The sequence below is a fragment of the Azospirillum sp. FG154 genome, from assembly GCF_057809575.1.
On sequence record NZ_JBMDKF010000007.1, the window covers coordinates 164,939 to 268,819 of the forward strand.

General features: G+C 65.4%; 98 protein-coding genes and 1 tRNA gene (1 of these 99 running past the window's edge). 59 read left to right on the forward strand and 40 right to left on the reverse strand.

Annotated features, from left to right (window positions below):
• On the forward strand, positions 1-247 hold the 3' portion of the coding sequence (locus ACODS4_RS10805; RefSeq protein ID WP_488863434.1) for a pentapeptide repeat-containing protein. The gene continues 260 nt to the left of window position 1, outside the view; only the last 247 of its 507 coding nucleotides appear in the window; the start codon falls outside the window, past its left edge; it ends in the stop codon at positions 245-247.
• 98 nt (positions 248-345) lie between these two features.
• Positions 346-1,371: a GGDEF domain-containing protein gene (locus ACODS4_RS10810; RefSeq protein WP_488863436.1), complete on the forward strand. Its 1,026-nt coding sequence runs from the start codon at positions 346-348 to the stop codon at positions 1,369-1,371.
• 23 nt (positions 1,372-1,394) lie between these two features.
• On the opposite strand, the gene ACODS4_RS10815 is transcribed toward ACODS4_RS10810, so the two are convergent.
• The 3 genes from ACODS4_RS10815 to ACODS4_RS10825 form a co-directional block, all read right to left on the reverse strand.
• Positions 1,395-2,480, reverse strand: coding sequence for an NAD(P)H-dependent flavin oxidoreductase (locus ACODS4_RS10815; protein ID WP_488863438.1), 1,086 nt, complete (start codon positions 2,478-2,480; stop codon positions 1,395-1,397).
• A 104-nt stretch (positions 2,481-2,584) separates the two neighbouring features.
• Positions 2,585-4,636, reverse strand: coding sequence for a molybdopterin oxidoreductase family protein (locus ACODS4_RS10820; protein ID WP_488863440.1), 2,052 nt, complete (start codon positions 4,634-4,636; stop codon positions 2,585-2,587).
• A gap of 66 nt (positions 4,637-4,702) precedes the next feature.
• Positions 4,703-6,220: an FkbM family methyltransferase gene (locus ACODS4_RS10825; protein ID WP_488863442.1), complete on the reverse strand. Its 1,518-nt coding sequence runs from the start codon at positions 6,218-6,220 to the stop codon at positions 4,703-4,705.
• Positions 6,221-6,448: 228 nt separating this feature from the next.
• On the opposite strand from ACODS4_RS10825, the gene ACODS4_RS10830 reads away from it, so the two are divergent.
• The 3 genes from ACODS4_RS10830 (at position 6,449) to ACODS4_RS10840 (ending at position 9,160) form a co-directional block, all read left to right on the forward strand.
• Positions 6,449-7,627: a hypothetical protein gene (locus tag ACODS4_RS10830; protein ID WP_488863444.1), complete on the forward strand. Its 1,179-nt coding sequence runs from the start codon at positions 6,449-6,451 to the stop codon at positions 7,625-7,627.
• 109 nt (positions 7,628-7,736) lie between these two features.
• On the forward strand, positions 7,737-8,075 hold the full coding sequence (locus ACODS4_RS10835; protein WP_488863445.1) for a hypothetical protein: 339 nt from the start codon (positions 7,737-7,739) through the stop codon (positions 8,073-8,075).
• Positions 8,072-9,160 carry a hypothetical protein gene (locus ACODS4_RS10840; protein WP_488863447.1) on the forward strand — a complete coding sequence of 363 codons (1,089 nt, stop codon included), beginning with the start codon at positions 8,072-8,074 and terminating at the stop codon, positions 9,158-9,160. Before ACODS4_RS10835 ends, ACODS4_RS10840 begins: the two co-directional genes overlap by 4 nt.
• A gap of 54 nt (positions 9,161-9,214) precedes the next feature.
• Here the strand turns inward: ACODS4_RS10840 and ACODS4_RS10845 are convergent, their stop codons facing one another.
• The 3 genes from ACODS4_RS10845 to ACODS4_RS10855 all read right to left on the reverse strand — a co-directional run bounded on the left by ACODS4_RS10845 (position 9,215) and on the right by ACODS4_RS10855 (position 12,278).
• On the reverse strand, positions 9,215-10,513 hold the full coding sequence (locus ACODS4_RS10845) for a TRAP transporter large permease (RefSeq protein ID WP_488863449.1): 1,299 nt from the start codon (positions 10,511-10,513) through the stop codon (positions 9,215-9,217).
• On the reverse strand, positions 10,510-11,079 hold the full coding sequence (locus ACODS4_RS10850; RefSeq protein ID WP_488863451.1) for a TRAP transporter small permease: 570 nt from the start codon (positions 11,077-11,079) through the stop codon (positions 10,510-10,512). Before ACODS4_RS10850 ends, ACODS4_RS10845 begins: the two co-directional genes overlap by 4 nt.
• A 191-nt stretch (positions 11,080-11,270) precedes the next feature.
• On the reverse strand, positions 11,271-12,278 hold the full coding sequence (locus tag ACODS4_RS10855) for a TRAP transporter substrate-binding protein (protein WP_488863453.1): 1,008 nt from the start codon (positions 12,276-12,278) through the stop codon (positions 11,271-11,273).
• Positions 12,279-12,534: 256 nt separating this feature from the next.
• Here ACODS4_RS10855 and ACODS4_RS10860 point away from each other — a divergent pair, with 256 nt between their 5' ends.
• From ACODS4_RS10860 to ACODS4_RS10870, 3 genes are all read left to right on the forward strand, one after another.
• Positions 12,535-14,532 (forward strand): sensor histidine kinase, encoded by a 1,998-nt coding sequence (locus ACODS4_RS10860; RefSeq protein WP_488863455.1) that lies wholly within the window; start codon positions 12,535-12,537, stop codon positions 14,530-14,532.
• Positions 14,529-15,125, forward strand: a complete 597-nt coding sequence (locus ACODS4_RS10865; protein WP_488863457.1) for a response regulator transcription factor — start codon at positions 14,529-14,531, stop codon at positions 15,123-15,125. Before ACODS4_RS10860 ends, ACODS4_RS10865 begins: the two co-directional genes overlap by 4 nt.
• Positions 15,126-15,195: 70 nt before the next feature.
• Positions 15,196-16,890 (forward strand): sensor histidine kinase, encoded by a 1,695-nt coding sequence (locus ACODS4_RS10870; protein WP_488863459.1) that lies wholly within the window; start codon positions 15,196-15,198, stop codon positions 16,888-16,890.
• Positions 16,891-16,912: 22 nt separating this feature from the next.
• Here ACODS4_RS10870 and ACODS4_RS10875 read toward each other — a convergent pair whose 3' ends face one another.
• The gene (locus tag ACODS4_RS10875; RefSeq protein WP_488863614.1) at positions 16,913-18,157 is read right to left on the reverse strand and encodes a pentapeptide repeat-containing protein; all 1,245 of its coding nucleotides are present in this window, start codon (positions 18,155-18,157) and stop codon (positions 16,913-16,915) included.
• Positions 18,158-18,677: 520 nt separating this feature from the next.
• On the opposite strand from ACODS4_RS10875, the gene mepK reads away from it, so the two are divergent.
• From mepK to ACODS4_RS10895, 4 genes are all read left to right on the forward strand, one after another.
• Positions 18,678-19,286 carry a peptidoglycan L,D-endopeptidase MepK gene (gene mepK, locus ACODS4_RS10880; RefSeq protein WP_488863461.1) on the forward strand — a complete coding sequence of 203 codons (609 nt, stop codon included), beginning with the start codon at positions 18,678-18,680 and terminating at the stop codon, positions 19,284-19,286.
• A 347-nt stretch (positions 19,287-19,633) separates the two neighbouring features.
• Positions 19,634-24,040: a LamG-like jellyroll fold domain-containing protein gene (locus tag ACODS4_RS10885; protein WP_488863463.1), complete on the forward strand. Its 4,407-nt coding sequence runs from the start codon at positions 19,634-19,636 to the stop codon at positions 24,038-24,040.
• Between the two features lie 356 nt (positions 24,041-24,396).
• Positions 24,397-25,497 carry a hypothetical protein gene (locus tag ACODS4_RS10890; RefSeq protein WP_488863465.1) on the forward strand — a complete coding sequence of 367 codons (1,101 nt, stop codon included), beginning with the start codon at positions 24,397-24,399 and terminating at the stop codon, positions 25,495-25,497.
• Positions 25,494-26,129, forward strand: a complete 636-nt coding sequence (locus ACODS4_RS10895; protein ID WP_488863467.1) for an SPRY domain-containing protein — start codon at positions 25,494-25,496, stop codon at positions 26,127-26,129. The genes ACODS4_RS10890 and ACODS4_RS10895 overlap by 4 nt, the downstream gene beginning before the upstream one ends.
• A gap of 171 nt (positions 26,130-26,300) precedes the next feature.
• Here ACODS4_RS10895 and ACODS4_RS10900 read toward each other — a convergent pair whose 3' ends face one another.
• Positions 26,301-26,759, reverse strand: coding sequence for a MaoC family dehydratase (locus tag ACODS4_RS10900; RefSeq protein ID WP_488863469.1), 459 nt, complete (start codon positions 26,757-26,759; stop codon positions 26,301-26,303).
• 134 nt (positions 26,760-26,893) lie between these two features.
• On the opposite strand from ACODS4_RS10900, the gene ACODS4_RS10905 reads away from it, so the two are divergent.
• A complete protein-coding gene (locus ACODS4_RS10905) occupies positions 26,894-27,496 on the forward strand; it encodes a TetR/AcrR family transcriptional regulator (RefSeq protein WP_488863471.1) in 603 nt (200 codons plus the stop codon).
• Positions 27,497-27,514: 18 nt separating this feature from the next.
• Here ACODS4_RS10905 and sciP read toward each other — a convergent pair whose 3' ends face one another.
• The 8 genes from sciP to ACODS4_RS10945 form a co-directional block, all read right to left on the reverse strand.
• On the reverse strand, positions 27,515-27,868 hold the full coding sequence (gene sciP / locus ACODS4_RS10910) for a CtrA inhibitor SciP (protein ID WP_488863473.1): 354 nt from the start codon (positions 27,866-27,868) through the stop codon (positions 27,515-27,517).
• 199 nt (positions 27,869-28,067) lie between these two features.
• Complete coding sequence (locus ACODS4_RS10915; protein WP_488863475.1) at positions 28,068-29,378, reverse strand: ABC transporter ATP-binding protein; 1,311 nt, start codon at positions 29,376-29,378, stop codon at positions 28,068-28,070.
• Between the two features lie 16 nt (positions 29,379-29,394).
• Positions 29,395-31,152: an ABC transporter permease gene (locus ACODS4_RS10920; protein ID WP_488863477.1), complete on the reverse strand. Its 1,758-nt coding sequence runs from the start codon at positions 31,150-31,152 to the stop codon at positions 29,395-29,397.
• A 590-nt stretch (positions 31,153-31,742) separates the two neighbouring features.
• Positions 31,743-32,474, reverse strand: coding sequence for a flagellar hook assembly protein FlgD (locus tag ACODS4_RS10925; RefSeq protein ID WP_488863479.1), 732 nt, complete (start codon positions 32,472-32,474; stop codon positions 31,743-31,745).
• Positions 32,475-32,536: 62 nt separating this feature from the next.
• Complete coding sequence (locus tag ACODS4_RS10930; RefSeq protein ID WP_488863481.1) at positions 32,537-34,360, reverse strand: flagellar hook-length control protein FliK; 1,824 nt, start codon at positions 34,358-34,360, stop codon at positions 32,537-32,539.
• 305 nt (positions 34,361-34,665) lie between these two features.
• On the reverse strand, positions 34,666-35,178 hold the full coding sequence (locus tag ACODS4_RS10935; RefSeq protein WP_488863483.1) for a flagellar basal-body protein: 513 nt from the start codon (positions 35,176-35,178) through the stop codon (positions 34,666-34,668).
• A complete protein-coding gene (locus ACODS4_RS10940) occupies positions 35,171-35,551 on the reverse strand; it encodes a rod-binding protein (RefSeq protein ID WP_488863485.1) in 381 nt (126 codons plus the stop codon). Before ACODS4_RS10940 ends, ACODS4_RS10935 begins: the two co-directional genes overlap by 8 nt.
• Positions 35,548-36,690, reverse strand: a complete 1,143-nt coding sequence (locus ACODS4_RS10945; protein WP_488863487.1) for a flagellar basal body P-ring protein FlgI — start codon at positions 36,688-36,690, stop codon at positions 35,548-35,550. The genes ACODS4_RS10940 and ACODS4_RS10945 overlap by 4 nt, the downstream gene beginning before the upstream one ends.
• A gap of 232 nt (positions 36,691-36,922) precedes the next feature.
• Between ACODS4_RS10945 and ACODS4_RS10950 the strand changes: the two genes are divergently transcribed.
• Together ACODS4_RS10950 and dksA are read left to right on the forward strand one after the other, a co-directional pair.
• On the forward strand, positions 36,923-37,348 hold the full coding sequence (locus ACODS4_RS10950) for a flagellar assembly protein FliX (protein ID WP_488863488.1): 426 nt from the start codon (positions 36,923-36,925) through the stop codon (positions 37,346-37,348).
• 260 nt (positions 37,349-37,608) lie between these two features.
• The gene (dksA, locus tag ACODS4_RS10955; RefSeq protein WP_488863490.1) at positions 37,609-38,028 is read left to right on the forward strand and encodes an RNA polymerase-binding protein DksA; all 420 of its coding nucleotides are present in this window, start codon (positions 37,609-37,611) and stop codon (positions 38,026-38,028) included.
• 88 nt (positions 38,029-38,116) lie between these two features.
• Here the strand turns inward: dksA and ACODS4_RS10960 are convergent, their stop codons facing one another.
• The 5 genes from ACODS4_RS10960 to flgF all read right to left on the reverse strand — a co-directional run bounded on the left by ACODS4_RS10960 (position 38,117) and on the right by flgF (position 42,281).
• On the reverse strand, positions 38,117-38,914 hold the full coding sequence (locus ACODS4_RS10960; RefSeq protein ID WP_488863491.1) for a C1 family peptidase: 798 nt from the start codon (positions 38,912-38,914) through the stop codon (positions 38,117-38,119).
• Between the two features lie 261 nt (positions 38,915-39,175).
• Positions 39,176-39,949 carry a flagellar basal body L-ring protein FlgH gene (gene flgH / locus ACODS4_RS10965; protein ID WP_488863493.1) on the reverse strand — a complete coding sequence of 258 codons (774 nt, stop codon included), beginning with the start codon at positions 39,947-39,949 and terminating at the stop codon, positions 39,176-39,178.
• Between the two features lie 13 nt (positions 39,950-39,962).
• Positions 39,963-40,703 carry a flagellar basal body P-ring formation chaperone FlgA gene (flgA, locus tag ACODS4_RS10970; RefSeq protein WP_488863495.1) on the reverse strand — a complete coding sequence of 247 codons (741 nt, stop codon included), beginning with the start codon at positions 40,701-40,703 and terminating at the stop codon, positions 39,963-39,965.
• A 39-nt stretch (positions 40,704-40,742) separates the two neighbouring features.
• Positions 40,743-41,528 carry a flagellar basal-body rod protein FlgG gene (gene flgG / locus ACODS4_RS10975; protein WP_488863497.1) on the reverse strand — a complete coding sequence of 262 codons (786 nt, stop codon included), beginning with the start codon at positions 41,526-41,528 and terminating at the stop codon, positions 40,743-40,745.
• A 30-nt stretch (positions 41,529-41,558) separates the two neighbouring features.
• Positions 41,559-42,281, reverse strand: a complete 723-nt coding sequence (gene flgF / locus ACODS4_RS10980; protein WP_488863499.1) for a flagellar basal-body rod protein FlgF — start codon at positions 42,279-42,281, stop codon at positions 41,559-41,561.
• A 509-nt stretch (positions 42,282-42,790) separates the two neighbouring features.
• Between flgF and ACODS4_RS10985 the strand changes: the two genes are divergently transcribed.
• From ACODS4_RS10985 to ACODS4_RS11000, 4 genes are read left to right on the forward strand one after another with little or no spacing between them, the layout of a single operon-like run.
• Positions 42,791-43,315: a flagellar basal body-associated FliL family protein gene (locus ACODS4_RS10985; protein WP_488863501.1), complete on the forward strand. Its 525-nt coding sequence runs from the start codon at positions 42,791-42,793 to the stop codon at positions 43,313-43,315.
• A gap of 30 nt (positions 43,316-43,345) precedes the next feature.
• Positions 43,346-44,422, forward strand: a complete 1,077-nt coding sequence (fliM, locus tag ACODS4_RS10990; protein ID WP_488863503.1) for a flagellar motor switch protein FliM — start codon at positions 43,346-43,348, stop codon at positions 44,420-44,422.
• Positions 44,419-45,033 (forward strand): DUF6468 domain-containing protein, encoded by a 615-nt coding sequence (locus ACODS4_RS10995; protein ID WP_488863505.1) that lies wholly within the window; start codon positions 44,419-44,421, stop codon positions 45,031-45,033. Before fliM ends, ACODS4_RS10995 begins: the two co-directional genes overlap by 4 nt.
• Before the next feature lie 11 nt (positions 45,034-45,044).
• Entirely contained in the window at positions 45,045-46,088 is a 1,044-nt protein-coding gene (locus tag ACODS4_RS11000) for a MotE family protein (RefSeq protein WP_488863507.1), read from the forward strand.
• A 55-nt stretch (positions 46,089-46,143) separates the two neighbouring features.
• On the opposite strand, the gene ACODS4_RS11005 is transcribed toward ACODS4_RS11000, so the two are convergent.
• Complete coding sequence (locus ACODS4_RS11005; RefSeq protein WP_488863509.1) at positions 46,144-46,449, reverse strand: hypothetical protein; 306 nt, start codon at positions 46,447-46,449, stop codon at positions 46,144-46,146.
• A 447-nt stretch (positions 46,450-46,896) separates the two neighbouring features.
• On the reverse strand, positions 46,897-47,130 hold the full coding sequence (locus ACODS4_RS11010; RefSeq protein ID WP_488863511.1) for a (2Fe-2S)-binding protein: 234 nt from the start codon (positions 47,128-47,130) through the stop codon (positions 46,897-46,899).
• 216 nt (positions 47,131-47,346) lie between these two features.
• Between ACODS4_RS11010 and ACODS4_RS11015 the strand changes: the two genes are divergently transcribed.
• On the forward strand, positions 47,347-48,312 hold the full coding sequence (locus ACODS4_RS11015; RefSeq protein WP_488863513.1) for an SAM-dependent methyltransferase: 966 nt from the start codon (positions 47,347-47,349) through the stop codon (positions 48,310-48,312).
• A gap of 14 nt (positions 48,313-48,326) precedes the next feature.
• On the opposite strand, the gene rssA is transcribed toward ACODS4_RS11015, so the two are convergent.
• Positions 48,327-49,280 (reverse strand): patatin-like phospholipase RssA, encoded by a 954-nt coding sequence (gene rssA / locus ACODS4_RS11020; RefSeq protein ID WP_488863515.1) that lies wholly within the window; start codon positions 49,278-49,280, stop codon positions 48,327-48,329.
• Between the two features lie 223 nt (positions 49,281-49,503).
• On the opposite strand from rssA, the gene ACODS4_RS11025 reads away from it, so the two are divergent.
• From ACODS4_RS11025 to ACODS4_RS11045, 5 genes are all read left to right on the forward strand, one after another.
• Positions 49,504-49,647: a hypothetical protein gene (locus ACODS4_RS11025; protein WP_488863517.1), complete on the forward strand. Its 144-nt coding sequence runs from the start codon at positions 49,504-49,506 to the stop codon at positions 49,645-49,647.
• A gap of 205 nt (positions 49,648-49,852) precedes the next feature.
• On the forward strand, positions 49,853-50,563 hold the full coding sequence (locus ACODS4_RS11030) for a protein phosphatase CheZ (RefSeq protein ID WP_488863518.1): 711 nt from the start codon (positions 49,853-49,855) through the stop codon (positions 50,561-50,563).
• 4 nt (positions 50,564-50,567) lie between these two features.
• Positions 50,568-51,302 (forward strand): hypothetical protein, encoded by a 735-nt coding sequence (locus ACODS4_RS11035; protein WP_488863520.1) that lies wholly within the window; start codon positions 50,568-50,570, stop codon positions 51,300-51,302.
• A complete protein-coding gene (locus ACODS4_RS11040; protein ID WP_488863522.1) occupies positions 51,299-52,078 on the forward strand; it encodes a flagellar motor protein MotB in 780 nt (259 codons plus the stop codon). Before ACODS4_RS11035 ends, ACODS4_RS11040 begins: the two co-directional genes overlap by 4 nt.
• A 1-nt stretch (position 52,079) precedes the next feature.
• Complete coding sequence (locus ACODS4_RS11045) at positions 52,080-55,481, forward strand: tetratricopeptide repeat protein (RefSeq protein WP_488863524.1); 3,402 nt, start codon at positions 52,080-52,082, stop codon at positions 55,479-55,481.
• 45 nt (positions 55,482-55,526) lie between these two features.
• Here ACODS4_RS11045 and ACODS4_RS11050 read toward each other — a convergent pair whose 3' ends face one another.
• From ACODS4_RS11050 to ACODS4_RS11070, 5 genes are all read right to left on the reverse strand, one after another.
• Positions 55,527-57,425, reverse strand: a complete 1,899-nt coding sequence (locus ACODS4_RS11050) for a potassium transporter Kup (protein ID WP_488863526.1) — start codon at positions 57,423-57,425, stop codon at positions 55,527-55,529.
• Positions 57,426-57,605: 180 nt separating this feature from the next.
• Complete coding sequence (gene fliP / locus ACODS4_RS11055) at positions 57,606-58,382, reverse strand: flagellar type III secretion system pore protein FliP (RefSeq protein WP_488863528.1); 777 nt, start codon at positions 58,380-58,382, stop codon at positions 57,606-57,608.
• Positions 58,379-58,786: a FliO/MopB family protein gene (locus ACODS4_RS11060; protein WP_488863530.1), complete on the reverse strand. Its 408-nt coding sequence runs from the start codon at positions 58,784-58,786 to the stop codon at positions 58,379-58,381. The genes fliP and ACODS4_RS11060 overlap by 4 nt, the downstream gene beginning before the upstream one ends.
• 3 nt (positions 58,787-58,789) lie before the next feature.
• The gene (locus tag ACODS4_RS11065; protein ID WP_488863532.1) at positions 58,790-59,236 is read right to left on the reverse strand and encodes a hypothetical protein; all 447 of its coding nucleotides are present in this window, start codon (positions 59,234-59,236) and stop codon (positions 58,790-58,792) included.
• On the reverse strand, positions 59,230-59,613 hold the full coding sequence (locus tag ACODS4_RS11070; protein WP_488863534.1) for an EscU/YscU/HrcU family type III secretion system export apparatus switch protein: 384 nt from the start codon (positions 59,611-59,613) through the stop codon (positions 59,230-59,232). The genes ACODS4_RS11065 and ACODS4_RS11070 overlap by 7 nt, the downstream gene beginning before the upstream one ends.
• A gap of 341 nt (positions 59,614-59,954) precedes the next feature.
• Between ACODS4_RS11070 and flgB the strand changes: the two genes are divergently transcribed.
• The 8 genes from flgB to recA all read left to right on the forward strand — a co-directional run bounded on the left by flgB (position 59,955) and on the right by recA (position 67,188).
• The gene (gene flgB, locus ACODS4_RS11075; RefSeq protein ID WP_488863536.1) at positions 59,955-60,359 is read left to right on the forward strand and encodes a flagellar basal body rod protein FlgB; all 405 of its coding nucleotides are present in this window, start codon (positions 59,955-59,957) and stop codon (positions 60,357-60,359) included.
• Positions 60,360-60,409: 50 nt separating this feature from the next.
• Positions 60,410-60,820 (forward strand): flagellar basal body rod protein FlgC, encoded by a 411-nt coding sequence (gene flgC / locus ACODS4_RS11080; RefSeq protein WP_488863538.1) that lies wholly within the window; start codon positions 60,410-60,412, stop codon positions 60,818-60,820.
• Between the two features lie 58 nt (positions 60,821-60,878).
• Positions 60,879-61,178: a flagellar hook-basal body complex protein FliE gene (fliE, locus tag ACODS4_RS11085; protein ID WP_488863540.1), complete on the forward strand. Its 300-nt coding sequence runs from the start codon at positions 60,879-60,881 to the stop codon at positions 61,176-61,178.
• A 45-nt stretch (positions 61,179-61,223) separates the two neighbouring features.
• Positions 61,224-61,574 carry a flagellar biosynthetic protein FliQ gene (locus tag ACODS4_RS11090; protein WP_488863541.1) on the forward strand — a complete coding sequence of 117 codons (351 nt, stop codon included), beginning with the start codon at positions 61,224-61,226 and terminating at the stop codon, positions 61,572-61,574.
• Complete coding sequence (gene fliR / locus ACODS4_RS11095) at positions 61,571-62,341, forward strand: flagellar biosynthetic protein FliR (RefSeq protein WP_488863543.1); 771 nt, start codon at positions 61,571-61,573, stop codon at positions 62,339-62,341. Before ACODS4_RS11090 ends, fliR begins: the two co-directional genes overlap by 4 nt.
• 30 nt (positions 62,342-62,371) lie before the next feature.
• Positions 62,372-63,451: a flagellar biosynthesis protein FlhB gene (flhB, locus tag ACODS4_RS11100; protein ID WP_488863545.1), complete on the forward strand. Its 1,080-nt coding sequence runs from the start codon at positions 62,372-62,374 to the stop codon at positions 63,449-63,451.
• Between the two features lie 26 nt (positions 63,452-63,477).
• A complete protein-coding gene (locus ACODS4_RS11105; protein ID WP_488863547.1) occupies positions 63,478-65,970 on the forward strand; it encodes a hybrid sensor histidine kinase/response regulator in 2,493 nt (830 codons plus the stop codon).
• A gap of 138 nt (positions 65,971-66,108) precedes the next feature.
• The gene (recA, locus tag ACODS4_RS11110; protein ID WP_488863549.1) at positions 66,109-67,188 is read left to right on the forward strand and encodes a recombinase RecA; all 1,080 of its coding nucleotides are present in this window, start codon (positions 66,109-66,111) and stop codon (positions 67,186-67,188) included.
• Positions 67,189-67,379: 191 nt separating this feature from the next.
• On the opposite strand, the gene rpmG is transcribed toward recA, so the two are convergent.
• From rpmG to dprA, 5 genes are all read right to left on the reverse strand, one after another.
• A complete protein-coding gene (gene rpmG / locus ACODS4_RS11115; protein ID WP_085556071.1) occupies positions 67,380-67,547 on the reverse strand; it encodes a 50S ribosomal protein L33 in 168 nt (55 codons plus the stop codon).
• A gap of 147 nt (positions 67,548-67,694) precedes the next feature.
• On the reverse strand, positions 67,695-69,302 hold the full coding sequence (locus tag ACODS4_RS11120) for a S41 family peptidase (protein WP_488863551.1): 1,608 nt from the start codon (positions 69,300-69,302) through the stop codon (positions 67,695-67,697).
• Between the two features lie 224 nt (positions 69,303-69,526).
• Positions 69,527-71,677, reverse strand: coding sequence for a ribonuclease R (gene rnr, locus ACODS4_RS11125; protein ID WP_488863553.1), 2,151 nt, complete (start codon positions 71,675-71,677; stop codon positions 69,527-69,529).
• A gap of 155 nt (positions 71,678-71,832) precedes the next feature.
• Complete coding sequence (gene topA, locus ACODS4_RS11130; protein WP_488863555.1) at positions 71,833-74,673, reverse strand: type I DNA topoisomerase; 2,841 nt, start codon at positions 74,671-74,673, stop codon at positions 71,833-71,835.
• Positions 74,674-74,718: 45 nt separating this feature from the next.
• Positions 74,719-75,840, reverse strand: coding sequence for a DNA-processing protein DprA (dprA, locus tag ACODS4_RS11135; RefSeq protein WP_488863556.1), 1,122 nt, complete (start codon positions 75,838-75,840; stop codon positions 74,719-74,721).
• A 156-nt stretch (positions 75,841-75,996) separates the two neighbouring features.
• On the opposite strand from dprA, the gene ACODS4_RS11140 reads away from it, so the two are divergent.
• A complete protein-coding gene (locus ACODS4_RS11140) occupies positions 75,997-76,887 on the forward strand; it encodes a dienelactone hydrolase family protein (protein ID WP_488863557.1) in 891 nt (296 codons plus the stop codon).
• Between the two features lie 301 nt (positions 76,888-77,188).
• Complete coding sequence (locus tag ACODS4_RS11145) at positions 77,189-78,667, forward strand: methyl-accepting chemotaxis protein (protein WP_488863558.1); 1,479 nt, start codon at positions 77,189-77,191, stop codon at positions 78,665-78,667.
• Positions 78,668-78,741: 74 nt separating this feature from the next.
• On the opposite strand, the gene ACODS4_RS11150 is transcribed toward ACODS4_RS11145, so the two are convergent.
• A complete protein-coding gene (locus ACODS4_RS11150; protein WP_488863560.1) occupies positions 78,742-79,539 on the reverse strand; it encodes an oxepin-CoA hydrolase, alternative type in 798 nt (265 codons plus the stop codon).
• A gap of 158 nt (positions 79,540-79,697) precedes the next feature.
• Here ACODS4_RS11150 and ACODS4_RS11155 point away from each other — a divergent pair, with 158 nt between their 5' ends.
• Positions 79,698-80,330 (forward strand): rhomboid family intramembrane serine protease, encoded by a 633-nt coding sequence (locus ACODS4_RS11155; protein ID WP_488863562.1) that lies wholly within the window; start codon positions 79,698-79,700, stop codon positions 80,328-80,330.
• 81 nt (positions 80,331-80,411) lie between these two features.
• Entirely contained in the window at positions 80,412-81,302 is an 891-nt protein-coding gene (locus ACODS4_RS11160; protein WP_488863563.1) for an S-methyl-5'-thioadenosine phosphorylase, read from the forward strand.
• A 9-nt stretch (positions 81,303-81,311) separates the two neighbouring features.
• Here the strand turns inward: ACODS4_RS11160 and ACODS4_RS11165 are convergent, their stop codons facing one another.
• The 3 genes from ACODS4_RS11165 to ACODS4_RS11175 are packed head-to-tail and all read right to left on the reverse strand — an operon-like array spanning position 81,312 to position 82,669.
• Positions 81,312-81,776, reverse strand: coding sequence for a GNAT family N-acetyltransferase (locus tag ACODS4_RS11165; RefSeq protein WP_488863565.1), 465 nt, complete (start codon positions 81,774-81,776; stop codon positions 81,312-81,314).
• An 18-nt stretch (positions 81,777-81,794) separates the two neighbouring features.
• The gene (locus ACODS4_RS11170) at positions 81,795-82,205 is read right to left on the reverse strand and encodes a hypothetical protein (RefSeq protein WP_488863567.1); all 411 of its coding nucleotides are present in this window, start codon (positions 82,203-82,205) and stop codon (positions 81,795-81,797) included.
• 53 nt (positions 82,206-82,258) lie between these two features.
• On the reverse strand, positions 82,259-82,669 hold the full coding sequence (locus ACODS4_RS11175) for a hypothetical protein (protein ID WP_488863569.1): 411 nt from the start codon (positions 82,667-82,669) through the stop codon (positions 82,259-82,261).
• Positions 82,670-82,826: 157 nt separating this feature from the next.
• On the opposite strand from ACODS4_RS11175, the gene ACODS4_RS11180 reads away from it, so the two are divergent.
• Together ACODS4_RS11180 and ACODS4_RS11185 are read left to right on the forward strand one after the other, a co-directional pair.
• Entirely contained in the window at positions 82,827-83,030 is a 204-nt protein-coding gene (locus tag ACODS4_RS11180; RefSeq protein ID WP_488863571.1) for a DUF6898 family protein, read from the forward strand.
• An 83-nt stretch (positions 83,031-83,113) separates the two neighbouring features.
• On the forward strand, positions 83,114-83,533 hold the full coding sequence (locus ACODS4_RS11185) for a hypothetical protein (RefSeq protein ID WP_488863573.1): 420 nt from the start codon (positions 83,114-83,116) through the stop codon (positions 83,531-83,533).
• 133 nt (positions 83,534-83,666) lie between these two features.
• Here the strand turns inward: ACODS4_RS11185 and ACODS4_RS11190 are convergent, their stop codons facing one another.
• Positions 83,667-84,110 (reverse strand): Ros/MucR family transcriptional regulator, encoded by a 444-nt coding sequence (locus ACODS4_RS11190; protein ID WP_488863575.1) that lies wholly within the window; start codon positions 84,108-84,110, stop codon positions 83,667-83,669.
• A 541-nt stretch (positions 84,111-84,651) separates the two neighbouring features.
• Between ACODS4_RS11190 and rpiB the strand changes: the two genes are divergently transcribed.
• From rpiB to ACODS4_RS11245, 11 genes are all read left to right on the forward strand, one after another.
• On the forward strand, positions 84,652-85,089 hold the full coding sequence (rpiB, locus tag ACODS4_RS11195) for a ribose 5-phosphate isomerase B (protein WP_488863577.1): 438 nt from the start codon (positions 84,652-84,654) through the stop codon (positions 85,087-85,089).
• A gap of 107 nt (positions 85,090-85,196) precedes the next feature.
• Positions 85,197-86,498, forward strand: coding sequence for a serine hydroxymethyltransferase (glyA, locus tag ACODS4_RS11200; protein ID WP_488863579.1), 1,302 nt, complete (start codon positions 85,197-85,199; stop codon positions 86,496-86,498).
• 30 nt (positions 86,499-86,528) lie between these two features.
• Complete coding sequence (gene nrdR / locus ACODS4_RS11205) at positions 86,529-86,984, forward strand: transcriptional regulator NrdR (protein WP_488863581.1); 456 nt, start codon at positions 86,529-86,531, stop codon at positions 86,982-86,984.
• Between the two features lie 162 nt (positions 86,985-87,146).
• On the forward strand, positions 87,147-88,256 hold the full coding sequence (gene ribD / locus ACODS4_RS11210) for a bifunctional diaminohydroxyphosphoribosylaminopyrimidine deaminase/5-amino-6-(5-phosphoribosylamino)uracil reductase RibD (RefSeq protein ID WP_488863582.1): 1,110 nt from the start codon (positions 87,147-87,149) through the stop codon (positions 88,254-88,256).
• 78 nt (positions 88,257-88,334) lie between these two features.
• Positions 88,335-88,922: a riboflavin synthase gene (locus ACODS4_RS11215; RefSeq protein WP_488863584.1), complete on the forward strand. Its 588-nt coding sequence runs from the start codon at positions 88,335-88,337 to the stop codon at positions 88,920-88,922.
• Positions 88,919-90,058 (forward strand): 3,4-dihydroxy-2-butanone-4-phosphate synthase, encoded by a 1,140-nt coding sequence (gene ribB / locus ACODS4_RS11220; protein WP_488863586.1) that lies wholly within the window; start codon positions 88,919-88,921, stop codon positions 90,056-90,058. Before ACODS4_RS11215 ends, ribB begins: the two co-directional genes overlap by 4 nt.
• 36 nt (positions 90,059-90,094) lie before the next feature.
• Positions 90,095-90,559, forward strand: coding sequence for a 6,7-dimethyl-8-ribityllumazine synthase (locus ACODS4_RS11225; protein WP_119832327.1), 465 nt, complete (start codon positions 90,095-90,097; stop codon positions 90,557-90,559).
• Positions 90,560-90,588: 29 nt separating this feature from the next.
• On the forward strand, positions 90,589-91,152 hold the full coding sequence (gene nusB, locus ACODS4_RS11230; RefSeq protein ID WP_488863588.1) for a transcription antitermination factor NusB: 564 nt from the start codon (positions 90,589-90,591) through the stop codon (positions 91,150-91,152).
• A gap of 214 nt (positions 91,153-91,366) precedes the next feature.
• On the forward strand, positions 91,367-92,374 hold the full coding sequence (gene thiL / locus ACODS4_RS11235; RefSeq protein ID WP_488863590.1) for a thiamine-phosphate kinase: 1,008 nt from the start codon (positions 91,367-91,369) through the stop codon (positions 92,372-92,374).
• 88 nt (positions 92,375-92,462) lie between these two features.
• Positions 92,463-92,957, forward strand: a complete 495-nt coding sequence (locus ACODS4_RS11240; RefSeq protein ID WP_488863592.1) for a hypothetical protein — start codon at positions 92,463-92,465, stop codon at positions 92,955-92,957.
• 207 nt (positions 92,958-93,164) lie between these two features.
• Positions 93,165-95,267: a sodium-translocating pyrophosphatase gene (locus tag ACODS4_RS11245; RefSeq protein ID WP_488863594.1), complete on the forward strand. Its 2,103-nt coding sequence runs from the start codon at positions 93,165-93,167 to the stop codon at positions 95,265-95,267.
• An 82-nt stretch (positions 95,268-95,349) separates the two neighbouring features.
• Here ACODS4_RS11245 and ACODS4_RS11250 read toward each other — a convergent pair whose 3' ends face one another.
• Positions 95,350-95,835, reverse strand: coding sequence for an outer membrane protein assembly factor BamE (locus ACODS4_RS11250; protein ID WP_488863596.1), 486 nt, complete (start codon positions 95,833-95,835; stop codon positions 95,350-95,352).
• Positions 95,836-95,976: 141 nt separating this feature from the next.
• Between ACODS4_RS11250 and ACODS4_RS11255 the strand changes: the two genes are divergently transcribed.
• From ACODS4_RS11255 to ACODS4_RS11295, 9 genes are all read left to right on the forward strand, one after another.
• Positions 95,977-96,549 carry a ubiquinol-cytochrome C chaperone family protein gene (locus ACODS4_RS11255; RefSeq protein WP_488863598.1) on the forward strand — a complete coding sequence of 191 codons (573 nt, stop codon included), beginning with the start codon at positions 95,977-95,979 and terminating at the stop codon, positions 96,547-96,549.
• A 590-nt stretch (positions 96,550-97,139) separates the two neighbouring features.
• Positions 97,140-97,721 (forward strand): YceD family protein, encoded by a 582-nt coding sequence (locus ACODS4_RS11260; RefSeq protein WP_488863600.1) that lies wholly within the window; start codon positions 97,140-97,142, stop codon positions 97,719-97,721.
• A 142-nt stretch (positions 97,722-97,863) separates the two neighbouring features.
• Positions 97,864-98,052: a 50S ribosomal protein L32 gene (rpmF, locus tag ACODS4_RS11265; protein WP_119832334.1), complete on the forward strand. Its 189-nt coding sequence runs from the start codon at positions 97,864-97,866 to the stop codon at positions 98,050-98,052.
• Positions 98,053-98,122: 70 nt separating this feature from the next.
• Entirely contained in the window at positions 98,123-99,175 is a 1,053-nt protein-coding gene (gene plsX, locus ACODS4_RS11270; protein WP_488863602.1) for a phosphate acyltransferase PlsX, read from the forward strand.
• A 3-nt stretch (positions 99,176-99,178) separates the two neighbouring features.
• A complete protein-coding gene (locus tag ACODS4_RS11275) occupies positions 99,179-100,150 on the forward strand; it encodes a beta-ketoacyl-ACP synthase III (RefSeq protein ID WP_488863604.1) in 972 nt (323 codons plus the stop codon).
• Between the two features lie 151 nt (positions 100,151-100,301).
• Positions 100,302-100,634 (forward strand): integration host factor subunit alpha, encoded by a 333-nt coding sequence (locus tag ACODS4_RS11280; RefSeq protein ID WP_488863606.1) that lies wholly within the window; start codon positions 100,302-100,304, stop codon positions 100,632-100,634.
• Positions 100,635-100,658: 24 nt separating this feature from the next.
• A complete protein-coding gene (locus ACODS4_RS11285; protein ID WP_488863607.1) occupies positions 100,659-101,129 on the forward strand; it encodes a MerR family transcriptional regulator in 471 nt (156 codons plus the stop codon).
• Between the two features lie 93 nt (positions 101,130-101,222).
• Positions 101,223-101,299 (forward strand) — tRNA-Pro (locus ACODS4_RS11290).
• A gap of 202 nt (positions 101,300-101,501) precedes the next feature.
• On the forward strand, positions 101,502-103,881 hold a 2,380-nt coding region (locus ACODS4_RS11295), incomplete at its 3' end, for a metallophosphoesterase family protein (RefSeq protein WP_488863608.1).

The window sequence follows — 103,881 nt, forward strand, 5'->3', positions numbered from 1 at the left end:
GATGGGCGCGCGCTTTGACCGGGCGCGCTTGATCGAGGTGGATTTCACCCGCGCCGATCTGGCCGACGCGTCGTTCCGCGCCGCCGACCTGCGCAACGCCAAGCTGGTGGGGGCCTCGCTGGTCAACGCCGATTTCACCGGGGCCAAGCTGGGCGGCGCCGACCTGAGCAACGCCAATCTGGCGGGCGCGCGCTGGGTTGACGGCGCGCGCGTGTGCGGCGCCCATTCGGTGGGCGAGTGCAACTGAGCGACAGATTTCGACAACAAGCGACGAAAAGACTCGCTTGCCGACATCGTCAACCCCGCGTACCGTTCGGGATCGAATGAATACACAGGGTAGCAATCGTGGGCAGCGCAGAGGAGTTCGACAAGGCCAGCGCCTTGGCCGCCAAGGCCATGGACCGTATGTTGTCGGATCGCTTGCTGCCGAACCCTGAAAATTTCACGTTGTGGTTCGTTTATTTCAGCGGCCAGCATCCTGATCTGACCCGCGCGGTGGACATCGCCAGCCGGGACGGAATCGCCCTGTCGCAATCGCTGTGCGACGAGCTGTTCAAGCGCTTTTTCTCGCTGGACGCCGAAGTCCAGGCGATTCGCGAAACCTCCGACAAGGCCCGATTCGCCTTGGGGCGGGTTCTGGAGCAGTTGGGCAACGTCGGGTCGGAGACGGAGCGCTACGGCAGCGCGTTGTCGGGATTCAGCGAAGAGCTGTCGCAACCGCTTGGCTTGACCGATCTGCGCGCCATGGTCGCGGCCATCGCCGCCGAGACGGCGGGCATCGTCGAACGGCAAACGGCGTTGCAACTGCAACTTCAGGAATCGAGCCACCAACTCGCCGAAATGCGGGTCAGCCTGGACAGCGCCCGGCGCGAGGCGATGACCGACGGCCTGACCGGCATCGCCAACCGCAAAGCCTTCGACCTGATGCTGTTGGAGGCGATGGACGAGACCGCGCGCGATGGGCAACCGCTGTCGCTGCTGATGGTGGACATCGACCATTTCAAAAGCTTCAACGACACCCACGGCCATCTGGTCGGCGATCATGTGCTGAAGCTGGTCGCCCGGATGCTGACCGAATGCATCAAGGGCCGCGACACCGCCGCCCGCTATGGCGGGGAGGAGTTCGCGATCATTCTGCCGCGCACCAGCCTGGACAACGCGGTCAAGCTGGCCGAGCAGGTCCGCGCCTTCGTCGGCGGGCGGCAGATCGTCAACAAGGCGCGCAACGCCAATTACGGCACGGTCGCTTTGTCGATCGGCGTCGCCCAATTCCGTCCGGGCGAGAATTCCCAATCCCTGGTCCGCCGCGCCGACCAGGCGCTGTACAGCGCCAAGCGCGGCGGGCGCAACCGGGTCGGGGTGGAGGAGTAGGGCGGAGGGGGAGGGCGAGCCGCCTACGCCCCCGCCAATCGTTCAACCGTCTTCGCGCAACCGCTGAGCAGCGCGGCCACCACCGCGCCCGCCGGGCGGCGGCGGGCCATCGGCGCCCCTTGTCCGGCCCACAGCGACAGGAATTCGGCGCGGCCCTGCTGCCCGGCGGCGGCGCGCAGGGGACGGGTCAGGGCGTTTTGCAGGGGGAAGGGCAGGACGGCGTCGGGCCGCTCCCGATCCTCGACCGTCTCCATGAAACGGTTGACGAGGCCGCGCGCCGGGCGACCGGAAAAGGCGCGGGTCAGGCGGGTCTGGTCGGCGGCGGCGTCGAGAATCGCCTGCTTGTGAACGTCTGGGACGCCCGCCTCGTCGCAGGTCAGGAAGACGGTGCCGAGTTGCACGGCGGTCGCGCCCAGCGCCAGCGCGGCGGCGACTCCGCGCCCGTCCATGACGCCGCCCGACGCGATCACCGGCACGCCGACCGCGTCCACGATCTGGGGAATCAGCGCCATCGCGCCGATCAGGTTGGCGGCGGGATCGCCGATGAAACCGCCGCGATGGCCGCCCGCTTCGGCGCCCTGCGCGATCACCGCGTCAACCCCGGCCTGCTCCAGCGCCAACGCCTCGGCCACCGTGGTGGCGGTGCCCATCACCCGCATGCCGCGCGCCTTGGCGGCGCTGACGACATCCGCCGGGGGCAGGCCGAAGGTGACGCTGAAGGCCGCCGCGCCGCTGTCGAGCATGGCGGGAACCAGCGCCGCGAAGCTGTCGCCGGGATAGGCCGGGGCGCTGGGGGCGGGCAGGCCGAGTTCGGCGTAAAAGCCAGCGACCCGCGCCACCGCCGCTTCGGTCAGCGCCGCCGAAGCCGTCGGCTCGGGCTGCGGCGCGAACAGATTGACGCCGAAGGGCAGGGCGGTGCGGGATCGGATGTCGCGGGCGCGTTCGGTCAATTGCGCCGGGGTGAGGTAGGCTGCGCCGACAAAGCCGAAGCCGCCCGCCTCGTTCACCGCCGCGACCAGCGCGGCGCTGTCCCCGCCGCCCGCCATCGGCGCCTGAATGATGGGGGAGCGCAGCCCCAGCCGGGCCAAGAGTTCGCCGTGCGCGGGCATCGCCGCCTCCGTCGCTGTCGTGATTGGGTGGGGCGATGCTACGCCCCGGCGACCATCACGACCAACGACTTGTTCAGAAGACGGCGTTCACTTTTGGTGAAGGATCACGCCGCCCGCAGCCAGACGGCGGTGTCGTGGAAGGCGGCCCCGCCAGCGGGCGGGATCGGCTCTGGCGAGGTCAGGCTGTTGATGCCCATGCCCTCGACAAAGGCGGTGTTGGGCCAGATGCCTTCGACGATCACCACGCCGCGCGGAACCCCGGCGAAGGGCTGGGCGTGGACGACGACGCTGCCTTGATCGTTGCCCAGCCGCACCGGCGCGCCGTCGGTTAGCACCAGGGCGGTCAGATCGTCGGGGTGAATCAGGGCGGTCGGGCGGCCCTCCTTGCGCTGCGAACTGATGGTCTCGCCAAAGGAGGTGTTGAGGAATTGGCGTGCCGGGGCCGTCACCAGCCGGAACGGGTGTTCGGCGTCGGCGTCGCGGGCGGGCGGCATGTGGTCGGGCAATTCCGGCATCCCGCCATAGGGGCCGAGCGCCGCCCAATCCGGGGCGAAGCGGAATTTTCCATCCGGCCAGGCGAAGCCGTTGAGGAAATGCGAGGTCTCGAAATCCGGCTGGGCGTCGATCCAACGCTCGTCGGTCAGCGTCGCCGCGTCGCCCAGGTTGGACGTCTTCAGCATGGCGTCGATGATCTCCAGCGCGGTCATGCCGAAACCGGGATGCTCGGCCCCGACGCGGCGGGCGATTTCGGAAATCACCCAATGATTTTCCCGCGCCTCATGCTGCGGCTCGATCACCTTGCGACCGATCAAAATGTGCATTTGGCCGCCGCCGCGATAGAGGTCGTCATGCTCCAGAAAGGTGGTCGCCGGAATCACCAGATCGGCCAGTCGCGCGGTGTCGGTCATGAACTGTTCATGCACCGCGACGAACAGATCGTCCCGCAGGAAGCCTTGACGGACGCGGTTGGAATCCGGGCAGATCGCCGCCGGGTTGGTGTTCTGAATCAGCATGGCCTTGACCGGCGGGCCGCTGGTCAGGTCGCGCGGGTCGCCGGTCAGCACCGCGCCGATGCGCGACTGGTCAAAGCTGCGGACGCTCTTGTCCAGCCGGTCCAGCCCTTCCGACAGGGTGCGATCGATGTTGTAGATGCCCGACGAACAGTAAAGCCCGCCACCGCCCTTGTGCCGCCAGGATCCGGTGACGATGGGCAGGCAGGACGCCGCGTGCATCTGGGCCGCGCCGTTGTGGCTGCGGCTGAGGCCGTACCCCAGACGCAGAAAGCTGCGCGGGGTCGCGCCGTAGAGCCGGGCGAAACCCTCGATCTCCGCGACCGTCAGGCCGGTGATGGCGGCGGCCCATTCCGGCGTGCGGCTGGCGAGGTGGGCCTCGAAGCGTTCCGGCTCGGCGGTCAGGCGGGCGAGGTAATCGCGGTCGGCGAATCCGTCACGGAACAGCACATGCATCACCGCGCAGGCCAGCGCCCCATCGGTGCCGGGCCGCAGCATCAGATGCAGATCGGACACTTCGGCGGTGCCGGTGCGGTAGGGGTCGATGGTGACGAGCTTGGCCCCCCGGCCCTTGCGGGCGCGGCTGATGTGGGTCATCACGTTGACCTGGGTGGCGACCGGGTTGCCGCCCCAATTGACGATCAGGTCGCTGTCGGCCATCTCGCGCGGGTCGGCGCCCCGGATGTCGCCGTAGCCCGCCAGCCAACCCATGTTGGCGGGGGTGTCGCAGACGGTGCTGGTCTGGCGGGAATAGCCCTTGGCGTGGCGCAGGCGCTGGATGCCGCCGCGCTGCACCAGCCCCATGGTTCCGGCGTAATAGAGCGGCCAGACCGCCTCGGCGCCGAAGGTCTTTTCGGCGCTCAGGAATTCGTCGGCGATGCGGTCGAGCGCCTCGTCCCAGCCGATTTCCTTCCATTGACCCGCCCCCTTGGGGCCGGTGCGCAGAAGCGGGGTTTTCAGCCGATCCGGCGAATGGACCCGTTCGGCGTAACGGCTGACCTTGGCGCAGATGACGCCCGCCGTGTAGCTGTTCGCCGCCGCGCCGCGCACCTTGCCGATGCGGTCGGGGGCGAGCCGCTCCACCTCCAGGGCGCAGGTGCTTGGGCAATCATGCGGGCAGGCGGTGGGGAGGAACGGAGACGTCACGGCGGGAACCTCGGCGTTCGTGCACAAAGAAGCGGCGGGGAGTGTAAGACGGTCCAGCGCGCGGCATCAACCCGCGTCGGACGCATGGCGGGGCAGGCCGCGCCGCGCGTAGATCTCGTCTCCGCCAAAGAAACGGCACAGGCGGTCATAGCCGCGCTCGGCCATCAAAGCGCGCAGGGCCGGGTCGTCCTGGGCGTTTTCCAGCGAAAACACGTCGATGGTCACGCGGGAAAAATCAATGGATTCGATGATGCTCCGTTCGGCCCCCTCGGTGTCGATGGAGCAGTAATGGACGTGGGTGACGCCATGCTCGGCCAGCAGGCCGTCCAGGCGGCGCACCGGCACCTGGATCAGGCGCTTGTCGTGGATCAGCGTTTCGACAAAGGCGCGCTGGCTGGGGTCGAAGGTTTCGCTGAGGCCGCCCATCATCGCCGGGCCGTCGATGATGTCGAGGAACTCGGCCATCCCCTCGCGGTTGGCCAGCGCGACGTTCAGATTGGGGCCGGGGCGGTTGCGCGCCAGTTCGGCGAAGCGGGTGGGGGAGGCTTCGACGCACAGGCCGGTCCAGCCGCGCTCGCGCTCAAAAAACAGGGTGTTGGACCAGGTGAGGCCATCATAAGCGCCGATGTCGAGAAACACCCCGTGGACCAGATCGGGAAAGAAGGTCTGATGAACATAGGCGTCCTGCCCCTCATGCCCATGATAAGGGGCGTGCAGCCCAAGCGACCGTTCGACCTCCCACAGGGCGCTGCGGACGGCGCTGTGGTCGGGATCGTCGCGCAGCGCCGCGCGGTAGTGCGCGGCGGCGTCCTCCAGCCGTCCGATGGTGCGCAGCAAAAGGCCCAACCGGGGGCGGACGGGCGACAGGTTCGGGGCTAGAACCACCGCGCGTTCCAGGGCGCTGGCGGCGGCGTGGTGATCCTCCGTCTCGTGCCTCCAACAGCCCAAATCGCGCCAAAGATCGCTGCGGTCCGGCGCCAGGGCCAGCGCGGCGTGCAGATCGGCCAAGGCTGCGGAGATGCGTGTTTGACTATGCCGGAGAACGGCGCGGGCCGACAGGGCGTTGGCGTCGGGGCGCAGGCGGATGACGCGGGACAGGACGATCAACAGGTCGCTGTCTCCGACCAAGGCGGTCAGGTTGAGCAGGACGTCGGCAAAGTCCGGGCGAATCGTCAGGGCCAGCCGATACCACAGGATGGCCTTGTCGGGATCGTCGCTGTTGCTGCCCAAGCGGGCGGCGGTCAGGGCCAGCGAGGCGAGCGCGTCTTCGCGCTGCGGCGTCAGGGTCAGCGCGTCGGCGTAATGGCCGACAGCTTGCGGCAAGCGTCCGGCGCGGCGCAGCAGATCGGCCAGATTGATGCGGTAATCGGGCGCGCCGGGGTTGGCGGCGATGGCCGATTCGATCAGGGCGACGGCCTTGTCGGTTTCGCCCAACTGGCCGGTCAGAACGCCCAGAAGATGCAGGGCGTCGGGCTGGCCGGGGGCGACGTCGAGAACGCGGTGGTAAAGCGTCTCCGCCTCGCTCAGACGCCCCGCGCTGTGGTGATCGAGCGCCAGGGCGAGGGCTTCGGCGAGTGTGGCCATGGGTGGGCGGCGATCCTGGGCAGGAGGGCAAAAATCGACCGATGCAGGGCAGCGTAACAGAAAGCCGGAACGATGCGTTCAGAGGAAACGCATGCCGGGGACCGCTCAGGCGTTTCAGAAAATGAACGCAACAACCTCAGAACATTACGATTCTAAAATTTCAACCAATTGTGATGGCCCCTTGCCTTGAGTGTGATTGCTGATAGAGATTTAAACGTATTACGACTAATGAGCAAAAAATTTTCCCGCACAAAATTAGAGAATCTCCGTAACAAATTTTCAGCGGGTAATTTTCGTCATCCTGCTTTCTTTAAGTTTTTATTTCGTCGTCAACCGCAAGCGATCAAGGAGATCCGCATGGGCGCCGCTACGCAGGCTGGGGTGGACAACAGTGAGTCGTTCCTGAAGTCCGTCAACGACATGGGCGACCAATCAGACGCCGATACAGTCTCGGCCTTGTTGAAGGCCAACAACTGGCAAGGGGTTGTCGATTACGCCAAAACTTTCCAATATTATAATTTTTCCAAGAAGCCATTCACGGCGGATGACGTGAACGCCGGTTTGAATCCGTGGATGTTCATCGCGATCCCGGATGATTACGATGATGACAACATCAAAGGGTCGATGGTGGCCATCCGACCTTACAGCAGCGTGGGCTTTGGCGTTTTGGCGAAGGGCGGCATCGCCGTCATCCCCTCGGGCGACGTGCTGGAGACGAGCAAGGCTTCCGCGAACGCGGGCACGGCGGTTGGCAGCCCCTACACGGTTCCATCCATGGATGGGAAAAAATCAAGCTGGACCTTGTCGGAGACCAGCACCGGAAAGCTGGGTTTCTTCAAGGCGACGACCTGCTATTGCGTTCTCGATGGCGGGGGAGCCGTCTGGACCAAACAGTACGCCGACATGAAGGATCCCCCCTTGGAGCGTTCCGACGGCAATCTGGTTCCCGGCGGGAGCAGCAATCTTGCGGTCGGAAACGACATCGTGACGACCTTCGCCAACTACGCAGCGCAAAATTGGTCGGTTGCTGAAACCGATTTGTGCAATCTCGCCTTTCGCTCGCAGTCGAGCGGCGACGGAAAGGTCATCATGGTCGCGAATGGGGCGACCGGGGCGCTCTGCAATGGGACCGGGGCGATTTTCAAGGCGGATGATTTTAAGATCTCTTGGCAGGGCTACATCGATTACTTCTGGATGGAGTTCACCAACTACACGAACGAAGGGTTTGAGTGGGTCTCGGATCTGGCCACGACGTCCGCCTCCTGGATGGAAAATGCGGCGATGGACACGTGGGATTGGATCAGCGACACCAGTTCCGACGCGTGGAACGACATCAACGACGCGTGGAAGGACGTCCAAAGCGGCCTTGACGACGTTGGAGACGCGCTGAACCCGACGAAGTGGTGATCCTCCCTTTTCCGTGAACAAACATCAGGAGACAGGCCGCGTGACGACGCCCGGACATGACAACGCGAAGCGGTTTCTTGGTGTGGTCCTGAAAAGAGGGGACAAGCGGATGTTGCGCCAGATTGTTCATCTGGTCAGTCAAGGCCGGTGGGACGCCATCCTGGATTTGGCGCGGCGTCTCAAATTTCCGGCCCCGCTTGCCCTTGACGACCTGAAGGCCGTCATTGATCCGCACAACACGGTTACGGACGCCGTGGTCTTCGCCAACCGCCTCGCCGCCAACGAGACGCTCCGCCGCAGCGTGGCGACTCTCGCGGCGAATGATTGGCCCGGCGTCCGCGCTCTTGCCAGGGCGGAGGGGCTTGAGGTCGCGGAAGACGATGTGAAGGCGCTGATTCCCGAATCCTGGTTTCGCGATCCGGGGGCGTTTTCGGAGGAGGCTTGTTGAGGCGAGGGCGGGGCGGGGATGACTGCTCCGCCGGGTCGGTGTGGCGGTTGGCAGCCCCGGCGATCCCGGATGTGTTGGCGTCGGCGGCGGATCGGCGGGCCATCGCCCGCGCCGCCGATCCGCTTCCCGCCGGTTCCGCCATGATTTTGGAGCGCCCTCTTGGTGGGGGAACGCCATGCGTCGATTTTTCCTTGTGCCTGACGCGCGGCGACGGCGGCGGCGAGATTTTGGCTGGGCGCCATCCCACACGGGATGTGCCGCCCGCTTGGCTGGAACAGCCGGAATGGCGGAGCGTGCGCGCGCATTGCCGCGATTGGACCGAACCGGGCTCCATTCTGAGCGAGCGGGCGCGGAGCGTGTGGCTTGAGTTTGACGGCGATCAAATGGCGCGCCGCCGTATCCTTCCCAGCCTGTTTGTCGATGTCCGCGATGTTTCCCCGACGGATCGGCGAGCGCTTCGCGCGTTGACCATCGCGACCTTGGTCGCGCCCGACGCGCAGGCGGGGGTCGCGGACACGCTGGGGCGGGTGGCGGCGGCGGCGCCCGCGCAGGCGGTCTGGCAGTTTTTGGGCGTGATGCTTCCCAGGGACCGGACGCAGGCGCGGCTGTGCGTCGCCGTGCCGGTGGGGGAGGTGGAAGCGTTCGTTGCGGGCGTCGGCCTGTCGGTTGACGATCAAACCAAGCGCCTGATCGCGGTTTCGGCCCGGCATGCGGCGTCGGTGGTGTTGCATCTTGATGTGGGCGAGCGGCTTGGCGCGACGCTGGGGGCTGAACTCAAACCCGCAGGGGAGGACGGCTGGGCGGCGCTGCTGACCGATCTGGAGCGCGAGGGCCTGTGCGTCGCGGCGGAACGCGAGGCGCTGCTCGCCTTTCCAGGGCAATCCGGGATGGTTCGGGACGGGCGCCGGTCCAACGGCTTCGCCGACGCCGTCATCGGCGCCCCGGACGTTTGGCGGCAGGTTGCGGGCTGCCTTGTCGTCCGCAGTCTCAATCACGTCAAGCTGGTCTGTCGTCCAGGGCGGGCGCTTGCGGCGAAGGCCTATCTGCATCTGGGGTGTTTGTGGCGGTGGCGGGTGGACGGATAAGGCGGCGGCGCGTTGAACGCGCGCCGCCGCCTCTCAATCCACGCGCGGGGGACGTTACATAAAGCCCAGCAAACGCGGGAACCACAGGGTGATCGCCGGGATGTAGGTGACGGCGCCCAGGAAGAGCAGCATGGTCAGCAGCCACGGCCAGACGGCCACGGTCAACTCGGTGATGCCCATCTTGGTGATGCCGCTGGCGACGTAGAGATTCAGGCCGACCGGCGGGTGGCACATGCCGACCTCCATGTTGACCACCATGATGATGCCGAAATGCACCGGATCAATGCCCAGAGCCATGGCGACCGGGAACAGGATCGGGGCCAGGATCAAGACGATGGACGACGGCTCCATAAAGTTGCCAGCCGCCAACAGCAGGATGTTCACGACCAGCAGGAACGCCCAAGGCCCCATGTTCTGGTGCATGATCCAAGCCGCCATCGCCTGCGGGATCTGCTCCGACGTCATCAGGAACGAGAACAGCACGGCGTTGGTGATGATGTAGAGCAGCATCGCCGACATGCTGGCGCTGTCCAGCAGCACCTTCGGCACGCGGCTGAGCGGCATGTCCTTGTAAACGAAGACCGCCACGATGAAGGCGTAGACCGCCGCCATCGCCGCCGCTTCGGTCGGCGTGAAGACGCCGCTGTAAATGCCGCCCATCACCACGACGATCAGCAGCAGGCCCCAGAAGCTTTCGCGCAGGGCGCTGACGCGCTGGGCCATGCTGGCCTTGGGCAGACGTGGATAGTTGTTTTTGCGCGCGCGATGCCAGGTGGTCAGCCCCAGAAGAAAGGCCAGCATCAGGCCGGGCACCACGCCCGCGATGAACATCTGGCCGATGGACGCCGCTTGCGGGTGGCCGGTGGTGGCGACGCAATACATCACCATGACGATGGACGGCGGGATCAGGATGCCCAACGCGCCCGAGGTGGTGACGATGCCCGCCCCGAACTGTTTGGGGAAACCCTGCGCCACCATGGCGGGTAGGATGATCGAGCCGATGGCCACCACGGTGGCCGGGCTGGACCCCGACACCGCCGCGAACAGCGCGCAGGCCATGACGCCCGCCAACCCCAAGCCGCCGTGCCAATGGCCGACCATCGAGGTGGCGAAATTAATCATCCGACGGGCGACGCCGCCATGGGTCAGGAAGTTGCCCGCCAGGATGAAGAACGGGATCGCCATGATCTCGAACTTCTCAATGCCGGTGAACAGCTTCAGCGCGACGGCGTTGATCGGCACGTCGGTCATGGTGAAGAGGAAGGTCAGAACGGTCAGGCCGAGCGAAATCGAAATCGGCATGCCGGTGAGCATCAGGACCAGCAGCAACCCAAAGATGATGGCGGCGCTCATGCCGGTCCTCCTTCATTGGCGGCTTCGACCGGGTCGATGCCGTCGACATGGGCGTGATCGTGGTGGGGCAATTCGCCGGTGCGCAGGAAAGCGACGGCGACCTGAAGGAAGCGGAAGCACATCAAATAGGATCCCAGCGGAATCGCCAGATAGACGATCCACATCGGCATTTCCAAATCCGCCGACACCTGTTCGGTTTGCGCCATGTGGAAGACGAAGCTGGCCCCCAGCGAGCCGACGGTGCCGGTGAACAAGGCGCCGGCGCCCAAGCCGATCAGAACGAATTTCTTGTGCAGCGGGGGCGGCATCCGGTTGATGACGACGTCGACGCCGACATGGATGCCGGTGCGCACGCCGTACGCCGCGCCGAATTTGGCCATCCAGACGAACATGTAGATGCAGAGTTCCTGCGCCCAGGAGAAATCCCAGCTCAGGACGAAATCCTGGATGACTGGGATGCCGGAGATGTAGCGGTGGACAACGGCAACGAAAATCACGAGCGTCGCCGCCGCCATGAGGGAGGCGATCAACGTCTCCTCCAGGCGGTCAAGCAAGCGGAAGGTCATGGCGGGAAACTCCCGGATGTGCGGAGGGCCAAGCGGAAAGGGCACAGGGCACGGCCCCCTCTCCCTTCCGGGGAACAGGAAGGGAAGAGGGGAAAACGGCGCGAGGGATTTCCGGCAGGCGGATCCCCCTCACCCTAACCCTCTCCCCGGAAGAGAGAGGGGACGACGTCCGATCTTCGGTCGGACCGCTCTTACTTCACGCCAGCGGCGGCGGCTTCTTTGTAGATCGCGTCGATCAGATCCTTGCCGACGCGGGCTTCGACGTCTTTGTGGACCGACATGAGGGCCTTCCGCCACTCAGCGCGTTCTTCCGGGGTCTGCGTGTGGAACTGGGTCTTGCCCGACGCCTTCATCTGGGCCATCGCCACGTCGTTCTCGTTCTGGGCGATGTCGTTGGCGTAGGCGGTCGCTTCCTTCATCGCGCCTTCCAACTCGGTGCGGATGTCGGCGGGCAGCCCGTCCCAGAATTTTTTGTTCACGATGACCGCGTAACCGAGATAGCCGTGGTCGGTGATCGTGGCGTTCTTCTGCACTTCGTGCATTTTCTGGGTGTACATGTTGGACGGCGGGTTTTCCGTGCCGTCAACGACGCCGGTCTGGAGCGCCTGATAGACTTCCGAGAACGCCATGACCTGCGGCAAAGCGCCCAGCGCGCGCATCTGGGCGTCCAGAACCTTGGACGACTGAATGCGCATCTTCTGGCCCTTCATGTCCTCGGGCTTGATGAGCGGCTTGTTGGCGCTCATGATTTTGAAGCCGTTGTCCCAATAGGCCAGACCGGTGATGCCCTTCGATTCCAGCTTTTGGAAAAGCTTCTTGCCGATTGGCCCCTCGGTGACGCGGCGCAGAACGGTCTTGTTCGGGAAGATGTAGGGAAGGTCGAAGACCTCGAATTCCTTGGCGCCCAGCGGGCCGAACTTGGCGAGCGACGGGGCCAGCATCTGAACCGCGCCCAACTGCAACGCCTCAAGCTCTTCCTTGTCTTTGTAGAGCTGGCTGTTGGGATAGACCTCGATCTTCACCTTGCCGGCGGTGGCCTTTTCGGCCAGTTCCTTGAATTTCTCGGCACCCTTGCCCTTGGGCGTGTCCGGGGCGACGACGTGGCTGAACTTGATGAGGATCGGGTCCTGGGCCAAGGCCACAGGGGCCGACATCAGGCAGCCGACCGCAGCGGCGCACAGGAGTGTCACAAGCTTCATGGGTGCGTCCCTTCTCTGAAATTGTCCGTATAGCCGAATGTCCGGCTCCGAACTTATGGTGCATTCTTCAACACTCCAGCGTTCACGGCTATTGTGGAAATCCGCAGACCGCGCCCTCCATTTCCGGTTTCTTGACGACGTGCCCGATCCGATCCGTTATCCCCCGTCCCCGGTTGGCTCTTTTTCCGCATCCGATCCGTCCGCGACGGATGGAAGGGGGGCCACGCCGCGCCCCTTGCGGGCGATCCGGCACGCCATGCCGATCATCGCCATGGTGCTGGTCGTCGTGCTGCTGGGGGCCTTTTTGTGGCTGCTTCAGCGCAACGAGCGGGACGAGCGGGCGCTGGAACTGGTCAAGGACGCGCTGTGGATCGAACAGAACATGCGTTTCCAGTTGATCTCCGACGAGGACAAGCTGGAGCGTTTGACCGAGGCGCTGGGGCGTGAAACGGTGGATTTGCGCCATGCCGCCGACATGGCTCATCTGGTCGTCAACACCAACCCGGCCATCGAACGGGTGTTGTGGCTCGACGCCCAAGGGCGGATCCGGTTGGTTGAACCTCCCGCCGAGGCTGGGCCGGAAACGGAACGGTCGGAGTTGGACGATTCGTTGGAGCCGTCATCGCGCGCCGACGCCTTCCGCATCGCCCGCTCCTCAGGCTTGCGCACCTATGGAACGCCCTACCGGATCGACTCCAGCGACACTGGATTCGACGCGGTGTTCCCGATCTACCGAAACGGAACCTTCGTTGGGGCGCTGGTCGGGGTGTTCTCGTTCGAGGCGATGTTGACCCATCATGTTCCCTGGTGGTTCGCCCAGCGCTACCAGTTGGAAATCACGGATGTGCGTGGGGCGGTGTTGGGGGCTAAGTCGCGCTTGTCGGTGATTGGCTCGACGGGGTTGGACAGCGCGCCCGATCCGGGACGCAGCCACGTCATTCCCTTCGACCCGCCGGGCCATGGCGTGTCGCTGGTCGTCACCGCCTATCCCAGCGACAGCAACGCAACCCGGACCATTCTGGTGGTGGCGATCTTCGGGTTGACCGGATCGGCCCTGTGGAGCTTGTGGTCGCTGCGCCGTCACATCGCCGGGCGGTTGCGGGCGGAGGAGGCGCTGAGGACCGAACACGCGTTCCGCAAGGCGATGGAAGACAGCCTGACCGTGGGGATGCGCGCCCGCGATCTCGACGGGCGCATCACCTATGTGAATCCAGCTTTCTGCCGCATGGTCGGCTGGCCCGCCGACGCGATGGTCGGGCGCGGCCCGCCGATGCCCTATTGGCTGCCCGAGGATCTCGACCGGGCCGAGGCGGCGTTCCGTGAGGTTCTGGCGGGGCGCGCGCCGGAAAGCGGCTTGGAAATGCGGTTCCGTCGGGCCAACGGCGAGCGATTCGACGCTCTGATTTATGAGGCGCCGCTGATTGACGCCAATGGGCGTCACACCGGCTGGATGGGGTCGGTGCTGGACATCACCGAACGCAAAAAGGCTGAAGATCTGGCGCGCCAGCAGCAAGAGCGGCTGCAACAGACCTCGCGGCTCATCACCATGGGCGAAATGGCCTCCACCCTGGCGCATGAGCTGAATCAACCGCTGTCGGCCATCGCCAGCTACTGCACCGGCTGTTTGAACCGTTTGCGCTCGGATCGTTTCGACACGCAGGAGGTGGCCGCCGCGCTCGACAAGCTGGCGGCCCAAGCGCGCCGGGCCGGGTTGATCGTTCGTCGGGTCCATGACTTTGTGCGCAAGAGCGAACCGAACGTCGCGCCCTGTTCGTTGGCGGAGGTGCTGGAGGATTGCGTCGGCCTGATGGGGGCCGACGCCGCCCGGCTGGGGGTTCGGGTGGAGTTGTCCGCGTCCGCCGATTTGCCGTTGGTGGCGGGCGACCGCATCCTGTTGCAGCAGGTGGTGCTGAATTTGATGCGCAATGGGATCGAAGCGATGGCGAAAACGCCACGGGCCGAGCGTCGCTTGTCGGTCACTGTCACCGTCGCCGACGACGGCGCGCTGTTGACCGACATTCGCGATCAGGGCTGCGGCATTGCGCCGGATATCGCCGAAGGGCTGTTTTCGCCCTTTTTCACGACGAAAAGCGAAGGTATGGGAATGGGGCTGAACATCTGCCGGTCCATCGTTGAACACCATCATGGTCGCCTGTGGTTCGAGGCGGCGCCTGGCGGCGGCTCGCGCTTCCTGTTCATTCTGCCCGTTCTGTCCACCCCCGTGCCGCCCCCGCCTGTGGAGACCGCCCAATGACCACCCTTCACATCGTCGATGATGACGAGGCGATCCGTGACGCGCTCGGCTGGCTGTTCCAGTCGCGCAACGTGCCGGTGATCGGATGGGAGACGGCGCAGGCCTTTCTTGACGCCTGGACGCCGGAGACGGCGGGGTGCCTGCTGCTGGACATCCGCATGGATGGGATGAGCGGGCTGGAGCTGTTCGATCGCCTGCTCGCCCAGGGCAGCCGGATGCCGATTATTTTTCTGACCGGCCATGGCGATGTTCCGATCGCCGTCGGCGCGTTGAAGAAAGGCGCCCGCGATTTCGTTGAAAAGCCGTTCAACGACAATGAACTGGTGGATCGGGTGATCGACGCCCTGGCCTTTGACCGCGACCAGCGGGCACGCGAGGCCGGGCAGGCCGGTTTGACCGCGCGGATCGCCACCCTGACCCAACGGGAACGGCAGGTGATGGAGTTGGTGGTCGCGGGTCGTCTGAACAAGGTGATTGCCGAAGAGTTGGGAATCAGCATGCGCACGGTTGAGGTGCATCGCTCTCACGTTTTTGAAAAGATGCGGGTCAAGACGGCTGTGGAGCTGACGCGCTTGTTGACGGGAGCGGACTGAGCGATAGTTCAAGCAGACTGCTGTTGTGTTGCATGACGCGGGCCGAACCCTGACCGCAGGAGCATCAGACTTGCGTCTGCCCACCTCATTTCTGGCGCTGGGGCTGGCGGTCATCGCGCCGTTGCTGCTGTTCGCGGCGGTGATGGTCTGGCTGTTGGACAACCGCCAGCAGGCGGAACTTGAGGCGGATTTGCGGTCGATGGCGCAATCGCTGTCGGCCAGCGTGGACCGGGAACTGGCCAGCCAAATCCGACCGCTGGAGTTGCTCACCGCGCTGTGCCAAGCGGAGGTTGACAATCTGCCCGGCCTCTACGCCCACGCCACCGCCGCCGCCCACAGCCAGACGGGCTGGTTGGCCATGGGGTTGATCGGAGCGGAGAGCAACCGCTTTGTCTTCCACACCCATTACCCCTTGGGCGTGCAGCCGCTGCCGCCGCCCCGTCTGGACCATGTCACCCGCAAGGTGGTGACGACCGGGCGGGCGGTGGTGGGCGGCGTTCTGCCGCCGGGTGGGCCGCCAGGGCGGTCGTCGCTGGTCCTGCGCAGTCCGATTTTCGCCGACGATCAGGTCCGTTACGTCATGTCCTTGGCGGTCGGGCTGGAGGGGTTGGCGGACGTGCTGAAGACGCGGAGCGTTCCCTCCGACTGGACCGTCACCGTCATTGACCCGGCCATGCTGATTGCGGCGCGTTCACGCGACGCCTCTCTTTATCTTGGGCAGCGCATTGCGCCATCCTTTGAAACGCACCTGACGTCCAGCGATCAGGGCCTGTTTGTGTCCAGGACCAAGGATGGCACGGAGGTTTACGCGGTGATCCATCGCTCCGCCGACACGCAATGGTCGGTGGCGTTGGGGGTGCCGACCGATCAGATTTTGAAACGGTTGGCGGTGACGCGAATCGCGGTCGCCGGTGGCGGGGTGGTGGCCTGTCTGGCGACTTTGTCGCTGGCGTTGCTGGTCTCGCGTTCCTTTCGCCGCCGCCGCAAGGCGGAGCAGGAAATGCGCCGCGCCCGCGACGCCCTGCTGATGGAGCAGCGGCGGCGGCTGGTGGCTGAGAAAGAGCACGCTGAAGCGTCCAGCCGGGCGAAAAGTGAGTTTCTGGCCAACATGAGCCATGAGCTGCGGACGCCGCTGAACGCCATCCTTGGCTTTGCCGAGGCCATCCTGTCGGGCATTTTTGGCGCGCCGTCGGCCAAGCATGGCGAATACATCCAGGCGATCCATCAATCCGGTCGGCATCTGCTCGATCTTGTGAACGAGTTGCTGGACATGGCGAAGATTGAAGCTGGGCAGTTGGAGCTGTTCCGTTCCCGCGTCGTCCTGGGCGAGGTGCTGACCGATTGTCTGGGGCTGGTCGAAGCGTTGTCGGCGCGCAAAGGCGTGACGGTGACGGCGGGGGACTTCGACCCTGCCTTGCAGGTTCTGGTCGATGGGGTGCGGTTGCGTCAGGCGGTGTTGAACATCCTGTCCAACGCGATCAAATTCACCCCTCCCGGCGGCTCCGTTCGGATGGAGGCGGTGGCGGGCGCGGGAGGGAGCGGCGCCGTCATCACCATCGCGGACACCGGCATCGGCATGTCGGAGCATGACGTTCTGATCGCGATGGAGCCGTTCCGGCAGATCACCAATTACATGACGAAATCAGAAGCGGGAACCGGTCTTGGCCTGCCGTTGGCGCGCCGTTTCATCGAGGCGCATGGCGGGACGTTGACGGTGGACAGCGCGCCCGGCGTTGGAACGACGGTGACGATCACGTTGCCGTAAAGAGTGCGGCAGGTGGACGATCTCACCGACGCCGGGGCGGCGCGCCGGGCAGAGTGGCGCGTTGCAGCTTGGCCCCGTCGAGGTCGGCGCCGTCCATCTCGGCGCTTTCCAGATTGGCTTCCGACAAATTGGCCTGGATCAGACAGGTGTTGACCAGCAGCGCGCGGCGCAAATCAGCGCCCATCAGATTGGCCGCCCAAGATCGCCCGGTCGGTCGACCCGAGGGATCCTTGATCGCCGCCGGCCCCAACCGGACCCGCGTCAGATCGGCGCCGGTCAGGATGGCGTAGCTGAGGTTGGCGCCGGACAGGTCGGCGCCCATCAGATTGGCCCCTTCCAGATTGGCGCCGGACAGGTCGGCCATCATCAGGCGAGCGCCGGTCAGAGCCGCCGCCGACAGATTCGCCCCGCGCATCGAGGCGGCGCTGAGATTGACGTCGCGCAGATCGGCGCGGCACAGGTCGGCCCCGTCGAGGTCGGCGCGCTCGCCGCGCTGGCCGAAGCTGTCGATCCAGCGTTCATGATCGAAGATGACGCGCTGGATCTCCGACCGCATGCTGTCCATGGGGCGGGTCGCCTGCGCCGTGTTCACGCGGGCTTGCGACAGGTCGCAGTCGGTCATCCGGGTGCCGACGAGGTCGGCGTTGTCAAAGCGGGCGCCGTCCAACGACGCGCCCGACAAATTGGCCCCGTTCAACCGCGCCCCGGTCAGGTTGGCGCCGGTCAGGTTGGCGCCGCTCAGGTCGGCGTTCTGCAACAGCGATCCGGCCAGATCGGCTTCGGTCAGATTGGCGCCGCACAGAACGGCCCCGGTGAGATCGGTGGGAACGCCCTGGTTGGGGATCACCGTCTCGCCATGGATGTGGGCGAGCGCGACCTTGTGCACCAGTCGGGACGCCTCGGCGTCCTGATCGTCGGCGCTGACGCCGCGACGGGCGGCGCCCCCTGGCTCCAGCGTGCCGGACCGCAGGTCGGCGCCCTTCAAATTGGCGTTGGAGAAGTCCGCCGCCCGCAGCCGCGCGCCGCGCAGATCCGTCTGCATCAGGTTGGCGCGGCTGATGTCGGCGTCGCGCAGATCGACCCCGAACAGATCGGCTCCGGCCAGATTGGCTCCGTTCAGCCGACCACGCGCCAGCTTGGCCCCAACCAGCCGCGCGCCGCGCAAATCGCGCTGGGACAGGTCCGCCCCTTCCAGATCGGCCATGGCGAGGTTGGCGCGCGCGCCGCCCGGCTGGCCTTTGACCCAGCGGGCGTGACGATCCAACACCTCGGCCAACTGATCGAGCCGAAAGAAAGAAACAGAGGAAGAGCTTGGGGCGATGGCCGAGGGCACGGGACGATGACGCCACGTAAGAGTTTCGATGATGCGATCATGCGTCCAATTCCTTACTGAAGGCTGAATGCATGAGGAAACCTGACCAATCTTTTCGTTGGGGCCGTTAGGACAGAGCGTCTATGGCTTTCGGTTGGGTTTTGTGGCGCGCCCGTCGGCCCTTGCGTAGGACGGATTGGAAGCTGGGGGCGACTCGGCGGGGTGGCGCTGTGGCGACGTCGGGCGAGCGCGGCGCCGTGTTTCAGCTTTGTGATGATTGGGGGCGAGGGAAATGACGACGGGATGTCTTGGGAAACCGCCAATCCGGCCTTTTCTTTCCATCGGCCCTTCATTGCTGTCTTGACATCAGGGGCGGTGATCCCCGTAAAAGAGCTTTGCCCGGTGGGGCCGTATTGCGATGGCGCGATTCCTGGTGTGGGCTGGGGATTGGCTGAATCAGGGGATACGAGACAGCATGACGACCAACACGGATGCCCCGTCAATGACGGCGGCCGGTTCGGATGAAGGCGCGGCGCGCCCGTTTGACCGTCGCCACCTGTTGCGGGCGGCTTTGGGATTGACCGCCGCCGCCGCCACGATGATGGCGCCAGAGGAATCCGAAGCCGCCTTGCGGGCGCCGCCCCGTCATCTGTCTCTGGTCAATCTGCACACGGGCGAGCGCATCAGCGCCGAATATTGGTCAAAGGGCCGCTACCTGCGCGACAGCATGCGTCAGATCAACCGGGTGTTGCGTGACCACCGCACCGGGGCTGTTCACGCCATTGATCCCAGACTGCTGGATCTGGTCCACGCGTTGGGGCGCAAGCTGGGCAACCGTGGCCCGATCCAGATCGTGTCGGCCTACCGCTCGCCGGAAAGCAACGCGCTGCTGCGCGAGGCCGATGGCTCCGGCGTGGCGCAAAACAGCTATCACATGCAGGGCAAGGCCATCGACCTGCGGGTGCCGGGTCTGGCGATCCGCCATCTTCACCGCGCGGCCCTGAGCCTGCGCGGCGGCGGGGTCGGTTACTACCCGGAGAGCAATTTCATCCATGTCGATGTTGGGCCGCTGCGCCATTGGTAGGGCGGCGCGGCGTGATCCGACGCTTGTGAGGACTGAACATATCGGGCGGCGAATCCATCACGGGTTCGCCGCTTTTTTCATGCCCGCAGGGTGGGATTGGTCGGCTCCCCGTTGGCGGCGCGCATTTTCAAAAACATGTTGCCTGTGGGATAAAATCCGCCATAAATTCCTAGCTAGGCGATGGTTGAAGGACCAAATGCCGAACAAGATCTCGCGACCGACCGGCCCAACCGGATAACCAGCCCGGCGCGCGGAGTCTCACGCCCCCTTTCCCAATGGAATGCCCGTCCGAGTCGGCGCCGCTGTCGCGCGCCGTCGCAGGCTTCCCATGTCCCAAGGAGATTTCTGTGAGCAACAACGGCATTACTTTGGTTGGCCTGCCTGTGGCGGCCAACGGCCTGCTCAGCGCCCGGTCCTCGGTCAGCTCCGTCGCCATTGGCGCGGGCGTCAAGCTGATGATGGTCGACACCGGCAAGGGCTTTGAACCCTCCATGTGGGTGGTCGCCAGCGACGCCGCCAACCCGGCCAATTCGATGGCTGGTTCGGTGGTCGATTACAACCCGTCGAGCGGCGCCCTGACCATCCAGGTGGTCGATGTGCGCGGCGGCGGCACGCCCGCCTCCTGGATGATCGCCGTCAGCGGCCAGACCGGCCAGACCGGTCTGACCGGCCCGCAGGGGAGCCAGGGCGAGGTTGGTCCGCAAGGCCCGCAGGGCGTCGTCGGCCCGGTTGGCCCTCAGGGCGACACCGGGGCGCAGGGTCCGGTTGGCGCGACGGGTCCGCAAGGTCCGCAAGGCGTCCAGGGTCCACAGGGCGACAAGGGCGACACCGGGGCGCAGGGGCCGGTTGGTCTGACGGGTCCGCAAGGTCCGCAGGGCGTCCAGGGTCCACAGGGCGACAAGGGCGACGCCGGGGCGCAGGGTCCGACTGGACTGACGGGTCCGCAGGGTCCTCAGGGCGTCCAGGGTCCTCAGGGCGACAAGGGCGACACCGGGGCGCAGGGTCCGACGGGTTTGACGGGTTCGCAAGGTCCGCAGGGTGTTCAAGGCCCGGTCGGCGCCACGGGTCCGCAGGGTCCTGGAGTGGTCTGGGCTGGGAATTCCGGCGGGTCCGCCAACGCGCCGACTCTGACGCCGACCCCGGCCTTGGGGGACCTGACCGGCAATCCTTCCTATGAATTCATCGCCACGGCCACGAACAGCGGCCCCGTCACCCTGAACGTGTCGGGGACCGGCGCGGTCGCTTTGCGCAAGGCTGACGGCGCGGCGCTGAGCGGCGGCGAACTCCAGGCCGGAACAAAATACGCCGTCACCTATGACGGCGCCGTCTGGCGGTTGGCCGGTGGCGACGCGTCGGTTCTGCAAACCGCGCCGACCTATGCGGCGTCGGGCGCGACCACCACGGTGACGGGCGAACTGGTGTTGGCGGCCTACGAGCAGATCGCCGGTCAGACCTTCAACCTCGACTACAACACGCGGGCCAATTACGCCGAGCAGGACGCCGTGAACGGCACCGACGCGACCGGCGGCGCCTTTGCACTGCACAATGTCGTGGGCGGCGTGGTTGACGCAAACACCAAACTGCTGATCCATGCCAACGGTCCGAACGGATCGACCGAGATCATCGACGAGCGTGAGATTACCCCGTTCGGGACGCACTGCGCCTATTTCGATGGGACGGCGTATTTCGACGTGCCGTCCAGCTACAAGATGGCGTTTGGCTCCTCGCAGAACTTTACGATTGAATTCTGGGCGCGCCGTTCCGGCGCCACCGGCGCCGCCTCCTTCCTGCTCGACACTCGGACGGACAGTTCGGACAACGCGGCCAACAAGATCGTGCTGTATGTGAACAGCGCGGGCTATGTTGCGTTCGAGACCAACTCCATCGCGCGCATCACGTCCGGCGTGTTGTTTCCGGTGGACGCCTGGACGCATTTCGCTTTGGTCCGCAACGCGGGCGCAACGACGCTGTATCAGGCGGGAGCGCCCGTCGGCACATACGCGGACGCCACCAACTATCCCAACGTCAACATGCGCTTCGGCATGAGCATGGCGGTGACGGCGGGCTTTGTTGGCTGGATGGATCAGGTCCGTGTGTCGAAGGTCGCGCGCTACACGGGGGCCTTCACGCTGCCCGTGAGCGAGTTTGCGACCGACGCCGACACCATTCACCTGTTCCAGTTCAACGACGGCCATGGCAGCCAGTTCATCCGGGATTCCAGCAAGTCTGGGCATGATCTGAGAATGTACGGTGGGTCGATCTCCACCAATCGGGCGAAGTTTGGCGTCAGCTCCTATATGAAAAGGGATTCAAACTCTGGCGGTATCGTGGGAAATGCTAGCAAACCCAGCGCCAATATCATCATGGGAACCGACGATTTCACGGTGGATTTTTGGTATTACCCCGTTGGCATTTCCGGCGACCCGGCCATTTTGCTGACGCTTTCCGATTTGGACCAATGGGGGCCGTCGCTTCGTCACAACTTGAGTGGCAGCATCCGCGTGTCGTTGAGCGGCAATGGAAGTTCTTGGAATCTCGCGGACAATCTTTCCATCGGCACGCCGACGAACAACGCCTGGAACCACGTCGCCGTCGCGCGAAGCGGCGCCAATGTCTATTGCTTCCTGAACGGGGCGTTGACGCAAACCATCACGGTGGGCGCGTCGAATCTGTTCACTGCCACCTCGGGCTATTTCCATTTGGGCGGTCGTCCCGACAGCAGCGCGTACTCCATCAATGGCTACATTGACGAGATTCGCATCAAGCGCGGCCAAGCGGTCTGGACCTCCGCCTTCACTCCGCCGACCGCTCCCTATGTGACGGACGACGCCACCATTCTGCTGTGCCATTTCGACGGCGCCGACGGCGATGTGGTGACGCTGGACAGCAGCGAAAGCAGCTATGGGACCGACGCCTTTGGCGATGGGATGATCCCGGCGCTGACCTTCGCCGGGTCTGCGGCGCTGGATTCGACCTACACGCGGGGCGGCAATGCCACGTCCTTGAAGCTGAATGGCACGAGCCAGTACGCTTCCATCCAGTTCGCGACGCCGGGCGCCGGGCATCCGCTCTATTTCAGCGCATCGGACAAGTTTTGCATTGAGGGGTGGTTTTATATTGGCAGCTTTACCGGCAATCCACTCCTCTTCACCCTCACCGGGGTGAGCGCGGGTCAATCGACAGAAATGTTTGTAACCGTCAGCACGACGTTCACTCGCTTGTGGGTTAACAACGCCCTATCTGCTGAGGGACCTATCCTGTCGCTGGGGTGGAACCACATCGCGTGCGTGAGGGAGTCGAGGGGCTGGGTGGTGTACTCCAACGGGGTTGCGGGGACCCCGTCGAGTCCGATGACGTCGCTTTCCTATGCGGCGGAAGGTTACACCCTGCTCTTGGGGGGCTACCTGAGAACATCGCAGTATCTGAATGGAGCCATCGACAGCTTCCGCATCACCCACGGCAAGCCGCGCTATGAGGCCAATTTCACGCCCGGCAATCTGACGCCGGACGCTGACACGGCGCTGCTTTATGTGTTCAACGGCGCGCCGGGCCAGAAATGGGTGAAGGAACTCAGCAAGAACACGGCGCTGATCCAAAGCACGAACGCGCGCACGGTGAAGGATGGCGTTTACATTCCGGCGCCCAGCAACGGTCTTTCCGTATCAACGGCGCAATTCGCTTTTGGTTCTGGATCGCTGGCGGCCAACGGATCGGCCCAGTATCTGGACATTCCGTCCGCGACCGTCGCTTCGGCGTTCACTGGGAACTTCACCGTTGACTTCAGGGTCCGCTTTGCCGCGCTGGGGGGAGGCAATCACGTCAGCATGGTGACGAAAGGCTCGACGACTCTGGCGAACATGACCATCCAGATCCAGACGATTCCGACAAGCAACGCGTTCCGCTTCACCCTTTACAACACGTCTGGGACCCCTGTCTCCGCCGTGAGCGCCACCACGGCGGCGGTCAACACATGGTATCATGTCGCCGCTGTTCTGAACGGCGGCGACATGCTTCTGTTCATCAACGGGGTCTTGGAGGCGACGACGCCCATCAGCGGCGTTGTGGGCGCAAACACCAACCCATTGACCATCGGAAGTTTTTGGAACGGGTCTGAGCGTTCTGAGTTTTTCAACGGCCACATCGACGAACTCCGCATCTCCAACACCGCCCGTTGGACCGCCAACTTCACCCCGCCGACGGTTCCCTATTCCAGCTTGCAAAATTACGTCACCGGCCCCTCTTGGGTGGCGACCAAGCCGGGGGCTTCGGCGCTGGATCTGTCGGCCTTTTCCAGCATCGACGGCGCGGCCCTCTCCGGCGCGACGCCGCTGGGAACCGCGCTGACCTTCCTGGCCTCGTTCGACGGTTACGCCTCGGCCTTGGCGCGGTGGAACGGTTCGGCCTGGGTGTCGTCGGGCTACGCCATGACCTGGGACGGCTCGACCTTGACCACCAGCGCCACGGCGGCGGAGTTGAACGGGGCGGGCAACAGTTGGGCGGAGTTTCAGGCTGGCCTGTTGGCGTGGAGCGACGTGATGGGCGGCACGGTGAACATCGTCGCGGTGTTGAGCACGTCGAACCCGTCCGTCACCCCGTCGCTCGACAACATCGCGGTGACGATGGACGAGTATGTGATGATGACGCCTGGCGTCGATTACAGCGTCCGCCGCAAAAAATCGACTGGCGCGCAGACCCTGACTTTGACGCGGGTCAAGAGCGGCGGCGCCAACCAGGTGGTGGCCTACATCCCCTAACCCTGGCCCTAACCCTGGCCCTAACCTTGGCGGACCCGGACTGATGCAAGGCCGATGGGCGCGTCACGCGCCCATCGGCTTTTGCTCCGTTCAGCAAAAGGGGCGGACGAAACCCGTATGTTCAGGTTGGCGCGGGTTTTTCAAAAACCCAGTGCTGCCGCCACCAAAGAAGAATATAGTCCTATTATTGCGAATGTCGAAGGCTCCAGAACCTTCAACGCTCGCAACCAAGCGGTCGGATCGGACAACCGAACCGGCCTGCGTCACCCCCCCCCCCCACACTTTCGATGGAACGGCTTTCCGGCTGGCGCCTCAGCGCGCGGCCACAGACGTCCCATGCTCAAAAGGAGAGAACAGTGAGCAAGAACGCAATTGCATTGCTTGGTCTGCCGGTGAAGGTCAATGGCCTGCTCAGCTCCGAGTCCGCGACCCACACCGTGGCGATCGGCGTCGGCACCAAGGCTTTGGTGATCGACACGGAAATGGGCTTTGAGCCGTCGATGTGGGTGCTTGCCACCGACGCGGCCAACCCAGCCAACGCGATGGCGGGCACGGTGGTTGATTACAACCCCTTGAGCGGCGCGCTGACCTTCGACGTGATGGAGACCTATGGCGGCGGCACCCCGTCCGCGTGGCATGTGGTGCTCAGCGGCCCAATCGGCGCCCCCGGCCCGCAAGGCGTGAAGGGCGACACTGGCGCACAGGGGCCGATTGGTCTGACGGGACCTCAAGGCGCGCAGGGCGTTCAGGGCGTGAAGGGCGACGTCGGCGCCCAGGGGCCGATTGGTTTGACGGGTCCTCAGGGCGCGCAGGGCGTTCAGGGTGTGCAGGGCGACGTCGGCGCCCAGGGGACGATTGGTTTGACGGGTCCTCAAGGCGCGCAGGGCGTTCAGGGCGACAAGGGCGACACCGGCGTTCAGGGGCCGATCGGACCGACGGGACCGCAGGGGCCGGTTGGACCGAGTGGGACGACCGATTGGGAGGGCATCACCAACAAGCCCACGACCTTCGCGCCGTCGGTCCACACCCACACGGTGTCGGACACGACCGGCCTGCAAACGGCTCTGGACGGCAAAGCGTCGCTGGCGGGCAACCAGTTCACCGGCGATCAGAATCTGGGCGGCAACGCGGCTTACAACGGCGCGCTGAAAGCGGTGACGCCGTCCTTGAACACCAGCCTCACCCCCAACGAACTGACGGTGGATTTCCGCACCGGCCATCAGGCGACCCACAGCGTCACCGGCAACCGCAAGATCATTCCGGTTTTCCCGGCCAATGGCGGCGTCGGCATCCTCGACCTGACCAACGCCGGGACCGCCACCATCACCTTTTCGGCGGGAAAGAAAACGGCGAACGGCGCGTCGCTGTCCTTCACCACGTCGGGTCTTGATCGGTTGATCTTCATCGGCACGGACTCGAATTACGAAGTCATCCTGCGCAAGGACATCAAAGCATGATGCAGATTGACATGATCCTTTCGCAGGTGATGGGGTCTGAGGGCCTTGTCATGCCGACCGCGTGGAATCCCTTGGACAAAGGAGTTGATGTCACGTTGTCGGATGCGAACCTGACGGTCCATACGACCAATGCTCCAGCCGACGAGAATTGTTATGTCCGATCCGTCGCCTCAGTTCTTGTCAACACGACGGCGGGATATTATTGGGAAATGCGTTGCAATGACGACACAAACAGCGAAACCTTTGGCGTCGCGACCTCGACTTGGGGCGGAAAGCATGATGGAAGTGGTTTCTGGGGCGTTCGCCGCACCGTTGACTCCCGTATCTTCAGGTGTGGGAACGGAATCAGCATCGACAATGTGGCGTCGGCGGTCAAACAGGTTGGCGATGTCTATCAGTTGGCCTTGAAGGATGGTTGTCTCCATGTTGGGCTGAACGGGGTCTGGATTGGCGCAAGCGATCCGGTGGCCAACACGTCTCCCCTCTGGTCCGGGATCACAGGCCAAGTGTATGCGGCGGTCACAGACCACGACAACACGACCAGCACAAATGCGACCGCCAATTTTGGCGCTTCGGCGTTCGTTTACCCGGTTCCGGCTGGTTTTTTGGCGGGGTTTGGTGTGCCGCTCTGACGGACGGTGTGCGTTGAACCGTCGATGTGGTGAGCGGGCGGTTGCTTGGGGTGTGGCGTGCGTCAATGAACGAGTGACGCGTCACCAAACCAAAGTGACCTGAAACGAGTGTGAGGAAGGCCGGTGGGCGCGCGACACGCCCATCGGCCTTTCCATGCCCGTCAACCAGGATCAGGCCCGCTCTTCCAGACTGACGCGGGTCGGGGCCAGCAGGTTGGCGATCAGGGTTTGCACCACCTCGTCTTTTTGATTCAGCGTGACGATTCGCACGCGGGCCACGCCGTTTTCCGGGCGTTTGGCCGAGAGCCGGGTTTCCAGAATCTCGCCCTCGATCCGCAACTGGTCGCCGGGGCGGGTCGGTTTCGGCCAGGTGACGGCGTCCACCCCCATGCCGATGTAGCCGCCGGCCAGCTTGGCGTCGCTGGTGACGATCATCCGCATCGTCAGGCTGGCGGTGTGCCAGCCGCTGGCGGCCAAGCCGCCGAACAGGGTGGCTTTCGCCGCCGTCGGGTCCAGATGGAAGGGCTGGGGGTCGAACTGACCGGCGAAGCCGATGATCTCCTCCTCGCTGACGGTCAGCGGGCCGCCGGTGAAGCGGTCCCCCACGCTCAGATCGTCGAAATAGCGCATCCCCCTGGTTCCTTTCGGCGCGTTTGGCGATTATGATGGAGACCGTTCTGTCTCATGAGCGCAGGATAGAGACAGGTCTGTATCATTGTCAATCCGCCGATGTCGGGGGATGGTCAAGCGGCTGAGGGCGGGGCATGGACGAGACGAAGCCGAGGATGGCGGAACCGCGCAAATCGGCGCGCGAGCGTATTTTGGACGCGGCGGCGGAGCTTTTTTACCGCGATGGCATTCGCGCGGTCGGCATCGACACCGTCATCGCCCAATCCGGCGTCGCCAAGATGAGCCTCTACCGCAATTTCGCGTCCAAGGATGATCTGGTTTGCGCCTATCTGGAACGCAGCGCGCAGGCGCACGCCCGTTGGTGGGACCGGATGGCGGCGCGCCATCCCGACGATCCGAAAGGGCTGCTGAAGGGGCTGTTCGTGGCGCTCAGCCATTGGATCGCCCATCCGGAGTTTCAGGGCTGCCCCTTCGCCAACGCGGCGGCGGAGTTGCGCGACCCGGCCAACCCGGCGCGGGCGCTGGCGTTGGCGCAAAAGCGGGCGGTGCGCGAACGGTTGCGCGCGCTTGCGGCGGCGGCGGGAGCGGCGGACCCCGACCGTCTGGCCGCGCATCTTCAGGTGTTGATGGAGGGGGCCTATTCGGCGGGGCAAACGCTGGGCGTCGATGGCGACGCAAACGCCGTGGCGTCAGCGGCGGCGGCGTTGATCGACGCGGCCTGTGGCGAGAACGCCTGACCGTCGCGGCGGCGCTGTTTACTCGGCGGCGTCGATGCGCGAGCGATCCGGCAACGAACCGTCACGGTAATCTTGCAGCCGAGTCGCCCGCAGGCCGCGCAGGCCGTGGCTGTCGATCAGACGTTGCCAAGACAGGAACTCTTCCACCGACAGGGTGTAGCGGCGGCAGGCCTCTTCCAGACTGATGAGGCCGGATCGCACCCCGGTGACGACCTCCGCCTTGCGGCGCATGACCCAACGCTTGGTGTTGGGGGGGGGAAGATCATTTTCAGTCATGGGATGCCCCTCTGGACCAACAACCGTCGACCCGTCGGTCGCATCTTGGCCGGTTTCAAGGCCGCGATCACCGGAGGCGTGTTCGATGAGTGTCATGCGCGGACGCTCCAACCCAAACTGTGCGTTCCACAATTCCGACGGTCACTTTAGGGGTAGGCGCTTAACAAATGCCTAAACGATACGGTTAACGAATTTCTGAGCGCAACAGGCTTGCGCGGCTTCGGCAATGAACATGCACACAAACGACATGGGAAGGCGCGCGGGTTGCGCGCCTTCCGACCGGCGGCGTGGTGGGTTACTCGGCGTCCTCGAAGCCGAAGCTTTCGCTTTCGTCGTCGTAGGTGAACAGCTCGGCGTAGCGCGCCCAACTGGTCACGGCCCGCAGGGTCTCGTCGGCGTAGCCGTCGCTCATGTGGGCGGTCAGTTCCGCAAGGACATGGTCGGCGGGCAGCCGGTGGTTGGGGGCCTGTTTGAGGGCGGCGTGGATGTGGGCGGCCAACGGCACGCGCAGGACCAGATGCTCGGCGAACAGGCGCTTGCGGTCCTCCACCCCGGATTCGGCGAACAGGCGGCCCGGTTCGGTCAGGTGGATGTCGCCCTCCGCCACCTCGGCGAAGCCCAGCGTTTGCAACGCCTCGGCGATCGGGAACAGATCGTCGATCTCGTGCTGGAAGGCCGAGGCGAGGTGCGGCAGGTCGGCCTTGCCGTGATAGGCCGGGGAGGCCAGCGTTTCCAGCAACCCGGCCAGCAGATTGGTGGAGACCTGCACCATCGGCTCGGCGTGCGCCGGGGGCCGTTTGGCGGTGGGGGACGCCAGCGGCGGCAGGGGTTTGCGCGCGGTCATCAGGCCATAGATGTCATCGACCAGCGCGCGGAAATCCGGCTCCAGCCGGTTGCGCGGGTGGGGCAGCTCGACCCGGATTTCCGCCGCCACCCGACCGGGGTTGGAGGAGAAAACCAGGATGCGGTCGCACATCAGCACCGCTTCTTCAATGTTGTGCGTCACCATCAGGATCGACTTGATCGGGAGGCGCCGCTCCATCCACAGATCGAGCAGGTCGGTGCGCAGCGTTTCCGCCGTCAGCACGTCCAGCGCCGAAAACGGTTCGTCCATCAGCAGGATTTCCGGGTGGACGACCAGCGCGCGGGCGAAGCCGACGCGCTGGCGCATGCCGCCCGACAGTTCCTTTGGGTAAGCCGATTCAAAGCCGGACAGGCCGATCAGGTCGATGGCCTCCTCGGCCCGCGCCTCGGCCTCTTTGGTTGGAACGCCCTTGGCCTTCAGTCCGGCCATGACATTTTCCCAGACGGTCAGCCAGGGAAACAGGGCGAAGGTCTGAAAGACCATCGCCACCCCGTTGGTCGGGCCGCTGACCGGCGCGCCATGGTGGCGAACATTGCCGGAGGTCGGGCGAACCAGCCCGGCGACGATGCGCAGCAGGGTGGATTTCCCAGAGCCGGAGCGCCCAAGCAGCCCGACGATCTCGCCGTCCTTCAGGGTCAGATCGACGTCGTCGAGAACGACATACTCCTGGCCCGACGGTTTCGGGTAGGCCTGACGGACGCCGTTCAGCTCGAAAATGGTGGTGTTGACGGTGTTCAGCATGACGATGTCCCTCTTCTCAGGCGAGGCGCAGGCGGCGTTCGGCGAAGGCGTACAGTGGACGCCACAGCAAACGGTTGAACAGGGTGACGAACAGAGCCATCACGGCGATGCCCAGCACGATGCGGGGGTAATCGCCCTCGGCGGTGGCTTGGGCGATGTAGCGGCCCAGCCCATGGGCGGTGAGCGTGGTGTCGCCCCAGCGGACGGCCTCGGCGACGATGCTGGCGTTCCACGACCCGCCCGACGCGGTGACGGCGCCGGTGACGTAATAGGGGAACACGCCGGGCAGCATCACGTCGCGCCACCATTGCCAACCCCGGATGCGGAAGTTGGCGGCGGCCTCCTTCAGATCGCTGGGGAAGGCGGCGGCTCCGGCGATGACGTTGAACAGGATGTACCATTGGGTGCCCAGGATCATCAGCGGGCTGAGCCAGACGTCCGGGTTCAGGTCGAAACGGACGATCAGCACGACGGCGACCGGAAACAGCAGATTGGCCGGAAAGGCGGCGAGGAACTGGGCGGCGGGCTGCACCGCTTCGGCCAGCCGGGGCCGCAGCCCGATCAGGATGCCCAGCGGAACCCAGATCAGCGACGCCACGGCGATCAGAACCACCACCCGCAGCAGCGTCGCCCCACCCAGCAGGAAAGCGAGGCCGACGTCGCTCCAATCCGCGCCGGAGGCGATGAAGGACAGCATCGACCAGCCGCAATACAGCCCGACGACCGCCAGCGTGGCGTACCACGCGCCATCCACCCACCGCGCCGGAACGCGGTCCAGCCAGCGGGTCAACGGGCGGGCGGCTGTCCCGACGTTCAAAGCGCGGGGCAGCGCCAACCGCCACCAGATCGCCCGTCCGATCAGCGCGTCGAGCGGGGCGAAGAGGGCGCGGAAGAAACGGGTGCGCTGGTACAGGTCGAGCAGCCAGGATTCCGGCGACTCCTGCGACCCGGTCAACTCGACGCGGAACTTGGCGGCCCAGGCGACCAAGGGGCGGAACAGCAGTTGGTCGTAGGCCAGAATGACCAGCAGCATCGCCAGCACCGCCCAGCCGACGGCGTCCAACCGCTGCTGGGCGATGGCCTCGGCCAGATAGGATCCGACGCCGGGCAGGGTGATGGTCTGGTCGCCCACGGTGATCGCTTCGGACGCGACGACGAAGAACCAGCCGCCGGACATCGACATCATCATGTTCCACACCAAACCGGGCGCGGCGTAGGGGGCTTCAAGCGTCCAGAAACGTTGCCAGCCGGAAAAACCGAAACCGTCGGCCACCTCGTCCAGATCGCGCGGCACGGTGCGCAGCGACTGGTAAAAGCTGAAGGCCATGTTCCAGGCTTGGCTGGTGAAGATGGCGAAGATGGCGGCGCATTCCGCGCCCATCACGCTGCCGGGAAACAGCCCCAGAAAGAAAACGACGGTGAAGGAGATGTAGCCCAGCACCGGCACTGATTGGAGCACGTCCAGCACCGGAATCAGCAGCATCCCCGCCCGGCGGCTTTTCGCCGCCAGCGTGGCGTAGGTGAAGGTGAAGACCAGCGACGCCGCCATCGCCGCCAGCATCCGCAAGGTCGAACGCAGGGCGTATTCCGGCAGCATCCAGGGATCGAGAACCACCGGCGTGGTGGCGATGCTGTCCAGCGGAGCCGCCATTTGATGGCCGCCGATGGCGACCAGAGCCAGCAGGCCGATGACCAGCGGCAAAGCCAGAACGTCCCAACGGTTGGGGGTGGCGTCGGCGGCCTTGACCGAGACGCTTGTGTGTATCCAAACCATGACCAACCCATCCCGCGACTCCCCCATCCGGGGATTCGCTTGGCAAAGCGTGGCGAAGGCGGTCCCCGCGCGGGAACCGCTTTACGGAAAGTGGGGATGAATCAGCGACTTCGCGGAGTCGGCTCGCGCGACACGCCGCGCAGCCCGGTGCGGAAACGCAACGGGCGCACGGGGAATCGAATGGTGAGTGAAAGAGTCACCAAGGTCCACCTGCGTTCGGTTCGGCGACAACGCCGACCGGGGTGGACCTGTCGGCAGGTCAGCCCAGAATCAGCGTCGTCGAAATGTTGGGTCGAGGTCGACTACTGGGGCTGTCCATCTCTTGCCTTTTTGGGTGGTGGGCGTGGCCGCGCTCATCGCGAACACACGCGCGCCAGCCGATGATGCGGTGACGTTGGTTTCCGTCTACTCCCGAGCCATGGCCCGGTCAAGGCGCGCGTGCGGGGTTTGCGGAAGGTGAAAGAGATTTCACGAAGAGCGGGGCGGCACGGGCGCGACGGCCTGTTCGCGGTCCCAAAAACGACGATGGCGGCTCCCGGATCATCGCCGTGGGAGCCGCCATCGTGGGGACGGAAAGACAGGCAGGGGCCTCAATACACCGTGGTGATGCTGGACAGCGGCACTTCGTTGCTGTTGATGCTCAGAACGGTTTCGCCATTCTTGTCGTTGCCGATGCCGGACACCGTGCCAAAGGTGTAGGTGGTGGCCTTGATGGTCGCGTCCTTTTGGGCGCTGGTCGGGGCGACGTTGATCTTGTAGGCGCCGGGCTGCACCGCGTTGCCGCTGTCGTCCTTGAAGTCCCAATTGACGAGATGCTTGGTTCCCGCCGAGGTGTCGCCGACCAGCGAGCGGACGGTGCGGCCTTGCGCGTCCTGGATGTCGACGCGCACTGACTTGGCGGCGGTGTCCAGTTCATAAGCCAGCGGCGCCTGGGTCATGCCCTGGGTGTATTGGAAGGCCTCGCCCTTGAAGGCCACCGTGCGGTTGAGATAGGCGAGGTTGGTCGAGGCGGTGCTCGACCCTTGCAGCTTCAGCAATTTGTCCAGGCGGCTGTTGGTGCCGATGTTCTGCTCGACGTTGGCGAACTCGACCAACTGCTTGGTCATGTCGTTCGTGTCCATCGGCTTCAACGGATCCTGGTTTTTCATCTGGGTGGTCAGCATGGTCAGGAAGGTTTGGAAATTGTCGCCCAAACCCTTGGTGGCCGCCTCCGTCTTCGCCTCGTCGCTGGTGGGGGTGTTGCTGGTGACGGTCTTCGAGCCGGTGGACTTGGTGCCCGACGCGGTGCCGAACTGGTTGATGGTCAGGTCGCTGGTGGCCATGGCGGATGTCCTTGCAGGCTCGAAAGGCCGGTTGGGCCGAATGGGGAAGAGAAGACGCTGGCTTAGGCCCGAATGTCCAGTCGGCCGTCGCCGACCGTCACGGTGTAGGCGGCGGATTGGCCGGGATCAGCCTCGTCGCCCGCCCCGCCCCGCAGGCCGCGCCCGCGTTTTCCCGATCCATTGCCGTTGCCGTCCCCCTGGGATTGGTTGCCGTCCCCGCGCAGGCTGAAATTCAGGCTGTTGGAGTCGGTTTGCAGACCGGCGTCTTGCAAGGCGCGTTCCAAACCACGGCTGTCGCGTTGCAACAGCTCCAGCGTTTGCGCCTTTTCCACCGCGACCATCGCGTTGACCCGGCCATCGGCGCCGATGTCCAGCTTGATGTCGATGCGGCCCAATTCGGCGGGGTGCAGGTTGATGGTGAATTGATCGACGTCGTCGGCGACGTTTTTCTTGATGTGTACGGCGACCTGATCGGGAACCCCCAGCGGCGTTCCGGCGGTCCCGCGCGAGGGACGGAGGCTGGCCGCCGCCTGGGTCATGTCGATCTGCGCGGCGGCGCGCGGCGCCTCCATGGCGGCCAAGGCGGCGTGGGTCTGGGCGGCGGTTCCCGCATGGGCGCTGGCCGTCTCGGTTGTCGCGGCGGCGGCGGTTGCGCCGGTCAGCGCGCCGACGGCTTGGCTGTCCGCCGTGGTCTTCAGCGCCTCAAGGCCGGGGGGCGGTGGGGCGACGGCCTGGAGAGCGGCGGCTTGCGCTTGCGGTTGGCCATCGTTCTTGCCGGATCCGGCGTCGCCGCCGGCGGTCTTGCCGCCCGCCTTGTCGCCCATCTTGGCCTTGGCGGCGGCGATCAGGTCGGCAAAGCTGGCCGGGATGGCGCCGTCGTCATCGCTGGGCAACGCCTGGGTGGCGGCGTCGCCGCCCGTTGCGGTCGGGGCGGCGTCTTCAGCCAAGAGTTTTGCCGGGTCGAGCGGTGTCTCGCCCGCGCTGGCCTTCGCGTCCTTGCTTTGCCCGTTCGGATCGGTTGCGGCGTTGGGGGAGGCGGCGGTTTGACCGGCGGTCGCCGCCGCGTGCTGCGCCTGGGCCAGACGGGCGGCCAATTGCGCCGCCGGGTCGGTTCCCGCCGCCGCCGTCGCGCCGCCTTGCGCGGCTGCGGCTGATGCGGCTGCGGCGTCCGCGTCGGTCTTCGGAGCGGTTTGCTGGGTGGCGAGGCCGCTCAGTTGCAAGCTGGCCAGCAGGGTGTCGCTGGTCGGGGTGACGATTTCGACGACGGTTTCGGTGACGGTCAGCGTCGCGTCGATCACCGTGGTCGTGTCGGACGGGGCGGCGTCGGCGGCCTGACCGTCGGACGCGGGATCGCCATCGGTTCCCCCGGTCGCGTCCGTCTCGGTCGCGGCGACGGTCGCGTCCTCGTCGGTCGCGCCGTCCTTGGCGCTGACGGCGTCCGCTGTGGTCTTGTCGGCGCTGGGCGCGGCGGCGCCGTCCTTGGCGGCGGGTTTGTCGGTCTTCGCGGCGGTGGCTTTGCGCGGCGGCGCGTCGTCCTTGGCGCGCACCGTGTTCTTGGCGTCGTCGCGCGGGGCGGGCTTCGCCTCGGCGGTCTCGCTGCGGGCGGGAGGCGGTTCGGTTTTCTCGGCCTGGCGCGGCGGCGGCGCGGCGTCAAGGCGCGGGCGCTCGGCGCGCACCGGAGCCTGCTGCCGCTTGGCCTCGGCCCGCGCGGCCTGAGCCTCTTTGGCGTCGTCTTTGGCTTGCGCGCGCTTGCGGTCGATGGAGTCGCTTATCATGCGGTCCATCATCTTGGAAAAGGCGTCGTCCTTGGTCCCGGTCCCTTGCGTTTGGGACTGGGACAGCCCCTCGAACAGGGAGGCGGCGGAGATGTTGGATTGGATTTCCATGGGACGATCCCTCAAGACGGCTGGACGCATTGGGTCAATGCAACAGGTGGGCCAACAGAAAGACACGGGGCGCGGCGCAGAAAACAGGCGGGCGGGGTCGGTGGGGCGGGCGGTGGTGGACGAAGCGCTCGGCAGTTCCGGCCTGAAAGATCGGCAAAATTCGCCGGGTGACGGCGCTTCTTGCCGCAAACCGCAGACGCGGCCCAAGCAAGACCCTCAAGGAAAAAAGGGCCGCTCGTTGCGGAGCGGCCCCCGAAAGCGTTCGGGAAGTTCGGATGGAGGACGTCACGACGCGCGGGCGCGCGTCAAAGCCGGGTGTTGAGCGTCGCCGAGGCGCGCGTGCCGCTGGGCGGCGGGGTGTAGCCGCGCCCACCGCCCATGTGCGCGGCGTAGGCGGTGGTCGGGGCCTTTTGCGCCTTGGTGACGGCGCCGACCACGGTGTCGACGATGATCTTCTGCGCGATGCCGCCCAGACGCAGCGCTTCGGCGTTTTCCGCCGAGGCGGCGTACAGGGCGGTCGCGGCCTCTTTCAGCGAGGCCTTCAACTCGTCGGGCAGGTTGCGCATGCCGTCGCGGTCAACGCGCAGGGTGCGGGAAATGTCCTCATAAACCAGCGACATCGGTTGCTTGTCCTTGGCGAACTGCGCCAGCTCTTTGGTTGGGCGCCGGGCCTGGACGGCGGCGGTTTCCTGTTTCAACAGGCTGGTCATGCGGGCCATCAACGTGACCAGCGCGGTCGCGCGCTCCAGCGCGTTCTTCGGCAGGTTGGACGGCGGGGTCTTGGCGGGCTGGGGGAAACGGACGTCGACCTTATCCATGGTTGGCCTCCTGGGCGCGAAGAAGCTCGTGGTAGACTTGGTTGGCGATGCCGAAACCGCCGCGCTGGGTCATCTGTTTGCCGAACTGCTCGATCAGCATCGGCTTGAACATTTCCTCGCCGCGTCCGCCGCCGAACGTTTCGTCGGTGCCGATGCCGTCGAACATGTGGCCGAGCATCTGCGAGACGAAGACATTCTCGAACTCGTTGGCGGATTTGCGGATCTGGGCAAGCTTTGCCGGGGCGATTTTGGCTTCCAGATCGGAAACTTTCGCCTCGGTGCGGACGCCGAACCCCTCGGCCTTGGCCCGCTCGATCAACGTCGGCAGGCGCGGCGCGGCGGCGGTGGGAAGGGCGGGGGTCAGGTCCATCATATCACCTCGATCTCGGCTTGCAGGGCGCCGGCGGCCTTGATCGACTGAAGAATGGCGATCATGTCCCGTGGTCCCACACCCAGAGCATTCAAGGATTGTACCAACTCCTGCAACGTCACCCCGGAATTCATCACGGCGAGGCGATTGTTGGATTGTTCGTCCACCTGGATGTCGGTGCGCGGCACCACGGCGGTCTGCCCCTGGCTGAAGGGGCCGGGCTGGCTGACCTGCGGAGTCTCGGTGATGCGGATGGTCAGGTTGCCCTGAGCGATGGCGACGGTGGAGATGCGGACATTCTCGCCCATGACGATGACGCCGGATTTCTCATCGACGACGACGCGGGCGACCTGATCGGGGGTGACGCGGAGCTGTTCGATCTCAGTGATGAGGCCGACGACGTCGCCGCGCCGGGCCTCGGGCACCGTCAGCAGCACCGACGACGGGTCGGTCGCCTGGGCGCGGTTGCCGCGAAGCTGGATGTTGATGGCGGTGGCGACCCGCTGGGCCGTGGTGAAATCGGGGTTGCGCAGGGACAGGCGCAGAACCGGCAGTTCGGCCAGCGAGAACTGAATCTCGCGCTCGACGATGGCGCCGGAGGAGATGCGCCCGGCGGTCGGCACGCCGCGCGTCACGCTGGCCCCCTGGCCTTGGGCCGAGAAGCCGGAAACGGCGATGGGGCCTTGCGCCACGGCGTAGACCTCGCCGTCGGCGCCCATCAGCGGGGTGACGAGCAAGGTGCCGCCCAGCAGGCTTTTGCTGTCGCCCATCGCCGAGACGGTGACGTCGATCCGCGTGCCCTGCGCGGCGTAGGCCTGAAGCGTGCCCGTCACCATCACCGCCGCCACGTTCTTGGTGCGCATGTTGGTGCCGCGCGTGTTCACGCCCATCCGTTCCAGCATGCCGGTCAGGCTTTGTTCGGTGAAGGGCGAGTTGTTCAGGCTGTCGCCGGTGCCGTTCAGGCCGACGACCAGGCCGTAACCGATCAGCATGTTGTCACGGACGCCCTCGACATCGACGACATCCTTGATACGGGCCGAGGCGGCTTCCACCGGCGCGGCGGGCAACGTCGCCGTCAACAGCAGGGCGACGGCGGCAAGCGCGGCGGCGCGGCGAAGAAAGGCGAGGGGGGCGGATGTCATGACGCGGGCACTCCTGAACGGGCGCGTTCATCCATACAAACGCCGTGCCAACACGGAAGATTCTGGGCTTTGCCCTAAGGAATGATCGAAAAGATGAGCGTTGGAGCGCTTTTGTCACGCTCAGGCGGCAATTTTTGCCCGATTGCGGCAAGGCTTGACCGGGTGTTAAGGTTGGCCCATCTAAGGTACGCGCGTTGGCCGCGTCCCCTTCTTGCAAACGGTCGCACGGATCATGAAAGTCGAAGGCACCGGAAAAACACGCGGCAGCGGTACGGTTCGCCGGACCGGCAAGGCCGACAGCGCGTCCGGCGCCGCGTTCTCCAAGCAATTGGTCAGCGAGACCAACACCGCCCATGGCGTGTCCGCCACCGCGTCGATGAGCGGGGTCAGCGGCGTGCTGGCGTTGCAAGAGGTGGACGCCACCGACGACGCGACCGCGCGGGCCTCGCGCGGCAAGATGCGCGCGGAAGAGATGCTGGACAAGCTGGAGGAAATCCAGCACGGCCTGTTGTCCGGCACCCTGTCCAGTCAGAGGCTGGTGGAGTTGGCCAAGGTGGTGCAATCCCGCCGCGCTCAGGTCGATGATCCGGACCTTGCCGAAATCCTCGACGAAATCGACCTCCGCGCCCAGGTCGAACTGGCCAAGCTGACCTCCTGATCCATATTTGTGACATGTTGGCGGTTCGGAGGTCTCTGGAAGAACTCCGTCAGCGCCCCCACGCCGTTCGCTGGCGGGCCGTTTGACCCGTCCGGAGATGGGGAGGTTGGCGAGGCTTCCCGGAAAATGGGCGCAATTCTTTTTTATTCCAAGGGTTTGTTTGGCTGTTGCCGGGGCCAACCATAGGGTTGCGGTCCCGGCCTCGCCTGCCTATACTCCGCGCCGCCCGGATCACCCCTTTTCGCGCTGGATGCTTTCGGATGACGTCGTCGACGCTGCCTCAGAACTACTCCCCGTCGGAAGACGAGGAGTTCATGAACCCGACCATGGTGGAGTATTTCCGCCAGAAGCTGGTGCGCTGGCGCGCCGAGCTGCTGGCCGAATCCACTGAGACGTTGAACAGCCTCCAGGAAGGCGGGATCCAGGAACCGGACATCGCCGACCGCGCGTCGGCGGAAACCGACCGCGCCCTGGAATTGCGCACCCGCGACCGCGAACGCAAGTTGATCTCCAAGATCGACGCCGCGTTGGGCCGGATCGCCGATGGCAGCTTTGGCTATTGCGAGGAGACGGGGGATCCGATTTCGGTCCGCCGCCTCGACGCCCGCCCGATCGCGACGCTGAGCCTTGAGGCGCAGGAGCGTCACGAGCGGATGGAGCGCACGCAGCGCGACGATTGACCGTCGCTCACGCGTCGGTCAGACGTCAGGAACACAGCGCGCGGGGGGCGTCCCCCGCGCGCTTTTCCCTGTCCAAAGCCGCCTTTGTTCAGACGATGATCCCGTAGCCTTCGCTGAAGCCCGCCTTGATGTAGTCGGCGCTGGCGTAGGCGAAGCCCTTGTCGCCCCACTTTTCGCTCCAACTGTTGCGGATGATGAAGGTTCCGTCGCGGCGATAGCCGACCACGCAGACCGCGTGGCCGCCGCCCGCCGTTTCGCGGCGGTAGCGCTCCAGCTCGCCGTCCGGTCCCGCGTTCATCCAGGCCGAATCGACGGCCAGACGGGTGATGATCGGCCCGTTGGTCGCCAGCCATTTCCGCCAGACCGTCAGATTGACGCCGAGATTGTGGTAGCTGCGAATCTTGAAGCGCGCCGCCTTGGTGTAGAAATCCTGCGCCGTCCCCTGCCACAACGGCCCGTGCAGCGGCAAATCGGCTTCCAGCGCGCAGCCATATTGCCGGGCGATGTCGAGCGCCCGTTTCACCTCGGTCCCTTCCTGTTCGATGAAGGTGGTGGGGTAGCTGGTCAGCGTGTCGGTTTCCTTGTCGGCCATCCAGATGAAGCGCGGCGACAAATGGGTGTCAAAGCCGATGCCGCCCTTTTGGGTGAAGTGATAGCGCAGCAGCCCGTCCGCCGTGGCGAATCCGACGCAGGCCCCGGTCTGTCCCTGGTTGCTGATCGTCCAGGCGGGCGCGCGCAGATCGACCGAGTCCGGCAGCGCGCTGGAAGACAGCGCCTGGACCGTCCCGGCGTCCAGCGCCGCTTGCCACGACCAATCGCGCTGAGGATCGCGGGAAGGGATGCAGTTCAAAACATAGAAAGCGGATGGCTGTTGATCGATCATCATGGGAGTCCGTTGCGGTGGCGTGCCGTTATCGGGATTTTTGTCAAGAAAACTCCCTTGATGGTTGATTCGATTCGTCCGGCTGTAAAGGGGCCATGGGATGTCGCGATGGGACAAGGGGAGGGACATGGCCCTCTGACGTTGGTCGGAATCAGCCCGGCAGAAGCCGCCGCCCGGCAAGAATGACCGGGGGAGAGCGCAACGACGAACAGGGGGCTGTTTCCAGCCCCCCTTGCCCGTGACGGCGATCCGACAGTTCCCTTATCAGAACGGCATGATGATGTCGTAGAGCTGCTGGCCGTAGCGCGGCTGCTGGACGTCGGTGATCTGACCGCGCCCGCCGTAGGAGATGCGCGCCTCGGCGATCTTCTCGTAGCTCAAGGTGTTCTGGGCGGTGATGTCTTCGGGCCGGATCACGCCGGTGATTTGCAGGTCGCGCAGTTCGTAGTTCACGCGCACCTCTTGATGCCCCTGGATGACCAGGTTGCCGTTTGGCAGGGTTTGCGTGACCAGGGCGGCGACCTTCAGCACAATCTTTTCGGTGCGGTCCACCGACCCCTTGCCGTCGTTGGCGGTCGAGCTGGACAGATCGACCAGGCTGGAGGCGGAAGCGCCGGCGGGCAGGACGCGGTTCAGCGTGCCGGCTTCCAGACCGAACAGGTTCGGCATCCCGGCCTTGTCGGAGTTGGCGCGCGACCGCTTGCTTTCGTTGGCCAGCTTGGCCTGATCGTCGATGGCGATGTTGATGGTCAGGATGTCGCCAACCTTGTTGGCGCGCTGATCCTTGAAGAAGGCCTTGGCTCCGGTCCGCCACAGCGAGTTCGGATTGCGCTCGGTCGGCAGCGGCGTCGGCATCGGCAGGCTGACCGGCTGATACCCGTTTTTGGCCTGGGGATCCTGGATTTGGCTCATTTCCGGGGCCTTGCCGATGTCGCCAATGCGCGACGCGGCGTTGCAGGCGGTCAGCGACGCGGCGGCGGCGGCGATCAGAACCAGACGCAGGGCGGTCTTGGCGGCGGCGGTCTTGGTGGTCGTCATGGGAGCTTTCTCCTTAGTTCGAGGCGATGCCGGGCTTTGCCACGGCGACCAGGTTGGGGCCCGCCACCGTCGCTTCGACGATGCGGTTGGATTGGGTGTTGACGACGCGGATCACGTCGCCGCGACCACCGTCTTGCAGGGCCTTGCCCTGGGTGGTCAGCGACAAGACGCCGGTCGTCAGCGTGATGAGGACGATGGCGCCCTTGTCGACGATGCGCGGCGATTGCAGATCGCGCAGCCGGACGGGCTGGTTGGTGGACACGCCGCGCTTGGGCGTCATGCCGATGAGTTGGGCGTCGGTGGCGGCGGTGTCGCTGCTGGTTTGGTCTGCGCGAACATCCTGCCAGTCAATGTCGCCGGGGCCGATCATGTCGCCGGGAACGACGCGGCGGACCAGCACCGGCACCTGGACCACGCCGAAGGCGCGGCCCGCGATGGGCAGGCGCACCACCGGGTGGGTGTTGGCGACGACGATCTCGGCGGCGAAGCGGCCCTGAACCGGGTTGTAGTAGAGGTTTTCCACAGCCAGGCTGCCAGCGCCCTGCGGGGCGCGCAGCTCGATGGCGCGGGTGTCCAGCTCCATTTGCAGGCGGCCCACCGTAATCACGCGGGACAGCGCGTCGGACAGCGCCGCTTCCACATGCGCCACGCCATAAACCACCGCAGGCGGCTCCAACGCGACGGCGGACGAGACGACGCCGGGGGCGGTCAGCAGAGCGGCGCCGAGGAGGAGGATCGACAGGGTGCGGGTCATGGCGGCGGTTCCTGGTGTCAGAGCGTTGGGGCGGCGGCGTTACTTCATCTGACCGGCTTGCTGCATCATCTCGTCGGTCGTCTTGATGATCTTGGAGTTCATCTCATACGCGCGCTGGGCGGTGATGAGGGTGGTGATCTCCTGCACCACGTTGACGTTGGAGGTTTCCAGCGCGCCCTGGGTGACGCGGCCAAAGCCGGGGGCGCCGGGGTTCCCGGTCACGGACTGGCCCGAAGCGCCGGTTTCCAGGAACAGGTTGTCGCCGATGGCTTCCAGACCGGCGGCGTTGGCGAAGGTGGCCAACTGAATCTGGCCGACATTCTGCGTGGCGGTCTGGCCGTCGAGCTTCACCAGAACCTCGCCCGACGGGTTGATCGCCACGTCGACGGCGTTGGTCGGGATGGTGATGTTGGGCTGCACCGGATAGCCGTCGGCGGTGACGATGACGCCTTCGGGCGACAGCTTGAAGTTGCCGGCGCGGGTGTAGGCGGTGTCGCCGCTGGGCATCGTGATCTGGAAATAACCCGACCCGTTGATGGCGACGTCCAGCTTGTTGTCGGTGATGTTCAGGTTGCCCTGTTCCAGCACGCGGGCCACGGCGGCGACCCGGACGCCGGCGCCGATCTGCACGCCGGTCGGCACCACGGTGCCCGCGTCCGACGAGGTGGAGCCGATGCGGCGGAAGTTTTGGTAGAGCAGATCCTGAAATTCGGCACGTTGCTTCTTGAAGCCGGTCGTCGTCGAGTTGGCGATGTTGTTGGAGATGGTTTCGACGTTGAGCTGCTGGGCGATCATGCCGGTGGCGCCGATGGCGAGGCTGCGCATGGTGGTGTTCCTCTTCTTTGCTGGCGGCGTTTAGGCGGTGCGGCCCAGTTTGGTAATCATGTTGCGGATGCGATCATTCTCGTTCTCGATCATCTTCTGCGCCGACATGTAGTTGCGCTGGATCTCGATCATCTGGGTCATCTCCACAACAGGCTTCACGTTGGAACCTTCAAGCAATCCCTGTGCCACTTTCGTGTCGGCGGGGGCCGCCTGCGGCTCTTCGTCGGTGACGTACAGGCCGGAGCCGACTTCGGTCATCAACTGTTCGTTCTTGAAGGTGACGATGTTCAGCTTGCCCACCGGGCCAAGCTCGGTGGAGACGGTGCCGTCGCCGCTGACCTTCACGTCGGACGTGCCGGCGGGCAGGGTGATCGGTTGGCCGTTGTCGGCCAGAACCGGCAATCCGCCGCCATCCACCATCTGGCGCTGATCGTTCATGCGAAAATTCCCGGCGCGGGTGTATCGGGGGCCGCTGGCGGTGTCGACTGTGAAGTAACCATGCCCCGTCAGCGCCAGATCCATCGGATTTCCCGTCTGGGTCATGCCGCCAACCGAAAGATCACGCACCACGGCGCGGTCTTGAACGAAGCTGACCTTCTCGTGCATGCCTGGTTTTTCCAGGAATTCGGTGAACAGCATGCGTTGGTTCTTGTAGCCGGTCGTGTTCATGTTCGCGATGTTGTTCGACGTTACCTCAAGCTGCCGTTGCAGGGCCATTTGGCGCGACAGAGCGACGTAGATCGAATTTTCCATCTTGCGGCCTCATTCTTCACACGGGGTCAGGCGGAACCGTCCGACCGGCGAAAAGGGTGTTGCAGGAGGCGTGCCAGTTGCCCGGCGGCCTGTCATTCCCTGGATTCCGGGCAAAGAGAGGGCGTTCCGGCCCGATGGGGCAAGGGGCGCCGGGCAGAATCTGCCGGGGAATGGCGACTCTTGCCGGGCTGCGCCGGGCAAAGTCGTCCTGATCCCGCTGAACGCCGAATGGCGTGCGGGTGGGTTGGCGGAGTCCGGGCGCGCCGAACCCAAGGCGTCGCGCCAGACCGGGCGTCGCGGGCGACGGACGGCGTGGCGGACCTGGAATCCGGGCGGCGCGGAGGTCCGGGTTGTCCCACTCAAAAATCATGCCGACGCGGGTGGTCCGCTGTGGAATCAGCGCCCTCGCCCCGCCGCGCCGGGCCGTTGAAAGGAGTTGTTAACTATCCCAACGCTAGGTTCAGGGGGATTGCGGGACCGCCCCCGCGCGCGAACACGCTCAGGATTCCATGGCCGAACACGATGCTGGGGAAAGCGCCGATGGAATGCCGCGCAAGAAATTCAGCGGCAAGAAATTGGTTCTCTTCGTCATTCTTCCGCTCGTGCTGTTGATCGGCGCTGGAGCGGGCGTCTTTTTCTCCGGCATGCTCGACAGCCTGCTTGGCAAGAAGGAGGAGCACGCGGAGGAAGCGCACCCGGCGGAGCCAGCGGCGCCCGACCCGCACGCGGCTCCGGTCTTTTATGACCTGCCGGACATGCTGGTGAATTTGAACAGCGCCGGGAAGCGTCCGGCCTTTTTGAAGATCAAAATTTCGATCCAGGTGTCGAAGCCGGAGGATGTTCCGGCGATCGAGCATGTGTTGCCGCGCATCATCGACAATTTCCAGGTTTACTTGCGCGAACTTCGGTTGGAAGATCTGCGGGGATCGGCGGGCATGTACCGCCTGCGTCAGGAATTGCTGTTGCGCATCACCGCCGCCGCGCATCCGGTGAAGGTGAAGGACGTGCTGTTCAAAGAGATGCTGGTCCAGTAGGGCTGTTGGGTTGGTGCAACGGGGCGCGGCATGAGCGACACCGAAGAGCTGAGCGAGGAAGAACGCCTCGCCGCCGAATGGGCGGCGTTGGCGGAGGACAGCGGCGACGTCGGCGACATGGGCGGCGGCGGCGGATCGACGCGCGTCCTCAACCAGGATGAAATCGACAGCCTTCTGGGGTTTGACCAGGGCGGCGCCGGCGACGGCGAAAACTCCGGCATCATGGCGCTGGTCAACTCGGCGCTGGTCAATTACGAACGCCTGCCGATGCTGGAGGTGGTCTTCGACCGCCTCGTCCGCATGATGTCCACCTCGCTGCGCAACTTCACCTCAGACAACGTCGAAGTCAGCCTGGATCAAATTTCGTCCGTGCGTTTCGGCGATTATTTGAACTCGATTCCGTTGCCCGCCATGCTGTCGGTCTTCAAGGCGGAGGAGTGGGACAATTACGGCCTGATGGTCGTCGATTCCGCGCTGATCTATTCCATCGTCGACGTGCTGCTGGGCGGTCGTCGCGGCACGGCGGCGATGCGCATCGAAGGCCGCCCCTACACCACCATCGAACGCAACCTTGTGGAACGCATGGTCCATGTGGTGCTGTCCGATCTGTCCGCCGCCTTTGATCCGCTGTCGCCCGTGACCTTCCGGTTCGACCGGCTGGAAACGAACCCGCGCTTCGCCACCATCGCGCGTCCGGCCAACGCGGCGGTGCTGGTCAAGCTGCGCATCGACATGGAAGATCGCGGCGGGCGTTTGGAGTTGATGATCCCCTACGCGACGTTGGAGCCGGTTCGCGAACTGCTGCTCCAAATGTTCATGGGTGAAAAGTTCGGTCGCGATTCGATTTGGGAAACCCACTTGGCCTCTGAACTGATGGTGACGGACGTCGATCTGTCCGCCGTGCTCGACGAAGTGACGATGACGCTGCACGATGTCTTGAATTGGCGCGTCGGCACCCGCATCCTGTTGAACGTGACCCCCGACGGTTCCATCGAGCTGCGTTGCGGCGACGTTTCGATGTTTCAGGGGCGGATGGGCCGCAAGGGCGGGCACATCGCCGTGCGGTTGGAAAAAGAACTTCCCAAGCAGGAGGTCATGCGGCTGTGAGTCCACTGATCTCTTTGATTATCGATCTGGTGCTGGTCGGCCTGCTGGCGGCGACGATCGCCTACGCCATCATCCTGAACAAGCAGATCATCAAGCTGCGCGAAAGCCGTGGCGAGATGGCCGAGTTGATTCAGGGCCTGAACGACGCCATGAGCAAGGCGGAAGGCGGCGTGCGCAATTTGAAGAAGACCGCCTCCGACACCGGCGAGGATCTTCAGCGCACCGTGAACAAGGCGCAGACCTTGCGCGACGAACTGGAATTCATGATTGAGGCGGCGGACGCCATGGCCACACGGTTGGGCGCGGTCGGCGACCGTGACGCCGGGCGTGGATCGGTCGCCCGCACGCCGATCAAGCCGCCTTTGGCCGCCCGCCCGGCGGTCCGCCCGTCGCCGATCATGCACGACGACGACGATCATGACGAGCCGCCGCCCGCCCGGTTGGAGGCTCCTCGACGGATGGCGCCGCCACCGCCGCAAACCGAAACGCGTGACGGCGGATCTCGTGATTCGGCGCCGCGTGATTCGATGGCGCGCGAGGGGGAAAGCCTGTCTCGCGCCGAACGCGAACTGCTCCAGGCGATTGAAAACGCCGGGAAGGGGATGGGATGAGCGGGGATGGAATGAGCGACGCGCAAAAGACCATCGCGGAATTCGCCGCCCGTCTGGCCGCCAAGGGCGCCGCGCAGGATGCCGCCGCCGCCCAGAAGCGTGGAGAGGAGAAGGTCGTCATTCGCCCGGCTGGGGCGGCGCCGACCGGCGTTCGGGTGTCCGCCTCTTCCCAGCCGTCCGTCGCCGCCGCGCGGCAGGCGGTGGCCCGTTCCGCCAACCCGTCGCCGCCGACGTCCCGCAACGCCGTCCGGCCAGTTGGGAAAAGCGGCAAGACCAAGGGCGGCAAGCCGCGCAAGGCGGCGACCGCGCCGCGCCGTCCCATGGCGGAGGTTCTGCGGGGCTGGACGCAGGATTTCCGGTTTCGGCTGTTGCCGGTGACGATCTTTGTCGCGGTGCTTATGCTGGGCGTCCGGGTTGGCGACATGTGGCGCATCGCCACGCGCGACGCGCAATTGCCTGATTTCCCGGTGACGCTGGCGCAAGGGCCGCAAACCCCGCCACCGGCCAACGGCGCGAAACCGCCCGCCGACAAGGCGATGGCGGACAAAGCGCCCGCTAAGGCGACCACCAACCCGGCGAAGGATGGCCCGCCGCCCATGGCCAACGGCGCGGCCTCGACGCCTGCCGCCAACGCCCCGCTTGGTCCGATCAGCGATCAGGAGCTTCTCCAGCATTTTGCCGAGCGTCGGGCTGAAATCGAAAAGCGCACCAAAGAGATTGAACAGCGCGAAGCCCTGCTGACCGCCGCCGAAAAGCGGATCGACCAGAAGGTGTCGGAGATGGAGAAGGTCCGTTCCGACATTCAGAAGCTGATGAGCCAGGGCGACGAGAAGCAATCGGCTCAGTTGGAAAGCCTCGTGAAAATTTACGAGACGATGAAGCCCAAGGAAGCGGCCCGCATCTTTGAAGAGCTGGAAATGCCGGTTCTGCTGGGGGTCATCCAAAAGATGAAGGAAAACAAATCGGCGCCGATTTTGGCCTCGATGGATCCGGTGAAGGCCAAGGAAGTGACCTCCGCCCTGATCGAGCGCCGCGTTCCGATGACGGCCAAATGAAGCCAACGGGGCGGGCCGTGACGGCTCCCGTCCCCGTTCGCGCGTCGCTGTCGGCTCAGGCGGCCAGCCGTTGCAGACGGTTGTCGATGTCGTCCAGCGCGTCCATCAATTCGCCCAACGCTTGATCGGCGCGGCCTCGGGCCGATGGCCAAGCGTCGTCATCGGCCAGATGCGCCGCTTCGATGCGGGCGGCGGCGCGGTTTTGCAGACCGCGCAAGCCGTCCAGCGTGCGCTCCCACGCTTCCCGTCCCTTTGGATCGGAACGTTCGACGGCGGAGCGCAGATGGTTCATCCGCTCTGTGGCTTGCGTCACCCGATCACGCGCGTGGGTGTCGAAGATTTGCCGTTCCTGGTCGCTCATCACGTTTCATCCTCCTGTCGCCCCCCGGCTGGATCGCCCGCATGCGGGCGCGCTTGGCGCAACAAGACCATGGGTGGCGAGCCGATGGCCGCGCCGCCCGATGGCTGATCGGTCAATCTTTTGGGGACGTTGCCCCGATTGAGAAGATCCGTGCGCCCAAAAAACAGACCGGGCCGCCAAGTTCCGATTCAGGAAATCCTGAACAAGAATGGCTTGACCCGGTTCCGCAAGGGGTTTTTCTTGGTTTGAGTGCGTTTCCTCTTCGGCCGATTTTTCCGGCTCGCCGCTTGGATACGCCGTTATGATTGCACGGCTGTTATTGTTCGTTGAAGCTTTTGTGCACGAACGCGCGGGTTGGGTCAATCCAACCATACTTCATAGAGACCGGCTCTTTTTGACGCAGCCGAACGTCATGTGACCGACCAAAGTCTTTCAACCGGTCGCGGCTCACTCCGCCGCGACGCCGTAGGCTGGAACATGCTCCTGGCTGGCGGCTTGAGCGCGGCTCCGGGCGCAGGCGGCGCGGTGGTCGGCGGCCATGGCGCGGAGCGTCGGCACGCATTTGCCGCACTGAACCTGACAATCGTGATGGCGGAACACAGCGGCGGGGGTCGTCGCGCCGTCGCTCAGGGCGGCCTTGACCTTCTTGTCGTTCAGCGCGTGGCAGATGCAAACGTACATAGGCCCTCAGCGTCGGTCGGTGTCGATGGCGCGTGTCCTGAGAGGAGATGTACTGAGAGTGCGAATCGTTGTCAATCACTCAAATGAGAATGGCTCGCACAGAACGCGCGGCGTGGCGCTTCGTCGCAGCGGGGGGAGGGCGCCTTCTTGCACGGATCATCCTCTTTCCCCGTTCCGGCGCTTGCATTCGCCGCTGGTCGGCGGTAGCCCGTGGGCATGGATGATTTTGCTGACAGCCCCGCCGCCGCTCCCGCGCCTTCCGCGCCCTCCGTCGTCACGCCGCTGGGCCAGACCGTCTATTTGGCGCCCGATGGTTTCGTCGATGATCTGGTCGCCGAACTGGGCGACGTCGCCAACGTCGATGGCCGTCTGGTCTTCGCCGACGGTCCGGCGCGGCCCGCCGCCTGGGCGCAAAACATCTGGTTCGACCCGGTGCGGATCGAGATCAATTCGATCAAGGGCGGGGCCAAGGCCCTGCGCGGCATCCAGCGCAATTGGGCGCTGTGGTCGCAACGTCACCACCGCCGCGCCGCGCTGATCCAAGACAACCTGCCGCACGTCTCGGCCAAGCCGGTGACGTTCCCGTCGCCGCTGCCGACGGCGCCGTTGGGATCCTGGACCTTGCTGGACGAATCCACCATCGTCGCGGCGGCGCGCTGTTCCAGCCCGTTCCGCCATGGCGAGGTTCCCTTCGTCGAAAACCGCACCGCGCCGCCCAACCGGGCCTATCTCAAGCTGTGGGAAGCCTTGACCCTGTTCGGCGAGCAGCCGGGGCCGGGCGACCGCTGCCTGGATCTGGGGGCTTGTCCGGGCGGTTGGACCTGGGTGCTGCACGAGTTGGGCGCGTCGGTGGTCAGCGTGGACAAGGCGCCGCTCGATCCGGCCATCGCCCGGCTGCCGCGCGTCGAAATCCGTCAGGAAAGCGCCTTTGGCCTGAAGCCGCAGGACATTGGGCCGGTGGATTGGCTGTGCTGCGACGTCATTTGCTACCCGACGCGGCTGTTGCGGCTGGTGCGCGACTGGATGGACAGCGGTCTGGCCAAGCGCTTCATCTGCACCCTGAAATTCCAGGCCGACACCGACCATGAAACCGCCCGCGCCTTCGCCGCCATTCCCGGCGGGCGGGTGCTGCACCTCGACCACAACAAGCACGAACTGACCTGGATGTGGCCCGCCCGCTAACGGGATTGTTCGGATCAGGCGCGGGACAGCGCCAGTTCAATCAGCGGGCGTTGCAGCAGGGTGGCGGCGTGGCCGATCTCCACCGCTTCGGCGGCGCGGTCAAACTCCAAAATGCCGACGTGGCCCAGACGCGGGGCGATCAACACGTCCGGCGGCTCCCCGGCCAAACGGGAGCGGGTGATGCGATCCTGCATGATGTCGATGGAACCGGCCATCACCTCCAGCGCGTTGGGCGTCTGGCGGTGGGAGTGGTCGAGCTGTTCGGCCAGAAAACGGGTCCGCCGGTTTGGCTTGCGTCCCAGCCACCCGGCGATCTGCCCGGTCAATTGTGAAAAAGCCGGGGGCAGGGCGTCGGCGACGGTGGAGCTGGGGGGCGGGGCGGTCTTCGCCCCCGGGCGACGATTCATCATGGCGCGTTCGCTGTTCAGGTTGACGGCGATCACCACGTCCGCGCCCAGCGCCCGGCACAGCGACACCGGCACCGGGTTGACCAGCGCGCCATCGACCAGCCATCGCCCGTCCAACGGCACCGTGGGAAACAGGCCGGGCATGGCGGTGGAGGCGAGGACGGCGGGCAGAAGCGGGCCGTCGCGCAGCCACACCTCTTGCCCGGTGGACAGGTCGGTGGCGACGGCGGCGAAGGGGCGGGGCAGTTCTTCGATCCGCACATCGGTGCGCTCGTTCAAAAAGCGTTCGACCGCCTTCTCCGCCGTGACCAGACCGCCGCGTCGAAAGGTCAGGTCGATGACGCCCAGCATGCCGAGCCAGCCCATGCTTTGCGCCCAGTCTTGCAGAAGGTCCAACTGGTCGGTCAGATAGGCGGCGCCGACCGCCGCGCCGATGGAGGCGCCGCACAGGATGTCTGGGCGGACGCCGATCTCGTCCAGGGCGCGCAGGACGCCGATGTGCGCCCAGCCGCGCGCCGCGCCGCTGCCCAACGCCAAGCCGATCTTGATGCCGTCGCCCATTTGATCGCGTTTCCTTGGTTCTGGCCGCTTGGTTCTGGCCGCGCCCGTCTATTTGGTGGCGCTGGCCGAGGGATGAAAGAGGATGCTGGATGGGCAAGTGATGCGTTTTTGCATCATGTTGCGAAAAGGATGCTGGGCGCGCGTCAGGAGCCGATTCAACAGAGAGGCGGCGTGCATTTTTGCCGTAGGATAACCCTTGTGAACGCGCTGCCGGAGGGGTGCGATGACCGCCCAACTGAACACCGAATTGAAGAGTTTCCGCAAGGATTGGAGCCGCTGGTCGGCAGCGGAAAAGCTGTGCGCGGTCACGTTCCTGATCCTTGTCGCGGCGCTGATCGGCGCGCCCGTTACGGTTGCCCTGCTCTGATCGGTTGGTCATCCGCGCATTTCTTTACTGGCTCTTAACCCTCGCAATCTAGGTTAAGAGAGATTGAACGGACCCTTGATGCCAGTGAGCGCCGCGCTGCGGCTGGAACGCGGATGGTTCCGGTCGCCGGGGGGCGAGGGGCGGGCAGGGGTTCGGCCAACGACACGGTGATCGCCGCCGCCACGCCCTCTCGCCGGACACGCCAATGACCTTTTCCGCCCAATCTTCCGTGACGGAGCAGAAGCTCCTGAGACAGCGCCTTGACGTCGCCTTCGCTGAAGCCGCGCAGCCCTTGTCGCGCGACGAGGTGACGGACATCGTTCGGTCGATTCTGGGCAGCATGGACGGCGACATTTCGGCCACCGACTTGCGGCTTTACAAAGAGGTCGTCGACCTCGCCAAATACATTGAGAACGCCAAACAGGAGTTGGCCTCGCTCCAACCCGAGGAAATTCGGGACGAGCACATCCGCAGCGCCACCGACGAGTTGGACGCGGTGGTGGGCGCCACGGAAAAGGCCACCTTCGCCATCTTTGATTCCTGCGACGCGATCAGCGCCTTGGCCAGCCAGACCGACCCCGCCGTCAGCGGCAAGCTGAACGACGAGATCACCAAAATTTTCGAGGCCTGCAACTTCCAGGACATTACCGGCCAGCGCATCACCAAGGTGGTGCGGACGCTCAAGCACATCGAATCCAAAGTTGACATGATCGTCGCGGCTTTCGGCAGCGAGGTTCGGAAGAACTACGCCCCGCGTTTGGCCAAGCTGGCGGCGGAAGACGCGGCGGCCCCGGCGGAAGCGGCGGCTCCCGTCGATGCGGCGGCGGCTGACCAAAAGCTGTTGCACGGCCCGCAATTGCCGGGCAACGCCATGGATCAGGACGAGATCGACCGTCTGCTGGCGAGTTTCGATTGACGTCATGCTGGCCGGAAAACCCAGCCCCGGCGATTCCGGCCTCTCTCCCCCGCGTCCGTTTCGGGTGGCGCCGTCGCATGTGAACCCGAACAACGGCAGCATCGTTCTGTTGCTGTCGCTGTTTTTGCTGCTGCTGGTGTTTTTCATCGTTCTGAACGCCCAGTCGGTTCAGACGGTGCAAAAGGTCAAGGCGGTGGCGGCGTCGCTGGAAAAGAAGTTCCCCAATTTCGTCATCGATCCACGCTTGCGGGATGGCGACGACGGGCTGGCCTCGCGCGCCGGAACTGTGTTCGCGGTGCAGCGGTTGGACAGCGTCGGCACGCTGTTCGCCACCGCCATCGCCGTCGCCAAGGTGGACGTCGTGTCGCCGGGGCGTCTTTTGGAGGTGCGGTTGCCCGCCGACGACCTGTTCCTTCCCAATTCGGTGGCGCTGCGGCCGGACCGCCAGGGATTGTTGGACCGGGTGGTGGACGCGCTGCGCGAATCGCGGCAGGGCGAGCGGATGGAGCTGGACGCGCTGCTTGGCATTGGGCCGACGGGAACGCCGAGCCAGCCGCCGGGGCCGGTGGCCCGCGCCGGGGCCTTGGCGCGCGCGCTGATCGGCGACGGCGCGCCCGCGCACGGCGTGACGGTGGGGATCGAGCGTGGGGATCCGGGCGGCGTGCGGCTGCTGTTCAGCCTGCGTTTGGCCGATGATCCGCCGATGCGGAAGAGTGGCGCGCGGGGGGATCGGCGATGATCCAGGTTCCCAAGATTGGCGGCGGGTCAGGGAAGGGCGGCGCAGGGCAAGGCTGTGATCCGGGCGGGCATCGCAAAACGATGTGGCTCATCAGCTTCACCGACCTGATTTCCTTGATGCTCGCCTTCTTCGTTCTGATGTACTCAATGAGCGAACCGGAGTCGCAGCGCTGGATCCGGTTGACCAAAGGATTGGCGGACACGATTCCCGCCGCCCGGTCAACCGCGACGACGCCGTCGGACCGGCCCGCCGACCCGCGCGCGGCCTTCAACGCTCAGGCGGTGGAGTTGCGCCCGGCGGCGGTGGACGTGAATTATCTGGGGGCGTTGCTGCGCAGCCAGACCACCGCCAACGCCGAGTTGGCGGGAGTCGAGGTGCGGCGGGAGGATGACCGTGTGGTGATCGGCCTGCCGGGGGAACGGATGTTCGACGCCAGCGGCGCGGTCTTCACCGAGGAAGGGCGTCGCATCGTCTTTCTGCTGGGCGCGGTGGTTGGCCGCATCGGCAACCGGATCGAGGTGGTTGGCCACGCCGAGCGCGAGGATCAGACCGGCGGCGCGGCCTGGGAACGGGCGCTGACGCGCGCGGTGGCGGTGTCGGCGGCCTTGCGGGAAACCGGCTACCGCCGCGATTTGGCAGCCCGCGCGGTGATGGTGGCGGAGGAGCCTGCGCCGGCCGGGGGCGTGGCGGGCGTTGGCGCGGGCGTGACCGTGCCGATCAACGCCACGGGACGGGTGCGGGTGGATATTGTGGTGCGTGAGGAAGGGGCGGATTGAGGTGACGGGGCGGTCAGGAACGGGGCATCGGCGTTGGCTCTGCGGCTTTGTGGCGGCGGTGGCGCTGTTGGCTGTTCCAACGGCGCCCGCCCGCGCCGCCACGGTGCCGATCCGCGCCTCGGCTCACCCGGATTTTGGCCGGATGGTCTTCGATTGGCCGTCGTCGGTGGAGTTCACCACGCGGATCGACGGCAACCGTCTGGTCATCGCCTTCACCCAACCCATCAACGCGCCGCTGGACCGGGCGGTGTCGGCCCTGCCCGATTATCTGTCGGGCGGACGGGTGGAGAGCGATGGCAAGACTGTTTCCTTCGACCTGAAGCGCCCGGTCACGCTGAAAAGCTTCCGCAGCGGCAAATCCTCCATCGCCATCGATCTGACGCCGACCAGCGCCACGGCGGCGGCTCAACCGTCGGAGGCGGCGGCTGCCGTTCCCGCTCCCGCTCCCGACAAGCCGGTGGCGTCGGCGGGCAAGGTGGCGGTGCGGGTGGCCGATTACCCCGACTCCAGCCGCGTCGTCTTTGAATGGCCAGGACCGATTGATTACACGATGAGGCGCGACGGCGCGGCGGTGACGGTGATGTTCGACAAGGGCGGCGCGCCGGACCTCGCCCAGGCGGTCAAGGCGGCGCTGCGCAACGTCCGCAACATCGAATCCTTTCGCCAGCCCAACGGCGCGCTTGCCGTGACCTTCGTCGCGCCGCAGGATTCTGAAATCAAGGAGTCCAAGAACGGCAAAACCATCGTTTTCGACGTGATGAACGCCGGGACGCGCAAGGGACTCGAAACCGCCGCCGCCGCGAAGCCGGACACCGCGCCCGCGCCGACGCCAACGCCCGCCGCGCCAATGGTCCAGTCGTCAGCGTCTCCGTCTCCTGCGACGCCGCCGACCGCGACCGCTGAGGCGAAGCCCGCTCCCGGCGCCGCCGCGCCGACCGAGGTCAAGCCGCAGCCCCCGGCGGGGCCGAAGGGGCCGGTGCTGACCTTCGAGACGGGCGGTCCATCCTCCATCGCCGTCTATCCACGCGCAGGCCAGCTTTACGTCGTGTTTGACCGACCCATGCCCATCGGCGCGGGCAAGATCACGGGACCGGGCGCGGAGTTGATGGGTGGGGTGGAGCCGGTCCCGGCCACCGGCGGCAGCGCGTTCCGCACCAAGATTGGGCCAATGGTCTGGCCGACGGTGGAACGCCAGGGGACGACCTGGAAGATCTCCTCCTCCGCCCGTCCGGTCGGCATGTCCAGCGCCAACGATTTGCGCATCGACGCGGAACCGGATTTCCTGCTGGGCGCGCGGTTGGTGGTGCGCGCGCCAGACGCGGCGACCGTGGTGCAGATCTTCGATCCAGACGTTGGCGATCGGGTGCAGGTGGCGCCGCTGCCCGGCCCCGGTTTGGGCGTCCCTGAATCGCATCGCTACCCTGATTTGGAGGTGATGCCGTCTTATCAGGGCGTCGTCATCCGCCCGATTTCCGACAACGTGACCGTTCGCCCGGTGAAGGAGGGAGTCGAGTTGACGTCCGCCGGGGGGTTGCACATGTCGCCCGCCGCCGACGCGGGCAATCCGGCGATCGCCCAAGCCGCCGCGTCGCCCACGCCATCGGCGCCGCAGCCGGTTCCCGCTCAACTGGGCGCCCCGCCCGGTCCTCCGGCGGGGCTGGCGATGGACGGACCGAAGACGGCGCCGCTTCAGGGCCGCCGCCTGTTCAATCTGCCCGCCTGGAAACACGGCGACCTCGATCATTTCACCGAGGCCCGGCAGGATCTTCAGTTGGCGGTGGTCAACGCCCCGGAGTCCGAACGGGCCAAGGCGCAGTTGGATTTGGCGCGCTTCTACTTCGCCAATGGTTTCGGGCAGGAAACCTTGGGGATGCTCGACGTGCTCCAGCAGAACCAACCCGATTTGGAGGGCTGGCCGGAGTTTCGCGCCCTGCGCGGCGCGGCGCGCGTCTTGACCGGCGATCTGGACGGGGCGGAAGCCGACCTGACGACGCCCAGCCTGGCCAGCAACCCGGAGGCCGCGCTGTGGCGCGCCGCCATCGCGGCGGACAAGCGCGATTGGCCAGCGGCGATGAAAGGTTTCAAGGGCGGGTCGGCGATCCTCAACTCCTATCCCGATCCGATGATTGGCAAGCTTGGCCTGCGCGCGGCGGAAGCGGCGCTGGAAACCGGCGACACCGCCAGCGCCAAACGCCTGCTCGACCGGGTGCTGGAGCGCAGCGGACCGGAGTCGGAGGAGCGCCCCGACGTGCAGTATTTGCGCGGTCTCTATTACGCGCGCACCGGCGACACCGACCGAGCCCGCGAACAGCTCAAGATGGCTTTTGAGAGCCTGGACCGGCTGTATCACGCCAAGGCCGGGTTGGCCTTGACCAACCTGGATCTGGCCGAAGGCAAGATGTCGCCGACGGCGGCGGCGGAGCAGTTGGCCGGTCTGACCTTCACCTGGCGCGGCGACGATCTGGAAATGCAAATCCGCTCGCGCATGGGTGAGGTGCTGATTGCGGGGGGGAAATACGCTGAGGGCTTCAACGCGATGAAGGAAACGGCGGCCCTGGTCGCCGACACCCCGCGCGCCGAAGCGATCACCAAGGACATGTCGCGGATCTTCGCCGATCTCTACAAGGATGGCGCCGCGCGTCTGCCGACGCTCGAAGCGCTGAAGCTCTATGACCAGTTCCGCGAACTGACTCCGGTGGGCGAGGCGGGCGACGAGATCATTCGGCAACTGGCCGAACGGCTGATTTCCATCGATCTGCTGAACCGCGCCGCCGATCTGTTGCAGCATCAGGTCGAATTCCGCCTGTCCGGTCTGGACAAGGCGCGGATCGGCACGCGGCTGGCGTCGGTCCGTTTGTTGGACGGCAAGCCCGAACAGGCGCTTCAGGCGTTGGAAATGTCGAACGTTCCCGGCATTCCCGCCGATCTGATGGCCGAGCGCCGCCTGATGCAGGCCAAGGCGATGGCCGAACTCAATCAGGGCGACGACGCCTTGCGGCTGTTGGCCGACGACGACAGCGCCAACGCCAATCTGCTGCGGGTGGACATCGCCTGGCGCGGCCAGAAATGGGACGCGGCGGCGCTGGCGCTCAGCAAGACCATCGGCCCGCCGCCGCCGCCGGGGCAGGCGTTGGAACCGGCCACGTCGCAACTGGTGTTGAATCGGGCGGTGGCGTTGGCGTTGGCGGGGGACGGCACCGGCCTCAGCCTGCTGCGCAAGGATTTTGAGGCGGCGATGAAGGGCGGCCCGAACGAGGACGCCTTCCGCGTCTTGACCCGCCCGGAGCAGGCGCTGGGGCTGATCGACGTCAACACCATCCGCTCCCGCGTGGCGGAGGTCGATATGTTCCAGAAATTCCTGAAAAATTACCGGGGCAAAGTGGCGGCCAAGCCGACCAGTTGAAGGCGCGCTCCGCCGTCCGCGTGACGGGGGAACGCGCGCTCGTCGTTACAACTGAACTTGCGTTCCCAATTCCACCACCCGGTTCGGCGGCAGTTTGAAAAAGTCGGTGGCGCTGACCGAGGTGCGGGCCATGACGACGAACAGCTTTTCACGCCACAGCGCCATCTGCGAGTTCATCTGTGGAATCAGCGTCTCGCGACCCAGGAAGAAAGAGGTCGCCATCACGTCGAACTCCAGGCCGAACGCCTTGCACAGCCGCAGCGCCTTGGGAATGTTCGGCTCCTGCGAGAAGCCGTAGCGCACGGTGATGCGGTAGAAGCCCTCCGCCAGCCCCTCCACCAGCACGCGGTCCTTGGCGGGCACGCGCGGCACGTCGTCAACCAGCACGGTGACGAAGACCACCCGCTCATGCAGCACCTGATTGTGCTTCAGATTGTGCAGCAAGGCGATCGGCACGGTGTTGGAGTTGGAGGTCATGAAGACCGCCGTGCCCTTGACCCGGTGGATGTCGGAGGATTTGGCCTGACGCCGGATGAAGGCGTCGAGCGGCAGGGATTCTTCGGCCAAACGGATGCTCAGCACCGCGCGACCGCGCCGCCACGTCGCCATCAGCCCCACGGTGATGGCGGCGATGACCAGGGGCACCCAACCGCCGTGGGGAATCTTGATCGCGTTGGCGGCGAAGAAGGACAAATCCACGGCCAGAAAACCGGATCCCACCGCAAGGCAGAGCGGGACGCTCCAGTTCCAGCGGCGGTGCGCCACGACCAGCGCCAAGACGGTTGTGATAATCATGTCGCCGGTCACGGCGATGCCATAGGCTGACGCCAAGCGGCTGGACGACTGGAAGACCACGACCAGACCGATGATGGCGATCAGCAGCCCCCAATTGGCGCGTGGGATGTAGATCTGGCCCTCTTCCTCGGCGGAGGTGTGACGGATGTGCAGACGCGGGCAGAGGCCAAGCTGCACCGCCTGCCGGGTCAGCGAGAAGACCCCCGAAATCACCGCTTGGCTGGCGATCACCGTCGCCATGGTGGACAGGGCGATCAGCGGGTAAAGACCCCAGTCGGGCGCCAGCAGATAGAAGGGGCTGCGCACGGCGGACGGGTCTTTCAGCAACAACGCGCATTGGCCCAGATAATTCAGCAGCAAGGCGGGCAGCACCACGCCCAGCCACGCCAATTGGATGGGGAAACGCCCGAAATGCCCCATGTCGGCGTACAGCGCCTCGCCGCCGGTCACGGCCAGCACGACCGCGCCAAGCACCAGAAAACCGATCCAGCCGTTGGTGTGAAAGAACGCGTAAGCGTAACGCGGATCGAAGGCGGCCAACACGCTGGGCTGCTGCGCCACCTGGATCAGGCCCAACCCGCCGATGGTCAGAAACCAAACGATCATGATCGGGCCGAACAGGGCGCCGACGCGCGAGGTGCCATGGCTCTGGATGCCGAACAGGGCGATCAGGATCGCCACCGTCACCGGCACGATTACGGATTCCAGCGCCGGTTCCGCGACCTCCAACCCTTCCACCGCCGACAGCACCGACATGGCCGGGGTAATCATGCCGTCGCCGTAAAACAGCGCCGCCCCGCACAAGCCAAGCGCGGTCAGCAACGTCAGCTTTCCCGACGAGGCTGGCCGGGTGTGGGTGGCCAGCGCCAGAAGGGAGAGGATTCCGCCCTCGCCCTTGTTGTCCGCCCGCATCACGAACAGCACGTATTTGACCGTGACGACGATGACCAGCGCCCAGAACACCAGGGACATGATGCCCATGATGTTCTGGGGGTTCAGCTCCAGCCCATGTTCCCCGCCAAAGCATTCGCGCAGGGTGTAAAGCGGGCTGGTGCCAATGTCGCCATAGACGACGCCAAGCGCGCCGAGCGTAAGCGCCGCAAGCTTGCCGGTGTCAGCCTGAGGGGCTTTCAAAATTGTATCTGACATGCGTGGGATATTGGTCCGTGAGTGGGACGATGAAGCCTCAAACAAGGAAGCGCCGCCCCGGAGGTTGGCCGGGCGTTTCAGCGACCATTGCAACCCTCATACGCGTTTCCGCCGCGTGACGCCAGCGCCGCCTTGTTCAGGGCCGTCGCGCTGGCTGCGACGAAGCGCGCAGGGGCGGGCCTACAAAGTCCCGAAACTGCGGGCCAGCGATCCGGCGATCAGGTACCAGCCGTCGACCAGCACGAAGAAGATGATCTTGAACGGAATCGCCACCATGGTTGGCGGCAGCATCATCATGCCCATCGACATCAGGATGGAGGCGACGACCATGTCGATGATGAGAAAGGGCAAGAACAGAAGAAAGCCAATCTCGAAACCGCGTTTGATTTCCGAAATCATGAAGGCGGGAACCAGGACATGCAGCGGCGTGTCCGCCGCTTGTTCAACGCTCTGAATGCGGGCCATGTCAAGAAACAGCCGCAAATCCTTCTCGCCGGTGTGGTGCAGCATGAAATCGCGCAGGGGCGCGGCGGTGCGCTTGAACGCTTCGACTTCGTCGATTTCCTGATTCATCAATGGTTGGATGCCCTGGGTGTAGCAACGCTCGAACACCGGGGCCATGACGAAGAAGGTCAGGAACATGGCCAGCGACATCAACACCGTGGTCGGCGGCACTTGCTGCACGCCCAGGGCCGAGCGCAGGAAGGACAACACGATGACGATGCGGGTGAAGGCGGTCATCATGATGAGGATCGACGGGGCCAGCGACAGGACCGTCACCAGCGCGATCATCTGAACGATGCGGCCCGTCGCGGTGCCGCCCGCGTCGCCCAGATCAAGAGTCATGGTCTGGGCCAGCGACGGCCCGGCGAACAGGGCGACGCCGACGCCGACGCACAGGGCCAACGCCAGCGCGCCGGTCAGGCGCCACGCTGAAAAGGGGAAGCCTGAAATCATGGCGCAGGGGTTCCCTTGTGGTCGCCTGTGCGGTCGCCTGTGCGGTCGCCTTCCGGGTGGGGCGTCGCCCCATGCTCTCCGGCATGGTGGTCGGCGGCGGGGTGGTCGGCGGCGTGGTGCGCGTGCAAGGTGGTGTGGAAATCCTGAGCCGGGGTGCTTTCGACCACCTGATCCCCAGCGTTGCTCAACAGGATCAAATGCTCACGATCATCTTTGCGGATCAGAACCAGACGCCGCTTGGCGTCCAGGGCCATGACCTCGACCACGCTGAGACGGCGGTGGCGCACGGCGCCGGTGGCCACGCCGCCCAACCCGATCCGACGCATCAGCCACGCCACCGCGACGATCAGCGCGATGACGAACAGAAGAGCCACAACGAAGCGGATGTATTGATCGAGATCCATGGGTCAGGTCGGCTCGTCGGGCGTGGGTGGGGGAGCAAGCGGAAGAGGCGGTTCCGGCGATTCCATCGGTTGGGGCGTCGGCCCCCGGCCATAGGCGGCGGCGGCGCGATGACGCGCGCTGTGCGGATCGTCGCGCCCGTCCAGAGCGGCGGCGATCATGTCCCGACGCAGAGCATGCTGCGCCGTCAGCGTCGCGGCCAGAGGAGAGAGCGCGGCGACCAGATCGCCCAGCCGGTCGAGATGGAGTCGAATCTCCGCCTTTGGCCGCGACAGGGCGACGGCGCAGAGGGCGGACACCTGTTCCTCCAGACCAGACAGATCAATGGGGGCGCCCGCTTCAGCCTGTCGCTGCGCCTCGGCGACGGCGCTGGTCACGCGGGCGATGTCCTGGGCGACGTCCTGGTCAGGGCGGCGGTCGTCGGCGGGGGGCGGAGCGCCGGTCATCACCATGGGCCGTTGCTGTTGATGGAAGGGTCGTCGTCCGGTTCGGCGTCGGCTCCAGCGCCGGGATCCACCGGAATGGCGCCGTTCGCACGGTAAACATATGCGAGGATTTCCGCCACCGCCGCGATGGCTTCGACCGGAATGTCGCTGTCCACCTCGATGGCGGAAAGGATTTCGACAAGGTCGGCGTCCTCGCGCACCTTCACGCCGTTGGCGAAGGCCAACTCCAGAATCTGTTCGGCCACCGTCCCTTTGCCTGTGGCGACGATGCGGGGCAAGGACTGGGCGCCAAACTCATACTTCAACGCCACGGCCACCGGACGGCGCGCGGCGGGCCGGGGGGCGGGGCGAGTCGGGTTCTGGTGGCGAGGGGGCGTGGACAAGCGTTTTCCTGCTTAGGGTGATGGCTTGCTGGTCGGCATCCTGGACCGGCAGGCTTAACGAAGTGTAAAGCTCTTTTCGAGGACGTTCGAGGGGGCCGTCGCGGCTTCATGGACGGCGGCGGTGGATCACGTCGTCATGGCGGATCTGGTGCGATGGCTTGCGGACGGTCCACAGTCGCGTGACGCCGCGCCGAACGAAACGCTGGTTTCGGCGGCTCGTCCGGGGGACTGGTCGGGCCTGATTCATCTTTCATTAACGCAAAAAGACGACCATCATCATGGTCGCCCGTCATCCGTCCGCAGGGGTTCGGAACGGGCGCGCAGCAAGCGGAACGCGGGCCATGGATCTGGGAAATATCGGCCTCTTCAAGCTGATGTCGCGCAAGATGGACTGGCTGACTCAGCGTCAGGAAGTCATCTCGCAGAACATCGCCAACGCCGATTCGCCCGGCTACAAGGGCAAGGATCTGAAACCCTTCACCTTTCGCGACGCGTTGACCGACAATCGGCGGCTGGCCCCGACGGCGACGAACGCTTCGCACCTGTCGGGAACCGTCGGGTCGGGCGGTACGGCGAAGGAGCAGCGGATTCGCGACCCCTACGAGACGGCGCCCAACGGCAACAACGTGGTCTTGGAAGACCAGATGATGCGGATGAGCGAAAATTCGATGGATTACCAGACCATCACCAACCTGTATAAAAAGCAGGTGACGATGATAAAGTCGGCGATCCGTTCCGGCGGTTGATTGGGTTTCGTCGCGGTGGTTGACGCGGCATAGGGTAGGGAGGCGGCGCTATGGATCTCTACAAGTCGATGGCGGTGTCCGCGTCGGGCATGAAGGCGCAAGGCACGCGCCTGAAAGTCATCTCCGAAAATCTGGCCAACGCCAACACCACGGCGGAAACGCCGGGCGATCTGCCCTATCGGCGCAAGGTCGTGACCTTCCAGAATGTGCTGGATCGTCAGATGGACGTGGACAAGGTCAAGGTTGGCAAGATCGAGGTGGACAAGGGCGACTTCCAACGGCGCTACGATCCCTCGCACCCGTCGGCGGACGCCGACGGCTATGTCCTGTTGCCCAACGTCAATTCAATGGTCGAGGCGATGGACATGCGCGAGGCTCAGCGCAGCTACGAAGCGAATCTGTCGGCCATCGACACCGCGCGCCAGATGCTGACCCGCACCATCGACATTCTGCGCGGCTGAGCGCGGTTTCGCCGCGCTCGCCGCCTTTTGAAACATCTGGAACCACGGAAGCCCCGTCATGATTAACCCGATCAACGCCGCTGCGGCCTACGCCAACACCGCCGCCCGCGCGGTCAGCCCCGGCGTCGGCGCGGCGGAAGGGCCGTCTTTTGGCGATGCGCTGGAGGAGGCGGCCAAGCAGACCATCGGCGCCATGCGCAAGAGTGAAAACATGTCGGCGATGGCGGCCGTCGGGAAAGCCGATCTGAACGACGTCGTGCAGGCCGTGACCAACGCCGAAGTCACCTTGCAAACCGTCACGGCGGTGCGCGACAAGGTGTTGAGCGCGTATCAGGAAATTCTGCGGATGCCGATGTGACGGCGGCGCCGTCGCAACGTCAGCGCTTGCCTGTCGCGCATCGCCATGAACGAAACCGAAGTCATTGAGATCTGCCGCACCTCGATCATCACTCTGGTGATCGTCTGCGGGCCGATTTTGGTCATCATGATGCTGGTCGGCACGGTGATTTCCGTGTTTCAGGCCGTCACCCAAATCAGCGAACAGACCTTGGCCATGGTGCCGAAGGTGTTGCTGGTTTTCGGTCTGTCAATCTTGCTGATGCCGTTCATGCTGGGCGAATTGACCACGTTTTTCCAGCGGGAGGTCGCCGACCGCATCGTCGCCATCGGGGTCGGCGCCACGCAGAACGGCAATGGCGCGCCCTTCACGCCCAGCAGCGGCATGACTCCCAGCCCGGCGCCGTCCGGCGGATGAACGTTCTGCAAACTCTGCTCAGCGAGCAGGTTTTCGTCTGGATGATCGTGTTCGTCCGTGTCGGCGCCGCCTTCAGCGTGATGCCGACCGTCGGCGACGCGTTTGTGTCGGCCCGCACCCGCCTGCTGCTGGCTCTGGCGGTCAGCGTGGTCGTCGCGCCGGTTCTGCGCCCGCAGCTTCCACCGATTCCCGGCAATCCCTTTCAACTGTCGGTTTTGATCGTCGGCGAAATGGCGGTGGGGATCTTCCTTGGTTCGGTCGGACGGCTGCTGATGGGAACGCTGGAGGTGGCGGGAACCATCATCGCCTTGGAAACCGGCCTGTCCAACGCCCAAATCTTCAACCCGGCGATGGCGACTTCCGGATCATTGCCCGGCGCGCTGTTGGGCTGGCTGGGGCTGTTGCTGCTGTTCATCACCGACATGCATCATCTGTTGATTATGGCGGTGGTGGACAGCTACGCGACCTTTGTGCCGGGGGCGCCGATTCCCATCGACGACATGGCGAACGTCATTGGGCAATTGGTCTCCAAAACATTTCTGTTGGGCGTGCAGATGGCGGCGCCCTTTCTCATCACCGGGCTGCTGTTCGCCCTGGCGCTTGGCCTGTTGAACAAGCTGGCCCCCCAGATCCAGGTGTTCCAACTTTTCACGTCGGTCCAGGTGTTGCTGGGGCTGTTTATGTTTGCCTTGACGCTGGCGGCGATGATGATGTTCTGGCTCAGCCGCTTTGAAGCGATCTTCGTCGATTTCCTGAAGCCGTTCTGATCGCGCCCTTTACAACCATAGGAGAATCCGGTGTCGGAAGACGCGGACGAGTCCTCCAAAACAGAAGACCCTACGAGTAAAAAACTCGAAGAAGCCCACAAGCAGGGCAATTTTGCGATGACGAAGGAGGTCGCGAACTGGTTGATGGTCGCGGCCATGCTGATTGTTCTGACGTCGATCCTGCCGGGAACGGCCAAGGGCATGATTCTTCGCCTGAATTATTATTTTGAGAATTTGGATGCGTTCACCATGGACCGGGCGGGCGTTGGCGCGCTGCTGTTTCGGGTGATGCTGGATGCGATGTGGGCCTTGTGGTTGCCGATTCTGCTGTTCGTCATCGCGGGCGTGATGTCGACCATTGGGCAAACCGGCTTTCACGTCTCGTGGGAGCTGATTGCGCCGAAATTCGAGAAGCTCAACCCAATCACCGGCTTGGTGAACATGTTCAAGCTGGCGAATCAGGGTGTTGAGTTGTTGAAGAGCGTCGCGAAACTGATGGTGGTCGGTGGCGTCGCCTACATGGCCTTGCAGCCGATGTTCAGCGGCATTGAAAATTACATCGGCATCGACATCGCCGCGCTCATCAATCACATCGACGCTTTGGCTTATCGGCTTCTGGTTGGGGTTCTTGTGGTTCTGACGCTGATCGCTGGCGGAGATTTTGTCTGGCAGAAGATGCAGTTCGACAAGAACATGAAAATGACCAAACAAGAGGTGAAGGACGAGCACAAGCAGCAGGAAGGCGATCCCCACGTCAAGGGCCGCATTCGGCAGATTCGTTTTGAGCGCGCGCGCAAGCGCATGATGGCGGCGGTGCCCAGCGCCGACGTGGTGGTGACGAACCCGACCCACTTCGCCGTCGCCTTGAAATACGACCCCAGCCAGATGGGCGCGCCGCTGGTGCTGGCGAAGGGCGTCGATCAGGTCGCCTTCAAGATCCGCGAGGTCGCCGAAGCCAACAAGGTGCCGGTGATCGAAAACCCGCCGCTCGCCCGCGCTCTCTACGCCGCGTGCGACGTCGACGAGGAGGTGCCGTCGGAGCATTACCGCGCGGTGGCCGAAGTCATCACCTATGTGTTTAAACTCAAAGGCCGGTCGATGCGGGGCTGATGTGTGGCGTTTCGGGGTGCATGGTGGTGGATAAGGCAACCTTCGATCAGGCGACGCCGTTGGGCAGGCGGCAAGCGATCCGGCCGTTGGGCGCGTTGGCGACCGCCGTTTTGTATTTTGGGCTGGCCCCGGCGGGGCTGGTCGCGTTGGTCGCGGGCATGGTGCTGGACCAGTCGGGCGTTGAATGGACGGGCGCGGCGGCGGCGGCGGCGGGCGTCGCCCTGCTGATTGGGCGCGCGGCCATCGTCGCCAGACGCTCCACACGGTTGGGGGTTTTGCTGGGCGGCGCGCTGGAGGGGCTGCCAGCGGGGCAGCTTTTGTGCGACGGCGCCGACGGGGTGGTGTTCGCCAACAGCGCGTTTGCGTCCCTGTCCGGTTGGCGGGGGGGCGAGCCGCCGTTCGACGCGCTGGAGCGTCAATTCGCCCGCGATCCTGAAAGCGCCCTGGAATTTCGTCGTTTGACCGAGCGCGTGCGCGCCGGCTTGACCGCCGCCGTCGAATTGCCGGTTCCCGGCGAGGATGGCCGTCCGCCGGAATGGCGGCGGATCCAAGGCCAGCCGGTGAACGGTTTTCCCGGCGCCATCCATTGGCGGGTCGAGGACATCACCGCCCGGCGCGAGCTGGAGCAGGTCATGCGGCGCGAGCAGGCGAAACTGGTCGATTTCATGGAGCACGCGCCCATCGGTTTTTTCTCGGTCGATCAGGACGGCCAGTTCCTCTTCGTCAACAGCACCTTGGCGGATTGGTTGGGATGCGCGCCCAGCGATCTGACCGACGGAAGCAAGCGTCTGCGCGACATTCTGGCGACTCCGCCAAACAGCGCCGCGCCTTACGACCTGTTCGAGTATGGCGGGGCCGAGCAACGCGGCGAATTGCGGATGGTCGGCGTGCAGGGGCGCGCCTTTCAGGTGTCGGTCGCCCACAGCGTTGTGGTGGCGGAGGATGGCCACACGGTTCACACCCGGTCGGTGGTCCGCGACCTGACGCCGGAGCATGAATGGCAGGAGGCGCTGCACCGTTCTGAACAGCGCTTCCAACGCTTTTTTGAAGACGCGCCGATCGGCATCGCCCTGTTGGACGACGACGGGCGCCTGTCGGAGTGCAACCGCGCCTTTCTGACTCTGATTGGCAGCGAGTCGGGCGCGGTGATTGGACGCCCGATGGCCGATCTGATCGCCCCGGCGGAGCGGGAGCGGGCGGCGGCCCGCCTGCGGGCGGTGTTGGGGGGCGAGGATCCGGCGGCGCCGCTGGAGGTCCGGTTGTCTGGTGGGCGGGAGTTGACCGCGCAGCTCTACGCCCGGCGGCTTGGTGGAGCGGGGCTGATCCTGCACTTCATCGACATGACGGAGCGCAAAAGCCTGGAGGCGCAGTTCGCCCAGTCGCAAAAGATGCAGGCGGTCGGCCAGTTGGCGGGCGGCGTCGCCCATGACTTCAACAATCTGCTGACGGCGATGATCGGCTTTTGCGATCTGCTGCTGCTGCGTCACAAGCCGGGCGACCAGTCTTTCAGCGACATCATGCAGATCAAGCAGAACGCCAACCGCGCCGCCAATCTGGTGCGGCAGCTTTTGGCCTTTTCGCGTCAGCAAACCCTGCAACCGCGCGTCATCGCCGTCACGGACGTGTTGGCCGAACTGGCCAATCTGCTGCGTCGCTTGATCGGCGAAACCATTGAGCTGAAGTTGATTCATGGCCGCGACCTGGGATTGGTCAAGGTCGATCAGAACCAGTTGGAGCAGGTCATCATCAATCTGGTGGTCAACGCCCGCGACGCCATGGCGGAGGGTGGGCGGCTGACTGTGGTCACGTCCAACTACGCCGTCGCCCAGCCCGAACGGCGCGAGCATGAGACGATTCCGGCGGGCGACTATGTGTGTCTGGAGGTGATCGACACCGGTTGCGGCATCGCCGACGAGAATCTCCAACGCATTTTCGAGCCGTTCTACACGACCAAGGAGGTTGGATCGGGAACCGGCCTGGGCCTGTCCACCGTGTACGGCATCGTCCGGCAAACCGGCGGCTTCGTCTTCGTCGATTCGACGGTGGGGGAGGGGACGACCTTCACCATTCTGTTGCCCCGCCATAGGGGCGAGGCGCGGCCTGTCGAGGTGGTGGAGCCGCGCGAACGGCGGGGGTACGACCTGACCGGCTCCGGCACCATCCTGTTGGTGGAGGATGAGGACGCCGTGCGGGTTTTCTCCGCCCGGGCGCTGCGCAACAAGGGCTATCAGGTCTTGGAGGCCAAGAACGGCGAGGCGGCGTTGCAGCAGATCGAAAGCGACGGCGCGGGCATCGACCTGCTCATCACCGACGTGGTGATGCCGCAAATGGACGGCCCAACCCTGGCTCGCCATGTCCGCCGCCTGCGCCCGGAGATGCGGGTGATCTTCATTTCCGGTTATGCCGAAGACCGGTTGGGCGAGATCGACGGGGTGGAGATCGCCCATTTTCTGCCCAAGCCCTTTTCGTTGAAGCAGCTCGCCGCCAAGGTCAAAGACGTGATTCGTGAGGGGCGGTGAATGGGCCGGGTGGGGATTCTGGCAAAGGGCGAGTGAGAACATCAAGGCAACATGCGCCCTTGCAAACCGGAACAAAAAGCGTACACTCTCCCTCGTTGCAAGAGCACGGGCCGTATGGTCTAAGAGGGGGGATCGGGCATGTCGTCCGCACAGCTTCGTTTGGTCGAGAAGGACTCCATGGACAAGCAAAAGGCGCTTGATGCCGCTCTGAGCCAGATTGAACGCGCCTTCGGCAAAGGCTCGATCATGAAGCTCGGCGCTCGTGAGCATCTGGTTGAGGCGGAGGTGGTGTCCACCGGCTCGCTCGGCCTTGACATCGCGCTCGGCATCGGCGGTTTGCCGCGTGGCCGCATCGTCGAGATTTACGGGCCGGAAAGTTCCGGCAAGACGACGCTGGCGCTGCACGCCATCGCCCAGGCGCAAAAGACCGGGGGCACCTGCGCTTTTGTCGACGCCGAACACGCGCTTGATCCGTCTTACGCCCGCAAGCTGGGCGTGAACATCGACGACTTGTTGATCTCGCAGCCCGACGCCGGCGAACAGGCGCTGGAAATCGCCGACACGCTGGTGCGCTCCGGCGCCATCGACGTGCTGGTGGTCGATTCGGTGGCCGCCCTGGTGCCGCGCGCCGAACTGGAAGGCGAAATGGGCGACAGCCATGTCGGTCTGCACGCCCGTCTGATGAGTCAGGCGCTGCGCAAGCTGACCGGCTCGATCTCCAAGTCGAATTGTCTGGTCATCTTCATCAACCAGATCCGCTTGAAGATTGGCGTGATGTTCGGCAACCCGGAAACCACGACCGGCGGCAACGCGCTGAAATTCTACGCCTCGGTTCGTCTCGACATCCGCCGCATCGGCGCGATCAAGGATCGTGAGACGGTGGTGGGCAACCAAACCCGCGTGAAGGTGGTGAAGAACAAGATGGCCCCGCCCTTCCGCGTGGTCGAATTCGACATCATGTATGGCGAAGGCGTGTCGAAGGTTGGCGAGTTGCTGGATCTCGGCATCCAGGCCAGCGTCGTCGACAAGGCGGGCGCGTGGTTCAGCTACGAAGGCGCCCGGATTGGGCAGGGGCGTGAGAACGCCAAGAACTTCCTGCGCAACAACCCGGAGATGGCTGACGCCATCGAGGCCAAGATTCGCGGCAACGCCGGTCTGGTCGCCGACGCGATGATGGGCACCCCGGAGGCCGACGCCGAGGCCGCCACGCCGGAGTGATCGGCGGCGTCGATCCCCCTTTGCAACGATGACCGAGAAACCCCGCTGTCCTGTGACGGCGGGGTTTTTCGTTTTGGCGGGCCGTCAGCGTTCATTGCCCTCGTGGCCGACGCATCATCAAGCCGATCCGCCGCACAAACGAAAAGGCCGCCCAGAGGGCGGCCTTTCGTGTACCCGAATTTCGGGAAGCCTTACTTGATCTTGGCTTCCTTGAACTCGACGTGCTTGCGCGCCACCGGGTCGTACTTGCGGAACGACAGCTTTTCGGTGGTCTTCTTGGGGTTCTTCTTCTTCACGTAGAAAAACCCGGTGTCAGCCGTGCTCAGCAGCTTGATGAGTACGGTGTTCTGCTTGGCCATGATCTCGATCCCGACAAAAAATCCGTGCCCGCCGGCCCGGCGGGGGCGGCGTCGTAGCGGCGGAAGATAACGTGTGACGCTGCGAAGTCAAGAGTTAAGGGCGGCGCCATTCAAGACGAATCGCAACCGCTCAACAAGTCCCGGACTCTAGCGCTCCGCCACGGTGTTGACGACGGCAAGAGCCGCCGCGCGTTGGTACAAAGGCGATTCGCCCAGCAGCCGCTTGGCGACTTTCATGTCCAAATCCGGTTCGTGCTCTTTCCAGGGGCAGGACTCGCGCAGGCGGGTCAACGCCTGCTCGTCGTCCGCCGCTTTGATCCGCCAACTGGCGATCTGGGCGGGGCGGTTGCGCCCGTCGCGCAATTCGGTCAGCAGCGCCGCCGGGTCATGCTGACCGGGGCGGCTGGTGCAGACGGTCGGTTGGACGCCCTGGCGGTGCAACGTGTAACCGGCGGGGGTGTAGATGCGGCTCCAGGTCAGAAACAACTCGCCATCGTTGGGCAGGCGGGTGACGGTCTGAACGCTGCCCTTGCCATAGGACGACGCGCCGACCACCACCGCACGCCCTGTGTCCTGCAACGCCGCCGCCACCACCTCGGCGGAGGAGGCGGAGCGGCCATCGACCAGCACCACCATCGGCAGGCCGTCGGCGATGTCGTCGGGGGCGGCGTCGAAGCGCTGGCGGCTGTCGGGGTGGCGACCCTCGGTCGAGATGATGCGGCCACGTCGGATGAACAGATCGGCGACGGCGACGGCCTGATCGAGCAGCCCGCCGGGATTGCCGCGCAGGTCGAGGATCATGCCCCGCAGGTTCCGCCCACCGGGGCTTTGGCGCATCGCCGCCACGCTGTCGCGCAGGTTGGATGCGGTGGTGGCGTTGAAACGCTCCAGCCTCAGCAAACCGACGTGATCGACGATGGACACGCTGACGGTGTTGGGGACGACGCGCTCGCGACGGAGCGGCAGGCGGCGGGGCGTGCCGCCGTCGCGGGCCACCGTCACCGTCACCAGGGCGCCGGTTGGGCCGCGCAGCCGGTCACGCATGTCGGATTCGCTCATCCGCGCGATCAAATCATTGTCGATGGCGAAGAGCTGGTCGCCGTCGCGCAGGCCAGCGCGGTCGGCGGGGCTGCGGGGCACGATGTCGCGCAGCGTCACCCGACCGCCGTGGATGTCCAAGGACACGCCGATGCCGCCATAACCCTCGCGTTGCGCCCGCTCGTTGGTCGCGCGCTGAACGCCCGTGTAGCGCGAATAACCGTCGAGATCGGCGGTCACGCCGTCGAACACGACCTGATAAACCCGCTCCGGCGCCGCCTGAGCCAGGATGGGGGAATAGAGGCGGGCGCGGTCAATGACGCGGGTGGTCAGAATGGCCCAACCCGCTGAATCGCCCGCGTTGGGAGCGCCATATTCGGCGGCCAGCGCGCCTGACACGTACAGACGTACGGTGGTGTTCGCCCGTTCGATCCTCACCGCCGGATCAATGGCGGTCAGCCCCTTCAGGCCGTCGACGCCCAGCCGGTCAAAACTGACCGCTTCCAGGTAAACCTCAGCGATCTTGTTGAAACCAACCGTGAAAACCTGCTCGCTGACCGTCGCCGCCTTGTTGGGCGCGGCGGCGAGCGGCTGCGCGGCGAAGGCAAGGGCGGCAAGGCTGGTGGGAATGGCGAGACGGGCAGACCGGCGCAAGGCGCGCGTCAGGGTCTGAAACGGCGAAACGCGAGACGGAACCGTGCGATCGCTCTTGGCCATGGGGAAAACCCAAGCCTCCCTTCCCACAAAACCGGATCGGATGGGCGCTTCCCGATCCCGGACGCGCAACATTTAGCATCCCGATTGTGGCGCGAGCGGGACAAATTCGGGGGTGTCTCACGAATGTTACGAATTGCCAACCGCTGTTGCGCAGAAAACACGATCAAGGGCGGCTGTGTCTGAATCCCAACGGTCTTGGCGTTGCGGCCAGGCCACGCCCGGAGTCAGCGCGCCGAGTCGGCCAGCCGGAACAGGGTGCTGCCGGTCAAGGGATCGGCTTCCACCAGGATGACGGTCACCGGGGCGCTCAGCCGGTAGCGGGTTCCGGTGCGTTGGCCGACCAGGGCGTGCGCCGCCTCGTCATGCTCGTAACGGTCGTCGGGCAGCGCGCTGATGGGAACAAGGCCGTCGGCGCCGCTGTCGTCCAGACGGATAAACAGGCCAAAGCGCGTCACCCCGGACACCCGCCCGGTGAAACGCGCGCCGACGCGGTCGGCCAGATGGGCGGCGGTGAAGCGGTCCACGGCGTCGCGTTCGGCGGTCGCCGCCCGTCGCTCGGTGGCGGACAGATGGTCGCCGATCTCGGTCAGCCGCTCCATCGCCGCGTCGTCCAACCCGCCGACGCCAAGGTTGAGCGCGCGGATCAACGCCCGATGGACGATCAGATCGGCGTAGCGGCGGATCGGCGAGGTGAAATGGGCGTAGCGGGGCAGGGCCAAACCGAAATGGCCGATGTTGTCCGGGCTGTAGGCCGCCTGGGCCTGGGCGCGCAGGATGACCTCGCTGACCAGTTGCGAGTCCGGCGTCCCCTCCACCCGGCGCAAAATCCGGGTGAAATGCTCCGGCTTCAAGGCCTCTCCCTTGGGGAAGGTCAGGCCGATGCCGGTCAGGAAGGCGCGCAGCGTCTCCATCTTGTCCAGCGACGGTTGGTCGTGGACGCGGAACAGGCCGGGCATGCCGCGCGCTTCCAGAACCTCCGCCGCCGCGACGTTGGCGGCGATCATGAACTCTTCGATCAACCGATGGCTGTCCAGCCGCACCCGCGTGGCGATGTCGCCGACCCGTCCGCGCTCGTCCACCACGACGCGGCGTTCGGGCAAATCAAGGTCGAGCGTACGGCGGCGTACGCGCGCCTCCCACAGCCGGGCGTACGCGCCGTAGAGCGGGGCGATCACTGTGTCGGCCAACGGGCCGGTCGCGTCGTCGGCGCGGCCCTCGTGGCAATTCTGCACCTGTTCGTAGGTCAACCGGGCGGCGGACCGCATGAGTCCGCGCGCCAACCGATGCCGAATCAGCGCGCCGTTGCGGTCAATCCACAGGTGGAAGACCAGACAGGCGCGATCCTCGTTCGGGCGCAGGGAGCACAGCCCGTTCGACAGGGCTTCCGGCAGCATCGGCACGACGCGGTCGGGGAAATAGACCGAGTTGCCGCGCTCATACGCCGCGCGATCCAGGGATGAACCGGGGCGCACATAATAAGAGACGTCGGCGATGGCGACGATCAGGCGCCAGCCGTCGGGGTTGGCCGGGTCGCTGTCCGCCTCCGCCCACACCGCGTCGTCGAAATCGCGGGCGTCGGCCCCGTCGATGGTGACGAAGGGGATGGCGCGCAGATCCTCGCGCCCGACCAGCGACGGGACCGAGGCCAATGCGGCCTCGCGCAGCGCGCCATGGGGAAAGACGGTCGGCAAGCCATGGGTGTGAATGGCGATCAGGCTGATGGCGCGCGGTTCGGCGGTGGAGCCGAAGCGATCAACGACGCGGGCTTGCGGCAGGCCAAGCCGCCCGGCGGGCAGGATCTCCGCCAACACCAGATCGTCGGCCTCGGCGTCGCCCCGGTTGGGCGGCAGCACGAAAAATTCGGTCCGGTTGCGGCGGTCGGTCGGCGTGATCCGCCCGCCATCCGCCGCCGGGCGGTAGACGCCCAGCACGCGGGTTTCGCTGGCCCCTTCGATCCGCCGGATGATTCGGGCCTCGTAGAGCCGGTCGTTGATCCGCGCCAGCTTGGCCAACAGGCGGGCGCCAACAGCCAGCGGCGGCGCGCCCTTGCGTTCGGGCAGCAGGAAAATGCGTGGCGGGGCGCCCTCGCCGGTCCAGGTCAGCGGGCGGGCCTGCGCCTCGCCATCGGGATCGACGCCGGAGATTTCCAGAACGGCGACCTCGGGCAGCGCTTGCGGCGGGGCGACGCGCTTGTTGCGGCCCCGCTCGACGGCGCCGTCGGCCTCCAAATCGCGCAGCAGGTCTTTCAGCCGCTCCCGATGGTCGGAGCCGGACAGCTTGAAGGCGCGGGCGATCTCGCGCTTGCCGACCGGCGTCGCGCTGGACCGGATGAGGGCAAGGACGGCGTCCTTGGTCGGAAAGCGGGAATCGGTCACGGGCGGGCCGGTGTGGGGAGTGGTTGCTCTGGGATGCCCCCTCCCCAGCCCTCCCCCGCGTTGCGGGAGAGGGGGCCTTATGGAGAAGCGGCGTTTGTTCCCTCTCCCGCGTCAAGCGGGGGAGGGTTAGGGAGGGGGCTTGAGAGCCGACGCCCTTACGACGCCTTCTTGCGCGCCGCCGGAGCCTTTTCCGCCTTGGCTTCGGCGGGGGCTTCCGCCGGAGCCTTGGCCTTGGTCGTCTTCGCCGTCGTCTTTGTCGCTGTCTTCGTCGCCGCTTTGGCCGGAGCCTTTTTCGCGGCGGCTTTCTTGGCCGGGGCCTTCTTCGCCGCCGTCTCGTCCGCGCCCGCGTCCGCCGTCGCCGGTTCGGCCTCCTTCGGGGCCTTGCCCTTTTTGGCGGCGTCCTTGGCGATTTTGGCCTCGATCAGTTCCAACGCCTGTTCCAGCGTCACGCTGTCCGGCTCGGTCGCCTTGGGGATGGAGGCGTAGACGCTGCCATGCTTCACATAGGGGCCGAAACGGCCCGACCCCATGGTGATCGGCTTGCCGGTCTTGGGGTGGTCGCCGAGAGTCTTCGCCGGGGCCGAGGCCTTCTTCGCCGCTCCCGCCAGCAGATCGACCGCGCGGTTGATGCCGATCATCAGCACGTCGTCGTCGGGCGTCAGCGACTTGTAGACGCTGCCATGCTTCAGATAGGGGCCGAAGCGCCCGATGCCGGCGCTGATTTCTTCGTTGGTTTCCGGGTGGGGGCCGATGACGCGCGGCAAGGCCAGCAGGCGCAGCGCGGTGTCGAGGTCGATGTCGCCCGCCGCCATGCCCTTGGGCAGCGACACCCGCTTGGGCTTCGGCGTCTCGTCCTTGACCTTCTTCTTGGCCTTGGGCTTTTTGCCGTCGGCGGGCTTCTCCTCAACCGCGACCGGCGCGGGCGCGGCCTCCGCCGGGGCGGGGGCCGGGCCAAGCTGGATGTAGGCGCCGAAGGGGCCGCGCCGCACGGTGACGGGCAGGCCGCTGTCGGGATCCGGCCCCAGCTCGCGCGGGCCTTCCGGCAACGCGCCGCTCTCGTCGTTGGCGACGGCCAGCGGGCGGGTGTAGCGGCATTCGGGGTAACGGGCGCAGCCGATGAAGGCCCCCATCTTGCCCAGCTTCAACCCCAGACGGCCTTCGTGGCAAACCGGGCAGACGCGCGGATCGTGACCGCCCTCGGTCGGGGCGGGGAAGAAATGGGATCCCAGCTCCTCGTCCAGGGTGGTCAGCACCTGGGTGATGGTCAGATCCTTGGTGCCGTTGACGGCGACGTCGAACGGCGTCCAGAACTCCCGCAGCACGGTCTTCCAGTTGATCTTGCCGTCGGAAATCTCGTCGAGCTGGTTTTCCAGAGTGGCGGTGAAGTTGTATTCGACGTAGCGGTGGAAGAAGTTTTCCAGGAAAGCCGTGACCAGCCGCCCCCGGTCTTCCGGGAAGAAGCGCCGCTTGTCGATCCGCACATACTCGCGGTCCTGCAACACCTGAAGGATCGAGGCGTAGGTGGAGGGGCGACCGATGCCGAGTTCTTCCAATTTCTTGACGAGGCTGGCTTCGGAATAGCGCGGCGGCGGTTGGGTGAAATGCTGTTCAGGGGCGATGTCGCCACGGGCCAACGCGTCGTTCTGCTCCATGGCGGGCAGGCGGCGTTCCTGCTGGTCGTCCTCGGCGCTGTCGTCGCGGTCTTCCTGATAGACCTTCAGGAAGCCGTCGAAGACGACGACGGAGCCGGTGGCGCGCAGCACCACGTCCTTCGACGGGCTGGCGATGTCCACGGCGACCTGATCCAGCACGGCGCTTTCCATCTGGCTGGCCAGCGTGCGCTTCCAGACCAGCTCGTACAGCCGCAACTCGTCCGATTCCAGCGCGCCGGTCAGGCTGTCCGGGCGGCGGTTGAGGTCGGTCGGGCGAATCGCCTCGTGCGCCTCTTGCGCGTTTTTGGCCGTGGTCTTGTAGACGCGCGGCTGGCCGGGGACGTAGCGCTCGCCAAACTGCTCGCCGATCACGCTGCGGGCCGACTCGATGGCCTCCTGCGACAGGCTGACGCCGTCGGTTCGCATGTAGGTGATGAGGCCGACGGTTTCCCCGCCGATGTCGATGCCCTCATACAGCTTTTGCGCGGTGCGCATGGTGCGGGTGGCGCCGAAGCCCAGCTTGCGCGAGGCCTCCTGCTGCAAGGTCGAGGTGGTGAAGGGCGGCGACGGGTTGCGGCGGCTTTGCTTGCGCTCCACCGCCGACACGGCGAAGAGCTGGGGCTGGATGCGGGCCACGGCGGCCTCGGCGGCGGCGCGGGTCGGCAGGCCGAACTTGTCGAGCTTCTTGCCGTCCAACTGGGTCAGCGCGGCGGAAAAGCCGACGCCGCCCGGCGTGGTGAAGCCGACGGCGATCGACCAGTATTCTTGCGGCTTGAAGACCTCGATTTCCGATTCGCGCTCACAGACCAGCCGCAGGGCGACCGACTGCACGCGACCCGCCGACCGCGATCCGGGCAGCTTGCGCCACAGCACCGGTGACAGGGTGAAACCGACCAGATAATCCAGCGCCCGCCGGGCGAGATAGGCGTCCACCAACTCCTGCGACACGGCGCGCGGGTTGGCCATCGCGGTCTGCACGGCGGATTTGGTGATTTCGTTGAAGGTGACGCGCTGGACCTCGCGGTCGTCGGACAGATGTTTGTCGCGCAGGAGTTCGGACAGATGCCAGGCGATCGCCTCTCCCTCGCGATCCGGATCGGTCGCCAGATAGATGCGGGTGGCCGACTTCACCGCCTTGGCGATCTCGTCGATGTGACGCTTGGAGCGGTCGCCCAACTCCCAATCCATGGCGAAGTCATCATCCGGGCGCACCGAGCCGTCGCGCGCCGGAAGGTCGCGGACATGGCCGAAGCTGGCGATGACGGTGTAATCGTCGCCCAGATATTTGTTGATGGTCTTCGCCTTGGCCGGCGATTCGACGATGACGACGTTGCTGCCCGGCAAGAGACCTGCCCTTTGCGTGTGCCTACCCAAAACGGACGGCGCCGATCAGATGAGAGACACCTGATGACCGGGTTGTCGCTGGACTCGGCCGGCAAGCTCAAGTTCCAAAACCACGGTCAGCACCACCGGAGCGGACAATTGGCACCCGCGAACGAGTTCGTCAATGGTGACGGGCGTGGGGCTGAGGTTTTCCAGAACAAGGGCGCGGGCGCGAACCAGGTCGGACTCGTCGGGTTCGCGGGTCGGCGCGGTGGCGAACAGGTCGGGTTGCCGTTCCCCCAGATTGAGCGGGCGCAGGCTTTCCAGCGCGCGCAGCACGTCGTCGGCGCTTTCCACCAGCGCGGCCCCTTGGCGGATCAGGTTGTTGGTTCCCTGACAACGGGGGTCGAGCGGCGAGCCGGGAACGGCCATCACCTCGCGCCCCTGTTCCAACGCCATGCGGGCGGTGATGAGCGAACCGGACTTCATCGCCGCCTCGATCACCACGATCCCCAGCGACAGGCCGGAAATCAGCCGGTTGCGGCGGGGAAAATGGCGGGCCTGCGGTTGGGTGGCGATGGGGCTTTCGGCGATCACCACGCCCTGCGCCACGATGTCGCGGTAGAGCGTTTCATTCTCCGGCGGGTAGACGACGTCGATGCCCCCGGCGACCACGGCGGCGGTGCCGGTCGCCAGGGCGCCGACATGGGCCGCCGTGTCGATGCCGCGCGCCAGCCCGGACGCCACCAGCAGCCCGGCGGCGCCCAGGTCGCGGGCCAGCGTTTCGGCGAATTTCTTGCCGTTCAGCGAGGCGTTGCGCGCGCCGACCATGGCGACGGCGCGGCGGCTCAACAGATGGGGATGGCCGATGACGGAGAGGAGCGGCGGCGCGTCGTCCACCGCCGCCAGCGCTTCGGGGTAATCGGGTTCGCAGGACGCGATCAGCCGGGCGCCGAATCGCCGGTTGGCGGCGATCTCCCGTTCGACGTCGGCCTTGCTGGCGACGCGCAGCGGTTTGACCCGCCCGCCGCGTTTGGCCAACTCCGGCAACGCCTCAAGCGCCGCGCGGGCGTCGCCGAACTGGTCGAGCAGACGGTGAAAGGTGATCGGCCCGACATTTTCAGTGCGGATCAGGCGGAGCCAGTCGAGCCGTTCGGCGTCGGAGAGGGGGTGGCGCGGTTGTGTCATGCGTGATGGTTTTACAACTGAATTTGCCGACGCTCAACACGCAATCGTATGATGGGTTGAGCGACGCCATCGCTTTTCAGGGGCTTGCCGCTTCCACAATCGCGCATAATGTCACGCCATCGGTGCAACCAACAAATTTGGGACAGGAGCCGTCTTATGGACCGTATCGAGTTCGACACGCGCCCGGCGATGATTGCCGACGACAGCGCGGCGGGTCTGCCCGACCTGAACCGCCGTCATTTCCTGGTCACGGGTTTGGCCGCCGGTTTCGCGGTCGCCGCCGTCACCCCGGCGCTGGCCCAGGCCATCCACACCAGCGACGAGGGGCTGGTGGCGGGCGAGGTGAAAATCCCGGTGGCCGACGGCGCCATCCCGGCCTACCGCGCCCATCCGGCGGTGGGCGGGCCGTTTCCGACGGTGCTGGTCATCCAGGAGATCTTCGGCGTCCATGAACACATCAAGGACGTCTGCCGCCGTCTGGCCAAGCTTGGCTATTACGCCATCGCGCCGGAAATGTACGCCCGCCAGGGCGACGTCTCCAAGTTGGAGAGCATCAAGGACATCCTGACTCAGGTGGTGTCGAAGGCGCCGGACGCGCAGGTCAACGGCGACCTTGACGCCGCCGTCGCCTTCGCCAAGGCGTCGGGCAAGGCCGACGTCGCGCGGTTGGGCGTCACCGGCTTTTGCTGGGGCGGTCGGGCGGTTTGGCTCTACGCCGCGCACAACCCGGCGGTCAAGGCGGGGGTGTCGTGGTACGGGATTCTTGGCGTTCCGCCCTGGAACCCGAAAGGCGCGTCGGCCATTTCGGTCGGCAAAAAGGTCAAGGTTCCGGTTCTCGGCCTCTACGCCTCCAAGGACGGTTTCATTCCCAACGCCGACGTGGAGGCGATGAAGGCGCAGATCCGGCGCGGCAAGTCGCAGATCGTCGTCTATCAGGACGTCGATCACGGTTTCAACGCCGACTACCGCCCGACCTACAACGCGTCCGCCGCCTATGACGGCTGGCGACGGATGCAGGCGTGGTTCAAGAGCAACGGGGTGGGCTGAGCGACACAGGAGCGCGCCCCGTTGCAAACGCGCGGGGCGCGTGTCTGGCCAAAAATTAACTTATTAAATAATCTTTTTTCAAAACAATCTTTCGGCCGGAATGAAAAGAAATTGACCAGAGGTTGAATGCGGTTAAACTTCAGAGGTATATTGTTTCTTATTGATGAGAATTGATGAATTAAGACTCACCCAACGGTTAATAGGGGAAAACCACATGGTGAACACTTTTGTATTGAAAGAGCATGCTCTTTGATGGAGAGTATTTGAGGTGGGATGCTTGACGTTTCTGATGGGGGATGGAGTGTTTGGATTTCTTAAGAAGTCGGATTATGAATCACGCAACGCGTCGGCGTTGCAGGCCTTGCGCACCAACGTGATGATCGCCGACAAGGACTTGGTCATCACTTACGTCAACCCGTCGGTGTTGGCGTTGTTGCAAGAGGCCGAAGCCGACATCCGCAAGGAATTGCCCCGGTTCAGCGTGGCCAATCTGGTCGGCAGCAACATCGACGTCTTTCACAAGAATCCCGATCACCAGCGCCGGATGCTGGCGGCGCTGTCCAAGCCGCACAGGGCGTCGATCAAGGTGGCGAATCACCAGTTCGATTTGATCGTCACCCCCTTGATTCAAGACGGGCAACGCCTTGGCTACGTCGCGGAATGGTCCAACGCGAAAGAGCGGTTGCAGAATTTTGACTATGAGGCGCAATTTCAAGCGGTGTCGCGGTCGCAGGCGGTCATCGAGTTCACCACCGACGGAACCATCGTCAGCGCCAACGACAATTTTCTCAAGGCGATGGGCTATCGGTTGGACGAGGTGAAGGGCCGTCATCACAGCGTCTTTGTCGAACCGTCTTATCGTGACAGCCACGACTACACGAAATTTTGGGACACGCTGAAGCGCGGCGAATTTCTGGCCGGGCAATACAAACGGATCGCCAAGGGCGGTCGGGTCGTGTGGATCGAAGGGGCGTACAACCCGATTTTCGACGAGCATGGAAAGGTTTCCAAGGTCGTCAAATTCGCCACCGACATTTCCGCGCAGATGGAGTTGCTCGCCAATCTGAAGCAACTCATCGACAAGAATTTCGGCGAAATCGACGACGCCATCGCCCGGACCTCGTCGGAAGCTCTGTCGGCGTCCAAGGCGGCGGAAGAGACCTCGCAGAATGTGCAGACGGTCGCGGCCAGCGCGGAGGAGTTGGCGGCGTCGGTCGGCGAAATTTCGCAAAGCATGAGCAAGGCGCGGTCGGCGACCGAAAACGCCTTTGACCGCACGGTGGCGGTCGGATCCAGCACGGAAAAGCTGACCAACGCCGCCCAGGCGATGAACGGGATCGTCGGGTTGATTCAGAACATCGCCGGACAGATCAATCTGTTGGCGCTGAACGCGACCATCGAAGCCGCCCGCGCGGGCGAGGCGGGCAAAGGCTTCGCCGTCGTCGCCAGCGAGGTGAAAAATCTGGCCAATCAGGCGGCGCGGGCGACCGAACAGATCTCCAACGAAATCGGCGGCATCCAGGCGACCTCGGCGGAGGTGGCCAACGCCCTGGCGGCGATCCGCGACGCGGTCAGCACGGTGCGCGAACACGTCACGGTGACGGCCTCGGCGGTGGAGGAGCAAAGCGCGGTCACGCAAAGCATGTCCGCCAACATGCAAAGCGCGTCGATGGCGGTGTCCTCGGTTTCGGCCAGCATCACCGAGATTTCGGCGGCGGTCCATCAGGCGGCGGACGCCATCATCACCACCAAGGAAGCGGCCAAAATTCTGGTCCGATAGGCGCCTTTCTCCAAGCCCGCGCGTCGGTCCAAGGATGGGCGCGACGCGCGGGCGGGATGGCCTTGCTTGGCCGCTTACCCTTTGTGGAAGACCGGCGGGCGTTTTTCAAAGAAGGCGGTGATGCCCTCCTTGGCCTCGCCATGGTGCAGCGCCTCGACGAACAGATCGCTTTCGCGGGCAAGCTGGGTGGCGAAGCTGCCATAGGCCAGCTCCATCAGCTTTTTCGCCCGGCCCATCGCGCCGCTGGGGCCTTCGGCGATGGTTTGCGCCCAACCCACGGCCTCCTCCAGCGCGCCGCCGGGGGCGGTGACGCGGTTGACGACTCCGGCGGCGTGCAGGCGCGGGGCCGACACCGGGCCGCCGGTCAGCATCAGTTCGGCGTACAATTGCGGCGGCAACGCGCGGGCCAGAGAGGCCGAGGCGCCGCCGTCCGCCGTCAAGCCCACCTTCATGTAGGCGGTCAGGAAACGGGCGTCTTCCGCCGCGACGATCAGGTCGCAGGCCAGCGCCAGCGAGAAGCCGGCCCCGGCCGCCGGGCCTTCCACCGCCGCGATGATCGGCTTGGGGCATTCGCGCATGGCGCGGACCCAGCCATGGAAGCGTTCGATGCCGTCGCGGTTTTCTGACCGCGAGCGGTTGCCGTGATGGTACAGGTTGCTCAAATGCCCGCCGGAGCTGAAGGCGCCGTTCGCGCCGGTCAGTACGACGACGCCGATTCCGTCGTCGTGCGCCGCTTCATCCAGCGCGTCGCGCCCACGCGCCATCATCTTCAGGCCCAGCGCGTTGCGATTTTCTGGGTCGGTCATGGTCAGAACCATCACCCGGCCTTGCCGCTCCACCTGCATGTGGCCGGTGTCGACACGTCCGTTCATGCGCGTTACTCCCAAAAAGATCATGATCGCGGTGTATTGAATCACCGCTTGGCTCAACACTGTGCCAGTGGTTGAGGTCGGCTCCAATCGTCCGAGGGGCATAGGGGCGGGCGTGCGGGCTGAGGCGGATCGACGCGGGCCGACGGGGGAGGGGCGCCATGGCGGTTGAGAACAGGACGGCGCGGGCGGCGGTTCCAGCCTACGCCAACCGCGTGATGATTCTGGCCTGCGTCGCCGCCTTCGTTCTGAAGCTGCCGCCGGAGCGCTTCGCCTTTGTTCCCGCTTATTTTTTCGGAACGGTCGATCTGGCCGGGCCGCTGCCGACGCTGGCGCTGTGGCGCGGGTTGTTCGGCCATCCGCTGATTCACGCCGATCCGGCGCATCTGGTCAGCAACATGCTGGCGCTGTGGCTGTTGGGCGACGCGGTGGAGAGCGCGCTGGGGCATGGGCGCTATCTGGCGCTGTTCCTGGCCGGAACCGTGGTGGGGGCCTTGAGCGAAGGCTGGTTGGCGGTGGACCGCATGGCGCCCTTGATCGGGGCCAGCGGGGCGATCTGCGCGTTGATGGGGGCGTTCTTGTGGGTGCGCCCGCGCGCCCGGATGTGGGCCGTTCCCTTCCTGCGCTTGCCGGTCCTTTGGGTGATCGGGGCTTTCGCCGCGCTGAACGTCGCCATGATCCTGTTTCCGCCGCCCGCCAGTTCCCCTCTGGCCGAAGTGGGGTGGGGCGCGCACGCGGGCGGGATCCTCGTCGGGCTGTCGCTGACTCCGCTGTTGGCCCGTCTTGGGCGGTGATGGGGAGGGTTGACGGGCGTTGCCTTTGCCGCGCCTCGCCGGAATACTGCCGCCCTCGCGAACGCAAGGGGGTGGGCGATCATGACGGACGACAAGGCGGCGGTTTTGGGGGTGATTGGGGGCAGCGGCGTCTATGACATCGACGGGTTGCAAAACACCCGCTGGGTCAAGGTTGAGACGCCTTTCGGCGATCCATCCGACGAGCTTCTGACCGGCGAGTTGAACGGGCAAAAGCTGGTCTTTCTGCCGCGCCATGGCCGGGGCCACCGGATTCCCCCGTCGGAGTTGAATTTTCGCGCCAACATCCATGCGCTGAAGCAACTGGGCGTCAGCGAAATCCTGTCGGTGTCGGCGGTCGGCTCGCTGAAGGAGCATCTTCCGCCCGGAACCTTCGTGGTGATCGACCAGTTCATCGACCGCACCTTCGCCCGCGACAAGAGCTTTTTCGGGACGGGGCTGGTGGCCCATGTCGGGTTGGGCCATCCGGTGTGCAACCGGCTGGGCGATCTGATTGAAGAGGCGTTGCAGGAGCTTCGCGTCCCGCACCAGCGGCGTGGAACCTACATGGTGATGGAAGGCCCGCAATTCTCGACCATCGCCGAGTCCGAACTGTACCGGAGTTGGGGCTGCGACGTCATCGGCATGACCAACATGCCGGAAGCCAAACTCGCCCGCGAGGCGGAGATGTGTTACGCCACCGTCGCCATGGTGACGGATTTCGATTGCTGGCACGCCGAGCACGCCCATGTCAGCGTGGACGCGGTCATCAAGGTGGTGGTCGCCAACGCCGACACGGCGCGGTCGCTGGTCGCCACGCTCGCCCCCAAGATCGCCGTGCGGGATGGGGCCTGCGCGCAGGGCTGCCACACCGCGCTCGACAACGCGATCATGACCGCGCCCAGCCACCGCGATCCGGCGATGCTGGCCAAGCTGGACGTCATCGTCAAACGGGCGCTGGGGCGGTCCGCCTGAATCGCGTTTTCAGCGGCGCAGACGCATGTCGATGTGGGGGATGCCGACGTCGTCGTAGACGTCGCTGTCCCGGACAAAGCCGAAGCCGCCGTAAAAGCGCTCCAGATACAGTTGCGCGCCGATGAGCACGTCATGGCCGGGCCAGCGCTCGGCCAGACAGGCGAGGGAGTCGGAGACCAGCGCCCGACCCAGCCCGGTTTTGCGTTCCGACGGCAGAACGGCCAGCCGTCCGAAGGCGGTGGTCCCGCCTTTGCCCGCGTCGGGGCCGAAGACTCGGGCGCAGCCCAGCGGCGCGTCGTCGCCGTGGCGGCTGGCGATCAGGTGCAGCGCCTCCGGATCGCGCCCGTCGAGGTCGGGGTAGGGCGAGGCTTGCTCGACGATCAGCACGCGCTGGCGCATCCACAGCAGGGCGTGCAGATCGCGGGTTGACAGGTCGTCGAAGCGGACGCGGCGGATGAGGACGGGCAAGGTCACGGCGGCGGAAACTCCAAGTCAGGCCAACGCGTTGCGGATCAGATAATCAGCGATGTCCTTGGGCTTGACCTTGACGTCGCTCAGCGGTTGGTCCGGGTCCATCGCCTGGGCGACCAGCAGGCTGTTCTGCACGTTGGTCAGCGACACGCGGAAGACGCCGACGGCGCCCTTCAGCCGGGGGTAATAGATTGGGTCGATGGTCTTTTCCCGCCGGGTCAGGCGGGCGAGCGCCGCCTCCTCCGTCACGCCGTCCACCTCTTGGGCATGAATCAGCTTCCAGTCGGTTTCGCCGCCCCAACCGGCGGCGATGGCCGCTTTCATCGCGGCCTCGTCGTCGGCGACGGCCAATTTGTAGGTGTGCTTGCCCTGTCCGACGTCGGACGCCCATTTTGTCAGGGCGGCGCTGCGCGCCACAAAAATGACAGCCATGGTGAAGATTTCCCCTGTTCGCCGGGTTGCCGGTTGCCGGTCAGTCCGGGATCTTACTGGAAGGACGATTGACGGGAAATCGGCGCGATGAGGATGCGGGTGACGACGTTCTTGCCGAACATCGCGATGGCGGCCTCGTCGATCTTGCGGCGCAGGGCCGGGATGTTGGCGATGTTGCCGCGCACCACCCACCCCTCGTCGATGCCCTTGTAAATGGCGGTCAGGATCGCGTCGTGCAGCCGAGGGATGCTGACCTGGACCTCGCCCAGCTTTAGGGAGTCGCCGATCTCCAGATTGACTTCGATCTGCGTGTATTTTTCGATCCGACCTTGCGCGTTGACGACCGGAACCATCAACGGCTTGATGCGGACCGACGGCGGCAGATTGCCCGCCGCCCCCTCTGACGCGATGGCGGGGGCGGCAAAACCAAGGACAACACACAAAGCCAGGAAAAGGCCGCGCATCAAAAACACCAGAAAAGCGGGAAGAACCTCAAGGTAGCGGTCCCCTGCCCGTGTTTCAACAACCACGCCGCCCTTGTGGCGAAGGCGGTTGGCGGAACAAAGCGTTTCGAGTCACACTGTCGCCGCAATTGTTTGGCTGATGGTTGGGAGACGGGGCATGGCGGGCGCGGGCGGTGAGGTCCTGTTCGAGTTTCATCGGGTGGGAACCTATTTGAAGGTCGTCGCCATCGACGGCCAGACCGGCCTTGAGGTGTCGGTGGTCGGGCCGGCCAGCGGCAGCGTGGAGTTGTTGAAACGAACGGCGATCAACAAGCTGCGCTATGTGCAGACCCGTGACGCCAACAAAGCCCCGTCGCGGTAGACGGTTCCCGTTTCGGCGCTGGCGCTGGGCCGAGGCCGCTTGGTAAGAAGACGCGCGGCGGATCCGCCCAAGAGGAAGACAGCATGTTTTGTTCGGCCTTCGGCTCACGGCCCGCCCTGATCGCAGCGTTCCTGTGCGCGACGGTCCTTCTGGCGCCGATGACTCCGGCGACCGCCGCGAAGGCGACGACGGGGAACGCGGCGGGATCGTCCGGCGCCGGGCATCCGACCGCCCAGCAGCATCCGGCGTCGCCTCCTCTTCCGGCGTCTTCGTCGGCGTCAACCTGCGCCAAGCCGCCCGCGCCGCCATGCATGGACGATGGGGCGACCTTCGCCGCGCCGGACGCGATGACGGGCTGCCAGTCCGAGGTGAAAGACTATGTCGACCGGACCATGTCCTATTTGAAATGCCTGAACGACGAGAACATCGCCGCCGGGCGCGACCTGACCCGCAACGTCGAGCGATTCAATTGCCGTCTGTCAGGGCGCAAGGGCTGCCCGTGACCCCGGCGCCGGGCGTCCACGGGCGCCGGGCGTTCTGTGGACGCGGGAGCGGATGGCGGTCTTAAGAGCGCGGACAAAGAAAAGGGCCGGTCTTCCCAGAGGAAACCGGCCCACCACATACGGACAGCGCGCTTCAGCCGATCTTGCGGCGGGTCTGGCGGCCAGAGCTGCGGCCCAAGCCAATGCGTTTGGCGAATTCTGACCGTTGGGCGGCGTAGTTCGGCGCCACCATCGGGTAGTCAGCGGGCAACCCCCAGCGCGCACGGTATTCGTCGGGCGACATGTTGTAGGTCGAGCGAAGATGCCGCTTGAGCATCTTCAATTTTTTGCCGTCTTCCAGGCAGATGATGTATTCGGGCGTCACCGATTTGCGGATCGGAACGGATGGCTTCAGCGGTTCGGCCGGAACTTCACGCGGTTGCCCATTCAGCCCCGTCAGGGACGAATAGACCGTATTGATGACGTCGGGGATTTGTTGAGCGGGCAAAACATTCTTGCTGACATACGCCGATACGATGTCGGCCGTCATCCGCAGCAGCGCATTGTCGGGTACATCGGCGCGAAGCTGGTCGCTCATTGCTCAGTGTCCTGATTTTTCATTTGTCCGTAGCAATCAAGTTGCATACCGTGATTTGGGTGTCAATATAATTTCGGCAAGACGCAAATTAGTTGCTTTCGACGCTCAGAACTGGTGAAGCCCACGCAAATCAGCCAAGGCTGAAAAGGACGCTCCTGTCGCCACCGTGACGGCGCTTTAAGGAGCGTCTAGTAAGGTCCAGCTTTAAAAGAGCGGATGATTTGGACACGGCAATTGGGCGTGGCGCTCCGCCTATAACGAATCGGCTATCTGCCATGCTTGCGAGATGGAACAACGAAGAGGCGAAGTTTAGTCGCCGTTCTTCCCGCTTCGGATGATGGCGCGGCTTCGCCGCTCGACGTGGGGCTGTGGTTTTCTGGCAAGCGGTGGTGTTGCGCGGGCCAAGGATCTTGCGCGTCCACGTTGGGGGCGTCGATCCGTCGGATGAGGCTTGCGTCCCTGTCATAGTGTGGTGGTGGCGGTTCGCGTCGATATCTGGTAGCGTGCCCACGCTTTTCGCCGCCTCTGGAGTTTTTTCCGCATGACCGCCCGCACCGTCGCGCTCGCCTCCGATCACGCTGGTTACGAGTTGAAGGCTCACATCGCCGCGTCGCTGACGAACGCTGGCTATTCCGTTCTCGATTTCGGCACGAACGGCCCGGAATCGGTGGATTACCCGGATTACGCCGCCGCCGTCGCCGCCGCCGTCACCGATGGCCGGGCGGAGCGCGGCGTGCTGGTCTGCGGCAGCGGCATCGGCATCAGCATCGCCGCCAACCGTCATCCCGGCGTCCGCGCCGCGCTGGTCCATGATGTGACCACCGCGCGCCTGAGCCGTCAGCACAACGACGCCAACGTGATCGCGCTGGGCGCGCGGGTGATCGGCCCGGAAGTCGCGAAAGAGTGCGTGGACGCCTTCCTGAACACCGCGTTTGAAGGCGGGGAGCGGCACAGCCGCCGCATCGCCAAGATGGGCTGACGCCCGCTCTGACTGGATTTGGCCCACCGGCCCTGTTGCCCGAAGGCGCGTCGGCGCCTTCGGTGAAAACGCCGAACACTCCGCTTTGAGATAAGGAACCGCCCGCCATGACGACCACCAACGCCGCCGAAATCGGCCGTTTCTTCGCCGCGTCGCTCGCCGAGACCGATCCTGAACTGGCCCGCGCGGTGCGCGACGAGCTGGTGCGCCAGCAGGACCAGATCGAGCTGATCGCGTCCGAAAACATCGTGTCCCAGGCGGTGCTGGAGGCGCAGGGGTCCGTTCTCACCAACAAATACGCCGAGGGTTATCCCGGCAAGCGCTATTACGGCGGCTGCGAGTTCGTGGACATCGCGGAAAACCTCGCCATCGAACGCGCCTGCAAGCTGTTCGGCTGTGACTTCGCCAACGTTCAGCCGAACTCCGGCAGCCAGGCCAACCAGGCGGTTCTGCTGGCGCTGTTGCAGCCGGGCGATTGCGTGCTGGGCATGTCGCTGGCCGCTGGCGGCCATCTGACCCACGGCGCCGCCCCCAACATGTCGGGCAAGTGGTTCAAGGCCGTTCAGTATGGCGTGCGCAAGGACGATCACCTGATCGACTTCGATCAGGTCGAGGCGCTGGCGCGCGAGCACAAGCCCAAGCTCATCATCGCCGGTGGGTCGGCCTACCCGCGCGTGCTTGATTACGAGCGTTTCCGCGCCATCGCCGACGAGGTCGGCGCCTATTTCATGGTGGACATCGCCCATTACGCCGGTCTGATCGCCGGCGGCGTCTACCCCAACCCGTTCCCCTACGCCGACATCGCCACCACCACCACCCACAAGACCCTGCGCGGCCCGCGCGGCGGCATGGTGCTGACCAACCGCGAGGACATCGCCAAGAAGATCAACTCGGCGGTGTTCCCCGGCCTTCAGGGCGGCCCGCTGATGCACGTCATCGCCGCCAAGGCGGTGGCCTTCGCCGAGGCGTTGCGCCCTGAGTTCAAGACCTACGCCCAGGCCGTGCTGGACAACGCCCGCGTTCTGTCCTCGACCCTGATCGCCGGTGGTCTGGACATCGTGTCCGGCGGCACCGACAGCCACATCGTGCTGGTCGATCTGCGTCCGAAGAACCTGACCGGCAAGGCGGCGGAAGCCAGCCTGGAACACGCCAGCATGACCTGCAACAAGAACGGCGTCCCGTTCGACCCGCAGAAGCCGATGATTACGTCGGGCGTTCGTCTGGGCAGCCCGGCGGCGACCACGCGCGGTTTCGGCGTCGCCGAGTTCAAACAGGTCGGCGAGATGATCGTCGAGACGCTGGACGGTCTGGCCGCCAGCAACTCCGGCGACAACTCGGCGGTTGAGGCGGCGATGCGCGAACGGGTGCGCGGCCTGTGCCGTCAGTTCCCGATCTACCCGACGCTGTAACGCGTCACGGATCGGAAAAGGGACACGAACATGCGCTGCCCGTTCTGTGGAAACGAGGACACCCAGGTCAAGGATTCGCGACCGACGGAGGACAACTCGGCCATCCGGCGGCGGCGCTTCTGTCCCAGTTGCAGCGCGCGTTTCACCACCTTCGAGCGCGTGCAGTTGCGCGAGCTGACGGTGGTGAAAAGCGCGGGCCAGCGCGAACCGTTCGACCGCGACAAGCTGTTGCGGTCGATGCGGATCGCCCTGCGCAAGCGGCCCATCGACGCCGACCGCATCGACCGGGTGGTGAACAGCCTTGTTCGCCAGCTCGAATCGTCGGGCGAGAGCGAGATCCCGTCCAAGCAGATTGGCGAGATGATTATGGTGGCGTTGCAAACGCTCGATCAGGTCGCCTACATCCGCTACGCCTCCGTTTACAAAGACTTCCGCGAGGCGTCGGACTTCAACGAGTTCGTCGAGCAGTTGGCCCCGGACGCTTGAGCGGGGCGGGGTTGCCCCCTCCCTAACCCTCCCCCGCTGGTCGCGGGAGAGGGAACTCCGATGCAACCTTGGCAAGATTCCTGTCCCCCTCTCCCGCTGACAAGCGGGGGAGGGCTGGGGAGGGGGCAAGCCGCCGATATTAGCGGAAGAGCGCGCCAACACATGACCACCCCCACCGACCTCCACCACATGCGCGCCGCGTTGGCGCTGGCCGCGCGCGGGTTGGGGCGGACATGGCCGAACCCGGCGGTCGGCTGCGTGCTGGTCCGCGACGGCGTGGTGGTCGGGCGCGGCTGGACCCAGCCCGGCGGACGGCCCCACGCGGAGACGGAGGCGCTGGCCCGCGCCGGGGCCTTGGCTGAAGGGGCCACCGCTTACGTCACGCTGGAGCCTTGCAATCATTACGGCAAGACGCCGCCTTGCGCGCTCGCCTTGATTGGGGCGAGGGTCGCCCGCGTCGTCGTCGCCTGCCAGGATCCCGACCCGCGCGTCGCGGGCGGCGGTTTGGCCCGGCTGCGCGACGCGGGAATCGCCGTCGCCACCGGGCTGTGCGAGGCGGAAGCGTTGGCGCTGAACGAGGGGTTCTTCAACCGCATCCAACACGCCCGCCCGCTCTTCACCTTGAAGCTGGCGACGACGCTGGATGGCCGCATCGCGACGCGAACCGGGGCCTCGCAATGGATCACCGGCCCGGCGGCGCGGGCCGTCGGCCATCGCCTGCGCGCCACGCACGACGCCATTCTGGTCGGCATCGGCACCGCGCTGGCCGACGATCCCGAACTGACCTGCCGTTTGCCGGGGCTGGCGGACCGCAGCCCGGCGCGGGTGGTGGTGGACAGCCGTTTGCGTCTGCCGCCGACGTCGAAGCTGGCGACCACCGCAAGGGCTGTGCCGACCTGGATCGTCACCGGCGCGGATCCCGATCCGGTCAAGGCCGCCGCGCTGACCGAACGCGGGGTGGAGATTCTGCCGGTCGCCATGGATTCCGCTGGCCGCCCTGAGCCGTTGGCGCTGGCCGCCGCGCTGGCCGAACACGGGCTGACCCGCGTGCTGGTCGAGGGCGGCGCGACCTTGGCCGGATCGCTGTTGGGAGCCGGGCTGATCGACCGGCTGGAGTGGTTCCGCGCGGCGGCGCTGATCGGCGGCGACGGTTTGGCCGGGGTCGCGGGCTTCGGAGTCGCCACGCTCGACCAGATGGCGCGCTTTGAGCGGACGGATCTGCGCGTGGCGGGGGCGGATGTGGTGGAAAGCTACCGACGGCGTATGGTTTGACGGACGCAACAGTCCGTTGCGTGGGCTGGGTCGTCGTCCGCGCTTCCCCTTCGCGTGAAACCTGCTAAATTCCCCAGCATGTTCACTGGAATCATCACCGACATCGGGCGCGTGCGGGCCGTGGAACGGCAGGGCGACACCCGCTTCACCATCGAGACCGGCTTCGACACGGAGACGATCGCGATCGGGGCGTCCATCGCCCACAACGGCGTTTGCCTGACGGTCATCGACAAGGGACCGGGCTGGTACGTCATCCAGGCCTCGGGGGAAACCCTGTCGAAGACCACGTTGGGCGGCTGGGACGCCGGAACGCGGGTCAATCTGGAACGCGCGTTGAAGGTTGGCGACGAGTTGGGCGGCCACATCGTGTCCGGCCATGTCGATGGCGTCGGCGCGCTGGTGGCGACCAAGCCGGAAGGCGAGTCCCTGCGGCTGATCTTTGAGGCGCCGGAGTCGCTGGCCAAATACATCGCCTCCAAGGGATCGGTCGCCATCGACGGCGTGTCGCTGACCGTCAACGAGGTGGCTGGCAATCGCTTTGGCGTCAACATCATCCCCCACACCCAAACGGCCACGACCTTCGGCGGCTTGCGGGTTGGGGATTCGGTGAATCTGGAAATTGATATGCTCGCGCGCTACGTCGCGCGGCTTGCGGGGCAGGAATGACGTCAGAGTTTCACACCTACCTGTCGTCCGCCGAGGAAATCCTCGAAGAGGCGCGCCAGGGCAAGATGTTCATCCTGGTCGATGACGAAGACCGCGAGAACGAAGGCGATCTGGTCATCCCAGCGAACTGCGCCACCCCGGAGGCGGTCAATTTCATGGCCAAGCATGGCCGTGGCTTGATTTGCCTGACGATGGACCAGGCCAACATCGAACGGCTGCGCTTGCCGCTGATGGCCCAACAGAACGCCTCGCGCCACCAAACGGCCTTCACTGTGTCGATCGAGGCGCGCGAAGGGGTGACGACCGGCATTTCCGCCGCCGACCGCGCCCGCACCATCCAGGTCGCCATCGACCCGAAATCCGGCCCGCATGACATCGCCACGCCCGGCCACATCTTCCCGCTGCTGGCGCGCGAAGGCGGGGTGCTGGTCCGCGCCGGTCACACCGAGGCGTCGGTCGACATCTCGCGCCTGTCCGGTCATCCGCCCTCGGCGGTGATCTGCGAGATCATGAACGACGACGGCACCATGGCGCGTCTGCCCGATCTGGTGCAGTTCGCTCAACTCCATGGGTTGAAGGTCGGCACCATCGCCGATCTGATCGCCTACCGCCGCCGCACCGAAACCATCGTCGAACAGCGTCTGGCCGGTTCGCTGGACAGCCGGTTCGGCGGGCGTTTCCAGACCTACATCTACACCAACAAGATCCATTACGCCGAACACATCGCGCTGGTGCGCGGCGACATTTCGGGCGACGAGCCGGTTCTGGTCCGCATGCACGCGCTGTCGGTGCTCGACGACGTGTTGGGCGACCGCAATTCCGGTCGGGCCGACGAGTTGCAGGCGTCGATGGAGCTGATCGCCAAGGAAGGGCGCGGCGTCATCGTGCTGCTGCGCGAACCTCAGCCGAACGGCCTGTCGTCGGTGCTGAAGGCGCGGTTGGAAGGGCAGGTCGGCAGCGCCCCCACCCTGCGTGATTACGGCGTCGGCGCGCAGATTCTGTTGGATCTCGGCGTCCGTTCGATGATTTTGCTGTCGAACCGGCAGAAGTCGATCATCGGGTTGGAGGGCTACGGCTTGACCGTGGTCGGCCATCGTCCCATCACGGCGACCGTCGCCGATGGCGGAACGGATTGAGGGTGAGGACCCGCTGATGGATTGGCGCCGCGCCGGATGACCGACACCCCCCACATCATGGTTGTGGACGCCCGCAGCCACGAGGACATCGCCGAGGAGTTGGCGCGCGGCGCCATCGGAGAACTGACTCGCGCGGGGGCCACGCACATTCGCTATGGCGTGCCGGGGTGTCTGGAAATTCCGGCGGCGGTGCTTTACGCCATCCGTTCGATGGATTTTTTTACGGCGCGCAAGCGGTTCGACGGCTATGTCGCGCTGGGCTGCGTGATTCGGGGCGAGACGACGCGCTACGACACAATCTGCGCCGAAAGCGCGCGTGGGCTTCAGGATCTGGCGTTGCGTTACACTCTGGCGGTCGGCAACGGCATCCTGACGGTGGAAAATCGCGAACAGGCCTGGGTGCGCGCCAACGTCGGATCCAAGAATATGGGCGGGGCCGCCGCGCGGGCCTGCCTTGACATGATTGACCTGAAGCGCAAATTCCGCCTCTATCCGCGTTGATCCCTTTTTCAGTGACTGCAAAGACCATCATGAGCAACGACGACGCGGCCAGCCGCGCGACACCCAAGCGCAAATCCGGCGGCCGCAACCGGACCGGCGGCGGTTCCGCCAAGGCCCGCCGCAAGGCCGCCCGCCTGGGCGCGGTGCAGGCGCTGTACCAGATCGACCTGACCGGCGCGGCGGTGGAAACCGTGGTGGGCGAGTTTGTGGCCCATCGCTTGGGCGAGGAAATCGACGGAACCAAATTCGTCGCCGGGGATCCGCAACTGTTTTCCGACATCGTGCGCGGGGCCATGCACCGCAAGGCCGAGGTGGACAGCGTGTTGACGGCGGCGCTCGACCCGCGCTTTCCCATCGACCGGCTGGAATTGCTGCTGCGCGCCATCCTGCGCGCCGGTGCCTATGAGATCGCCGTCCATCTCGACACCCACCCGCGCATCCTCATCAGCGAGTATGTGGACGTCGGCCACGCCTTCTTCGCCGGGCGCGAACCGGCGATGGTGAACGGCGTGCTCGATCATGTCGCCCGCGCCCTGCGCGCCGACGATCTGGCCAAGCCCGACCCGTCGCGCGGCGGTCCGTCGGCGGAGTGAACTTTGGACAACGCTTGCGGCGGTCTCCCTCTCCCCCCTGGGGAGAGGGGCGGGGTGAGGGGGCTGCGGGGCGTTGCGCGTTGCGGGTGACAACGATGTTTTTAAGCGGTCCCGCGTTCCTGATCGTCACGCGAAGCAACGCGGCGTCGCCCCCTCACCCTAACCCTCTCCCCGGGGGGGAGAGGGGATTGTGCGGAGGATGGTTGGCGATCCGATGACCGCGCGCCCGTTTTCCCCATCGCCGCTTGGGGAATTTGACCGCATCACCCGCTATTTCAAACCGCTGGCCGCTGGTTTCGCGGGCGCGCGCGGGCTGCGCGACGACGCCGCCGTGTTTGGCGTGCCGCCGGGCTTCGAGTTGGTCGTCACCGCCGACGCCATGGTGGCGGGCGTGCATTTCTTCCCCGACGATTCGCCGGGCGACATCGCCGCGAAACTGCTCCGCACCAACCTGTCCGATCTGGCCGCCATGGGGGCGGAGCCGTTGGCCTACACCTTGACCACGGCCCTGCCGCGCGACCTGGGCGAGGCGTGGCTCGCCGCCTTCGCCGCCGGTCTGGGCGAGGATCAGGCGCGTTTCAACATTGGCTTGGCCGGGGGCGATTCGGTGTCCACCCGTGGGCCGATCACCCTGTCGGTCACGGCCTTCGGTCTGGTTCCGGCGGGCCGCGCCCTGCCGCGCTGGGGTGGGGCGGTGGGCGACCGGCTGTTTGTTTCCGGCTGTATCGGCGACGCGGCGTTGGGGGTGGAGATCGCCTACGGTCGCTTGACGGTGGACGACGCGGCGGCGCGGGCGCATCTGCTGCGCCGTTTGCGTCGCCCCGACCCACGCACGACTCTTGGCCCGCGCTTGATCGGTCTGGCCAGCGGCGCGCTGGACGTGTCGGACGGTTTGGTGGCCGATCTGGGGCATCTGTGCGAGGAATCCGGTTGCGCCGCCCGGCTGGACGCGGCCTCCGTGCCGTTGTCCGACGCGGCGCGCGGGGTGATTGGCGACGACCCGGCGCGGTTGGCCTTGGCGCTGACCGGCGGCGACGATTACGAGTTGCTGTTTTCCGCGCCGAACTCGGCGACGTCCGCCCTGACGGCGCTGGGGGAGAGCCTTGGCGTGCCGATCACGGCGGTCGGTTGGCTCGAAGCGGGCGTTCCCGGAACCGTCCGCGTGCTTGACCAGCGCGGCGCGCCGCTGGCCTTGCCTCGGCGTGGCTGGGATCATTTTTGAGCGTTCCGGCCTTTGACGGGCGCCCGTTTGTCCGCAGCGCCCATTTAAGACAATCGAAAGCAAGGGCGGGGCAGGCTGCGCCGCGCCGGTGGGCCGTGTTTCCTCCTTTGATTGGGTGTCGCCTGTGGTCAAGTCGCTGATTGTGCTGGTCTTGGGCATCCTGCTGTTGGGTGGGGCCGGGTTTGGCGGCTGGTACGTCTATTCCAACTATCTGCTTCCTCATGAGGGCGCCGAACCGAAAAAAGTCGAGCCGCCGCCCAAACCGCCCACCGCCTTTGTCCGTCTGCCGCCGCTGGTCGTGCCGGTGATCGGCGCCACCCGAGTCGAGCAATTCGTCACCGTCGTGGTGACGATGGAGGTGGTTCTGGAAAAGCAGCCGATGGTTCAGGCCAACCAAACCCGGATGAGCGACGCCTTTCTCACCGCGCTGTATGGCGCGGTCGCCGACAAGTCGGTTCTGCACGGGCCATTGGTCAATATTCCTGCCGTAAAAGAAAAACTGAGCGAGGCCGCCAATAAGGTGATGGGACCGGGCGTCGTTCTGGATGTTCTGGTTCAGGCGGTGACACAGCGCAATCTTTAGCGTTGTTGTGCGTTGCGGTCGTCGAGGCTTCTGACGAAGGTCAGATATGACCCTGGCCAATTCGCCGCGCCATCAAAGACATGGCGGCGGTTGCAAAGATTTGCGCCGTTCGGCATGCTTTCCCGGAGAACACTTGCGCCCGACTTCTCCCGCTCTTTTTCGGGAGTCGGCTTTCGCGGGCGGACCTTTCAAAAATCGGGGGATGCGATGGCTTTAGCGTTCATCGTCATCATTGCCAGTGGCCTGCTTGCGCTGGCCTATGGCTATCGTGCCGGAAAAGAGGTCATGGCCGCGTCGCCGGGAACCGAGCGGATGCAGGCCATCGCCGCAGCGGTGCAGGAGGGCGCGCGCGCTTACCTGAACCGGCAATACACCACCATCGCCGTGGCGGGCGTCGTTCTGCTGTTGATTTTGGGCGCGACTCTGGGATTGCCGGTCGCCATCGGCTTTCTGATCGGGGCGATCCTGTCGGGTCTGGCGGGCTACATCGGCATGAACGTGTCGGTGCGCGCCAACGTCCGCACCGCGCAGGCGGCGACCAACGGGCTGGCCCCGGCGCTCGACATCGCGTTCAAATCCGGGGCGATCACCGGCATGCTGGTGGTCGGGCTGGGGCTGTTGGGCGTCGGCGGCTATTACGGGGTGTTGATGTCGATCTACCGCGTCACCGACCCCGAGCAGGTCCGCACGGTGTTGGAAGCGTTGGTGGCGCTCAGCTTCGGCGCCTCGTTGATTTCCATTTTCGCCCGGTTGGGCGGCGGCATCTTCACCAAGGGGGCCGACGTCGGCGCCGATCTGGTCGGCAAGGTCGAGGCGGGCATCCCGGAGGACGATCCGCGCAATCCGGCGGTCATCGCCGACAATGTCGGCGACAATGTCGGCGACTGCGCCGGCATGGCCGCCGATCTGTTCGAGACCTACGCCGTGACCATCGTCGCCACCATGCTGTTGGCGGCGATCTTCTTTTCCGGCGACGTCGTTCGTTCAATGCTGGTCTATCCGCTGGTGATCGGCGCTGTCTGCATCGTCGCCTCGGTCGCCGGGACCTTCGCGGTCAAGCTTGGCGCCGACAACAACATCATGAACGCGCTCTACAAGGGGTTGGCGGCGACGGCGGGCATCTCGCTGGTGTTGATCCTGATCGTCACCGCCGTGATGTTCGGCTTCACCCGACCGCTGGCGATGAGCGACGGCTTGACCATCACCGGCATGAATCTGTTCGTATCGTCCCTGGTCGGGTTGGGCGTCACCGGCCTGCTGGTGTGGATCACCGAATTTTACACCTCCACCGCCTTCCGCCCGGTGCGCGGCATCGCCAAGGCGTCGGAAACCGGGCATGGCACCAACGTGATCCAGGGCTTGGCGGTGTCGATGGAGTCCACCGCGCTGCCGGTGCTGGTGATTTGCGCGGGCATTCTGATCGCCCATGGGCAGGCGGGGATTTTCGGCATCGGCATCGCCGCGACGACCATGCTGGCGCTGGCGGGCATGGTGGTGGCGCTCGATGCTTACGGCCCGGTGACGGACAACGCGGGCGGCATCGCCGAAATGGCCGACATGCCCAAAGAGGTTCGCGTCACCACCGACGCGTTGGACGCGGTGGGCAACACCACCAAGGCGGTGACGAAGGGCTACGCCATCGGTTCCGCCGGTCTGGCGGCGCTGGTGCTGTTCGCCGCCTATGTCCAGGATCTCGGCCATTATTTCCCCAAGGTGAAGGTCGAGTTCAAGCTGGACGACCCCTATGTCGTTGTCGGGCTGTTGATCGGCGGCTTGTTGCCCTATCTGTTCGGCTCCATGGGGATGACGGCGGTCGGGCGCGCCGCCGGATCGGTGGTGGTCGAGGTGCGCCGCCAGTTCCGCGAGATCCCCGGCATCATGGAGGGCACGGCCAAACCCGATTACGGTCGGGCGGTGGACATGCTGACCAAGGCGGCGATTCGCGAGATGGTGATTCCGTCGCTGCTGCCGGTTCTGGCCCCGGTGGTTCTGTATGTCGTCATCGCCGCGATTGGCGGTCAGGCGGCGGCTTTCGCCGCGCTGGGGGCCATGCTGTTGGGGACCATCGTCACCGGCGTTTTCGTCGCCATCTCGATGACGTCGGGCGGCGGGGCCTGGGACAACGCCAAGAAATACATTGAAGAGGGCAACCACGGCGGCAAGGGATCCGACGCGCACAAGGCGGCGGTGACGGGCGACACCGTGGGCGATCCGTACAAGGACACCGCTGGCCCGGCGGTCAATCCAATGATTAAGATCACCAACATCGTGGCGATCCTGTTGCTGGCGATTTTGGCCCAACTCGCCTGAGTCCAGACGATTCTGAAACGCAAAAGGGCGGGAACCCGCGAAGGTTCCCGCCCTTTTGGCGTCGCTGGAAGGCGTCAGGCGATCAGTGGCCCGGTCCTTTGCTCTTGGTGTCCTTGGCGGAGAAGCGCCCGACATTCCCGAGCATCTGCTCAAAGAAGGTCATTTCACGCCCGGCGGTCGGGGTGGAGCGATCCACCATTTCGACGTCTTGCCCGTTGGTCTCGTCGAGCTTCTTGATCTCGCGCACCACGCCCGCCTGGTCGAAGCGGACGATCAGCACGCGGCGCTCGACCACTTCGGGTTGGAAGAAGGCGGTCTTTTCGGTCTTTTGCCCGATGTAATACCAGACGTTCGGATCGAAGGTTCCGACGGAGGTCGGCGTGCCAAGCACGGCGGCGACGTCGTCCCGACGGCTTTGGCCCGGCTGAAGCTCGGCCACGCGCTCCGGGTCGGTCAGATTGCCGCGTTGGGCGGTGACGGGCGTGCAGCCGGAAACCGCCAGACCCGGAAGGATGACGGCGCCCAGCAGGGCGACGGCGCGAAACGCGGAAGGAATCGATATCGTCATGGTGCTCAGGCTATGATGGGCCAGCGGATGGGAACGGCAAGGCCGCGCAAGGCGCGTTCGCCGGTTCCACGCTGCGGGGACCATCGCACCCGGCCCTCCGTTCTGTCAACGAAACTCCGAGTCTTCAAGAAAGCGCCAACCGTGTCAGACAGTCTTTTCGGGCGCCTGTTCGGGCGGTTTTCCGCCGCCGCCGCCGCCCGTCCGGTGGATGGCCTGTTCGCCGGCATCGTCGCCCAGGCGCGCCAACCGGATTTCTACCGTGGGCTTGGCGTGCCGGACACGCTGGACGGTCGATTCGATCTGGTGGCCCTGCATTGCTTTTTGACCATGCGCCGGTTGAAGGGGCAGGGGGCCGCCGCCGCCGCCCTGTCGCGGCGCCTCTATGAACGGATGATCGACGATTTCGAGAAGTCCCTGATGGAGATGGGCGTCGGCGACACCGGCATCGGGCGGCGGGTGAAAACGATGGCGCGCGGCATGGCCGGACGGATCAAGGCCTATGACGAGGCGCTGGCCGACTCCGATGATCGCCGGTTGGAGGTGGCGTTGGACAACAACGTCTATGGCACGCTGGAGGAAACCGACCCGGCCCATCTCGCCGCCCTGACCGCCTATGTCCGAACCGCCGCCGCGCATTTGGAAGCGCAGGCGTTGGAGTCGCTGTTGGCGGGGCGGGCGTCATTTCCTGTCGTGGTTCGGGCGGGGGAGGGGTGAGGTTTGACACCGATGAACACAGATGAACACAGATTGAATAAGAATGTGAGCGCCGCTCGACGGGCAAGCCTTTGAGGCGGGGATTGAAATCTTGGGCTGTCATCGGCTGACGACCGCATCGCCGGATCGAATGTTCATCGGTGTCCATCTGTGTTCATCGGTGTCAAAAAATCCTGACGCTCTTCCCCGCCGCCCCACGGCGAAAGGCCCGAATCCCTCAGCGTCGCTCTTGCCTCTCGGCCCATCCGGTTGCATGTGACGTGGGGAAGGGTGATGTTTGACACCGATAAACACAAATTGAATGAGAATGTGGGCGCCGCTCGGCGGGCAAGCCGCTGAGGCGGGAATTAAATTTTACGCCGGTATCGGCTGACGACCACGCTGCCGGATCGAATGTTCATCGGTGTCCATCTGTGTCCATCGGTGTCAAAAAATCCTGACGCTCCTCCCAACCGCCCCAAGGCGAAAGTCCCGAATCCCTCAACGTCCCTCTTGCCTTTCGGTCGGTCCGGTTGCATGTGACGTCATGCGCCGGAGTCGAGTCGCCCCTTGGGCGCGGCTCCGGTTGGTTTTCCAAGGACGACTCCGCCATGACCGACCCCAGCGCCCTCATCCCCGCGCCGGAATTTTCGCGCAAAATCAGCGCCGACGCCGTGCGCCGCGCCCCGCTGACCGAAACCATCGAGGCCAACGAGCAGGAGCGCAAGGCGCTGGCCGAACGGTTCGAGCTGGAGTCCATCGGTCGTCTGACCGCCACCATCCGCCTGCGCGCCACGCGCGGCGGCTCGATGATCCGCGTGTCGGGGCGGCTGGAGGCCGAGGTGGTGCAGACCTGCATCATCACGCTGGATCCCGTCCCCGCCCATGTCGAGGATGAGTTCGAGGCGCTGTTCGCCCCGGAATCGCTGATCGAAGACCCGGGCGAGGAGATTGATTTCGACCCGACCCTGTCCGACGCCGACATTCCCGAACCGATGCAGAACAACCGCGTCGACATTGGCGAATTGACGGCGCAGCATCTGTCCTTGGCGCTCAACCCCTACCCGCAGGTCGAAGGCGCGGTGTTTGAAGGATTCGACGACGGCCCGCTCGACGAAGAGGAGGCCGTCCTGGAAGAACCGGAGAAACCCAACCCGTTCGCGGCCTTGCAGCGCCTGAAGCCGCGCGACTGACCCCTGTTTGGCGGGGGGCTGACGATCATGGGTTTCAGGGTTGTTCGCGCTTGCCCTGCGGGGACATTTGCCTTATTGAATGCCGCTCGCGTTGGGCGGCCCCTGTTCGGGCCGCCTTTTACCATCAAGAGAGTTTACGGTCATGGCTGTTCCGAAGAAGAAGACCTCCAAGTCGCGTCGCAACATGCGTCGTTCGCACCACGCGCTGCCGACCTCGTCCTACGCCGAGTGCACGAACTGCGGCGAGCTGAAGCGTCCGCACCACGTCTGCGGGTCTTGCGGCCATTACGACCAGCGCGAAGTGGTTCAGAGCGGCGCTGCCGCCGCTTGATCCTCGTCGGGTTGTCGCGGGTCATGATGTTCCAGGGCGTGCGCCGTCCTAGCCGGGGAGTGTGCTCGCGGTGAGCCAGCGCCTGACCATCGCCCTGGACGCCATGGGTGGGGATCTCGGTCCCGACATGGTGATCGCCGGGGCGGACATCGCGCGGGAACGTCATCCCGACGTGACGTTTCTGCTGTTCGGCGATTCCCAGCGAATCGAGCCGCTGCTGAACCAGCGGCCCGCGCTGAAGGCGGTTGCGGAGATCCGCCACACGCCCGACGCGGTGGCTGGGGACGCCAAGCCTGCGGTCGCCTTGCGCGCCGGGCGCCAGTCCAGCATGCGGCTCGCCATCGACGCGGTGGCGAACGGGCAGGCGGCGTGCGTCGTGTCGGCTGGCAACACCGGCGCCCTGATGGCGATGGCGAAGTTCGTGCTGAAGACGCTGCCCGGTATTGACCGGCCGGCGATCGCGTCGTTCTTCCCGACCCAACGGGGCGAGAGCATCATGCTGGATCTCGGCGCCAACGCCGAATGCCAGCCGGAGAATCTCGTCCAGTTCGCGGTGATGGGGGCGGTCTTCGCCCGCGCCGTGCTGGGGCTGCCGGAACCGACCATCGGCGTGCTGAACATCGGCTCGGAAGACATGAAGGGCAACGAGGTGGTGCGCGCGGCGGCGGCGACGCTGCGCGACATGCCGTTGCCCGGTCGCTTCCACGGCTTTGTCGAGGGCAACGACATTGGCCTCGGCACCGTGGATGTGGTTGTGACCGACGGTTTCACCGGCAACGTCGCCCTGAAAACCGCCGAGGGCACGGCCAAGCTGTTCGCCGAGTTCCTGCGGCGGACGTTCGAGTCGTCGCTGTTGGCGCGCGTCGGCTATCTGCTGGCGCGCGGGGCGTTCAAACGCTTCAAGCAGCGCATCGACCCGCGCCGCTACAACGGCGCCATGTTCTTGGGATTGCGCGGCGTCTGCGTGAAGAGCCATGGCGGCACCGACGCCATCGGCTTCGCCAACGCGGTGGCCGTGGCGATCAATCTGGCGGCGCACGGTTTCAACGAGCGCATCAAGGAAGAGATGAGCCGCGTCGCCGACGCGCACCCTCTTCCCGACACGAAGGCGGCGGCGGGCTGAATCATGGTCAAGCGTTCCCGAGTTCTGGGCTGCGGCACATATCTGCCGGCCAACGTCGTCACCAACCGTGACCTGGAACAACGGGTGGACACCACCGACGAGTGGATTGTCCAACGCACCGGGATTCGGTCGCGCCACATCGCCGCCGATGGCGAAATGACGTCCGATCTGGCCATCGCCGCCGCGACTCGCGCGCTGGAGCATGCCGGGATTCCGGCCAGCAGCGTCGATTGCGTCATTCTGGCGACCACCACCCCCGACAACACCTTTCCGGCGACGGCGACCAAGGTGCAGGCGGCGCTTGGCACGGTGGGCTTCGCCATGGACATCCAGGCGGTGTGCGCCGGATTCGTCTACGCCCTGTCGGTGGCCGATAATTTCATCCGGGGCGGTCAGGTCCGGCGGGCGCTGGTGATCGGCGCCGAAACCTTCTCGCGCATTCTCGACTGGAACGACCGCGCCACCTGCGTGCTGTTCGGCGACGGCGCGGGCGCGGTGGTGCTGGAGGGCTACGACGCCAAGGGCGATTCGAGCGACCGGGGCGTGTTGTCCACCCATCTCCATTCCGACGGCGCGCAGTATGACCTGCTCTATGTCGATGGCGGTCCGTCCTCCACCGGCACGGTCGGCCATGTCCGCATGCAGGGGCAGGAAATTTTCCGCCACGCCGTCAGCAAGCTGTCGGGCGTGGTGGAAGAGGCGCTGGTCGCCAACGGGCTGGAATCCACCGACATTGACTGGATGGTTCCCCATCAGGCGAATCGCCGCATCATCGACGGGCTGGCCCGCAAGATGAAGCTGGCCCCGGAAAAGGTGGTGCTGACCGTCGATCACCACGGCAACACCTCGGCGGCGTCGATTCCGCTGGCCTTGGGCGAAGCGGTGGCCGATGGGCGGATCAAGCGCGGCGATCTGGTGCTGATGGAAGCCATCGGCGGCGGGTTGACCTGGGGGTCGGCGCTGGTCCGCTGGTAAAGCGGCTAAGCCTGTTCAGCCCTTTTGCATACGCCTGCGGATTGCTGCAACGCGAGAGCGTTGACCGCTAAGCCCTTGCCAAGCTTTTGAATTGACGGACCTTCTTCGGTCGGATTACCGTCTTCCCACTGGTTGCGGGGGGAGACGATCCATGACCCAGAACACCGTCACGCGCGCCCAACTCAGCGAAGCCGTCTATCAAGAAGTCGGTTTGTCGCGCAACGAATCCGCCGATCTGGTGGAAACCGTTCTCGATGAAATCTCCGACGCGCTGGCGCGCGGCGAGATGGTCAAGATCTCGTCCTTCGGCAGTTTTCAGGTCCGCCAGAAGGGCGAGCGCATTGGCCGCAACCCCAAGACCGGGGAAGAGGTGCCGATTTTGCCGCGCCGCGTTCTGGTCTTTCGCGCCAGCCATGTGCTGAAAAACCGCATCAACGAGCTTCAGGACGCGGCGGACGCGGCCAACGCGCGGGCGGCCTCCTGATGAGGCTGACGCGGCGCTGACGCCATGAAGTCGGCGACGGCCTTCCGCACCATCAGCGAGGTCGCGACCGACCTGAGGGTGCCGCAGCATGTCCTGCGTTTTTGGGAAACCAAATTCCCGCAGATCCGCCCGTTGAAACGCGGCGGCGGGCGACGCTATTACCGGCCCGAGGATGTGGAGCTGCTGCGGCGAATCCAGGCGCTGCTGTATGAGGAACGCTACACCATCAAGGGCGTCCAGCGGCTGTTGAAGGAAGGCCGCGTGGCGAATCCAACCCCGCCGCTTCCCGAAGACGCGGACGACGATGCCGGGCCGGACGAAGCGGGGGAGGGCGTCCCGGCGCATGAGCCGATTGATCTGGCCGCGTTGCCGGAGGATGAGCCGCCGGGGCTGCCCAGCGATCTGCGCCATGATTTGCTGATGGTTCTGGACGAGTTGAAGGCGCTGCGCGGGGTGTTGGCGCGGTTGTCGGGGCGGGATGAAAAAAACTGCTAAAAGCGTTGCGGGAATGGTTGCATCGCCAAAAGCCCGCCGCTATAGTCCCGTTCCCGTTCGGAACCAAGCCGCAGCCCGCTGCGGTTTGAATGACGGAGCGTAGCGCAGCCTGGTAGCGCATCAGACTGGGGGTCTGGGGGTCGCAGGTTCGAATCCTGTCGCTCCGACCAGTTCCGAACGGAAAAAGCCCTGAAGCCTTTGGCTTCGGGGCTTTTTGCTGTTCGCGCGCGGGGCGGGCCGGGTTGATTTCCGGTGTCAGGTTCAACCACAATGGCGCGTTCCTGATCGTCCTTGCGCGCGGCGCGCAGCCCGGCGGTTGGAGTTCGGGCGCTTCGGTCCAGGGGGCGGGGTGGTTGCACGCGAAGGGCGGTCATGAAGGCGCGTTGGCTTCACATTTCGGATTTTCATTTCGCGGGCGGCGATCCCTATGACCGGAACGTCGTGCTGAACGCGCTGGTCGCGTCCCTGCGGAGTTTCCAGAGCCAAGGGCATGGGGCCGACCTGGTGTTCGCCACCGGCGACATCGCGCAGAGCGGCAAGGCCAGCGAATACGCCGCCGCGACTGGTTTTTTCGACGCGGTGCTGAAAGAACTGGGCCTGGAGCGGAACCGGCTGTTCGTTGTGCCGGGCAATCACGATGTGGACCGCGAGGTGGGGGAAGACTTACGGCGTAGCCTGGACTCCGGCGAAAAAGCGGACAAATACTTCCAACCGGATCGCGCGAAACATCACATCACCTTCAAACAGGCCGCGTTTCTGGCGTGGTACAACCAGTATTTCGCCGGGATTCGGGTCTTTCCCGAACGCACCACCTGCGGGCCGGTGGAGGCGGTGGATTTGCCGGGCGGTCGTCTCGGCGTGTTGCCGATCAACAGCGCCCTGTTCTGTCAGGGCGACGACGATCACGGCAAGCTGTGGGTCGGGCGGCGTTGCCTGGAGGAGGCGCTTGCGGCGTTGAAGGCGCAGAAGCCGGATTTGTCCGTGACCTTGCTGCATCACCCGCTCGATTGGCTGCACCATGCGGAGGGGGCGAACATCAAAGCGGCGCTGGAGCGGGATGTTGATCTGATCTTGCGCGGACACCTGCACGAGGGCGACGTCGCTGCCGCCAAGGGAATCAGCGGGGAAACGCTGCACATCGCGGCGGGAGCGACCTATCAGAAGCGTAAGTGGCCGAATCGCGCCTTCTTCGCCACGGTGGAGGGCGGGCAGGTCAAGCTCTTCCCGATTCGCTATGAAGACAGCCCGCAAGAACGCTGGACGGTCGATCCCAGCCTGTTTCCAGATCCCCCCTACACGGGGGCGTTCCCCGTCGCGCGGTTGGCGCGGCCCCAGGCCCCATCCGCGATTCCAGTCACTCCGCCGTCGCCGTCATCGGCGGCGCCGCGCACCAACATTCCGGCGTTGCGGAAGCTGACGTTGGTTGGGCGGGATGAGCTGTTGGCGCAGGTCGGCGCGGTATTGGGCGCGCCGGAGCGGGATTCGGTGTTGGTGCTGCGTGGCGCGCCGGGGGTGGGGAAAAGCGAATTGGCCCGCGAATACGCGCGGCGCAACGCCCATCGCTACCCCGGCGGCGCTTTCGTGATCGAGGCGGGCGCGCGGGCCATCGCGGTTGGCTTGGCAGAAATCGGGCGGGCGCATCTGGACCTGAGCTTTCCGCCCGATCTGCCGCTGGACGATCAGGGCGTGCGGGTGGCCCGCGCGCTGCGCGCCGCGCCCTGCCTGCTGATTTTCGACAATGTCGTGGCGGTGGACGACATCCGTCCCTGGCTGCCGCCCGCCGGAACGCCCGGTCACACGCTGTTGACCACGCTGCTGGATTCCTGGGGGGCGGTCGCCCCCGATCTGGTCGTTCAACCGCTGCCGGACGCCGACGCGCTGACATTGGTCGAACAGCTCGCCGGGGCGGAGATCGCCCGCAGCCATGGGGCGGCGCTGCTGCGGCAGGCCGGGGGGCTGCCGGTGCAACTGGTCCCGGCCTCTGCGACGCTGAAGAAAGAGGCGGAGCGTGGGCGGCTGGCCGTCGTCGGCCTGTCGCTGGAGCCGTCAACGGAGCGGAGCTTCGGCGGGGTGTATCAGCGGTTGGAGCCGTCGGCGCAACTGCTGCTGCACGCGGCGGCCCGTTTGGAGTCGCAAGCCATCGCCAGCGACGCGCTGGCCGAGCATCTGACGACCGGGGCGGGCTGGACCGAGGCGATGTTCCACAGCCATCTCACCGCCTGTCTGGATCTGCATCTGCTGGACGGCGCGGCGACGCTGCGGATGCACCAACTCTTCGCCGCCTTCCTCAACGCGCAACCCGTGGCCCCAGCCCTGGCCGATTCGTTCCAGCGCGTCGTCGCGGCCCAGGCCCGCGCGCTGGTGGTGGCGGCGCGCGATGTGACGAAGCAGCCGAACCGGGCGGATTTGACGGCGCGTCTGTTCCTGTTCCAGCCGGACGCCGCGCGCTGGATCGTTCCAGGGGCGGGGTTGACGGCGGATGACGCCCGAGCGGTTGGCCGGGCGCTTTACGAGATTGGCCGGTTTGAGGAGGGGTTGGCGTGGCATATTTGGGCGGTGGAGAAAGCCGACCAGGGGGCTTCGGACGATCCGGTGGATCACGAGAGAAAAGGCATGGGACTACACTCTGTTGGCGCCTGCCTGTCCCGTCTTGGTCAACCCGCTGTCGCGCAAGAGTGGTTTGAACGCTCGGTTGCGGAGAAGGAGCAAGGCGACGTCCAGGGGCGTGTCGATCATGCGAGCCTTGGCCTCA

Excerpts from the sequence above, each read along its gene's own strand:
- flgG (WP_488863497.1), bottom strand. The coding sequence starts at position 41,528 with ATGCGCAGCCTCGCCATCGGCGCCACCGGCATGATCGCCCAGCAGCTC.
- rssA (WP_488863515.1), bottom strand. The coding sequence starts at position 49,280 with ATGGGCGACGGCATCAAGATCGGCTTGGCGTTGGGCAGCGGCGCGGCG.
- ACODS4_RS11170 (WP_488863567.1), bottom strand. The coding sequence starts at position 82,205 with ATGGCTGTCATTTTTGTGGCGCGCAGCGCCGCCCTGACAAAATGGGCG.
- ACODS4_RS11150 (WP_488863560.1), bottom strand. The coding sequence starts at position 79,539 with ATGAACGGACGTGTCGACACCGGCCACATGCAGGTGGAGCGGCAAGGC.
- ACODS4_RS11140 (WP_488863557.1), top strand. The coding sequence starts at position 75,997 with ATGGACCGTATCGAGTTCGACACGCGCCCGGCGATGATTGCCGACGAC.
- fliM (WP_488863503.1), top strand. The coding sequence starts at position 43,346 with ATGAGCGACACCGAAGAGCTGAGCGAGGAAGAACGCCTCGCCGCCGAA.
- rpmG (WP_085556071.1), bottom strand. The coding sequence starts at position 67,547 with ATGGCCAAGCAGAACACCGTACTCATCAAGCTGCTGAGCACGGCTGAC.
- ACODS4_RS11120 (WP_488863551.1), bottom strand. The coding sequence starts at position 69,302 with ATGGCCAAGAGCGATCGCACGGTTCCGTCTCGCGTTTCGCCGTTTCAG.
- ACODS4_RS11190 (WP_488863575.1), bottom strand. The coding sequence starts at position 84,110 with ATGAGCGACCAGCTTCGCGCCGATGTACCCGACAATGCGCTGCTGCGG.
- ACODS4_RS10985 (WP_488863501.1), top strand. The coding sequence starts at position 42,791 with ATGGCCGAACACGATGCTGGGGAAAGCGCCGATGGAATGCCGCGCAAG.
- ACODS4_RS11010 (WP_488863511.1), bottom strand. The coding sequence starts at position 47,130 with ATGTACGTTTGCATCTGCCACGCGCTGAACGACAAGAAGGTCAAGGCC.
- ACODS4_RS10920 (WP_488863477.1), bottom strand. The coding sequence starts at position 31,152 with ATGGTTTGGATACACACAAGCGTCTCGGTCAAGGCCGCCGACGCCACC.
- ACODS4_RS11040 (WP_488863522.1), top strand. The coding sequence starts at position 51,299 with ATGATCCAGGTTCCCAAGATTGGCGGCGGGTCAGGGAAGGGCGGCGCA.
- ACODS4_RS11035 (WP_488863520.1), top strand. The coding sequence starts at position 50,568 with ATGCTGGCCGGAAAACCCAGCCCCGGCGATTCCGGCCTCTCTCCCCCG.
- ACODS4_RS10850 (WP_488863451.1), bottom strand. The coding sequence starts at position 11,079 with ATGACCTTCCGCTTGCTTGACCGCCTGGAGGAGACGTTGATCGCCTCC.
- ACODS4_RS11065 (WP_488863532.1), bottom strand. The coding sequence starts at position 59,236 with ATGGTGATGACCGGCGCTCCGCCCCCCGCCGACGACCGCCGCCCTGAC.
- ACODS4_RS10865 (WP_488863457.1), top strand. The coding sequence starts at position 14,529 with ATGACCACCCTTCACATCGTCGATGATGACGAGGCGATCCGTGACGCG.
- nusB (WP_488863588.1), top strand. The coding sequence starts at position 90,589 with ATGAGCAACGACGACGCGGCCAGCCGCGCGACACCCAAGCGCAAATCC.
- ACODS4_RS11160 (WP_488863563.1), top strand. The coding sequence starts at position 80,412 with ATGACGGACGACAAGGCGGCGGTTTTGGGGGTGATTGGGGGCAGCGGC.
- ACODS4_RS11275 (WP_488863604.1), top strand. The coding sequence starts at position 99,179 with ATGGTCAAGCGTTCCCGAGTTCTGGGCTGCGGCACATATCTGCCGGCC.
- ACODS4_RS10915 (WP_488863475.1), bottom strand. The coding sequence starts at position 29,378 with ATGCTGAACACCGTCAACACCACCATTTTCGAGCTGAACGGCGTCCGT.
- ACODS4_RS11005 (WP_488863509.1), bottom strand. The coding sequence starts at position 46,449 with ATGAGCGACCAGGAACGGCAAATCTTCGACACCCACGCGCGTGATCGG.
- ACODS4_RS11050 (WP_488863526.1), bottom strand. The coding sequence starts at position 57,425 with ATGTCAGATACAATTTTGAAAGCCCCTCAGGCTGACACCGGCAAGCTT.
- ACODS4_RS11215 (WP_488863584.1), top strand. The coding sequence starts at position 88,335 with ATGTTCACTGGAATCATCACCGACATCGGGCGCGTGCGGGCCGTGGAA.
- ACODS4_RS11025 (WP_488863517.1), top strand. The coding sequence starts at position 49,504 with ATGACCGCCCAACTGAACACCGAATTGAAGAGTTTCCGCAAGGATTGG.
- ribB (WP_488863586.1), top strand. The coding sequence starts at position 88,919 with ATGACGTCAGAGTTTCACACCTACCTGTCGTCCGCCGAGGAAATCCTC.
- ACODS4_RS10935 (WP_488863483.1), bottom strand. The coding sequence starts at position 35,178 with ATGGATAAGGTCGACGTCCGTTTCCCCCAGCCCGCCAAGACCCCGCCG.
- ACODS4_RS11060 (WP_488863530.1), bottom strand. The coding sequence starts at position 58,786 with ATGGATCTCGATCAATACATCCGCTTCGTTGTGGCTCTTCTGTTCGTC.
- ACODS4_RS10895 (WP_488863467.1), top strand. The coding sequence starts at position 25,494 with ATGATGCAGATTGACATGATCCTTTCGCAGGTGATGGGGTCTGAGGGC.
- flgB (WP_488863536.1), top strand. The coding sequence starts at position 59,955 with ATGGATCTGGGAAATATCGGCCTCTTCAAGCTGATGTCGCGCAAGATG.
- ACODS4_RS11180 (WP_488863571.1), top strand. The coding sequence starts at position 82,827 with ATGGCGGGCGCGGGCGGTGAGGTCCTGTTCGAGTTTCATCGGGTGGGA.
- ACODS4_RS10925 (WP_488863479.1), bottom strand. The coding sequence starts at position 32,474 with ATGGCCACCAGCGACCTGACCATCAACCAGTTCGGCACCGCGTCGGGC.
- nrdR (WP_488863581.1), top strand. The coding sequence starts at position 86,529 with ATGCGCTGCCCGTTCTGTGGAAACGAGGACACCCAGGTCAAGGATTCG.
- ACODS4_RS10845 (WP_488863449.1), bottom strand. The coding sequence starts at position 10,513 with ATGAGCGCCGCCATCATCTTTGGGTTGCTGCTGGTCCTGATGCTCACC.
- ACODS4_RS11225 (WP_119832327.1), top strand. The coding sequence starts at position 90,095 with ATGACCGACACCCCCCACATCATGGTTGTGGACGCCCGCAGCCACGAG.
- ACODS4_RS10930 (WP_488863481.1), bottom strand. The coding sequence starts at position 34,360 with ATGGAAATCCAATCCAACATCTCCGCCGCCTCCCTGTTCGAGGGGCTG.
- flgC (WP_488863538.1), top strand. The coding sequence starts at position 60,410 with ATGGATCTCTACAAGTCGATGGCGGTGTCCGCGTCGGGCATGAAGGCG.
- flgA (WP_488863495.1), bottom strand. The coding sequence starts at position 40,703 with ATGACCCGCACCCTGTCGATCCTCCTCCTCGGCGCCGCTCTGCTGACC.
- ACODS4_RS10830 (WP_488863444.1), top strand. The coding sequence starts at position 6,449 with ATGAGCAAAAAATTTTCCCGCACAAAATTAGAGAATCTCCGTAACAAA.
- ACODS4_RS11175 (WP_488863569.1), bottom strand. The coding sequence starts at position 82,669 with ATGCGCGGCCTTTTCCTGGCTTTGTGTGTTGTCCTTGGTTTTGCCGCC.
- dksA (WP_488863490.1), top strand. The coding sequence starts at position 37,609 with ATGACGTCGTCGACGCTGCCTCAGAACTACTCCCCGTCGGAAGACGAG.
- recA (WP_488863549.1), top strand. The coding sequence starts at position 66,109 with ATGTCGTCCGCACAGCTTCGTTTGGTCGAGAAGGACTCCATGGACAAG.
- flgF (WP_488863499.1), bottom strand. The coding sequence starts at position 42,281 with ATGGAAAATTCGATCTACGTCGCTCTGTCGCGCCAAATGGCCCTGCAA.
- flgH (WP_488863493.1), bottom strand. The coding sequence starts at position 39,949 with ATGACGACCACCAAGACCGCCGCCGCCAAGACCGCCCTGCGTCTGGTT.
- dprA (WP_488863556.1), bottom strand. The coding sequence starts at position 75,840 with ATGACACAACCGCGCCACCCCCTCTCCGACGCCGAACGGCTCGACTGG.
- ACODS4_RS11000 (WP_488863507.1), top strand. The coding sequence starts at position 45,045 with ATGAGCGACGCGCAAAAGACCATCGCGGAATTCGCCGCCCGTCTGGCC.
- ACODS4_RS11155 (WP_488863562.1), top strand. The coding sequence starts at position 79,698 with ATGGCGGTTGAGAACAGGACGGCGCGGGCGGCGGTTCCAGCCTACGCC.
- ACODS4_RS10940 (WP_488863485.1), bottom strand. The coding sequence starts at position 35,551 with ATGATGGACCTGACCCCCGCCCTTCCCACCGCCGCCGCGCCGCGCCTG.
- ACODS4_RS11015 (WP_488863513.1), top strand. The coding sequence starts at position 47,347 with ATGGATGATTTTGCTGACAGCCCCGCCGCCGCTCCCGCGCCTTCCGCG.
- ACODS4_RS10950 (WP_488863488.1), top strand. The coding sequence starts at position 36,923 with ATGAAAGTCGAAGGCACCGGAAAAACACGCGGCAGCGGTACGGTTCGC.
- fliR (WP_488863543.1), top strand. The coding sequence starts at position 61,571 with ATGAACGTTCTGCAAACTCTGCTCAGCGAGCAGGTTTTCGTCTGGATG.
- ACODS4_RS11250 (WP_488863596.1), bottom strand. The coding sequence starts at position 95,835 with ATGACGATATCGATTCCTTCCGCGTTTCGCGCCGTCGCCCTGCTGGGC.
- rpiB (WP_488863577.1), top strand. The coding sequence starts at position 84,652 with ATGACCGCCCGCACCGTCGCGCTCGCCTCCGATCACGCTGGTTACGAG.
- fliP (WP_488863528.1), bottom strand. The coding sequence starts at position 58,382 with ATGATTTCAGGCTTCCCCTTTTCAGCGTGGCGCCTGACCGGCGCGCTG.
- ACODS4_RS10825 (WP_488863442.1), bottom strand. The coding sequence starts at position 6,220 with ATGGCCACACTCGCCGAAGCCCTCGCCCTGGCGCTCGATCACCACAGC.
- fliE (WP_488863540.1), top strand. The coding sequence starts at position 60,879 with ATGATTAACCCGATCAACGCCGCTGCGGCCTACGCCAACACCGCCGCC.
- ACODS4_RS11245 (WP_488863594.1), top strand. The coding sequence starts at position 93,165 with ATGGCTTTAGCGTTCATCGTCATCATTGCCAGTGGCCTGCTTGCGCTG.
- ACODS4_RS10945 (WP_488863487.1), bottom strand. The coding sequence starts at position 36,690 with ATGACATCCGCCCCCCTCGCCTTTCTTCGCCGCGCCGCCGCGCTTGCC.
- ACODS4_RS10960 (WP_488863491.1), bottom strand. The coding sequence starts at position 38,914 with ATGATGATCGATCAACAGCCATCCGCTTTCTATGTTTTGAACTGCATC.
- ACODS4_RS11090 (WP_488863541.1), top strand. The coding sequence starts at position 61,224 with ATGAACGAAACCGAAGTCATTGAGATCTGCCGCACCTCGATCATCACT.
- ribD (WP_488863582.1), top strand. The coding sequence starts at position 87,147 with ATGACCACCCCCACCGACCTCCACCACATGCGCGCCGCGTTGGCGCTG.
- ACODS4_RS10815 (WP_488863438.1), bottom strand. The coding sequence starts at position 2,480 with ATGCCCGCGCACGGCGAACTCTTGGCCCGGCTGGGGCTGCGCTCCCCC.
- thiL (WP_488863590.1), top strand. The coding sequence starts at position 91,367 with ATGACCGCGCGCCCGTTTTCCCCATCGCCGCTTGGGGAATTTGACCGC.
- ACODS4_RS11260 (WP_488863600.1), top strand. The coding sequence starts at position 97,140 with ATGACCGACCCCAGCGCCCTCATCCCCGCGCCGGAATTTTCGCGCAAA.
- ACODS4_RS10905 (WP_488863471.1), top strand. The coding sequence starts at position 26,894 with ATGGACGAGACGAAGCCGAGGATGGCGGAACCGCGCAAATCGGCGCGC.
- ACODS4_RS10860 (WP_488863455.1), top strand. The coding sequence starts at position 12,535 with ATGCCGATCATCGCCATGGTGCTGGTCGTCGTGCTGCTGGGGGCCTTT.
- mepK (WP_488863461.1), top strand. The coding sequence starts at position 18,678 with ATGACGACCAACACGGATGCCCCGTCAATGACGGCGGCCGGTTCGGAT.
- rpmF (WP_119832334.1), top strand. The coding sequence starts at position 97,864 with ATGGCTGTTCCGAAGAAGAAGACCTCCAAGTCGCGTCGCAACATGCGT.
- glyA (WP_488863579.1), top strand. The coding sequence starts at position 85,197 with ATGACGACCACCAACGCCGCCGAAATCGGCCGTTTCTTCGCCGCGTCG.
- ACODS4_RS11185 (WP_488863573.1), top strand. The coding sequence starts at position 83,114 with ATGTTTTGTTCGGCCTTCGGCTCACGGCCCGCCCTGATCGCAGCGTTC.
- sciP (WP_488863473.1), bottom strand. The coding sequence starts at position 27,868 with ATGACACTCATCGAACACGCCTCCGGTGATCGCGGCCTTGAAACCGGC.
- ACODS4_RS11280 (WP_488863606.1), top strand. The coding sequence starts at position 100,302 with ATGACCCAGAACACCGTCACGCGCGCCCAACTCAGCGAAGCCGTCTAT.
- ACODS4_RS10835 (WP_488863445.1), top strand. The coding sequence starts at position 7,737 with ATGTTGCGCCAGATTGTTCATCTGGTCAGTCAAGGCCGGTGGGACGCC.
- ACODS4_RS11285 (WP_488863607.1), top strand. The coding sequence starts at position 100,659 with ATGAAGTCGGCGACGGCCTTCCGCACCATCAGCGAGGTCGCGACCGAC.
- ACODS4_RS10855 (WP_488863453.1), bottom strand. The coding sequence starts at position 12,278 with ATGAAGCTTGTGACACTCCTGTGCGCCGCTGCGGTCGGCTGCCTGATG.
- ACODS4_RS11030 (WP_488863518.1), top strand. The coding sequence starts at position 49,853 with ATGACCTTTTCCGCCCAATCTTCCGTGACGGAGCAGAAGCTCCTGAGA.
- ACODS4_RS10900 (WP_488863469.1), bottom strand. The coding sequence starts at position 26,759 with ATGCGCTATTTCGACGATCTGAGCGTGGGGGACCGCTTCACCGGCGGC.